Here is a 115343-nt window from a genome sequence, read left to right as displayed (position 1 = left end):
TCCCGATGCTGGCATATGGATAACTTGCTTTAATTCAAGTTCATTATCATTTTCTGCCATTATCCCATTCGCCATACGATTAGGTTCTTGACCAACGAAATAAAGAGAAAAAATCCCTTTATTATAATTAACACTAGAGATGGTTTGTACGAATTTTTCAGACATATTTTTATTTACCAAAAATAAACAACTTATTAATGAAGTTATACAACGTTTACAACAAATAAGACATTTGATTCACGGGTATCTTGAATTTTTATATCTATAAATACATTAAGAGTAAAAAAACCAATGAAATAATATAGATAAAAAACTCAAAATCAACATTTACACACAAAAAGTCCTTTTACCCCACATATATAGTCCCATTTACCTACATCGATAATGACAATAAATATAAGATAATAAGTAACACTTAAATGCTACACAAAATTAATATAACCATTTGTTTTAATTCATATTTTGTGGATTTTAAAGATATTTTTTCATGAATAAAATTGAGAAATTAACCATAGCATCATTAAAATTAATATTGATGATATATAATAGAAAAGAAAACATCACTGACATTGATAACTTAAAAAAATCTAATTGTTATTATTCATCTATAAGTAATATAGAGGAAAAATTTAATTTATCGATTTCAAGTAAAAATTCCGTAAGAAAAAAGCACCATAATATACTTCTACCCGCAATCTTGTTTGATAATAATGGCCTACCCTTTGTTTTAGCCAAATCGAATAAAGAGAACTCACTAATACAGAGGGTTGATAAAGAAAATCCTGAAATATGGTCCGAAGAAAGGCTGATAAAAGAGTGGAATGGAAAATGGATTAAAATAAAACAGAAACAAGCTAAATTTAACATCCGTTGGTTTATTCCAGAATTTCTGGCACAAAAGAAAAATCTATGTGAGATACTGTTATTTTCCTTTGTATTACAAATTCTTGCGCTAATTTCTCCCTTAGTTATTCAAGTGGTAATGGATAAGGTCTTAATCCATCAAGCGCTATCAACACTTGATGTATTAGTCTTTGGCTTAATCATCGCCGGCATCATCGAGGTGATTTTACGTGGATTACGAGAATACCAATACGCTCACACCGCAAACCGCATTGATATCAAACTGGGATTAAAACTAGTCCGGCATCTGTTCGGGCTACCTTTACTCTTTTTTAAATCCCGCCAAGTGGGAGCTATTGTTACTCGGGTGCGTGAACTGGATACCGTTAGAGAGTTCCTGACCGGCTCAATGTTCACCTTATCTGTCGATGTTCTATTTATGTTTATTTTCATCTACGTGATGAGCCTGTTATCCGGCCTACTAACTTGGGTTTTTCTCGCAACCTTCCCTTGTTATGCCATTTTGGCATGGTGGGTGACGCCTCGTATGGAAAAAGCGGTTGAACAACAATTCACCCATGCAGCAATAAATACCTCTTTTCTGACTGAAACGGTTTCTGGTGCTGAAACCCTGAAAAGTCTGGCGGTAGAGCCTAAATTCGTTCGCCGTTGGGATAGCCAGACTGAGAAGATGGTCGATACTAGTTACGCAGTACAGCAACTGGGTAATCGTTCAAACCATATTGTTATGCTACTGCAAAAAGTTACCATTGCGGCAATTCTCTGGTTAGGCGCATCAGAGGTTTTATCACTGCAAATGACCATCGGTCAGTTGATCGCCTTCAATATGATGGTAAATCACACGGCCCAACCATTAGCCAGATTAGTGGAACTATGGGGACAATTTATCAGAACGCGGGTGGCCGTCGATAAGTTAGGAGATATGTTAAACCTGCCAACCGAGCAACAATCCGGCCAGCAGCAAATCACACTGCAAGGAGCAGTCTCATTTAGCCATGTTGTTTTTCGCTATCAACCCGATATTCCACCAACGATTAAAGGATTGACTCTCGATATCAGAGCCGGAGAAACCATTGGTATCATCGGTGCCTCTGGTTCCGGAAAAAGTACATTGGCTCGTTTATTACTCCGCCTTTATACCCCAGAAATAGGCGCAATTACCTTAGATGGAATCCCATTACAAAATATAAATATTGAAACACTCAGACAGCAAGTCGGTGTGGTTCTACAAGAAAATTTCTTATTTAACAAAACGGTATATGAAAATATTGCCCAGTCAAAACCTGACGCCAACCTGGAAGCCGTGATTAAAGCCGCTAAGCTGGCAGGTGCTCATGAATTTATTCTCAAGCTGCCGATGGGATATGACACAACTATCGCAGAAGGCGGACAATCTTTATCCGGCGGTCAACGTCAGCGGCTGGCGATTGCCCGAACTCTCCTGACTAACCCCAAAATTCTCATTCTTGATGAAGCAACCAGTGCGCTTGATGATGAATCACAATCACTCATTCAATCCAATATGGCGGAAATTGCCCAAGGCAGAACGGTTATCACAATCGCACACCGCCTTTCAACTGTACGTCATTGTGATCGCATCATTGTTCTTAAACAGGGGGAAATTCTCGAACAAGGCTCTCATGAACAGCTACTTAACCACGGTAGACAATACCGGAAGCTCTGGCAGTTACAACAAGAATTAAAACAGGAGATGCCTTGTCATGATTAAAGCTTTTAAGAATAAAATTAAAACCTGGCTGCGCCCTTGCCCGCGGCATTATGACTTTTTACCGACACATTTAGCGTTGTCACAACGACCACCGTCGCCTTTTGCCCGCTACACTGCAATAACGCTCAGTATCGGCATTATCATAGCCTTGCTCTGGGCCTATCTGGGTAAGTTGGATGTTCAGGCAACCGCAACCGGTCGCCTGATTGTCTCTGGCCGTTCTCAGATAATTCAGGCATACGAACAGAGCCGAGTGACCGCTATCCATGTTCAGAATGGGCAGCGGGTAAAGAAAGACGCCCCACTTCTGACACTCAATACACTCGGTGTTAACCAGGATATCACCCGGTTATTAAAGCAGATCGAATATCAAGCCCACGAAAAAATTCGTTATCAGGCTTTGACAGAAGAGCAGGAACCGACAGAACAGGAACTATTTCAGGCTTTGCCGGCATCTCAACAAACACAAGTTGCTGACAACTATTCCCGGGAGAAAAGAGAATACGAAGCTGTTGTAACAAATCTGAAAGCAGAGATGAACGTCAATCTCTCTTCTCAACAATCACGAAAAAGCGATATCAATGCGCTCACTAAGCTCCGGCAAAATATCAGCCAGCGTTTAAAAGCACGTCAAACCTTAAGTCAAAAACAAGTGATCAGTAAAGTTGAATATCTTGAACAGGAAAAAGAGTTTCTGGAAACAGAACGCCTGATTGCCCAACAAAATGCGGAGCTTCATGTTCTGCAATCGCAATATATTAGCCTGGAAGAACGCTTAAACAGCCTGAAAACACAAAAAGAACGCGAATGGTTTGATAAAAGAAAACAGGCCGAAGTTCAATTGGTCGTTTTAGAGCAAGAGCTGGCAAAAGCTCAGATACGGGAACAACTTGAAGTCATTCGCTCCCCCGTCACAGGAACAGTTCAACAACTCAGCGTCCATACATTAGGCGCGGTACTGCAACCGGCACAAAACTTAATGGTGATCGTCCCTGATGACAATGTGCAGTTAGCGGAAGTGCAAATTTTAAACAAAGACGCCGGATTTGTTTATCCAGGCCAACTCGTCACCGTTAAGGTAGATGCTTTCCCTTATACACGTTATGGCACGATTGACGGCGAACTGCTGAGTATATCCAGAGATTCAACCACCGATGAACGGTTAGGATTGGTCTTTCCCGCTCAAGTGAGCCTTAAAAGTAATAGCATTGCCATAGACGATACCCAGGTTGAAATTACCCCAGGTATGTCAATCGTCGCTGAAATCAAAACCGACCAACGCCGCGTTATCGATTATCTCTTGAGCCCTATCAGAGAGTATCAATCTGAAGCATTAAGGGAGAAATAATCGTGAACCTATTACCTTCTTCTGCCACTGATTCCAGTAACTACACTCATAATCAGGCGCTAAATTGTATCGTCTATGTGGGGAAACAATTTCATAAGTCAGCTACTGTTGATCAACTTCAGCACAGCCTGGGTTTTGACTCCTTATATCTGAGTGATTTACAGCTACGTGAAGCCGCCAACACTATTGGGCTACACAGTAAAATTGAGCAATTAACTGTCAACACAGGGCCAACATTACCCTTACCGGCATTGATTGAGCTGGAACAACAATGGTGGGTACTCATTGAAGTCAAGAATGACAATATTACCATTCTCGATCCTGTGACTGAACAAACTCAATCACTTTCCTTATCTACATCTACTGGTAATAAAGAGAATGTATATAAGATTCTTTTAATCGCAGATCAGGAATTAACTAAGAAGCATGTCAAATTCGGCTTGAGCTGGTTTTATCCCTCCATTTTCCGGCAGAAAAGTCAGATAAGAGATCTGTTTTTGTTTGCCATAGTTCTCCAGTTATTTGCACTGGTCAGTCCGATCTTGTTTGAAAACATCATCGATAAGGTATTAGTAGGACGAAGTTTATCTAGCCTGCATGTATTAGGTATGGCTATGCTCGCTATCGCCCTTGCCGAACCCTTGTATAGCTTTATGCGCAACACCGTGTTTGGGCACATGGCAAGCCAGATAAATTCTGAGCTCTCCGGGCGACTGTATCGTCATCTGGCAGGATTGCCGCTGCAATATTTTAAGCAACGGCAAACAGGGCAGATCATTGCCAGAGTCAGAGAGATGTCTCAAATCCGCCAGTTTCTGACAGGTTCTACCCTGATGCTGTTGCTGGATTTAATTTTCGTCATCATGTTTATTGGCATCATGTTTTATTACGCCTGGATACTAACCTGGATTGTTATTGGCTCACTTTTTGTTTACTTCGTATTCTGGGTAGTCGCCGGGCCGGTTATTCGCCGCAAAGTAGAAGCAGAATATGAAACCGATGCAAATGCAACAAGCTTTCTGACTGAAGCCGTCACTGGGATTGAAACCATCAAAACCACCGCGACTGAAAACCGTTTCTTACATCAGTGGCAACGTATTCTCAGCCAGCAGTTGACTAAAAGCTTCGCGGCACAGAAAAGCGGTTTAATCGCAGGACAGGGAATCGATTTTGTCCAGAAATTTACCGCCGCGATCCTCCTATGGTGGGGGGTGACAGAAGTCTTACGCGGTGAACTGACTCCGGGGCAACTTATTGCCTTCAATATGCTGGCCGGACACGTCACGCAACCGATCCTCCGGCTCGCACAGGTTTGGCAAGATTTTCAGCATACGTTAATCGCCTTGAAACGTGTGGGGGATATTCTTGATGAGCCAATGGAAAACAGTAAACAGGGATTGGCTTCTGTACCTGAGCTGGAAGGCCAAATTGAATTCAAAAATATTCGCTTCCGCTACCATGACGACACACCAGAAGTTCTGGCGAACCTATCGTTATTGATAAAATCGGGTCAATTTATTGGTATAACTGGACCGTCCGGTTCAGGTAAAAGTACTCTCACCCGTTTGCTACAAAGGTTGTACGTACCTCAACATGGACAAGTTTTGATTGATGGCATGGATTTGGCTATTGCTGATCCCGTCTCTTTACGCCGTAATATGAGTGTTGTGCTCCAGGAAAGTATCCTGTTTTCTGGCAGTATCACCGATAACATTCGGCTGTGTAAGCCCAACGCAACAGATGCAGAAGTCTATCGTGCCGCTGAGTTAGCCGGGGCCATTGAATTTATTCAATCCTTTCCCCACGGTTTTGCGCATCCAGTTGGGGAAAAAGGAGTAAATCTTTCAGGTGGTCAAAGACAGAGAATCGCATTAGCAAGAGCGCTCCTGGTCAACCCAACTATTCTGATCCTTGATGAAGCCACCTCAGCATTGGACTATGAATCCGAAGCGGCAATCATGGCAAATATGGACGAAATATGCCGTAACAGAACAGTGATCAGTATTGCTCATAGGCTCAATACAATTCGCCACGCGGATAAAATCTGTGTATTAGATCAGGGGCAAATTATCGAATTTGACTCGCATGACCAATTGCTCCAGCAAGGTGGCTTATACGCGCATCTGTGGCATCAACAAGTTGGCGAAAATTAAATGACAATTCAGCCAACTCTTAACAAAGACGGAATAAGTTTTGGCTGAAATTATTTTTTATTTTACTTGTTTGTTCAAAAAAAATAATTCAATGTAATTAACTTATTTAAATTGTTACAATAAGTTATTAAGATGTTAGACAATGAAATATCTTGATACATCTTAATTTTTAAGTTGGAGAATTCTTATGGACAGGAATCCAGTTTCTTTAAGCGTGTTAGTATTTTCAGGAGGATCTCTGACTTCTATTACTGGCCCAATAGAAATTTTAACCACTGCTGCTCGTTTAGCCGGAGCGCCGGAGCCAGAAATCAATATTGTCACACAGGATAATCAGGATGCTGTCGGGATGGGGGGTATTCGGCTAAAACCCAATAAACTCATAGGAGAAATAAAACAAACAGATATTGTCCTGGTGGGTTCAATTGGGGCCCCTTATTACGATTTCGATTTTTGTACTAAAGAAACCTTAGATTGGCTCCAGATGATGGAAGAAAAAAATGTTCCTATCGTCTCCGTTTGTACAGGTTCTTTTGTACTGGCTAAAGCTAATTTACTCAATAACCGCAAAGCCACCACACACTGGCTATTTACCAAATTATTCAAGGACATGTTTCCGCAAGTACAGTTACATTCAGAAATAAAAGTCACCAGCGATAACAATATTTTTTGTACTTCTGGCACCTATGAATACAACGATGTCATGATGCATATTATTGAACAGATATATGGTCAAAATACTAGGGAAACCTGTAGTCAGCTCATATTTGGTAATATGGAAGGTCTCCCCTCTCACACTCTCGCAAGTTTTGTACCCTATCGCCAACATTCAGATACATTAATCCACAAACTACAAGACTGGATGCATTCTGCCCCATCAGACAGATTATCAGTTGGCAATTTGGCCGATAAAATTCATCTGTGTGAAAGACAGATGAAGCGGCGCTTTAAGACTGCAACCGGCCAGACACCTATTCAATATATCCAACAGATTCGACTATCTCTGGCGAAATGCCGGTTAGAAAAATCGAATAAGACCATAGAAGAAATCAGCCATGAAGTTGGCTATGAAGATACTCGCTATTTCAGAGAGTTATTCAAGAAACTTAATGGGTTAACACCAATAGAGTACCGTAGAAAATACCAACACCGCTAAAACGGAAACTCAACCACAATCCTTTACAGATAAGCAATGACGCCGCTTTTATCTTTGTCAGGCAGTAGCGATACACTAGAAGCTGGGGTATCATGGCGTGCTATATTTTATGGTATACGCCCTTTACTAATTGAATTTATGGCAAAAGAACAAATGGATCGCACCACTCTGGATTTGTTCGCAAATGAACGCAGACCGGGGCGCCCAAAAACCAACCCACTTTCCAGGGATGAACAACTCAGAGTCAACAAGCGTAACCAACTTCGCCGTGATAAGGTGCGCGGTCTGCGTCGTGTGGAGCTGAAAATAAATGCTGATGCAGTAGATGCGCTTAACTTTCTTGCACAGCAACGCAACATCAGCCGCAGTGAACTCATCGAGCAAATTTTGCTGGCCCAGTTAGCAGAAAGTAACATCACGACTTGATAGCATTGAAGGCACGAAATCACACAAATTTGACAGAATTGTCCTGACTGTTTAGTCAGAATAGGATTTTGTTTTTTTATTAATACAATCAGAACCTTTTCTACTGATTTTTAACATTTTATACGTATATCTCATACAGAAATACACAAATAAAACAAGAGGTTATATTATCCTATGGCAATTATAGGTATATTTTTTGGCAGCGATACCGGCAACACAGAAAATATTGCCAAAAAGATCCAAAAAATTCTGGGTTCCGACATTGCAGAAGTTCATGATATTGCCAAGAGCAGCAAAGAAGATATCGAACAGTTCGATATTCTGCTGCTCGGCATCCCTACCTGGTACTACGGTGAAGCACAGTGTGACTGGGATGATTTCTTTCCTACTCTGGAAGAGATCGATTTTGAAGGGAAGTTGGTCGCCCTTTTTGGTTGTGGTGATCAGGAAGATTACGCGGAATATTTCTGCGATGCCATGGGAACTATCCGTGACATTATTGAACCCCGCGGCGCCATTATTGTTGGTCATTGGTCAACCGAGGGCTATCACTTCGAAGAATCAAAAGGTTTGGCTGATGATAGCCATTTTATTGGGCTTGCTATTGATGAAGACCGCCAACCAGAATTAACAGAAGAGCGTGTTAATGCCTGGACTAAACAGATCTACGAAGAGCTGAGTTTGTCAGAAATTCTTGCAGGATAGCGGCCTATCCCAGTAAGCGTAATTGGTGCAGGCCATTTCTTATCAATAGTGAACCCACGGTAGGTGAGAAGTGACTCGCTTCACTCGCCCTGTGGGATCGCATTCAAAGGCTATTACTTTTGTCAGAACACTGCTTAAATCCGCTTTTCATTACGAAGAATGGCAAAAAACAGCCTAAGCATGATAAATAGTAAGGTTATTCCTGCGTTTTATAAACGATTATTCTGGCAAAATGTGTAATGAAAGTTAAGGTTAACGTGGTTTTCATTTTCATTAGCCATGCCTATAATCATAATCTGATAACTAACTGGTACTTTTTGAAGTATCACTAAGTTCACTTTACTGAGTAACAGGACTGAATCCGCATGACCGACAACAATAAGGCATTAAAAGATGCTGGACTTAAAGTTACACTTCCTCGTCTGAAAATATTGGAAGTGTTACAGGAGCCTGAATACCACCATGTCAGTGCGGAAGATCTCTACAAGAAACTGATTGATAACGGTGAAGAGATTGGACTTGCTACTGTCTACCGCGTGTTGAATCAGTTTGATGATGCCGGTATTGTCACCCGCCATAACTTTGAGGGTGGCAAATCGGTTTTTGAACTCACTCAACAACACCACCACGACCATTTAATCTGCCTGGACTGTGGTAAAGTCATTGAATTCAGTGACAAATATATCGAAAAACGCCAGAAGAACATTGCTGAGCGTTATGGGATTAAGCTTTCAAACCACAGTCTTTATTTATATGGTCACTGCTCTGCCGGTAATTGCCGCGAAGATAGTAGTGCACATGACGAGAAATAATTCACGCCTGAACCGCTAATTTTTTATCTACCTAGAGAGGGGAACCCATCAGGGTTCCCTCTTACTACAACATTATCATGCCCTTACGTTATCAATTCGGCTGTAACGTTTACCATCCGGGCTGACAGAACGGATCAACACATCACCCCTCACTCTTGGGCGTTTATGGTTGTTATAAACTTCCCAGTTACGACCGCCATCAGTCGAATACTGGATTACCAATCCAGGCAGAGCAACATTAGCCCGCAAGATACCCCGTTTTATCTTAGCCCCCGGAACCGGCAGACGATAAGCAATACCTGCTTTATCCAGTTTACTAAGTTCACGTTGCCCTATCAGGTTAGCGAATCGAGTCCAGTCACGATTAAGCGCATCTATATCGACTTTATACGTTTCTCCACGCTGATATACCTGGCCCGGAACATAATCCAGCTCCCAACCGGCCCGGTGCCATGCCCGTTCTGCCAGCGGTAACAAGCGCGGATAAATCATATATTCCATCTGTTCATCAGTCCGAACCGTTTCACTCCATCCTTGACCTGAAAGCCCATAAGCGCCCGGCCACGGTTTATCACTTTTCGCACGGAATGCATTACCATCACGGTCAACGGAAGTTTCAGCATTTTGAGGTATGTTATTGGGTGCAAAACTAAAGATCTTAGCTTCATCGTTAAAACGAGCCGCCCAATAATAGCCACGCTCCTGTGGATGAACTTCATATGGCATATCCAGATAAATATAATCTGGGCTAGATATCACCACTTCATAGCCCTTATTCGCCCAATCATTGACTGAATCAAAGCCGCCATCGTAGAGAGCGTCCCAGAAATTCACCCCAACGCGTTTGGTGGCAAAATCTTTAGCGCTGCCAACATGTTTAAAACCATCCTGCCACGCCTGCATCCTTTCAATGCCATTAGCATTCACAATTTTGCTCACTTCAATTGCGAAGTCGCTGGCAAGATAATCAATGTCTTTCACAACACCCTGTTCTATCAACTTCTGACAAATCTGAGACTTAGCCCATGGTTTATCTTCCGCATTTTTATCAATAATGCCCTTACCCGGTACGATAGGACCATTTTTATCCTGGAATCCGTCTCCCAAACGGATATTCTTCGCTTCATCTCCCCCGAAATGCCAAGTCTCCAATGGTGAGCCCGCTGCTTTATGCATAGCGGCAATTTCACCAATGACTTTCTCAACAAACCGTTTTGAAGAATCCATACACGGATTCAAATAACTGCGACGATCATAGAGCTGAACCGATGTTGCTCTGGTGGTATCCGTTGGATCGAGCAAACGATATTCATTCGCCCCTTTCACATTCCCCTGAGCGATTAATTTCTTATAGCGGGCTTCCATAGAAACAACGGCGGCACGAGCATGGGCTGGCATATCAATTTCAGGAATAACGTCGATATAACGGGCTTTGGCATATTTCAAAATATCAATGTAATCTTGACGGCTGAAATATCCGCTACCCATGTTGTTGTTATTGGGGCCTGAACCCAGTTGTGGTAACAAACATTTAGTTTCACTTAAATCATGACACCGCTGGCTGCCAACTTCCGTCAACTCAGGTAATCCAGGAATTTCCAAACGCCAACCTTCATCATCAGACAGATGAATATGGAATTTATTCAGCTTGTAACTTGCCATTTGGTCAAGCAAACGCAGAACAGCCTGTTTACTGTGGAAATTACGCCCTACATCAAGGAGAACCCCACGATACTCAAAGCGGGGCGCATCTTTTGCCGTCAAAGTAGCAATCTTCCTATCGCCATCAACAGGAATTAATGACAACAGAGATTGAAGACCGTAAAACACTCCTGACTGGTCAAAAGCAACAATTTGTGCCCCATGTTGGGTAATATTTAGACGGTAAGCCCCTTTAACCTGCAACTCACCAGTAAAATCTGAAGAGACAATCTGGGTCGCAACGAGATAGCCACTATTCTCTAATTTAATTCCTTGATCAGTAAAACGTTTTCTGACAAGAATAACTGCCTCGTCATTTAAACCACCTAATTCCAGTCTCACCCCACCAGATAAATCAGCATCCCCGGTAAAAATCTGAACCTCTTTTGGTGTCGGGATAATTTGCCCACGCAACTTTTTTGATCCAACCTTTTTGACCTGCAAATTCTTCATATAACGATTTTCAGGTGTCATCAAAATATTATTATCTGTCTGTGTGCGTTTCCATTGATCACCGGTGAAAGCAGATAAGAATTGACTTAGATCTTCTGTATCTGTACTAACAAGCACTTTAGGTTTCGCATCACCCGACGTTGCATACCAGCGAGGTAGAAAATCAGTGCTGTAAATCTGCCAGTATTCTCCAATAAACGGCAGTTTTACCTGCTCGTTAGCTTTAATACCGGTGAATTTTTCGGTCGGTTCCAGTCTATGTAAATCGCCCGTGATACGCGTGACTTTGAACTGTTCATTATCTACGCTCAGGACTTGGCGAATACTGTGGAAATAAATCGCCCAATCAACAGAGTCAATCACCTGATTACCATTGGTTAAAGTAATATCCACTCGATTACATTTAGCCCAGTCAGCCCCCAGCACTGCACAGTTAACGCCGTGATCTCCCGCCTGATTATCAACGACCTTATAATTAACTTTTAATTGACTCAGTGCATCAACCACTTGCTGCGCTGTTTGGGAGGCATATGCAAACCCCATAAGTCCAACTGTTGCAGTTAGTGCTGCTAATGTATGCAATTTAAATTTCTTCATTAATTACCTCTTTCAAACACCAAAGTTATGTAAGGTAAGCCGCTGCTCAGAAGCCATTAAAAGCAGCAACAACGAGCCATGAGAAGACAATAAACAGCATGATGACATTGAATTTAATCATCTTTCTCATTTTGAAAAAAAATGTCAATCTTTACGCCATATGTAACCATAAAATTATGGTCAAAAATGTAAATCGATTTATAAAATATAAAAATATTACATTAAGAAAAATTAAAATCATCTAATCAACATCTATAAAGACTATTTTTCACATCATAAATTATCAATGGTAAAAAAGGGATTTTTTGTAAAACATGACAGAGAACACATTAAAAAGAAACGAGATAACAGTTATATATCTCATTGATATAAAATAAAAAACAATACAAACCCTAAAGATTAATAATATAAAAAACATACTAAAAAACAGATTAATTAATACAAATATTTTCCAACTAAAATAGATATAAAATTATTTACCAATGATAATATTTAAAAAAATAAACTACCAATTGTGATTTGTTTTACTATTATAGAGAATCATTAAATGATCAGAGTTTAACTGAATAAAAAATTCAATCATTGAGATGCAATTAATATATATAAACCACCGGGATACTGCTAATATACCCGTTATCTTTCAAGTTGCCTCTTTGTTGGCTGCACTCGCTCACCCCGGTCACATAGTTCGCTATGCTCCCAGGGATTCACTCCCTTGCCGTCGCAATGCATCTTGAAATCCATTGGGTATAATAATTTCTATCCCGGTGAAATCATTATCTGTTTTTAAATACAATCTATAAAACCTACACTTACTTAAATTCAAAGCTCTTCACGAACAGCAAGACCTAAGTTTTGCAACATTGGCGCATTCTCACATGCAATATAGAATACTTCATCAATAGCACCACTATTAACATGTTGATGCCATGCCCATACAGGAACATATATCGCATCACCGGCTTTCCATGAAATATGTTGTTCACCAATGAGTGAATACCCCTCCCCATTAACGATATATATTATGGTTTCATAACTATGTCTGTGTTTACGGGTCGATTGTCCAGGTTGTAACCCTCCCAGAGTCATACTGAGAACTTTACTGGGTAAATTAACCATAGCCACTTTATGGCGCCTTTCATTTGAGAAATTCAAATCTTGACTCACTTCAGAGTTCAATACATTTTCATGAATCAATTGAGTAGGCTTATCTTCAATTAATTCTGCGGGAACTTTGCCAAAGTCTCCAGATGAGAAAAACGTTTTTTTCACTATAATTACCTCTAATATTGTAGTTTATTGTAAAATTTGTATTTTTTAACTATCTTGAAATAATACTCAACATATTTTATCTTAGTTATCATTTCTGCCTATCTTCTCTAATTATCCTAGCAATACCATGTCATATGTCCGTGATTTCTGACAAACGCACAAGAAGTGCCATCAAAATTACCGATAAGTTTTTTTTATAATATTAACTGCATCATTCTGCGTAATAACAGTGGTGGTTGAACTATATTATCGTTCTATACACCCAACCACCCTTTCCACAAGCACGCTTTTCTTAATGTGCTAACACCAAACCCCGATAATATTTCGATTGTTCGCTGATTTTTTATATGCGCAACAAATGTATTAGTCAACCATCAATGCCTTGTGATGACCATTATATTAGTCCTATACCTGTCATCCTTCAAGTTGCCTCTTGAAATCCATAGGGTATAGATATTACCAAAAGGGCTGTTACCTGCCATAAAAACATCCGCCTTAACCATCATATTGTGATCCCTGTTTCATTAGCGTTAATATCTTCATCCCAGAAAATCATCCCTTTACTTACCTACCGACAATTTTATCCAATATTGAACCTATATTGCCAGGAACCCTATCACCTCTCCAAGCAATATATTGGTCAGGACGCACTAAAAGGAGCCTGGTTTGATATAATTGCCAAGCATCATGACCAGGAAGATCAATAATCTTGACCGGAATTTTACGTTGATATGCCTGAGCTAATAATTCAGATATATCGGGAAAACGCGATCCTACTCGAAGCAAACTAAACCCGGTGCCTAAAATATCGAACAGAGATACCCTGGTGCCAGGAATAGGTGTGAGCCATAAGTGCGGCAATCTCCCTCCGGGTACACTACTTGGTTTATAATTAAGCCAATCATCATCCGGTACGGGATCGCTATTAATAATATGAGGAGAACTATCATATCGGGCACCAAGTTCCACTCCGATAGAAGTAAATTGACAGCGAAAATGACTTAGCTCAGTATTAATCTTTTCACGCGCCAGCTCACCCGCATAATCCGCATCTTCCAAATTTGCAGGCACATATAGTGATGCTGTCTGCCGGGTATAAGAACGAGCAACGGCAGTATTTCTCCATGCAATTGGACGACGCTCGCTTTCATAAGAATCCATTAACGCATTACCTGCCCAACCATTTATAGACGCAACAATTTTCCAAGCTAAATTGCTAGCATCGTCGATCCCCGTATGCATGCCAAAACCACCGGTGGGAGCAAATAAGTGAATAGAATCTCCTGCTAAATATACCCTACCCTCAGAATATTTATCAGCAACGAGAGCAACACCGCCTTTCCATATCGTATTGCCAAGGACTAATACCTCAACATCTGTACCTATTCCTGCCTGAGCTATGCGAACGACTTCCAAATCATCAATAACTTTCCCATCCTTACTCTGGGTCACAAATAAAAAATCATCTTCACCGTCCAGGCAGATAAATAACATATTTTCCCTAGGTGAGACGATATTGTACATCCAGGATTTTTTGCCTCGTAATAATCCCTGGTGAATTCCGGGAACACGGATATAACTGGAAACCATTCCACCCGTTAGAAAACCTGCCTTAGCTTCAACGGTTCCTTCGTAAACTATACCAAGTTTAGATCGTACAAAGCTCTGTCCGCCATCACACCCAACCATATATGCTGCTTGCCAGACTTCATCAGCGTACTTTCCATCAATATGCTCCGCATAAAGTTTTACTTCATCTTTATATTGGATAAAATCTTTAACGCGCCAGCCATATCTTATTATGATATTTGGACGACTCTTTGCATGTTGTAGTAGAAACCTTTCAACATACATTTGATTTGCACGTATTATTGGTTCTGGAACGGGATCTGTCGAAGCCGCATTTTCGCGCATAGACATTTTCTCCATTTCCGACGGTAACGTAATCCGTGCAAGCTCCCATCCATTAAACTTGGTAAAATATGATACGTCCAAAGGAAACTCTTTTGGCACGCCTAATGACCGAATAGGCTGAGATATACCTACACGACGAAAATGCTCCATAATACGGGCACTATGGGTACTGCCTTTAGGTTGCCATCGGGTCTCTTCCTCCAAATTAAAGATAACGGAACGAACACCATATAAATCCAGGAATAAAGCCAACATTAGACCAACGGGTCCACCACCAACGATGGCAACTGGTGATACAGAAATATTTTCCGAAGTCAAAATATACTCTCCTTAATAATGATTAATAGCAATAAATATTTCAGACCAAATATATTAATTAAAAAATTTATATATTTGTGAATTATTTCCTTTTCCTCTCTCCTCATATAAAACAAAATAGTTATAGCCATGCTCTATGCATCATTCACTAAACACCGTTTCATTTCCCTGGCGGTTAAGCTCCACAACTCTTTTTCCTGAGTAATTGTGATACTTTCTCATTTCTTTAAGGAAACGCTTATATATTATATATTGTGGTTCGTCAAACACATGATAAGTTTCCCTTTTAAAAGAGCCACTTTCAAGAATAAATAAAAAATTAGAGTTCAAAAAAAATAACATCAAAGTTTTCACTATTTTTTAATATTTCAAATAAATCGCCATATCTAACAGAAACGAATTCATTTACCTTATATCACACTATAGTGACTGCTCCCCGCCGTAAAAAACGGCGAGGCTTCCCACTTCTCAGGCCTCCGCCGTCGATGCAACGGATTTACGCTGGCCTCCGTGGGCAGAAACGACGAGTCCCGCCGCCTGTAATTCTGTTATGCCCTTGCGCTGGATGTTGATCGCCGCATTGATATCGCGGTCATGTTCAACACCACAGCAAGGACATTGCCAGATCCGCTTATTTAGTGGCAGTTCTGGCATTTTGTGACCGCAGCCATGTTACCCGAGATGGCTTTACTGGCGCTTCCATGCCGTCATTGCAGAGTATTGAGGATTAATACTTGCCTGTTGCGGTGCGAGTGATTGTGATGCTTTTCACTTCCCCGTTAATTTCACGATGCAGCCGGGCTTCTACCGGCGATAATTTCGGTATTTTGATTGCACCATCAAACACTTTTACCCCGACACAATGATAACTGGATTGCTTACCGTGCTTATTTTTAAATGCCGGGAAACGCGCTTTCAACTTCGGATTAAAGAAGTTATCAAACGCAGTATTCAGGTTAATCACCGCCCGCTGCAAGGCAATAGAATCATATTCTTTAAGCCAGGCATATTGACGGGATTTTTTTGCTACTGCCAGCAAAGCTTCAGGTCTTTACGCGGGTTTAAATTTACGCCGTAACGCTGATAAGCGTGTTTTTTGATGTGCAGAGCCTTGTTGTACGCGAAACGGACCGCACCGAACTGGGCGTTAAGATACTCCGCCTGCTCTGATGTGGGGTAGATGCGGACTTTGGTGGCTCTTAACATATTCAGCGCTCATTGATAGAGTGTATTCATTTTAGCCTGTTTTACAGATAGATATCAATTCAGTCCGGATACGTCGCAGTAGCCAGCCCTAAAGCCCTTTGGGCTTTTCGCCTGATATCCACGCACTGTGCAAGGGTTTACGGCGGTTTTTTCTAAATTCTTAGTAAAAATACCGGTGGACTGAAAGTGAGTTGATGGGAACACATCTTTGTGAATGTTAAAGAACCACTCCATGCGTTCAAACTCAGAGACATCGGGAGATTCAGCAAGAATCAATCTTTTTACAGCTGCGATAACAGTATTTTCATAAAAACCTCCATTCACAATATTTTACCTTCGCCATAATCAACTCTAATTACTGGATGTATACCTGTCATCCTTCAAGTTGCCTCTTTGTTGGCTGCACTCACTCACCCCGGTCACATAGTTATCTATGCTCCCGGGGATTCGCTCCCTTGCCGCCGCGATGCATCTTGAAATCCATAAGGTATAGTATTTCTTCTCGACCTTTTCCAATATTAGCTGAATAATTTATTGTCCAACAATATTTACATCTAAATTTAACTTTCCATTCAATAGAATCAATAATTACTAATTTCGTTTTTTTATTTTTGACATCATACGAGTTCAATCCAATAATTATTCCATTATATATGATTATGATCGTTGGTATTGCTTATCTTGCCAAAAATATACCCACCAACGCTTTATGCTGATATTTCATCACCAGAAACCATATCAAGTACCTTTGCTGTACATGTCATTATGTACACAAAGTGTCTCAATCACACTCGGATAAAAGCGTTGTTACATCTGTATTTATCCTGATATTGTTTTGATATAGTTCATTAAGCATCCCAATGCGAAAACGCACCATCTCTTCACCAACCGCAATAACATCCCCCCTTCGGTAAGGTTTCTCTTCAATCATTCTATCAATAATTTTTCTCATCGCAATCGCATGATCTTCATCCTCTTCAACATGGATTCTAAAGAAATGTAATGCATCATTAGGCGCCTTTATTAATTGCAAGGCGTCTAAAATTGGGCCATAAACCAGAGGTACGATCGCTTCAGCACCTAAACACAGTGCCGCAAGCCCTCTTAGAGAATCATCACTGCGGCAGTGGCGAAACATGGCATCAATCAGTTGTTGAGTACTGTTAAGAATCGGGTCACTTTTAGGAACAGCGTTAATAGCCGCCATCGCTTTTTTATATAACTCTGCATGAGATATCTTTGCTGCATCGGTTCCTGTTAGCTCTTCCAACAGATTATGAGAAAGCAGCATAAAATCTTTTTGATCTGCTAAACCTCCCATCAATGAACACAGATAACGGGTGAAATATTGTGAATAGTAATGGTGCTGGATCATAAACTTTCTTAATAAACTCTGCTCCACCTGACCAGAGCGGCAAGCGACCAAAAATACATTCGAATTGAGCTCCTCCAATAACACCTTAGAGAAAACGTCTTCCCATAGTGGAGATAAAAAGTAACCGGTTTCTTCTTTAAGCTCATTTTGAGTATTGATAGTGAGTTCCATAATAAACCCTTTTAGTAACATTCAACCGATGAAATAGATGATATACAAGCTCTTCTCAAGCCAAAAATATTAGTTCTATGTTTATGCAACCCTATCAATCTCTTAACAGAGATTGCTGTAAAGCCGTAGGTAAGTTAGTGACCCAACTCAATTCTACTGTGCTGCCATTATGTACTGTATTCAAAGGGATAAACGCAGCAACAAGACAAGTAGTCAGGACAAGTGAAATTTTATTTACACTCGACCCTATGTCTATTTTGGTTTTCATGGCCATTTGAATTTTCAGCCTTGAATCTGTGTGGCTTTCCGCTATATAGCAGCTAAAGCAAGATAAATTCTATTTCATACTACAGATTCGCTAATAGTGGATAAATAGACCTACAATCACTTCTGAAGTGACTTTCTTGTCACCAATAACAACCTAAAAAAACCCTGGAGGCCCAAGTGAATAATTTGAGTGGATTCATAATCTTCATTCATGTCGCCGAAGCTCGTAGCTTCGCAACCGCAGCCAGGCAACTCGGACTCTCTCCTTCGTCCGTTAGCAAAAGCATATCCCGATTAGAAAAAAAATTAGGTGTACGTCTGCTCCAGCGCAACACCCGTAGTGTCAGTTTGACGGCTGAAGGCACACTGTTCCTTGAGCGCTGCAAACGCATCCTGGACGAGATTTCCACTGCGGAAAATGAGCTACTAAGCTCTATCTCTGCCCCTCAAGGCCGCCTGCGAGTGAGTTTGCCATTGCTCAGTAACCTGATGTTACCCGTATTATCTGCTTTTGCGACTTGTTACCCACAGATAGAACTGGAACTGGATTTTAGTGATCGATTAGTTGATGTTATCGATGAAGGCTTCGACGCCGTGGTTCGCACTGGAGAACTCAACGATTCACGACTGATGAATAAACGTATAGGGTCCAGCCATTTCGTCTATGTTGGTGCTCCAAGCTACTTTGCACAACATGGTAAACCATCACACCCCGGAGAGTTACTACACCACGCTTGCTTGATGCATCGTTTTCCTACTACCGGCCTTTTAGAGAAATGGCCGCTGTGCTTAGGAAGATCCGAAATAGACATACATCTTCAAGCAAAGATAACCAGCAATCATGTCGAAACACTGCTACACATGGCGATTCAAGGCCACGGCATAGCCTGTTTGCCTGATTTTACCGTTAAACAAGCATTAGCTAACGGTACACTGTTAACAATCTTGGATAAGTGGGCGGGTACTTCAAGCACCTTCCGTGTTCTCTGGCCATCTAACCGTTGGTTATTACCTAAAGTCAGAGCTTTTGTCGATTTCATGGCAGATAATTTATTCCCAAAAGAGAAATAAAATATTTATCAAGAAATTGATTATATTAGGTACTTAAATATAAATGACATAATTAATCTCTTTGACTTTATTCTGTAATTCTGACATCTCGTTTATTCATGACTCAATCTTCTCTAGTAATGACAAATTTAGCCATAAAAAACTGCACCTCAATGCCGGATTAAGTGCCCAACTTGTGAGGTACAGTTTATTATCTCAATTAATCCTGAGAAATTTTTGCCCAGGTATCACGCAGGCCAACGGTACGGTTAAATACCAAATTTTCCGCACTGGAATGACAACTATCAGCACAGAAATAACCTTCACGCTCAAACTGATAAGTTTGTTCTGATTTAGCATCAGCTAAACTTGGCTCAACAAAGCCCTGACGGATCACCAGTGACTCTGGATTGATTGTCGCCAGAAAATCATCCTCCGCACCTGGATTCGGCACGCAGAACAGACGATCATACAGACGGAATTCAGCAGCAACCGCATGAACCACACTGACCCAATGAATGACACCTTTCACTTTCCTACCATCCGCTGGATCTTTATTCAACGTTTGATCATCGTAGCTGCAATAGATTGTCGTGATATTATCATCAGCATCTTTCTCAACGCGCTCCGCTTTAATGATATAAGCGTTACGCAGACGAACTTCTTTACCCAATACCAGACGCTTATATTGACGGTTCGCTTCTTCACGAAAATCTGCTCGGTCAATATAGATCTCACGACTAAATGGCACTTCACGGCTACCCATCTCCGGTTTGTTCGGATGATTAGGCATACTCAAAATCCGCTCCCCTTCTGGCATGTTTTCGATCACTAATCTAACCGGATCAAGAACAGCCATTGCGCGAGGGGCATTTTCATTCAGATCATCACGGATACAAGATTCCAATGCCGCCATTTCCACATTATTATCCTGCTTGGTGACACCAATACGACGACAGAATTCACGAATAGACGCGGCAGTATAACCACGACGACGCAAGCCTGAGATCGTTGGCATGCGTGGGTCATCCCAACCTTCAACAATCTTATCCGCCACCAGCAGATTCAGCTTACGCTTAGACATAACCGTATATTCAAGGTTCAAACGCGAGAATTCATATTGGCGTGGACGACAGTCAATGGTGATGTTTTCCAGTACCCAGTCGTACAGGCGGCGGTTATCCTGGAACTCCAGCGTACACAGCGAATGTGTAATACCTTCAAGCGCATCAGAAATACAGTGAGTAAAATCGTACATTGGGTAGATGCACCATTTGTTACCACACTGATGATGTTCTGCAAATTTAATCCGGTACAAAACCGGATCACGCATCACAATAAAAGGGGATGCCATATCAATTTTAGCACGCAGACAAGCTTTACCTTCGTCAAATTCACCGGCACGCATTTTTTCGAACAACACCAAGTTTTCTTCAATATTGCGGTCACGATATGGGCTATTTTTACCCGGTTCTTTTAACGTGCCACGATATTCACGGATCTCTTCCGGACTCAATTCATCAACATAAGCCAGACCTTTGTTGATCAATTCAATAGCATACTGATACAGCGTATCGAAATAATTAGAAGAGTAGCGAATATCGCCGCTCCACTCAAAACCTAACCACTGAACATCATTTTTAATAGAATCGACGTATTCAACATCTTCCTTAACTGGGTTGGTATCATCAAAACGCAGATTACACTGCCCCTGATAGTCCTTTGCAACACCGAAGTTCAAACAGATAGATTTTGCATGACCAATATGCAGATAACCATTGGGTTCAGGCGGGAAACGAGTATGTACCGATGTATGTTTACCAGTTGCCAAATCTTCGTCAATTATCTGACGAATAAAGTTTGTCGGGCGGGCGTCTGCCTCACTCATTGTTTTATACCTCAATAATGCCAAAAACGCGTCACGTAACCGCCTATAATCCAACAAGCAGTGCCGAGAAACAACCGTTTGTTCGTGTAAAATGGCGATTCAGTACAAAGTTGGAGCGAAAAAACGATGACGAGTTTTTAAAAGGGACTGTTTTAATAATTTTTTACTAGAAAATAAGATTGATACCTAGCAACCAGCTAATGGGTCTATGTTTAAACAATATTATATATAACAATGAGTTACAAAAAAATCACTCTTCTATCGAAAAAACACTCAACAGTGACGCATATCGACAATACAGCAAACTTTATTATGAAATAATCAATGAAACTATCACCAATCAATATTTCATTCAACCATAACAAATATTACTGAATAATAACCATCCAATTTTAAAGAATAAATAATTGGCACTATACCTATTACTAATAACTGTTTGATAAAATGAAAATAAGTCTATAATTTAAATTTCTAAATTATCTATTGATTGATGCTTTTACTCTGTAAATATAAAAAAATAATTATATATATCAAATTTATTATCGAAAGACTATTAATGACGCTCTAAATTTAAATTTTACAAAAAAATAAAAAATAACAATGAGTTAATTTCAAAATCAATTCGATAATTCAGGCATTTCACTACCGGACTTTATCTAAATCACACTGCTATTCTAGTGGGTATTTATTTAAACATAAATTTACAATCAGGCCAATAAAATAAACTATACCCTATGGATTTCAAGATGCATCGCGACGGCAAGGGAGCGAATCCCCGGGAGCATAAATAACTATGTGACCGGGGTGAGTGAGTGCAGCCAACAAAGAGGCAACTTGAAAGATGACGGGTATAAAGCATAATAAAGGGTTACGTCACATACACGCATTTTAATGTTTAAACCACCGTAAATAAACAATAAAATACTTTGCAATTTATTATTAAGGTAATAATATTATTAAGAATCTTAGTAATAAAATTATCCGGGTACAATACGATACACTTAATCAATTCTAATCATTCTAAATATTAAATTAAAAAATTAACATGTAAAAATAACACCAAATAATTTCACGCATTTAATAAAATACCCCAAGGGAAATAAAAATGACTAATATAACATCAAGCAACAAAATAACCCCAGCAGTAATAGTCATTAATGGCAACTACATATCAAATGATTATCGTTCTGGTTTTAAAGTTGGAGCGACATCATTCACACTAAAAGTTGCTGATTATTTTATAAAAAGGGACTTACTCTCTGGTTTTATATTCTACAAAAGAGATGAATCATTAATTTTACCTAAAATAACTGAAGATATAATTGAAGGTATAAAATGTATAAATATCTTTTTTAATTTCTCTATGAAAAGCAAAGATGTAAAAAACATGCTAGAAAAATGTATTTCAATATTATCAATTAAAAATGATCAAATAATCCCTGCAATAGTTTATTATCAAACAGATACATTATTATCTTATCATCCTCCCCATATACCTTGTTGTATAACACATCATGGCCCTTTTGTAGAAGATTTTCAACAACACTATTCTCTGGAAGAGACATATGATGCTTTTGAAAATAAAACTAAAGCCCAACACCTTAATATTCAACAAATGAAAGGCATTGAAACATTAATTAATAAAAAATATTTTATTTTCCAACATTCAAAATTACAAGGCAATTTCTTACTCAAAAAAGGAATAAACCCAGACAATATTAAAAATATTATTCCACCTATTTCCATAGAAGAAATTACTAAATTAAAAATAGAAAATAAATATATTAATGATTTTATCAAAACCAATAAAAATGAATTATTGTTGTTTACTGCGGTCGCCAGATTAGATTATTTTAAAAATATAGATCTATTAATCAATTCAGCAATTGTTTTACTAAACAAAGGTATTCCCGTTAAAATTTTCATTGCAGGTGATGAAGAGAGCAAAAATATCAGAAGGAATAAATTGATATCGATGGTCCCCCCCAGATATCAGGAACAATTTTTTATATCACATAAATTATCCCAAACAGAACTATTCAGTATTTTTAATAAAATAAAAAATAAATCTATTTTTGTATGCACATCACGCTATGAAACCCTTGGCATTACACCATTAGAAGCTGCATTAAATGGCGTATGCACAATCGTACCCAACTTAAACTTAATTGAAGCAGCTTCTTATTTTCCTTCAGAATACAAATTCACATATAATATCGATTCTCTTACTGAAAAGATAATATCAATATACGAAAAAGATCTATTTACCTCTAATCAGCAGTTACAATATATAAGCTCTTTAATTTCAAAAGCATGTTTTGAAGATAGTATGGGCAAAGCCTGGGAAGAAGTTTCAATAAGTTATATGGCAAACAAAAAACCCGTTTCTGAGTGTCTCTCATAACGCTTCAACTATTTACCAAATCAATGGGCACATACAGGTGCCCATTTACAAAACTCCTGACAACATCTTCCCGCAATTAACTCATTAAGTTAATTCAGTTAAAAATTTGACCCCGTTTACTACAGATGACTCAATTTATGCAATTTTAAACAATATCGCTACAGTGATCACAATTACTTACTTATGTGTAGCTTTTTATTATTTTTCGACTAAAAATAAGTTGTATTGCTGTTGTTAATAGCGAGCTATTTTTTCAATAAAATTTCCTACAACTTAAGGTAAGCATTATGGGTATATTCAATTACTTGCAGCGATTGGGAAAAGCATTAATGCTTCCCATTGCCACGCTTCCCGTAGCGGCGCTTTTGCTACGTTTCGGCCAACCCGACGTATTTAATATTCCTTTCATCGCCAGCGCTGGCGGTGGTATTTTTGAAAACCTCCCTCTGCTATTTGCATTAGGTATCGCGATAGGCTTAGCAAAAGATAATGCTGGCGCTGCCGCGCTGGCAGGTGTCGTCGGTTTTTTAGTACTCACTAAAGCCACGTCAGTCATAGACTCGACTATCAATATGTCTTTTTTCGCAGGTATTATCGCAGGTATTGTTGCCGGTCATTGTTATAACCGTTTTTCAAATACACGTCTGCCAGAGTTTCTTGCTTTCTTCGCCGGTAAGCGATTAGTCCCTATCATGACCGGCATTATTTGTCTGTTCATTGCATGGATATGTGGCTATGTATGGCCATATGTCCAGCACGGTATTGATACTTTCAGCCTTTTAGTATCAAAGAGCGGCATGGCCGGATGGTTTACTTATGGTGTGCTTAACCGCTCTCTCATTCCATTTGGTTTGCACTATATCCTGCATTCTGTTTTCTGGTTTAGTCTGGGTGACTGTCTGAAAATTACTTATGACTTAGCCAGTTCTGTACATAATATCTGCCTGGCTCCAGATGTTGTCCGTTCTCTGACCATCGGCGCAGCGGTTCCAGGTATTGATGGCTCTACTATTACCCAAATAGCCACCGATATGAGCCGCGGCGACTTGAACCGTTTCTTCGCCGGTGATCCACATGCCGGAATCTATATGGCCTGGGCTTATCCCATCTTTATGGGCGGTTTGCCCGGTGCTGCGCTGGCAATGTATCTTGCAGCACCAAAGGAACGTCGTCCTCAGATTGGCGGGATGCTATTATCCGTCGCTTTGACAACATTCTTAACCGGTATAACTGAACCAATAGAATTCTCATTCCTATTCTTGGCTCCAGCTTTATATGTTCTGCATGCAATATTGGCTGGTGTTAGCATAGTTATCGTCAATTCATTGGGTATTCTGCATGGCTTTGGATTCTCTGCCGGATTAATTGACCTTGTATTGAGCTGGGGTCTGGCAACCAAGCCGTGGTTGTTAATCCCATTAATCGCCTTGTTCTTTATGCTGTATTTTGTTTGCTTCACCCTCATGATTCGTATTTTCAACTTACGTACACCAGGCCGCGAAATTGGAGAAACAACTCAAGCGACTTCCGCCTCCCAAGACAACGAAACAATTCAACATTACATTACCGCTCTTGGTGGTTCACAAAATATTCATACCGTAGATGCCTGTATTACCCGTCTTCGCTTAACCGTTGAAGACAACACACAATTGGATGAACACCGGTTAAAACAATTAGGTGCAAAAGGCGTCCTGAAAATAGGTAAACAGAGTGTTCAAGTGGTATTGGGACCCCAGGCAGAAAGTATTGCCGGGCAGATACGTACTCAGCTACCCTCAGATAGACCAGACAAAAGGTCGCCAAATAAAAGATCGTAGTTAAAAACACCTCGAACTTAAAAGGGAACTCATCTCTCGTTCCCTTTTATTTTTCTTGCAAAAATAAGATGACTTAATAAGTGACAAAAACAGTAAAACCCATCATTTCTCCTATTAATTTTCTGGCTATTTTTAGCGCCTTATTTTAAGATGAAAAATATCTTTGAAGTACAGCATATCTCTGCTTATAAAAATGATTTAATATTCACGCGATAAAAAGATTAGTTAATCAACTAATTTATCCAACTGCTATAATTTCTTGTTTTAAGAGGCAACTATGAGGCTGATCCCCCTAACGAATGCAAGTGACGTTGGTAAATGGTCCGCACACTATATCGTTAGCAAAATCAATGCATTTAACCCCACCGCCGAGCACCCTTTTATTTTGGGGTTGCCAACCGGCAGTACACCACTGGCAACTTATAACGAATTAATTGCTCTGCATAAAGCAGGGAAAGTCAGCTTTAGACATGTCGTGACATTCAATATGGATGAATATGTCGGTATCGCCGAAAATCATCCACAAAGCTATCACCATTTTATGCACCAAAATTTCTTTGATCATATTGATATCCCGGAAGAAAACATCAATCTGCTCAATGGTAATGCCTCTGATGTCGAAGCGGAATGTCAACGTTATGAAGACAAAATTAAATCTTACGGTCAAATACATCTATTTATGGGAGGCGTCGGTAATGACGGTCATATTGCCTTCAACGAACCGGCATCATCTCTGACTTCCCGTACACGCATTAAAACACTTACCGTAGAAACCCGCACAGCTAACTCCCGCTTCTTCGATAATGATATTAATCAGGTGCCTAAATACGCCCTAACCGTCGGCGTAGGCACGTTGATGGATGCAGAAGAAATTATGATCCTTGCAACAGGTCTCAATAAAGCTCAAGCCATTCAGTCGGCAATTGAAGGCAATGTCAACCATATGTGGACGATAAGCTGTCTGCAAATGCATCCTAAATCCATCATTGTTTGTGACGAACCGGCAACAATGGAATTGAAGGTAAAAACAGTCAAATATTTCCACCAACTAGAAGCAGATATTATCGACGAATTCGCCAGCAAAAATTAACAATCTACACAGCCTGACGCCTCTCTCGCAGGCTGATTACCGTTATTATCTTCAATCATCATCTCCCGATCCCATAGGAGGCTAAGATGTATGCTTTAACCAACTGCATTATATATACCGGTCACAACAGACTAGATGAGCATGCCGTTATAATTGCAGACGGCTTAATCAACAGTGTTTGCTCAATACAAAATTTGCCAAAAGATATTGTCACACGCGATATGAATGGTGCAATACTTTGCCCCGGCTTTATTGATTTGCAAGTTAATGGCTGTGGTGGTGTTCAGTTCAACGATCAGTTGGAAAACATTTCAGAAAAAACGCTGGATATCATGCAAAGAACCAATGAACGTTCTGGCTGCACCAGCTATTTGCCAACTCTGATTACCAGCACAGACGAATTGATGATGGCCTCTGTTGAGGTAATGCGCACTTATCTTAAACATAATCAGCATCAGGCCTTAGGTTTGCATCTGGAAGGACCTTATCTCAACCCAGCAAAGAAAGGCACTCATAATCCAGAGCTTATCCGTAAGCCTACATCTGAAATGATAAATTTCCTGTGCGATAACGCTGATGTCATCACTAAGTTGACCCTCGCACCGGAAATGGTTGAGCAAAAATATATTCAGCAGTTGGTAGAAGCTGGTATTGTTGTTTCTGCCGGTCATTCAAATGCCAGTTATGAAGAGGCCCGACAGGGATTCCAAAACGGAATTACTATCTCAACCCACCTTTATAATGCCATGCCTGCTATTTCGGGACGCCAACCCGGCTTGATTGGCGCTATCTTTGATACACCTGAAATCTATGCTGGAATCATCGCTGATGGTTTGCACGTTTCATGGCCAAATATTCGTAATTCTAAACATTTGAAAAATGATAAATTAATTTTGGTAACGGATGCGACGGTCCCAGCAGGACTTGATCCTGCCATCAGTAAAATGGAACATTTCACCTTTGCGGGTAAGGTCATATACTATCGCAACGGATTATGTGTTGACCAAAACGGCGTTCTAAGTGGTTCCTCTCTCACTATGATAGATGCCGTTAAAAATAGCGTTGAACATGTTGGTATTGCACTGGATGAAGCACTGAGGATGGCAACTCTTTACCCTGCCCGCGCAATTGGTGTTGATAAATATCTTGGCACTGTTGAAACCGGGAAAATCGCTAACCTCATTGTTTTCAGTCACGACTTTGAAATTCGCAAGACCATCGTTAACGGAAAAGAAACTGAACTTTGACGGACTAAATAGCTGATGAGTTATAACAACACACAAAAACAAATTGGTAATATTGACCTTGTAAAGCAACTTAACGGAGCCGTGGTATATCGGCTGATTGATCAACAAGGGCCAATCTCTCGCATTCAAATTGCTGAACAAAGTCAACTTGCGCCAGCTAGTGTGACTAAAATTACTCGTCAGTTACTTGAACGCGGCTTGATTAAAGAAGTCGATCAACAAGCCTCTACCGGAGGCCGCCGCGCCATTTCCATCGTTACAGAAAATCGTCGCTTCCATACTGTTGGTGTCCGCCTTGGCCGCCATGATGCTACTCTTGCTCTTTATGATATGAGTAGCAAGGCATTGGTTGAAGAGCATTATCCACTGCCTGAAGCGACTCAGCAAAAAGTTGAAAACCAGCTTATCAACGCAATAGAAAATTTTATCCAGCAAAATCAACACAGAATCTGCGAACTGATCGCCATTTCAGTTATCCTGCCCGGATTAGTTGACCCAGATACCGGCATTGTCCGTTATATGCCTCATATCAAAGTAACCAACTGGACTCTGGTCGATAACCTGAAAAAACATTTCAACATTAGCTGTTTTGTTGGTCATGATATCCGTAGCTTGGCATTGGCTGAACACTATTTCGGCGCCACCCGTGATTGTGAAGACTCGATACTGGTACGTATCCATCGGGGTGCCGGTGCAGGGGTGATTATCAATAGCCAGATACTGCTCAATAATAGAGGAAACTTAGGTGAAATTGGTCATATTCAAATTGATCCACTCGGTGAACGCTGTCACTGTGGCAATTTCGGCTGCCTGGAAACTATCGCCGCTAACTCAGCGATAGAAGCGCGAGTTCAGCATCAATTAAAGCAAGGTTTTCCAAGCCAGCTAACATTGAATAACTGCAATATCAGAGCTATTTGCCAAGCCGCTAATCAAAATGATCCATTAGCATCTGAAGTAATAAAAAGTGTCGGCCATTACCTCGGCAAAACTATCTCTATCGCGATTAATTTATTTAATCCACAGAAAGTTGTTCTGGCGGGAGAAATTACTGAAGCTCAGAAAGTACTCTTACCCGCTATTCAAAGTTGTATCAACTCTCAGGTCCTGAAAGAATTTCGTCGAGATCTGCCGATCGTTATTTCTGAATTAGTCCACTGCTCTGCTATTGGTGCCTTCGCTCTGACTAAACGTGCTATGCTTAATGGCGTTCTGTTACAACACTTACTCGAAGGGTAATGTTATTTTTTGTTGATTTTGTCATCAAAATGCTTATATGCCAAACAAACAAGCGACTTTAAACAGATTTCGAGAAAAAAGCAGTTGACGCATTTAGCTGATATACGCATAATGCGCCCCGCAACGCCGATGAAGGTAATGCAAAAAAGATGGCTACGTAGCTCAGCTGGTTAGAGCACAGCACTCATAATGCTGGGGTCACAGGTTCGATTCCCGTCGTAGCCACCATCTTTGCGGGAGTGGCGAAATTGGTAGACGCACCAGATTTAGGTTCTGGCGCCGCAAGGTGTGCGAGTTCAAGTCTCGCCTCCCGCACCATTCATTCATCGAGTTGTCGTTACTCAGATGGGGTATCGCCAAGCGGTAAGGCACCAGGTTTTGATCCTGGCATACCCAGGTTCGAATCCTGGTACCCCAGCCATAGTTCTGATAACACAATTCTGACAACATGTTGTACAATGACCACTTTCAGTTGGGGTATCGCCAAGCGGTAAGGCACCAGGTTTTGATCCTGGCATACCCAGGTTCGAATCCTGGTACCCCAGCCATTGACTGGATGTCGTTCACTGGTATTTTTAATAAATTTTCTCACATCAAAAAAGGCTACGTAGCTCAGCTGGTTAGAGCACAGCACTCATAATGCTGGGGTCACAGGTTCGATTCCCGTCGTAGCCACCATTTATTGGGGTATCGCCAAGCGGTAAGGCACCGGATTCTGATTCCGGCATTCCCAGGTTCGAATCCTGGTACCCCAGCCATATTTATCAATATGTTACGTGATGTGACGTGTTGAAAAAATATACACAAAGAATATACAGTAAGAATATTCTTGTAGCATGAAGCCACTTAAGCAGTAGCTTTTTTGCTCTCCTGCCATCAAAATACCAACATGTGACTGCTCCCCGCCGTAAAAAACGGCGAGGCTTCCCACTTCTCAGGCCGCAACCGTCTTTATGACGGATTTACGCTGGCCTCCGTGGGCAGAAACGACGAGTCCCGCCGCCTGTAATGCTGTTGTGCCCTTGCGCTGGATGTTGATCGCCGCATTGATATCGCGGTCATGTTCGACATGACAAACCGGACATTGCCAGATCCGCTTAGGCAGCGGCATTTCCGGCGCATCTTTGCCATCGTCACACAGGATAGCGGCGAAATATTTTCCCGTGGCGGTGCGAGATAACGTAATGCTCTCCACTTTCCCTTCAATTTCTCGGTGTATGCACGCCTTTATCGGTGACAATTTCGGGATCTTCACCGCGCCTTCCAGCACTTTCACCCCAACACAGTGATAGCTGGATTGCTTGCCCTGTTTGCGTTTGAACGTGGGAAATTGGGCGCGTAACTTCAGATTGAAGAAATTATCAAACGCGGTATGCAGATTAATCACCGCCTGCGGTAACGCGATGGCATCATATGCCTTGAGCCAGGCGTACTTGCGGGATTTCTTCGCGACCTCTAGGAGCGGCTTGAGGTCTTTGCGCGAATTTAAACTCACGCCGTGACGTTTGTAAGCCTGTTTTTTGATGTGCAGCGCCGCCTTGTTGTACGCAAAACGGATCGCCCCGAACTGGCCGTTAAGATACTCGGCCTGTTCGGGGGTGGGGTAGATGCGGACTTTGGTCGCTCTTAACATATTCAGCGCTCATTGATAGAGTAGCCTATTTTACAGACAAATATCAATTCAGCCAGGATACGTCGCAGTAGCCAGCCCTAAAGCCCTTTGGGCTTTGAGCGCATTGCCCAAGCCAAAGATGGCTTAAATTTAACACAATGTAAAGTACAACTCTGGTTGTTAAATTTGTTGTACTGGGAGTTCGATCTGACTATTATTACCTCAATGAATATTTATCAATTTGATAACTGCTAATCATCTATTCACTTGAATTTCATAATGTTAGGGGGCTATATGAGAACTGAGCATACCAGATCTATACAGACTATTAGCCACTCAACAGAAGTTATCGATTCCTTTTTTGATGAACCCTCGCAGAGGATGTTTTCTGTTAGGCGTTTAAATTGTAGAGTTGATGTTAAGCGTCAACTGTTCATCGTTACTGTTGAAAATGCAGACAACTCAAGCAAGTTCCGGGTGATCCCGTATGCTGAACTTACAGTATGTAAAGATAAGGTGAGATATCTTGTAAATCCGGCATATCAATATCCTGAACTGGAAGATAGATTGTCTTCAATAAATACCAGTATTGAAAAAACTGTTTGTGATTTTATTCAGAAATATAATCCTGTTGCTAATGTGTAATTGAGATAAATACCCTATGGATTTCAAGATGCATCGCGACGACAAGGGAGTGAATCCCCGGGAGCATAGATAACTATGTGACCGGGGTGAGCGAGTGCAGCCAACAAAGAGGCAACTTGAAATCCATAGGGTATATATTATTTGCGATAATATCCAAAGTGTTGCTGGTGGTACTTTGTGGGCGAGTGGAATAATAACATTAGCTGACGTTAGGGTATATGACACTATACGGCATGAATTTGTCGATGTTCTAGCAGAAGGTGGAATTGGGATTAATGGCGTTAAACCCTAGAGTGCCACGCATCTTTCTATGAGTGAGCTCTCTCAATGGGAACCGAACTTGATATCTCATGATTGCTGCCATCATATCGTTAATGTTATAAGCAAAGATAAATTATACAATTAAATCCGCTTCGGTGTTTTTTTCATATATGCCTCTTCATACAAGTGGATTTTCGCTTCTCAGGTTTTCTGTTTTTTCCTTCTATGGATACAAAAAACAAACTGTCCACGCCATAAATAATTTACGATGTGCTTGTGCTCTTCACTACCAATCTATAACGGCTATAATCCTAACGCATACTTAAGCACCGCTTTTTTCATTACGCCAGCCCGTTGAGCTGCCATCAGCGCCAGATTACGAGCAACTTTCAGCCCTGGTAATTCATTACTGAACACGGTGTAAAATAGATCCATTCCAGCTTGCATCATTAGGTTATCCGGCATTCTGCGGCGCTGATAACGCATCAATACTTCCAATGAATCCCACTGCTCTGTTAATTCTCTCGCCTTCACCAAAACATCAAGCAGAGTATTCACATCCCGATAACCAAGATTTACTCCTTGCCCAGCCAGTGGATTAATGGTGTGAGCTGCATCACCCAACAATACTAATCCTTCACGCACATAACTGTTAGCATGATGACGAGTCAAAGGAAATGAACCGGCGGCAACGGGAGTCACTTTACCTAACCGTACAGGAAATGCCTGGAAAATCTCCTGTTCAAGTTGAGCCATTGACATTGCCTGTAATTGTCGTATGCGTGCCGGTTTGTCGTACCACACCAGCGAAGCCCATTGATCAAACAGTGGAAGAAGCGCTCTCGGGCCAGAAGGAAAAAACTGCTGCCAGGTAATATCCTGCTGTGGCTGTTCTGTTTTTACCGTGATCAACATACAAGACTGTCTGTACTGCCAGCCACGACTGCCAATTCCTGCCATTTGCCGAACCTGAGAACGAGCACCATCAGCCCCAACAATCAAGCGAGCTGTCATTTCTGTTCCGTCAGCCAGAGTCACCAACCATCCCATTTTCTGCCACCGCATTGATTGCAATACTGCCGGGCATAGCAAAGTCAGATTGGGATGTTTTTCAAACTGCTGCCACAGAGCCAGTTGCAAGATACGGTTTTCAACCATATAGCCCAACTCAGGCAGCCCTAAACTTTGTGCATCAAACACCAAATTAGAATCATTCTGTTCCCAAGTCTCTAATGTACGATACGGCGCACTGCGCATCTGTAATACCGCATCCCATGCGCCAAGTTGTTTGAACAAATCTACAGAAGCACAACTGATTGCTGATACGCGTACATCAGGCTGACTCTGTGTATCATAAGATTGTGGTGGTTGATGATCCAATAAAGCGACTTTCCAACCTTCCTGTGCCAACCCCAATGCTGTTGCAGCACCGATCATGCCAGCACCGACCACCACTACATCAAAAATCTGTTGTGAATTATTCATATCAGCCATGCTATTAACCCATTGATTAGTACAGTGTACCGAATTTTTAATTCTCCGGTAGAGAATATCCTGTTTAACAGTCTGGTCACTGCTCCTGCAAATGACTACAATATCCAACAACTTTATGCCTAATACACAATTGCTTTTGCCGTGTAATAACACTTTTCAGCGCGGTAGAAAGCTCGGATGCACAAGAAAATGTCGACGATAAAAAAACTGTATATTAAAACTTGGGGCTGTCAGATGAATGAATATGATTCATCTAAAATGGCCGACCTGCTGGAAAGTACTCACGGTTATCAGTTAACCGATGTCGCCGAAGAAGCAGACATTTTGCTATTGAATACCTGTTCAATCCGCGAAAAAGCACAGGAAAAGGTTTTCCATCAATTAGGCCGCTGGAAAAACCTAAAAGATACTAATCCAGATATCATCATTGGAGTCGGTGGCTGTGTAGCCTCTCAGGAAGGAGATTTCATCCGTCAGCGCGCTCAATGTGTAGATATCATTTTCGGGCCGCAAACATTGCACCGTTTACCTGAAATGATCAACCAGGTGAAAGGCACCCGCAGCCCGGTTGTTGATATCAGCTTCCCGGAAATCGAGAAATTTGACCGTCTACCTGAGCCGCGTGCTGAAGGGCCGTCTGCATTCGTTTCTATTATGGAAGGTTGCAACAAATACTGTACTTTCTGTGTCGTACCTTATACCCGCGGAGAAGAAGTTAGCCGCCCATGCGATGATGTTCTGTTTGAAATCGCTCAACTTGCCGCTCAAGGCGTACGTGAAGTCAACCTTCTCGGTCAGAACGTGAACGCTTATCGTGGTGCCACTTATGATGGTGATATCTGCTCTTTCGCTGAGTTAATTCGTTTGGTCGCGGCTATAGATGGTATTGACCGTATTCGCTTTACGACTAGCCACCCAATTGAGTTTACAGACGATATTATCGCTGTTTACGAAGATACACCGGAATTGGTTAGCTTCCTACATCTACCGGTGCAAAGTGGCTCGGACCGTATTCTAACGTTGATGAAACGTGCCCACACAGCCCTTGAGTATAAAAGCATTATCCGCAAACTGCGTAAAGCACGTTCTGATATCTTGATAAGCTCTGACTTCATTATCGGATTCCCAGGTGAAACCCAAGATGACTTCGAGAAAACCATGAAACTGATCGCTGATGTCAATTTCGATATGAGCTACAGCTTCATCTATTCTGCTCGTCCGGGAACACCGGCAGCCGATCTGCCTGATGACGTTAGCGAAGAAGAGAAAAAACAGCGCCTTTACCTGTTACAACAACGTATCAACCAACAAGCCATGAGCTACAGCCGTGCTATGTTGGGCAGTGTACAACGTATTCTGGTTGAAGGAACTTCCCGTAAGAATGTGATGGAACTTTCTGGCCGTACCGAAAACAATCGGGTTGTCAACTTTGAAGGCCAGCCTGATATGATTGGCAAATTCGTTGATGTTGAAATTGTTGATGTCTACGCCAACTCACTACGCGGTAAAGTTATCCGTACCGAAGATCAAATGGATCTTCGTACACACGAATCACCTGAGTCCGTTATAGCCCGTACCCGTAAAGAAGATGAAATCGGGGTCGGCACTTATCAGCCATAAATATAGAGATAATCAGTGATTCAACAAATTCATTCACAAATAGCAACTCAGGAAATTTTCCTCGAACCCGCCGACAATCAGCGCCTAATGAGCCTGTGTGGTCCGTTTGACGACAATTTGAAGCAGCTTGAACGTCGGCTAGGTATTGAAATTAACCGTCGTGATAACTGTTTTAAACTGATGGGCAAACCGCTGTGCGTTAGCACAGCCACCAATATCCTACGGCATTTATATGCGGAAACTTCCCCTATCCGTGGTGTGATCCCTGATATCAAGCCAGAACAGATTCATCTGGCAATTACCGAGAGCCGGGTTCTGGAGCAAACTGCCGAGAGCATACCCGAATACGGTAAATCCGTTAATATTCGCACCAAACGCGGCATGGTGAAACCACGCACGCCCAATCAAGCACAGTATATTGCCAATATTCTTAGCCACGATATTACGTTCGGGATTGGCCCTGCAGGCACAGGAAAAACTTACCTGGCCGTTGCTGCTGCGGTTGATGCACTGGAACGACAAGAAATTCGCCGTATCCTGCTAACCCGTCCGGCCGTCGAAGCAGGCGAAAAATTGGGTTTTCTACCGGGCGACCTGAGCCAAAAAGTGGATCCATACCTGCGCCCACTCTACGACGCTTTGTTTGAAATGCTCGGTTTTGAAAAAGTTGAGAAGCTGATCGAGCGTAACGTTATTGAAGTTGCCCCATTAGCTTATATGCGAGGACGAACCCTAAACGACGCTTTTATTATTCTGGATGAGAGCCAGAATACAACCATAGAACAGATGAAGATGTTCCTGACCCGTATCGGCTTCAACTCCAAAGCGGTTGTTACCGGTGACGTTACGCAGATTGACCTGCCTCGTGGGCAGAAATCCGGTCTACGCCATGCCATTGAAGTTCTATCAGGCGTCGGCGAGCTGAGTTTCAACTTTTTCCACAGTGATGATGTTGTCCGCCATCCGGTGGTTGCCAAAGTTGTCATTGCCTATGAAGAGTGGGAAGCAACCGAGCAAAAACGCAAACAGTCACTCAGTGAACAACGCAAGCAGGAAACACAATGAGTTCAGTAATACTTGATTTACAAATTGCCTGTGAGCATTCACAAGGTCTTCCTGAAGAAACCCTGTTCCAGCGGTGGCTGGACGGGGTTTTACCTCAATTTCAATCTGAAAGCGAAGTCACTATCCGCATTGTTGATAAGGCAGAAAGCCACGATTTAAATCTGACCTACCGTGGTAAAGATAAGCCAACAAATGTGTTATCTTTCCCATTTGAGGCACCACCAGAGGTTGATTTACCCCTGCTTGGCGATTTAATTATCTGTCGTCAAGTCGTTGAAAAAGAAGCGGAGGAGCAACAAAAAACAATAGAAGAACATTGGGCGCATATGGTTGTCCACGGCTGTCTACATCTGCTGGGTTATGACCATATCGAAGATGATGAAGCTGAAGAAATGGAATCTTTGGAAACAGAAATTATGCAAAAGTTAGGTTATGCTGACCCCTATCTTGCAGAAAAAGAGTAACCATTCGTACCATTTTTATGCTAAAAAATACCAACAATAACTTATTTAATGGGAAATTTTCATTAAAACGCCATGAGCGACGACCATCCTTCAAGTAACGACAACCCTGGCCCTAAGAAAGGGTTTTTCACTCTTCTTCTTAACCAGCTTTTCCATGGTGAGCCAAAAAGCCGTGATGAACTGGTGGAATTGATCCGTGACTCTGAACAAAACGATCTGATTGATCCTGATACCCGCGATATGCTCGAAGGGGTAATGGATATTTCCGATCAGCGTGTCCGAGATATCATGATCCCCCGTTCTCAAATCGTTACCTTAAAACGTAATCAAACCCTGGACGAATGTCTGGATGTAATTATCGATTCGGCTCACTCTCGTTTCCCTGTGATCAGTGAAGATAAAGATCATATTGAAGGGATTTTAATGGCAAAAGATCTATTGCCATTTATGCGCACCGATGCCCCACCATTCAGCATAGATAAGGTTCTGCGTCAGGCTGTCGTTGTACCTGAAAGTAAACGGGTTGACCGCATGCTGAAAGAATTCCGTTCTCAACGTTATCATATGGCAATCGTCATTGATGAGTTTGGTGGTGTATCGGGTCTGGTCACTATCGAAGATATTCTTGAACTGATCGTCGGTGAAATTGAAGACGAATACGATGAAGAAGAAGACGTCGATATTCGTGCTTTGAGCCGTCATACCTATACGGTACGAGCGCTGACTCAGATTGAAGACTTTAATGAAGCCTTTAGCACCCAATTCAGTGATGAAGAAGTGGATACTATTGGCGGTCTGGTTATGCAGGCATTCGGTCATTTACCAGCCAGAGGAGAGTCCGTTGATATCAACGGCTATCTCTTTAAAGTTGCTATGGCCGACAGCCGAAGGATTATTCAGGTTTATGTTACGATACCGGACGATGCGCCAATACCTAATCTTGAAGAAGAATAAAATCTGAATGAACAAAGCTTCATTATTAAATTGCCAGCGGCTGCGCGCCTTACTGGCACTGTTTTTTGGAGCCAGTGGAACACTGGCTTTTTCGCCTTTTGACTTCTGGCCCGCCGCGATTATCTCCCTGTTTGGACTACAACTTCTGACTTTAAACAGAACACCCCGACAAGCGGCATTTATTGCTTTTTGTTGGGGGTTCGGTCTGTTCGGCAGTGGTACAAACTGGGTGTATGTCAGTATTGCTAATTTCGGTGGCATGCCAACCGCAGTCAATATTCTGCTGGTCATATTACTTGCCGCCTATCTTTCGCTCTATCCTGCTTTATTCGCTGGCTTACTCAATCGTTTCTTCGCAAAAACGAACGGGTTGAGGCTGGCTGTAGCAGCACCTGCATTATGGCAACTCACCGAATTCCTGCGAGGCTGGATTCTAACCGGTTTCCCCTGGCTACAATTCGGTTACAGTCAATTAGATGGTCCGATGAAGGCTATCACGCCAATTTTCGGTGTTGAAGCAATCACTTTCCTGCTAATGGCTATCAGTGGGTTATTCGTTCTGGCTGTGGTACACCGGAAAATTGTCGCGGGTATTATCGCTATCGTCATTCTACTGTTACCATTGCCTATGCGTCATTATCAGTGGTACAGCCTACAACCTGAAAAAACCGTTGATGTAGCGCTAGTTCAAGGAAATATTCCACAGTCCCTGAAATGGGACCCTAAAATGCTCAGCGAAACTATAGACATCTACATGGGCAACAGCCTGCCATACATCGGTAAAATACCGATAATCATCTGGCCGGAATCCGCTATTCCTTCATTGGAAAGTTATCAACGCCACTTTCTAACAAAATTGGATGAGCTATTACGTAATCAACATACCAGCCTTATTACCGGTATTGTCGATGAAAGAGCCGTTGGTGACAGTGATAAAATCTATAATAGCGTGATTGTCCTCGGCGATAAAAAACCTTATCAATATCCAGCAGCTATTCGCTACGATAAATATCATCTGGTACCATTCGGTGAATTTGTCCCGCTGGAATCCCTACTCCGGCCTCTGGCGCCATTCTTCAACTTACCCATGTCTTCATTCAGCCGTGGCAACTACATTCAGCCACAGCTTTCTGTTGCAGGATATAACCTGACGGCTGCTATTTGTTATGAAATTATACTGGGTGAACAAGTTCGTGCGAATTTCAAGCCGGATACCGAATTCTTACTCACTGTTTCCAATGATGCTTGGTTTGGTGGTTCAATCGGCCCTTGGCAACATTTCCAAATGGCACGCATGCGTTCCCTTGAATTAGGACGCCCGTTACTACGTGGTACCAATAACGGCATTACAGCCATTATCCGCCCGGACGGAAAAGTGCAAGCAGCGCTCCCACAATTTACCCGTAATGTTTTGGTAGCTAAAGTGACGCCCGCAACCGGGATAACACCCTATGCTCGCTGGGGTAACTGGCCGGTATGGGTAATTACCGTATTGTTTGCCCTATTTGCCTTAACATATAACCGCCGTAAATCTTAATTCGAATATCCATCTTGATTCAAATATCTATATAGCCAAAAGGGAGCGAAATTGCTCCCTTGAGATTGTCGATTTAACATTATTAATCGGCCTTATCAACCTATGGAATCGTCTGGCAATGGGAATGAAATATACCTTGCCCAATTCTGCCATTGACCCATGCTAACCCTCAATAACTGATATCACTCTATGTTATACAAATAACCTACTTAAACAACTTATTGGTGCTAATTTTACCCCTCTTTACTATTTTGGCACGCTAATTGCTGCTATATCCATGAATGAAAAGGGAAATAGCTGTTTCAATAACCAAAAATGGGAAAATGCACTAAAAAAATGATAATCACGTATCTTTATTGTGCAAGATAAACAACATTGTTCATTTATAGTGCGAGACAGCTCCCGAAATAGAAACAATTCATTTTCATTATCTAACCCTTTTGTACTATTTTTTAACACTATATACACATATAACAGCAAATGATCCTCGATAAAAAACAAATCCCTGAGAGTCTTTTGCAAACACAACATCGCAAACGATAGCCACAACATTAAAGGAGTTATATATGCGTATGCGTAACCTAGTATTAACCATGATGTTACTTGGCATCGCGGGGGCTGCTCAAGCCGAAGAATTAACGGGAACACTGAAAAAGGTTAAAGATGATGGTGTGATCATTGTGGGACATCGTGAATCCTCCGTACCTTTTGCTTACTACGATAACCATCAAAAAGTCGTCGGCTACTCTCAGGATTATTCTAATCTGATTGTTGAAGCGGTGAAGAAGAAACTGGACATGCCAAATCTGCAAGTAAAATTGATACCCGTGACTTCGCAAAATCGCATCCCATTGCTACAAAATGGAACTTATGATTTCGAATGCGGTTCCACTTCCAATAACCTTGAACGTCAGAAACAAGTCACTTTCTCTAACAGCATCTTTATTATTACGACGCGTTTGCTGACTAAAAAAGGTTCCGGTATAAAAGATTTCCCAGATTTGGCAGGTAAAAATGTCGTTGTCTCAGCAGGTACGACTTCTGAAATATTGCTGAATAAACTCAACGATGAGAAAAACATGAAAATGCGCATCATCAGTGCAAAAGATCATGGTGACTCATTCCGTACTTTGGAATCTGGCCGTGCAATCGCCTTTATGGTGGATGATGCACTACTAGCAGGTGAACGCGCCAAAGCGAAAAAACCTGATCAGTGGGAAATTGTTGGTACACCTCAGTCTAGAGAAGCCTATGGTTGTATATCACGCAAAGACGATCTTCAATTCAAGAAGCTGATCGATGAGACCATTGTTCAAGCGCAAACCTCCGGAGAGGCAGAAGAATCATTTGAGCGCTGGTTCAAACACCCCATTCCACCCAAGAACTTGAATTTGAATTTCTCTTTGTCTGATGAAATGAAAGCACTATTTAAATCGCCAAATGATAAGGCACTTGACTAGAAATATAATTAAAAAAATGACTATTTGATTGGCGTCACAGGGTGCGAGGTGGTCGTTCCCTACCTCGCTTTTTTTCTCAGCCAATCAATCGTTTTCAGGGGATCAAGCTACACCCTAACAGGGAGTATTATTATGTCAATCGATTGGAATTGGGGCATCTTTTTGCAAGCTGCCCCTTTCGGCAATACGACTTATCTAGGCTGGTTGATAGCTGGATTTCAGGTGACGATTGCCTTGTCTATCTGCGCCTGGATTATCGCTTTCATTGTCGGCTCACTGTTCGGCATCTTACGCACTGTTCCCAATAAAATATTATCTGGGATAGGTACCTGTTATGTTGAGCTCTTTCGTAACGTACCACTGATAGTTCAATTTTTTATCTGGTATCTGGTTGTACCTGAACTACTACCAGAAAAAATCGGTCTGTGGTTTAAAACTGAACTGGACCCTAATATCCAATTTTTTCTCTCATCCACTGTCTGTTTAGGTCTTTTCACTGCTGCTCGGATATGTGAGCAGGTTCGTGCCGCCATACAATCACTACCACGCGGTCAAAAAGCGGCAGGGCTGGCAATGGGGCTAACTCTGCCACAAACCTATCGCTATGTCCTATTACCCAATGCCTATCGAGTGATTATTCCACCCATGACATCAGAAATAATGAATCTGGTGAAAAACTCCGCTATTGCCTCCACTATTGGTCTGGTAGATATGGCAGCACAAGCAGGTAAGTTACTTGATTACTCAGCACATGCTTATGAAACATTTACGGCGATTACATTAGCTTATATCGGAATCAATCTGGTGATTATGCTTGCCATGCACTTGCTTGAGAAAAAAGTGCGTTTACCGGGTAATATTGGAGGTCAATAAATGTACGAGTTTGACTGGAGTTCGATTATCCCCAGTATCCCATTTCTGCTACAAGGCTTAGTCATTACCGCAAAAATCACGATTATTGCTGTTGTTGTCGGTATTCTCTGGGGAACTGTACTGGCTGTTATGCGCCTCTCTTCGGTAAAAATACTAAGCTGGTTTGCCACTTTATATGTCAATCTGTTCCGTTCTGTACCATTGGTTATGGTACTGTTATGGTTCTATTTGATTGTGCCTAGCTTAGTGCAAAACGTTCTGGGGATTTCTCCAAAGACTGATATTCGTTTAATTTCAGCTATGGTAGCGTTTGCCTTTTTCGAAGCTGCTTATTATTCAGAAATTATCCGGGCGGGAATTCAGAGTATCTCCCGCGGGCAATCTTCGGCAGCACTGGCATTGGGTATGACACCAATGCAAAGTATGAGACTGGTTATCCTGCCTCAGGCATTCCGTGCGATGACCCCGCTGTTACTGACTCAGGGTATCGTACTGTTTCAAGACACCTCATTGGTGTATGTGCTCAGTCTAGCGGACTTTTTCCGTACTGCGGCAAATATCGGTGAGCGTGATGGCACTCAGGTCGAAATGATCCTATTTGCTGGTTTGGTTTATTTTATTATTAGTATTGCCGCATCTATGCTGGTTAACTATTTGAAGAAAAGGACTGTTTGATGATCTCCCTGAAAAATGTATCCAAGTGGTATGGCCAATTTCAGGTTCTCTCCGACTGCTCAACTGAAGTTAAAAAAGGTGAAGTCGTTGTGGTCTGTGGCCCATCTGGCTCAGGCAAATCCACCCTGATAAAAACGGTCAATGGCCTGGAATCCATCCAACAGGGTGAAATTCTGGTTAATGACATTAAAGTTAATGATAAAAACACCCATCTGGCACAACTACGCTCTAAAGTCGGCATGGTGTTCCAACATTTTGAGCTGTTCCCCCATCTATCCATCATTGAGAATTTAACTCTAGCGCAGATTAAAGTGCTTAATCGCAATAAAAAAGCGGCGGAAGAAAAGGGGTTGAAATTACTTGAACGCGTTGGACTTGCCAGTCAAGCGAATAAATTCCCGTCTCAACTTTCCGGTGGTCAACAGCAACGTGTAGCAATCGCCCGAGCCCTTTGTATGGACCCGATTGCCATGCTATTTGACGAACCTACCTCCGCACTCGACCCTGAAATGATCAATGAAGTGCTCGATGTCATGGTTAAACTGGCAGATGAAGGGATGACCATGATGGTTGTTACTCACGAAATGGGCTTCGCTCGTAAAGTAGCCAACCGAGTTATCTTTATGGATGAAGGCAGAATTGTTGAAGATAGCAAAAAAGAAGATTTCTTTGCGAATCCAAAATCAGATCGCGCCAAAGAATTTCTAGCTAAAATTCTTCACTAACCTCATTTCATCCCCGGTGGTGGCTCCCGTCGCCATCGGATTTTCCCTCAGAACCTCTGTTTCTTATATATCAAATCAGATATGCTATGCCGACCTCATATTTTACCAACTAAATGATTGCTACAAACGTAGCTTTTTACTCACCATAGGATCATCGGTGCCATGCAAGAACAATACCGTCCAGAAGATATAGAGCCGCAAGTTCAGCTTCACTGGCAAGAGAAGCAAACTTTCAAAGTGACAGAAGACAACAGCAAAGAAAAATATTACTGCCTGTCCATGCTACCTTACCCTTCTGGTCGACTACACATGGGCCATGTACGTAACTACACTATTGGCGATGTTATCTCCCGCTATCAGCGTATGCTTGGCAAAAACGTTCTGCAACCTATCGGTTGGGACGCGTTTGGCCTGCCTGCGGAAGGTGCCGCGGTCAAAAACAATACAGCACCTGCTCCGTGGACCTATGCCAACATCGAATATATGAAAGGTCAATTGAAAACACTGGGCTTCGGTTACGACTGGGATCGTGAAGTCACAACCTGTACCCCGGAATATTACCGTTGGGAACAGTGGTTCTTCACCAAATTGTATGAAAAGGGCTTGGTTTATAAAAAAACCTCCGCAGTTAACTGGTGTCCCCACGATCTGACTGTTCTGGCTAATGAACAAGTGGTCGATGGCTGTTGCTGGCGTTGTGATAGCAAAGTTGAACGTAAAAAAATTCCGCAATGGTTTATCAAGATCACTGATTATGCCGAAGAGTTGTTAAATGATCTGGATACGCTGGAAGAGTGGCCTGAACAAGTCAAAACCATGCAGCGCAACTGGATTGGTCGTTCTGAAGGGGTAGAAATCACTTTTGATGTGGCTGATAGTCAGGAGAAGCTGACCGTTTATACCACTCGTCCTGATACGTTCCTGGGTGCCACTTATGTTGCGGTTGCCGCAGGTCATCCTCTGGCAAAACAAGCAGCAGAAAATAACCCTGAACTGGTTACTTTCATTGATGAGTGCCGTAATACCAAAGTTGCAGAAGCAGATATGGCAACAATGGAGAAGAAAGGCATGGCAACCGGTATGTTTGCTATTCATCCATTGACCAAAGAAAAAGTGGCAATCTGGGTTGCAAACTTCGTCCTGATGGAATACGGCACCGGTGCTGTCATGGCAGTGCCTGGTCACGATCAACGCGACTGGGAATTTGCGACAAAATATAACCTGCCAATAAAAGCCGTTATTCTGGATAGCGAAGGCAATGAACCAAACGTCCATGAAGCGCCTATAACAGATAAAAATATCCTGTTTAATTCCGGTGAATTTAGCGATCTGAATCACGAAGATGGTTTCAATGCTATTGCTGATAAACTGGTGGAAATGGGCGTAGGTAAGCGTAAAGTCAACTATCGTCTGCGTGACTGGGGAGTTTCTCGTCAACGTTATTGGGGCGCTCCTATTCCAATGGCAACGCTGGATGATGGCACAGTTGTTCCGATTCCAGCAGCTCAACTGCCAGTTATTCTGCCAGAAGATGTCAAAATGGACGGCATCACCAGCCCAATTAAAGCTGATCCTGAGTGGGCGAAAACCACTATCAACGGCCAACCAGCACTACGTGAAACAGATACCTTCGATACTTTTATGGAGTCTTCTTGGTACTACGCTCGCTACACCTGTCCAGATTATGACAAGGGCCTGCTCAATCCAGCAGCAGCTAACTATTGGCTGCCAGTTGACCAATACATCGGTGGTATCGAACATGCTATCATGCATCTGATGTATTTCCGCTTCTTCCATAAACTGATGCGTGATGCTGGCCTGGTCAATTCCAATGAACCCGCTAAGCGCCTGTTATGTCAAGGCATGGTTCTGGCCGATGCTTTTTATTACCTCGGCAAAGATGGTGAAAAAATCTGGGTTTCCCCAGCTGATACTATTGTTGAGCGTGATGATAAAAGCCGTATCATTAAAGCGATGGATAAAGAAGGCCATGAACTGGTTTATACCGGCATGAGCAAAATGTCTAAATCCAAAAACAACGGTATTGACCCACAATTGATGGTAGAAAAATATGGGGCTGATACCGTTCGCCTATTTATGATGTTCGCGGCTCCACCAGAGCTGACGCTAGAATGGCAAGAATCCAGTGTTGAAGGGGCAAATCGCTTCCTGAAACGTGTATGGCGCCTGGTTTATGAACATAGCAGCAAAGGGGCAACACAACCGCTAAACATCACAAACCTGACAATGGAACAAAAAGATCTATTCCGAGATCTGCACAAAACCATTGCTAAAGTCACAGATGATGTCGGTCGCCGCCAGGCATTCAATACTGCTATCGCTGCCGTAATGGAATTGATGAATAAACTGGCCCGCGCACCACAGGAAACTGAGCAGGATCGCGCTCTGATGCAAGAGGCTCTGCTGGCAGTTGTCCGTATGTTGTCACCAATAACTCCCCATGTTTGCTTTATTATGTGGCAAGCTCTGGGGGGTGAAGGTGATATTGATACGGCTGATTGGCCACAAGCTGATGAACAAGCAATGGTTGACGATACCAAGTTAGTCGTCATTCAAGTTAACGGTAAAGTGCGTGGTCGTGTTACTGTGCCAGCTGAGGCGACTAAAGAATATGTTCATGATCTGGCAGCAAAAGAGTATGGTGTGACGAAATATCTTGAAGGCGTCACTATTCGCAAAGTCATTTATGTACCAGGCAAACTGCTGAATCTGGTCGTCGGCTGATAAAGGAGGCAATGTGCGACATCGTATTTTAACGTTGCTGCTGGGGTTAGCGGTGCTGGTCACCGCTGGCTGCGGTTTTCATCTGCGCGGTACCACCCAGGTGCCACCTGAACTCAAAAAGCTGCAAATAACAAGCAGTGACCCATATGGGCCACTGGCCCGTTCCGTTCGCCAACAGCTTCGTCTGAATAACGTCACTATCCTTGAGGATGGTAGCGCTGATGTTCCTGTTTTGAAGTTAATTAACTCTTCTGAAAATAAAGATACTGTCTCTATTTTCCAAGATGGTAAGGCGGCTGAACGTCAATTGACACTGAATGTCGATGCTCAGGTTATTATGCCAGACGGTAGCGTATACCCGCTGCGATCCAGGGTTGACCGCTCTTTTTTCGACAACCCATTAGAGGCCCTGGCGAAAGATGCTGAAAACGAGATAATCAATCAGGAAATGCGTGAACAAGCTGCTCGCCGGTTAGTTCGCCAGTTATTGACCGTTCACAACGCAGAAAAGCAGAAAGCCCGAGAAAAACAGGTGGGACAGCAAGCTGCGCAAGCACAATGATCAAACTCTATCCCGAACAACTGATTTCGCAGCTCAATGAGGGGCTGCGAAACTGTTATCTAATATGGGGTAATGAACCCCTACTATTACAGGAAAGCCAGGATCATATTCGCAAGGCTGCTGAAAAACACGCCTTCACTGAACACTTCACCTATACACTGGATAATCACACCGAGTGGGATGAGATATTCAATATTTGTCAGTCATTAAGTCTGTTTGCTAGCCGTCAAACACTCACTTTACTACTGCCGGAAAATGGCCCTAACACAACCATAGCCGAACAACTGGTGAAACTAGCAGGGCTACTTCACCCAGATATACTGCTAATACTACGTGGTTTGAAATTGACCAAGGCTCAGGAGAACAGTAACTGGTTCAAAATACTAGGAAAAAATGGTGTTTATGTCAGTTGTCAGTCCCCCGAACAGAACCGTCTGCCGCAATGGGTTGCACACCGGGCCAAAGCCATGAAATTGGCACTGGAAGAACAAGCCAATCAACTACTGTGTTATTGTTATGAAGGAAATTTACTGGCGTTAGCTCAGGCACTTGAGCGACTTTCCCTGCTATACCCAGACGGTAAACTGACCTTACATCGTGTCGAAAATGCGGTGAATGACGCGGCTCACTTTACACCTTATCACTGGGTAGACTCACTATTATCAGGTAAAGCAAAACGAGCCTGGCATATTCTGAAACAGTTAAAACAGGAAGATTGCGAAGCTGTTATTCTATTACGTACCGTACAGCGTGAATTACTATTGCTACTCACGCTGAAACGTCAAAGTACCACAACCCCGATGAAAACACTGTTAGATCAGCATCGGGTATGGCAAAACCGCCGTCCATTACTGACAAGCGCACTGCAACGTCTCACTCAACATGATTTGCAGCGAGCAATTCATTTACTTGTACAGATGGAACGCCAGATCAAACAGGATTACGGCCAGTCTATTTGGTCAGATTTAGAAACTCTTTCTATGCTGTTATGTGGAAAAACCTTACCTGAGAGCTTTTTTAATGCCTCATGCCATTGATTCTACTTGCCCGAAACAACCCGTTATTAAAGCATTATTTGGTGGAACATTCGATCCCATCCATTACGGGCACTTACAACCAGTTGAAACCCTGGCATATCAAACTGGCCTGAATCAAGTGATTTTACTACCAAATCACGTCCCCCCACACCGCCCACAACCGGAAGCCACTGCACAACAGCGGCTTGAAATGGTACAACTGGCAGTACAGGATAGCCCACTGTTTACCGTCGATAAGCGTGAACTGGAGCGCACTATCCCCTCTTACACAATTGATACGCTAGAGTCATTCCGTCAGGAACTTGGTAACAAACCACCACTAGCATTTATAATCGGCCAAGATGCTTTGTTATCACTGCACACTTGGCATCGTTGGCCAGAACTACTGAGTTTCTGCCATTTGCTAGTTTGTGCTCGTCCTGGCTATCAAACTCAGTTTTCCACAACTGAAATGCAACAATGGCTTACAAAACATCAAATCTACGATCCAAGTCAACTTGGCAGTAAACCTAACGGTTATATCTATCTGGCAGATACACCTCTGCTGTCGATCTCAGCAACAGACATCCGTCAACGCCACCAGCAAGGGTTAAGTTGTGACGATTTACTCCCCCTTTCAGTACAAAAGTATATAGATTCACAGGGGTTATATCGCCAATAGCGGAATCTGCCTCGATTAGTCGCTTAGTTGACTTACCCTTAAGTGACCTGACATGCTATTATTCCGCACTATTTAATCAATTGTGATAAAAAATAAGGATGAGCCTTTTGCAAGGTAAAGAACTCCAACAGTTTGTTATTGATAAGCTTGAAAACTCCAAAGCACAGGATATTGTTTCCCTTGATGTCCAAGGGAAATCAAGTATTACCGATTGCATGATTATCTGCACCGGAACTTCCAACCGCCATCTGATGTCTGTCGCGGATAATCTGGTTGATGACTGTCGCGCGAGCGGCCTGATCCCACTTGGCGTTGAAGGACAAGGCGTATCTGACTGGATTGTCGTAGACCTCGGTGAAGTTATCGTACATGTCATGCAAGAAGAGAGCCGCCGCATGTACGAACTCGAAAAGCTCTGGAGCTGAGTTTGAAGCTGCAATTAATCGCTGTAGGTACAAAAATGCCGGACTGGATACAGGCCGGCTTTACAGATTATTTGCGTCGTTTTCCCAAAGACATGCCATTTGATCTGATAGAAATTCCGGCTGGCAAACGGGGGAAAAATGCGGATATTAAACGCATTCTGGAAAAAGAAGGCGAACAAATGCTAGCCGCTGTCAGCAAAGGCAGCCGTATTGTCACCCTGGACATTCCGGGTTCCCGCTGGGAAACGCCTCAATTGGCGCAACAGCTTGAACATTGGAAACGGGATGGTAGAGATGTCAGTTTGTTGATAGGTGGGCCCGAAGGTCTCGCTCCGGCATGTAAAGCCGCCTCAGAACAAAGCTGGTCACTGTCACCGCTAACCTTACCCCATCCTCTGGTCCGAGTTTTGGTTGCGGAAAGCCTGTACCGGGCATGGAGTATTACGACCAATCATCCCTATCATCGGGAATAATTTGGTTATCAACGGATAAAAGCGAATTTCTGGCAATGGGATGAAGAATAAACGTACCCCTTTTCGTGATTATACGGCTGAATCAGCCCTATTTGCTCGCCGCGCATTGGTGGCGTTTATTATCATCCTGGTACTGACTGGTATCCTGATGGTCAATCTTTACCATTTACAAATCACCCGCCACGAAGACTATCAAACCCGTTCAAACGAAAACCGTATTAAACTGGTTCCAATTGCGCCAAGCCGCGGGATCATTTATGACCGAAACGGCACGCCATTGGCACTTAATCGAACTATCTATCAGTTGGAAATCATACCTGAAAAGGTAGAACACCTTGAGCAAACGCTGAATGATTTACGTAATGTTATCGATCTGACTGACGAAGATATTGCCAACTTTGAAAAAGAGCGTAAACGCTCGCGCCGCTTTACCTCTATTCCATTGAAAACTTCACTTGATCATATTCAAGTAGCACGCTTTGCCGTTAACCAATATCGTTTCCCTGGTTTTGAAATAAAAGGCTACCAACGCCGCTTCTATCCTTATGGTTCAGCACTGACACATATCATCGGCTATGTTGCTAAAATTAATGATAAAGATGTAGAACGATTGGATAAAGAAGGTATTTTACCTAATTACGCCGCTACCCATGATATTGGCAAACTGGGTATTGAACGCTATTATGAAACTGTTTTACACGGCAAAACGGGTTATGAAGAAGTCGAAGTGAATAACCGAGGCCGGGTGATACGCCAATTACATGAACAACCACCACAGGCCGGACAAGATATTTACTTAACCATCGATCTCGAATTGCAGATTTACATTGAGAAACTCCTCACAACCAGCCGTGCCGCGGTCGTTGTCAGTGATCCACGTAATGGGGAAATTCTGGCACTGGTATCTAACCCAAGCTATGATCCAAACCTATTCGTAAACGGTATCTCCAATAAGAGCTACCAGGAACTATTAAACAATCCTGATAGGCCGCTTATTAATCGTGCTACTCAAGGAATCTATCCTCCAGCTTCGACAGTGAAACCTTTTATTACCGTCGCAGCACTAAGTACAGGCGTTATCAATAAAAATACCACTATTTTTGATCCAGGTTGGTGGCAATTACCGGGTTCAGAAAAACGCTACCGTGACTGGAAACGTTGGGGGCATGGTAGTCTCAATGCACATAGAGCCATTGTAGAATCGGCGGATACTTTCTTCTATCAAGTGGCCTATGATATGGGAATTGATCGTCTATCTGAATGGATGACCAAGTTTGGCTATGGCGAACATACTGGAATCGACCTAGCCGAAGAACGCACTGGTATCATGCCTACCCGCGAATGGAAACAAAGAAAATATAAAAAACCTTGGTATCAAGGAGATACCATTCCTGTGGGTATCGGCCAGGGATATTGGACAGCAACCCCCATTCAACTGGTAAAAGCGCTGACAACCTTAATTAACGACGGTAATGTAAAAACACCACATCTTCTGCTAAGCAAAAAGCTGAAAGGTGAGATGATCCCTTATCAACAAATAGAAAATATTCAGATCGGTGATATCCATTCAGGATATTGGGAATTAGCAAAAAACGGTATGTACGGTGTTGCTAACCTGCCAAACGGTACCAGCCATAAGAGTTTTATCGGCACGCCTTATAAAGCAGCGGCCAAATCAGGAACAGCACAGGTCTACAGTTATGAAACCTACAATGCCAGTAAAATTGCTGAGCATTTACGGGATCATAAGCTGATGATCGCTTTCGCTCCTTATGAAAATCCGACAGTAGCCCTTTCCATTATTTTAGAGAATGGTGGTGCAGGTCCAGCAGTGGGAACCCTTGTTCGCCAAATCCTCGACCATGTACTATTAGGGGATAACAACACAACATTGCCGAATGCTGTCCCTATACCTCCCGGAACAGAAAGTGACTGATTAACACCATGACAGAAAACCAAAAAAGGGTTCCTCTCTGGACCAGATTACATATCGACTTACCGTTACTCCTGTGCATTTTAGCATTGCTGATATACAGCGCTTTTGTTATGTGGAGTGCCAGCGGTCAAGATATGGGTATGATGGAGCGCAAAATTGGCCAAATTGGTGCTGGACTGGTTGTCATGCTCATCATGGCGCAAATTCCACCAAGAGTTTATGAAAGCTGGGCGCCCCATCTCTATATTGTTTGTGTCATTTTACTGATTTTTGTCGATGCTTTCGGCCAAATAAGTAAAGGTGCCCAACGCTGGCTAGATTTAGGGATCATCCGCTTCCAACCTTCAGAGATTGCCAAGATAGCCGTACCTCTGATGATCGCACGTTTTATGAACCGCGATTTATGCCCCCCATCACTGAAAAATACGACTATCGCTCTGATGCTCATTTTTCTGCCTACTTTACTGGTTGCCGCTCAGCCAGACCTAGGGACTTCAATATTGATCGCGGCTTCTGGTCTGTTTGTCTTGTTCCTTTCTGGCATGAGTTGGAGGTTGATCGGTATCGCAGCTCTACTGTTAACCTGTTTTATCCCCATCTTGTGGTTCTTCCTGATGCATGGCTATCAGCGCGATCGCGTCATGATGCTACTTGATCCAGAAAGCGATCCACTAGGTAAGGGTTACCATATTATTCAATCAAAAATCGCGATTGGCTCCGGTGGTTTATCAGGTAAAGGCTGGCTATTAGGAACACAATCTCAATTGGAATTTCTGCCAGAACGTCATACAGATTTCATATTTGCCGTACTGTCAGAAGAACTTGGTTTGATTGGCGTACTACTGTTATTAACATTATATATGTTATTAATTACTCGTGGGCTGGTTATCGCAACCAGAGCACAGAACACTTTTGGTCGGGTTATGGTTGGCGGCCTAATGTTAATTCTATTTGTTTATATCTTCGTCAATATTGGCATGGTGAGTGGCATCCTGCCTGTAGTAGGCGTTCCTTTGCCATTTGTCAGTTATGGCGGCTCTGCGTTAATCGTCTTAATGGCGGGTTTCGGCATTATCATGTCGATTCACACACACAGAAAATTGTTGTCCAAAAGTTTATAGAGGAGAGGTTTCAATGCGTCAACACTGGCTTATATTTGGCATGATTGCAGCCCTGCTATCTGGCTGTACTACTCCTGACAAACAAAAACCTGCCCCGTTACCCGTAGTACCAACGCAGGATGTTCTAGGTGCAGAACCTCGTTATGAGCCTTATCATCCTAGCGCCAATGATGATTATCAGATGAACGGACATACTTATCACATTGTGCAAGCCCCCTCTCAGTTTAGTGAGACAGGTTACGCTAGTTGGTACGGTGAAGAATCTAGCGGCAAAATGACCGCAATTGGTGAACGTTTTAATCCTTATGCTCTGACAGCCGCCCATCCTACCCTGCCAATTCCAAGTTATGTCCGTGTGACCAATTTGAGCAATGGCCGCATGATGATTGTTAGAGTCAATGACCGTGGTCCTTATAAACCAGGGCGAATTATCGATCTATCGAAGGCTTCCGCTGAACGGTTAAACCTAACTCAAAGTACCAAAGTTAAGGTTGATTTTATTGAGGTTGCCCAGGACGGTTCTGTATCCGGTCCCGGTACCATTGGCAGCCAGATAGTTAAACAGAGTTATGCTCTACCGGGTAGACCAACGCTGACAACCAGTCCATTAGGAACACCAACAATGGAGAATATCCCTGATCAGACTAGCAGCCAGCCCTTAACAAATCAGCCGATGAAACAGACGATACAACCGGAAGCGACTGAACAACTCCCCGCAATGAAGCTGCAACCACCTAAGCCTGTTACAAACAGTACTTCAATAGTCACAACGCCAACAGCCGCCTCAGCAAATGGTTTTATAGTTCAGGTTGGTGCTGTTAGCAGTGAGCAACGAGCAAAAGAGTGGCAACAAACACTGGCGCAACGCTTTAATGTTCAAGGCCGCGTAACTCAATATAATAACGTTTATCGTGTACAGTTAGGACCATTCAACAATCGCCAGCAAGCTGCCGATTTACAACAAAAACTGGCTGACCAGATACAGCAATCTTCTTTTATCGTCAGTCCTTAATCGTTCTCTTACTGATATCTCACTTTGATTCAGATATCAGTAAGAGGAGTAAAAAAATGTAAACCTGAGTCTTGTCAAAATTTGGCAATGTCAGTATTTTTTTCATTTGCTATGATGTGGCTCGATATCAATCTTTTCTCACGGATGTTGTCAAACTAACCATGAAATATACAACCACTTCTCGTTTTATAAAAAGCACCACCTTGGGTATTGCGCTGGCAATAAGTGCTTCTGCCTTTGCCAATGGGAATGATGTCAACCTGAAAACGATGATCCCAGGAGTGCCTCAGATTGATGCGGAAGCTTATATCCTTATCGACTATAACTCAGGCAAAGTGCTGGCTGAGATGAATGCAGATGCACGCCGTGATCCTGCCAGTCTGACAAAAATGATGACCAGCTATGTTATTGGTCAAGCAATCAAATCAGGCAAAATCCACCCAAATGATATGGTCACTGTTGGCACTGACGCATGGGCAACCGGTAATCCGGTATTTAAAGGCTCTTCCCTGATGTTCCTCAAGCCAGGCGATCAGGTCTCGGTTTCTATGTTATCCCGCGGTATAAACTTGCAATCCGGTAACGATGCCTGTGTTGCAATGGCAGATTATGTTGCCGGTAGCCAAGAGTCTTTCGTTAATTTAATGAATGGCTATGTGAAATCGCTTGGATTAAAGAATACGAATTTCAAAACCGCTCATGGCCTGGACGCAGAAGGCCAATACAGCTCTGCCCGTGACATGGCATTGATTGGTCAAGCGCTGATCCGTGATGTTCCCGAAGAGTACACCATCTATAAAGAGAAAGAGTTTACCTACAACAATATCCGCCAGACAAACCGTAATGGCTTATTGTGGGATAAGAGCCTGAATGTCGATGGTATTAAAACCGGTCACACTAGCGCAGCGGGCTATAACCTAGTCGCTTCTGCGACGGAAGGCGATATGCGCCTGATTTCTGCGGTATTAGGAGGCCACACTTATAAAGGCCGTGAAACAGAAAGTAAGAAACTGCTGACTTGGGGTTTCCGTTTCTTTGAAACTGTTGCTCCTCTGAAAGCAAGCAAAGAATTCGCCTCTGAACCAGTCTGGTTTGGAGATAACGATAGGGTTCAATTAGGTGTTGATAAAGATGTTTATCTGACTATTCCCCGTGGCCGTCTGAAAGATCTGAAAGCCAGCTATGTCATGAATAATAGTGAATTACATGCACCACTGGCGAAAAATCAAGTCGTAGGTACTATCAACTTTCAACTTGATGGCAAAACTATTGAACAGCAGCCTTTAGTCGTCATGAATGAAGTAAAAGAAGGCAGCATCTTCGGCCGCTTTATCGATTACATCAAGCTACTATTTCATCATTGGTTTGGCTAATTCTTGAGATAATTAAGCGATAAACAGAGTCCATCAAAGCGAATCGGACTACCGCCCGATCGCAATAAGCATCTCCGCGTTTTAAGGCGGAGGAAAGTATCAAATTTTACAGAAGAAACTGACCGTGCGTATCGCGGAAAGCAAAACAGGAGCGCCCATGAAAACGAAATTAAATGAACTGCTTGAGTTCCCTTGTTCATTCACTTACAAAGTGATGGGCTTGGCGGAGTCTGAGCTAGTCAATCAGGTCGTTGAAGTGGTTCAACGTCATGCGCCGGGCGATTACTCTCCACAAGTGAAGCCAAGCAGCAAAGGTAACTACCACTCAGTGTCCATTACCATCAATGCGACTCATATTGAACAAGTAGAAACGCTGTATGAAGAATTAGGTAACCTTGAATTGGTACGGGTAGTATTGTAATACACACTAGAGAAATCCCCTATAATTTCACAGGGGATTCTTTATCTATCAGGAATACTACAGTTTCAGGCGCACTAAACTGGTGAGAAGCTCTTCTGAGGGTTATACTGACCAAATCTTATAGCTATCAAATGAAGTTTCAATTGCAACATAAAACGATTTTCTTACGTCAATTAGGAATACAACCCTACGAGCCGATTTCTGATGCAATGCACTTGTTTACTGAGCAGCGAGATACTAATACACCTGATGAAATCTGGCTGGTACAGCATCCAAAAGTCTTTACTCAAGGACAAGCAGGTAAAGCTGAGCATTTGCTGTCCCTCGGTGATATTCCGGTTATTCAATCCGATCGTGGTGGACAAGTCACCTATCATGGCCCTGGTCAGCAGGTTATGTATGTCATGATTGACATTAAACGCGCCAAAATTGGTGTACGGCAACTGGTTACGGCGATAGAGGATGCTGTCATTAAAACCCTTGCTCACTTTGGTGTGAAAGCCCATGCTCGCCCGGATGCCCCTGGTGTCTACGTCAATGAAGCAAAAATTTGCTCTCTTGGATTACGGATACGTAAAGGTTGTTCTTTCCACGGACTAGCCCTCAATATCGCAATGGATTTAGAACCCTTCCTGCGTATTAACCCTTGTGGCTATGCCGGCATGAAAATGATTCAACTCAGTGACTTAGTTCCTGGAATTACTGTTGAACAAGTACAACCTGTTTTGGTAGAGAAATTTTGCCAGCAGTTAGGATTTAAACTGAACAGTTAAAAATGCTATAATTTTTTAACATTTTTCAAAAATTTTTTAATTATTTATCATACAGTAGACTGAATGATAAATCTCAACCTGATGAATTTAACACTGGAACCAGCACGATTATGAGTAAACCAATTCAGATGGAACGCGGAGTTAAGTACCGCGACGCAGACAAAATGGCGCTGATCCCTGTCAAAACAGTGATGACCGAACGTACAGAAATCTTGCGTAAACCTGAGTGGATGAAAATCAAACTTCCTGCGGATTCCAGCCGCATTCAGGGCATCAAATCTGCCATGCGCAAAAATGGTCTGCATTCCGTTTGTGAAGAAGCGTCTTGCCCTAACCTGGCAGAATGCTTCAATCACGGTACAGCAACCTTTATGATCCTTGGCGCAATTTGCACCCGCCGTTGCCCTTTCTGTGATGTTGCGCACGGCCGCCCAATGGCACCTGACACCAATGAACCCGTAAAACTGGCACAAACCATTAAAGACATGGCACTGCGCTACGTTGTCATCACCTCCGTTGACCGTGATGATCTACGTGACGGTGGTGCTCAGCACTTTGCTGACTGCATCTCTGCTATTCGTGAAAAAAATCCATCCATTAAGATTGAAACCTTAGTTCCTGACTTCCGTGGACGTATGGATCGTGCACTTGAAATACTGACAGCGACACCGCCCGATGTCTTTAACCATAATCTGGAAAACGTACCCCGGGTTTACCGTCAGGTGCGCCCTGGTGCAAACTATGAGTGGTCATTAAAATTACTTGAAAAGTTTAAAGAAGCCCATCCTGATATTCCAACCAAATCGGGTCTGATGGTCGGTCTTGGTGAAACCAACGAAGAAATTCTTGATGTTATGCGTGATCTGCGCCGCCACGGTGTGACTATGCTGACTCTGGGACAATATCTACAACCTAGTCGTCATCATTTACCGGTACAGCGCTACGTCAGCCCACAGGAATTTGATGAAATGAAAGAAGAAGCGTTAGCTATGGGGTTCACCCATGCCGCCTGTGGTCCATTTGTCCGTTCTTCTTATCATGCTGACTTACAAGCCAAAGGTGAAGAGGTCAAATAACCCAGTTTCTTATACCCTATGGATTTCAAGCTGCATCGCGACGGCAAGGGAGTGAATCCCCGGGAACATAGCAAACTATGTGACCGGGGTGAGCGAGTGTAGCCAACAAAGAGGCAGCTTGAAATATGACGGGTATATTATGATTAATATTATTCTGGCTATATTTATCGGAGGTGGCTTAGGCAGCGTATTACGTTGGTTTATCAGCCTCCGTCTTAATAATATTTCTTCTAATATCGCGATTGGCACCCTTACCGTTAACTGTATTGGTGCATTAATTATCGGACTAGGGTTAGCCTATTTTAATAAATCTACACACCTTGATCCGGCTTGGAAATTGATGTTGACCACTGGTTTTTGCGGAGGTTTAACAACCTTTTCTACATTCTCTGTTGAAGTTGCTTATTTGTTACTGGACGGGAAACTAGGATGGGCACTGGGAACAGTTTTGCTTAATCTTTTTGGATCATTACTGATGACCATGTTAGCTTTCGTATTGATGCATGAACTTTAAATTAAAATTACCTACATATCGGCCTCATACAAGCCAAAAAAACCCGTTGTAATAACGGGTTTTAGAAATATGGAGTTAAAATCAGATAGCGACAACGTTTGCAGCAGATGGACCTTTAGCGCCGTCAGTGATTTCAAACTCTACTTTTTGACCTTCTGCCAAAGTTTTAAATCCGTTACTCTGAATAGCAGAGAAATGCACGAATACGTCTTTGCTACCATCTTCTGGAGTGATAAACCCGAATCCTTTAGATTCATTAAACCACTTAACGTTACCTTTAATTTTTGACATCAAACTTACCTTTAACGTGAAAATTAAGACACAAAATCTGCGTCGCATACAGTACAACAAATAAGTTGGCTCACTGTCTACAACCAAGATCACGAAAAGCATAATAAAATACGATAGATGTTATCTTTATTTAGTTTTACTACTAAATAATACACATATATAAATATCTATAACCCTCCCTGGTCTTTTATCACACAAGTTATCTAATAAACAAATGACTAGGTTTTTTCATGTTCTAATAGCCAGCTTTTAATATTCAGGCCACCGGTATATCCCACCAATTTACCATCATGTCCAATAACACGATGACAAGGCACAATTAATGAGATCGGATTACGAGAATTAGCCATTCCTACCGCACGACAATAATTAACTGAACCTAATGCTAATGAAAGTTGCTTATAACTCCACACTTCTCCAAACGGGATCTTACATAACTGTAACCATACACGCTGCTGGAATTCAGTTCCTGCCGGATTGAGTGGAACGGAAAACTCAGTTCGCTTACCCGCAAAATATCCCCGTAACTCTTTCACGCACTGCTTAGTAATATCATTTTTCACTTCAGGCGCTGTTTTTTCATCAACAAAATATAGACTGGTCACTCCCTTATCATCCGCAGTGATATGAATATACGGTTTAGGAAATCCTTTGGGTGTATCAAAATAGTGATGATACATAACCACCTCCATTGAAAAAAATATCAATCATTATAGAGATTAGAGTAAATCGTCTTTTCGACAAATTGCAATGATGAATTCAGTTGCTCCCTTACCACCGACTAGAAAACTTAAACTTGTCTGAAGGCGAAAAGCCTGCCAACAAACAGAGAATAACCCACATCGTAATTTTAATGATAGTCACTCGATGTAAAATTAACACCATATATAGTGTGGTTGAAATAAAATTTCACTATATATAGTATGATTCAAGTTCTGGCCTTTAGGTAAATTATTACTCATGAACCAAATTTCGCCATTACATGCCCACAAACTGACAAAGGAGTCGTTAATGAGCATTACCATTTATAGCAAACCGGACTGCGTACAATGCAGCGCAACCTATCAGGCGCTAAGCCGAAGAAATATTCCTTATCAGATTGTCGATTTAACCGAAAACCAGCAGGCTTTAGCGACTATCCGTGCTATGGGCTACCAGCAAATTCCTGTGGTTGTAGCAGGTACACAGCATTGGTCAGGATTTCGTCCAGATAAAATCAACGCATTAACCGAGAATTTATAGGTTTATTATGAATATAAATCCGCTGATCTATTTCTCCAGTTCATCCAGTAATAGCCATAGATTTGTTCAGAAACTGGAAATACCAGCCTTTCGTATTCCAATAAATCAATCAGACAGCCCATTAAACGTAACTTCTCCTTACATTTTACTGACCCCCAGTTACGGTGGTGGCAGTACTAAAGGCGCTGTTCCACCACAAGTGATCCGATTTCTCAATATCGCCGAAAACCGGGCATTCATCCGGGGAGTCATCGCGGCCGGGAATACCAACTTTGGCGAAGCTTACGGCATCGCTGGGCGGATAATTTCAGAGAAATGCCGGATACCCCTCCTATACCGTTTTGAACTGTTGGGTACTGAAGAAGATGTACAACGAGTACGCCAAGGTATTCAAAGGTTCTGGCAACATGATTCATTAGAGAATATGTAATTATGACTTTTCAAATTAATGCACAACAGGATTATCATGCTTTAAATGCCTTGCTCAATCTGTACGATAGTGAAGAAAAGATTCAATTTGACAAAGACAAACTGGCTATTCATTATTATTTTCGCCAGCATGTAAATCCAAACACACTATTTTTCCATAGCCTAAAAGAGAAACTGGATTTCCTCCAACAAGAGGGATATTACGAACCAAACGTGCTGGAGCAATACGATTTTACTTTTATTAAAAAGCTCTTTCAGCAAGCCTATAGCAAAAAATTCCGCTTTCAAACCTTTCTGGGCGCATTCAAATATTACACCAGTTATACTCTGAAAACCTTCGATAATAAACGTTATCTAGAACGCTATGAAGATCGGATATGCATGGTAGCACTGACCCTAGCCCAAGGCGATCAAGTGCTGGCTTGTCGTCTAGTGGATGAGATGATCAGTGGCCGTTTTCAACCAGCAACGCCAACTTTTCTTAATTGCGGTAAGAAACAGCGAGGAGAATTGGTTTCCTGTTTCCTGCTACGCATTGAAGATAATATGGAATCCATCGGACGTTCAGTTAATTCAGCCTTACAACTTTCAAAACGTGGCGGAGGGGTCGCATTCTTACTCAGTAATCTACGGGAAACAGGTGCACCGATAAAAATGATTCAAAATCAATCATCAGGTGTTATCCCAGTGATGAAAATGCTGGAGGATGCGTTTTCATACGCCAATCAACTCGGTGCACGCCAAGGTGCAGGGGCTGTTTATCTCCATGCTCATCATCCCGATATTCTTCGTTTTCTGGATACAAAACGGGAAAATACCGACGAAAAAATCCGTATAAAAACACTCTCTATTGGCGTTGTTATTCCTGATATCACTTTTAAGCTGGCTAAACATAATGAAGATATGTATCTATTTTCCCCTTATGATATTCAGCGGATTTATGGTGTGCCAATGTCCGAAATTAGCATGACAGAAAAATATACTGAAATGGTAAATAACCAACAAATTCGTAAATCAAAAATCAATGCTCGTGAATTTTTCATGACGTTAGCTGAGCTTCAATTCGAATCTGGTTATCCCTATATTATGTATGAAGACACGGTGAATAATGCTAATCCGATTAAAGGTCGGATTAATATGAGTAATTTATGTTCCGAAATTTTACAGGTTAACAGTGCCAGCGAATATGAAGAGGATTTAAGTTACCACCATATTGGGAAAGATATTAGTTGTAATCTGGGATCAATGAATATTGCTCATACAATGGATTCACCTGATTTTACCCTCTCTATTGAAACAGCTATCCGTGCTTTAACCGCGGTATCAGATATGAGCCATATCCGTTCAGTTCCTTCTATCGAAAAAGGAAATCAGGATTCCCATGCCATTGGTTTGGGGCAAATGAATCTTCACGGCTATCTGGCAAGGGAAAAAATTCATTATGGTTCTGAAGAGGGAATAGATTTCACCAATATCTATTTCTATATCGTCACTTATCACGCTCTGCGTACTTCCAATCAGATCGCCATTGAACGCAATGGCTACTTTAAAGGCTTTAAAGATTCTCGTTATGCCAGTGGTGAATTTTTCAATAAATATACAGAAAGAGCATGGCAACCTCAGACAAAAAAGGTCTCTCAATTGTTTGAACAAGCAGGAATAACCATTCCTAATCAACAAGACTGGCTTGAATTAAAAGCCTCAATTATGACTCATGGTATTTACAATCAAAATCTCCAAGCTATTGCTCCTACAGGTTCTATTTCATATATCAACAATTCAACCTCAAGCATTCACCCGATTGTATCCCGTATTGAGATCCGTAAAGATGGTAAAACAGGACGGGTATATTATCCAGCGCCATTTATGACGAATAATAATCTTGAATATTACCAAGATGCTTACGAAATAGGACCGGAAAAAATTATTGATACTTATGCTACAGCCACTCAACACATCGACCAAGGATTATCCCTGACACTTTTCTTCAAAGACGATGCCACTACCCGTGATATTAACAAAGCCCAAATTTACGCCTGGCGTAAAGGAATTAAAACACTTTATTACATCCGTCTGAAACAAACTGCTCTGGAAGGCACGGAAGTACAAGATTGTGTTTCATGCTCACTATAAAATAATTCTGGAAATGTATTATGATCAGTAATCCTATATGTGCAATTAACTGGAATCGAATTGAAGATGACAAAGATCTAGAAGTTTGGAACCGACTGACAACTAATTTTTGGTTACCGGAAAAAATCCCATTATCCAATGATATTACTTCATGGAATACACTGACGACAGAAGAAAAAAAGCTGACTATCCGGGTATTCACCGGGCTGACACTACTGGACACAATTCAGAACACTGTTGGTGCTCCAGCGTTAATGGAAGATGCCCTGACACCCCACGAAGAAGCAGTTATGTCCAACATTAGTTTCATGGAAGCTGTTCATGCACGTTCTTATAGCTCCATTTTTTCAACATTATGCCTAACAACTGATGTGGATGACGCCTATCGCTGGAGTGAAAAGAGTTTTTCATTACAGAATAAAGCCAAAATTATACTAAATTATTATAGTTATCATCATCCATTAAAGAAAAAAATCGCCAGTGTTTTTCTAGAATCATTTTTATTCTATTCAGGTTTCTATTTACCTATGTATTGGTCAAGTCGAGGAATATTAACAAATACAGCCGATTTAATCCGACTTATTATCCGAGATGAAGCCATTCACGGTTATTATATTGGATATAAATTTCAACAATCATTAAAAAAATATTCAACATTAGAGCAAAAAGAGATTAAAGAATTCACTTTTTCATTATTATTAGAATTATACGAAAATGAAATCAAATATACAGAAGAACTTTATGATATTGTTGGCTGGACTGAAGATATTAAAAAATTCTTGCATTATAATGCCAATAAAGCATTAATGAATCTTGGCTATGAAACCTTATTTCCGCCAGAAATGACAAATGTCAGCCCTACAATCCTCTCTGCATTATCACCGAATGCCAATGAAAACCATGATTTCTTTTCTGGTTCAGGTTCATCATATGTTATCGGTAAAGCAGTGAATACTGAGGATGAGGATTGGAATTTCTAAAGAGAATGATTTTATTTTATATAGAATACTTCAAAATAACCATAATAATCTAATATTTTAAAAACCAATATTATTAATCCTGTTTTTTAAACGATAAAATGCCATAAAATCCTTATATTTTTATGGCGTTTTTTCATGACTATTGCCATTTCTATGGATATTTTTTGCCATCTCCGCCTCTTATATCATCCGAAACGACAAAAAACATTAATATAGCTAATTAATTTTAAATTAAATTTCACTCTAATCAGATATAATCAACATGATAAACTAATAATCGATTCTATTTACAACATAGTGAATAATTCATTTGCCGATAAAATTTAAAATTCATTAATAACAACAGTATAGATACAATTAATCCTTACAATGACAGCATGAATTTGGGTAAAATGAATGACTAATAACCATGAAATGACTACAAATATATCTAATTTAAGTCATTCAATATCACTATTTTTTACATTAATTATCATTAACATAGGGTTGTCAGGCTCTCTCAGTATGTTAGGGTATATATATTCAAAGAATCATGCAGAGATGAATAATGCATAACACCATCAAATAACCATTGAAAGGAAAGTAACTATTTCATGGCAATTAAACTTGAAGTTAAAAACCTCTATAAGATATTTGGCGACCATTCAGAATATGCTTTCAAGTTACTGAATTCGGGTTTGAGCAAAGATCAGATATTTGAAAAGACAGGTATGGTTGTTGGTATACAAAATGCCAATCTGACTATTGAAGAAGGCGAAATATTTGTCATCATGGGATTATCCGGCTCCGGCAAATCCACAATGGTACGCCTTCTCAATCGTCTGATAAAACCGACTCGCGGCCAAGTATTGATTGATGGTGAAGATATTTCTGAGATTTCAGCAGCAGCGTTAAGAGAAATTCGCCGTAACAAAATCAGTATGGTTTTCCAATCATTTGCACTGATGCCACATTTAAACATACTGGAAAACAGCGCCTTTGGTATGGAACTGGCCGGAATCACCAAACAAGAACGCAATAAAAAAGCATTGGATGCACTGAAACAGGTAAACCTGGAAAATTATGCACAATCTTATCCAGATGAGCTCTCAGGCGGGATGCGCCAGCGTGTAGGGCTTGCCAGAGCATTAGCTAATAACCCAGATATTTTGCTAATGGACGAAGCATTTTCTGCCCTTGATCCATTAATTCGTACAGAAATGCAAGATGAACTGTTAAGCCTGCAAGGCAATCAGCCACGGACTATCGTCTTTATCTCTCATGATTTGGATGAGGCAATGCGTATCGGAGACCGGATTGCCATTATGCAAGACGGTGTTGTTGTGCAGGTCGGGACACCTGATGAAATCTTGAATAATCCAGCGAATAATTATGTGAAAACTTTCTTTCGTGGCGTAGATATCAGCCATGTATTCAGTGCTAAAGACATTGCCCGTCGCCGTCCTGACTCTCTGCTTCATATTGCACCCGGTTTTGGTCCTCTTTCTGCATTGAAAGTCCTCGATGACGAAAACAGAAACTATGGTTACCTGATCGAACGTGGACAAAAATTCGCCGGTATCGTTTCCGTAAATTCATTGGAAAAAGCATTACGGGAAAAAAAACCTATCGAACACGCCATATTGGCGGAACCAACCTCCGTTGCCGCAGATATGCCCCTCAATGAGCTGATTGCTGTTGTAGCACAATCACCTTGTGCAGTTCCGGTTGTTGGAAATAATGACAAATATATCGGCGTTATTTCCAAAGGGATGCTATTGCAGGCATTAGATAAGGAGACACCAAATGAGTAATCAAAACGAACATCAAACTCAGCCTGTACAGAATTCCGAGGATACCCCGTCCGTCGCTGCCGATAATACGGACCCCTGGAGCAATGGAACCAGTGCTGACAATTCAACGGGTTCTGACTGGCTGGATGCCCCCGCAACTACAGTACAGCCTGAACATTTTAATATCATGGATCCATTCCAGCACCCACTTATCCCTTTAGACTCATGGGTAACCCATGCTATTGATTGGATTGTGCTAAATTTTCGTCCTGCATTTCAGGGAATCCGCGTCCCCATTGATTTTGTTCTCAGTGGCTTTGAACAATGTCTGACATCAATACCTGCTCCCATTGCCATCCTATTTTTTGCCCTGATTGCCTGGCAGTTATCAGGCATTGGTATGGGTATTACTGCTCTGATTTCTCTGGTAATTATTGGTGCAATTGGTGCATGGCCCGAATCGATGGTCACTCTATCACTGGCTCTGACATCGCTATTGTTCTGCATTATCGTTGGTTTACCACTCGGTATATGGCTGGCACACAGCAAGAGAGCCGCGAAAATTATCCAACCTCTGCTTGATGCTATGCAAACCACACCAGCATTCGTCTATCTGGTTCCGATTGTCATGCTGTTTGGCATCGGTAACGTGCCTGGAGTTATCGTCACCATTATCTTTGCTCTACCCCCAATTGTCCGTCTGACAATTTTAGGCATCAAACAGGTTCCAGCAGATCTGATAGAAGCAGCCGAATCTTTCGGCGCCAGCCCTCGTCAGATGCTGTTTAAAGTTCAATTACCACTGGCTATGCCAACCATTATGGCCGGTGTCAACCAAACCCTGATGCTGGCCCTATCAATGGTCGTTATTGCATCAATGATTGCCGTTGGTGGTTTAGGCCAAATGGTTTTGCGAGGTATTGGGCGTCTCGATATGGGGCTTGCTACAGTAGGTGGGGCTGGGATTGTTATTCTTGCGATTCTCCTTGACCGCCTAACACAGTCTCTTGGCTACAGCAACCGGGCTAAAGGCGTAAATCGCTGGTATACCACTGGCCCAATTGGATTAATTACCCGTTTATTTAGCCAAAAAACATAACCTTCCAAAACACCTATCAAACCACAATTGTTTGATAAACACATGATGACTGCAACAGGAGGAAAAACCATGCGCAAAATAGTTATCTGGGCTATATCCCTATCATCACTGATAAGTTCTCAATTATTCGCTGTCGAATTACCGGGTAAAGGTATCAGTGTACAACCCATACAAAGCACCCTTAGCGAAGAAACATTCCAGACGCTGATCGTCAGTAAAGCATTGGAAAAACTTGGTTATGATATCAAACCCATCAAAGAAGTGGACTACAACGTCGCCTATTCCTCTATTTCTTCTGGTGACGCAACCTTTATGGCCGTAAGTTGGGAACCACTGCACAACACCCAATATCAGGCAGCAGGTGGTAATGCCAAATTTTACCGTGTTGGTAACTACGTAGAAAATGCGGCACAAGGCTACTTGATCGATAAAAAAACAGCGGAAAAATACAACATTACTAATATTGCTCAATTAAAAGATCCGAAAATAGCCAAATTATTTGATACCAACGGTAACGGCAAAGCTGATTTAACTGGCTGTAATCCCGGTTGGGGCTGTGAAATCGCCATTAATCATCACCTTAAAGCCTATGGTTTAAACAATAGCGTTGAACACAATCAAGGTAACTATGCAGCCATGATGGCAGATACTATTACCCGCTATAAAGAAGGCAAACCCATCTTATATTACACATGGACACCTTATTGGGTTAGCGACGTGCTGAAACCAGGTAAAGATGTTGTCTGGCTGCAAGTTCCTTTCTCCGCTATGCCTAATGATGAGAAAATAGAGACGAAATTACCAAATGGCGCTAATTATGGTTTTCCACCAAGTATTATGCATATTGCTGCCAATAAAAAATGGGCAGAAGACAACCCAACCGCCGCTAAGTTATTTTCTATCATGAAAATGCCTCTTGCGGATATCAATGCCCAAAACTTGCGGATGCATAATGGTGAGGCATCACAAGCGGATATTGAACGTCACGCCAACGGTTGGATTAAGGCTCATCAGAAATTGTTTGATAGTTGGGTTAAAACTGCCGTTGAAGCCGCTGGAAAAAATTAATATTTAGCAAAAACCGCCGTAACCCCCTCGTCCAGTGCGGACGGAGATATCAGGTGAAAAGCCCAAGGGCTTTAGGACATTACAGTGAATTGGTATATACCCGTCATCTTTCAAGTTGCTTCTTTGTTGGCTGCACTCACTCACCCCGGTCACATAGTTCTCTATGCTCCCGGGGATTCGCTCCCTTGCCGCCGCGATGCATCTTGAAATCTATAGGGTATAAAACAATTCACTGTTTTTTTACTGTTATTTTTTCTGATTCAAAATTCTTATTAAAATTTATATTTCAACAATCTTATAGTCATTATCGCTATATTATGGAAAATAATAGGAATTAATATCGATTTCACATTTCATTCTCAGTTCAATTTGATAGTTAAATCACAAGTTAAAACTACCTAAAACAATGAATACTCAATAGAATTTCTTTAGCAACCATCCTCTCGGCTTTACCATTGAACCTGAATAAAAATTCATTACAATGCAAAAAGTTTAGCTCGTGACGACAGACCTTTAACGAGCTGTCCACTCACCCCTAACCTGCCGTTTAACTATAAGAAAATACATTTATGGAAGAAAATATTTCCCGTACACCATTAAGTCCGGCTTTGATTGCACTGATCGCTATTGCCACAGGTCTGGTTGTCGCCAGCAACTACTATGCACAGCCGCTACTCGATACGATTGCGTTACAATTTAATCTGACCGTCAACGAAGCGGGGTTTATTGTAACCACAGCTCAATTGAGCTATGCCGTTGGCCTAACATTCCTTGTACCATTAGGTGATATGTTCGAACGACGCAGTTTAATTGTCTCAATGACAATATTAGCCACTGTTGGATTACTGATTACCGCCACGTCGCAGAACATCTGGCAAATGTTACTGGGAACGGCAATGACGGGCTTATTTTCGGTGGTCGCTCAAATACTGGTCCCGCTGGCCGCAACACTTGCTCTTCCCCATCAACGAGGAAAAGCTGTCGGTACGATTATGAGCGGTTTACTGCTTGGAATATTACTAGCAAGAACCATCTCAGGAACAATGGCAACTCTTGGTGGCTGGCGAACTGTTTTCTGGGTTGCCAGTGTCTTATTGGTGATTCTTTCTCTGACGCTGTGGCGCTACCTGCCCCGTCATAAACAAGTAACCAATCTCAATTATTTCCAGTTACTTGGCTCTATTGTAAACCTTATCACTACAAGCCCGCTTCTAAGAGTACGCGCCCTACTGGGTGCACTGACATTTGCCAACTTCAGCCTGCTATGGACATCAATGGCATTCCTGCTTTCAGCACCTCCTTTTAACTATTCCGAAGGAGTCATCGGCTTATTTGGATTAGTCGGTGCTGCCGGAGCATTGATGGCAACCCAAACCGGGCAACTCGTTGATAAAGGAAAAGGTCCTCTGACCACCAGCATTTCTCTGGTGCTACTACTTCTTTCATGGATACCGATCGGCTTAGTCAAAGAATCACTAATTGGCTTTATAATTGGTGTTTTTCTCCTTGATATTGCGATTCAAGGTGTTCACGTTACAAATCAAAGTACGATATACCGCATCATGCCAGAAGCGAGAAATCGGCTCACCGCCGCTTATATGACCAGCTATTTTATGGGTGGAGCCCTTGGCTCTCTGGTTTCAGGCTATGCTTACAAACATTCAGGTTGGTATGGCGTTGCCACCGCTGGCATGGCTATCTGTATAATAAGCCTAATCGTGTGGTTTTTAGGCAAAAAGTACGAACCAAAGACGTTGTAAGAAACAGGTCATAGTAAAAGAATGCTTAAATAAAAACATTTATGAAACATTTGTTAAGGATGATATTTTCTATTTGGTTTCCTTTTGTTAATGTTACGTAACATTCATATAACCAGATAGATTTTATGCCTGTTTCTGATACATCATCCCCCTTAGCTAGTAAAAAATCTTCTTTTACTGAAGGAATAATAGACAGTTTACCCATTGTTATCGGTTATATTCCCGTCGCCTTTGCTTTTGGTCTCAATGCTGTCAAACTTGGCTTCAACCCAATAGAAGCCATTTTCTTTTCATGCATCATCTACGCCGGTGCAAGCCAGTTCGTCATCACAGCTTTACTAAGTGCGGGTACATCATTATGGATTTCTGCCCTAACAATCATGGCAATGGATGTCCGCCATATTCTTTATGGTCCATCTTTAAGGCACCGTATCAAAGATAAGTTAACGGAGAAAAAAACCGTTATCTGGGCTTTCGGCCTGACAGATGAAGTTTTTGCCGCCACTACTGCAAAACTCATTAAGAACCACCGGAGCTGGAGTGAAAACTGGATGGTTGCTATTGCAATCTGTTCCTGGCTGGCCTGGGTCGCAGGTACCACCGCCGGCGCATTTCTTGGTGACGGTTATTTGGAATCCTATCCTGCTGTAGAAGCTGCCATGATTTTCATGTTACCAGCACTGTTTCTCAGTTTTCTTCTTGCTTCTTGTAGAAAGCAAAATAGTTATTGTGTTGCAACCGCGCTAACCGGAGCACTTTTAGGGATTACATTTTTCTCAATTCCAGTTGCTATTCTGGCAGGTATTGTCGGTGGTTGTATCGCGGCACTGTTACAACCACAAAACAATTGCAATGACTCTTCTGAACAAAAGGAAACACCATGATTGATAGCAAGATTTTGCTCATTGGACTATTTGTTGGGTTAGCTAACTTCTCATTTCGCTATCTGCCACTACGATTTGGGAAAGCACGCCAATCCGCCGGCAGGAAAGGTGGAAAAACAAGCATTATTCTTGACAGTATTGGTATTGCATCCATTTGTTCTTTACTCATCGTATCAGGTGTACCTGATGTGATGAGAGAGAGTCAAAAACTACTTCCTACCCTCATAGGTTGTCTGACCATCTGTTTAGTCTTTTACAAAACAAAGCAAATTATACTCGCAACGCTATTTGGTGCGCTACTTTTTGGACTAACATTCAAAATATTTATGAATTAGGTATCAATATCAAAAGAAATATGATGATAACAAATAACTACAATTGCTAAATTTATCTTTTAATATACCATTTGGATGTTTGATAACAAAAGTTATCTTACCAGTTGAAACTAATAAGGTATCTAAATAATGGAAAGTTCGTTTACGCCTACCGAAGAATTACTGAATATTCGTGCAGCACAGCAAGCCAAATTAAATAAAGATATCCCTTATCAAGAGATCCTGTTGACTAGGTTATCAATGCACGTCCAAAGTAAATTGCTTGAAAACCGTAACAATATGCTGAAAGCTCAAGGTATCAATGAAACTTTGTTCATGGCCCTGATGATCCTTGATACTAAAGAAAGCCACAGCATCCAACCATCAGAATTAAGTGCCGCATTAGGTTCTTCCCGTACTAACGCCACGCGTATTGCTGATGAATTAGAAAAGCAGGAGTGGATTGAAAGAAAGGAAAGTCATAACGACCGCCGTTGCCTTCATCTTCATCTGACAGAACAAGGTACAAAATTTTTAAATAATTTGCTTCCACCTCAACATGAGTGCTTGAGAAGACTTTGGTCATGCCTTGACCAGGAGGAACAAAAACAGTTAGAAAAGTTAATGAGAAAATTACTGGTCAGACTTGATACAATGGGCGATTGTATCAAAAAATAGCTTGTTGTTTAATCGATCAATTTTTATCCAAACAATACTTTCTTGGTTCAATTGTTCGAAAAAATTTTCCTGTTAGCCAAAGATGATATTTTCTGCAAAAAGCTAACTATTATTCTTCGATAACATTGGATCCTGTGTCATTCATCTTTCCAGTAGTGATGCTATACCACTACTGGAAAGTGATCTAAAAATAGTATTACTAGAAGATAAACAATAAGCATGGGGATTTACTATGAGTGCAGATGAGGCAATAGAAGTACAAGCGGCACAAGATCCAACCAGTAGCAAAAAAAGGCAACGCAGTCGTGCCTTAGTGTTACTAACCCTTATTTTTACCCTGCTCGGTGTTGCCTACTTTTTCTATTGGTTTCTCATTTCACGCCACCATCAGGAAACAGATAACGCCTATGTTACAGGTAATCAAGTTCAGATCATGTCGCAAGTTGCTGGCACTGTAATCACAGTTAACTTTGATAATACTGACTTTGTGAAAAGCGGTAGTATATTGGTACAACTCGATCCCCGTGATGCGGAATTAGCATTGGAAAAAGCAAAAACAACATTAGCTAACAGCGTTCGCCAGACTCATCAACAGATAGTTAACAGCAAACAATATCAGGCTAACATCGCTCTACGCAGATCCGAATTAACTAAAGTTCAAAATGATCTTAGCCGTCGTGAAATACTTAGCGCTCAAAAAGTCATTGGTAAAGAAGAGCTACAACATGCACAGGAAGCTGTCGCCAGCGCCCGAGCCGCTCTAGATATTGCAATTGAACAATACAACGCTAATCAAGCAATTGTCTTGGATACACCTTTAGAGAAGCAACCTGCCATTGAACAAGCTGCAACGGAAGTCCGTAATGCCTGGCTGGCGTTACAACGCACGAAAATAGTCAGCCCAATCGATGGTTATGTCTCACGCCGTAGTGTACAAGTTGGTGCACAAATCAATAAAAACACTCCACTGATGGCGATAATTTCGGCAAACGATATGTGGATTGAAGCCAACTTCAAGGAGACACAAATTTCTGGTATTCGTATTGGTCAACCCGTGGAAATCACCAGCGATTTCTATGGTGGAAACAGAGTATTTAGCGGCAAAATCACTGGCCTTGATATGGGTACCGGCAGCGCTTTCTCTTTATTACCCGCTCAGAACGCCAGTGGTAATTGGATTAAGGTTGTACAACGTTTACCCGTCCGCATTGAGCTTAATCCTGGGCAACTAGAAAAATACCCATTACGCATCGGCCTTTCGACTAAAGTCAGAGTAGATACTACGAATCCTGATGGACCCGTTCTGTCTGATAGAACACGCACTAAATCAGCTTATCACACCACTGCTCTGACAATAGATATGTCTCCTGCCAATAAAATAGTTAATGACATTACTAATAGTAATGCTGGAAAATAATATCGGAGGCCAAGGTGATGAGACAGCCGCTTACAGGTGCCAAACTTGCATGGATGACCATTGCGTTATCCTTGGCAACGTTCATGCAAGTGTTAGATTCTACCATTGCTAACGTAGCGATACCCACGATTTCAGGTAACTTAGGATCATCAAATTCTCAAGGGATCTGGGTAATTACCTCTTTCGGGGTTGCCAATGCGATTTCTATCCCGATTACTGGATGGCTGGCAAAACGCATCGGCGAAGTTAAGTTATTCATCTGGTCAACCGCTCTATTTTCCATAGCTTCTTGGTTATGCGGTATTTCCAACAGTCTTGGTATGCTAATCTTCTTCCGGGTTATTCAAGGATTAGTTGCTGGTCCTCTTATTCCCCTTTCACAAAGTCTACTGCTGAACAATTATCCACCAGCGAAAGGAAATATGGCGCTGGCATTATGGTCAATCACGATTATCATCGCGCCAATTTTCGGCCCTATTTTGGGTGGCTACATCAGTGATAACTACCATTGGGGATGGATTTTCTTTATCAACGTTCCTGTTGGTATAGCAATTATTCTGATTGCTATGCAAACGCTGAAAGGGCGTGAAACCCAAACAGAGATCAAACCTATCGACACAATAGGACTCATATTGTTAGTGGTCAGCGTTGGTTGTTTACAAATTATGCTAGATCAGGGGAAAGAGCTGGACTGGTTTAATTCTACAGAAATTATCGTCTTGACAGTTATCGCAATCATCTCATTAGCATTTCTTGTGGTATGGGAACTGACCGACAATAGCCCAATTATTGACCTATCACTATTCAAAGAGCGCAATTTTACCATTGGTTGCTTCTGTTTGAGCTTAGCTTATATGCTCTATTTCGGCACAATTGTGTTATTACCTCAGTTATTACAGGAAGTGTTCGGTTATACAGCAACCTGGTCAGGTCTTGCATCAGCACCGGTAGGATTGTTGCCACTAATAATTTCGCCACTGATTGGTAAATTCGGCAATAAAGCAGATATGCGCTACATAGTGACATTCAGTTTTGTTATTTATGCCATCTGTTATTACTGGCGTGCATATACATTCGAACCAGGCATGGATTTTGCCGCAGTCGCATGGCCTCAGTTTATCCAGGGGTTTGCTATTGCCTGTTTCTTTATGCCACTCACAACCATTACCCTTTCCGGCTTGCCAGCAGAGCGAGTGGCATCTGCATCCAGTTTATCGAATTTTATTCGAACACTGGCGGGTTCAATAGGCACATCACTAACGACAACCATGTGGACCCAACGCGAGTCAATGCATCATTCCCATTTTACTGAGCATATCAATCCTTATAGTCCCGATACTCAACGAATCTATCAACAATTATCGGAATTAGGCATGAATAACCAGCAAATTTCTGCTTATCTAGCAAAAGAAATTACCCATCAAGGACTCATAATCTCAGCGAATGAAATTTTTTGGCTTTCAGCCGGAGTATTCCTGATTTTGATTATGCTCGTCTGGCTAGCCAGGCCACCATTTACCCAAGGAAGTAAAGAAGGCATGAGCGGAGCCCACTAAATCTTAAATGGCAAAACCGGGAGCACTCCAGCTCCCGCTTTTCCTAATCAAGCTTTATTCTGTCGCCACCATTCAGCTAATAGAATGCCAGTTGCAACAGAAACGTTCAGACTTTCAACCAAACCCGTACCACCAACGAACAAACTCATATCACCATGTTTCCAAGCACTGTCACTCAAACCATCACGTTCTTGACCAAGTACCAGAACCATTTTTTCCGGTAATTCAGCTTTCGCTAAATCGGTACTACCCTTATGGCTGGATGTCGTTACAATGGTGTAACCCGCTTGACGAAAGTCATTCAGTGTAGTGATCAAACCATCAGCATCAATACCTTTAATATGCTCAGCACCACCTTCTGCTGTACGGATAGCCGCACCCGACTCCAGCAAGGCCACATCTTGCAAAATCACCCCTTGCACACCGAAATGTGCACAACTTCGCATAATCGCGCCAAGGTTGTGAGGATTACCCACATCTTCAAGAGCCAAAACACAATCTTTTACTGGAGCATCTTTCAAGTAGGTCTCTGCATCCAAACCGTTGCGTTTCTTAATCAGAAAACAAACACCACCATGATGTTCAGTACCTGACACTTTTGTCAGTTCAGCCTCATCCACAACATGATAGGCTTTACGGTTAGCAGCCATCCATTTTAGCGCATTACGGAAACGTGGTGTCACTGACTCAACGAACCATGCACGAACTATCGCTTCAGAACGGTTTTTAAACATCGCCTGGCACGCATTTTCGCCATAAATCCGAGTTTCTTCCATTCGCTGACGACGGAGCTGTTCAGGATCAATCTGGCTTTTCCCACTGATACCACCATGCACTGACGCTACAGAATCACTCTCAGGGCGTGACACGGTTTTCCAAGGCGATCTTTCACGCTCATTGGCACGCGGAGAACGGGATGTTCGCTCATTGTCCCGACGACGCTGACCTTGATCGCGTCCTTTGCCAGATGGACGTTTATTATTGCGGCTGTCATTATCGCCCTCACTGCGGACATACATCACTTTGACTTTGCCATTTTTACCACTATATGAATCGTTCATTCGTTTCTCCAACTGCTTTATGGCGCGAAGATTACCTGATGTGCGCATCTTAAGCTACCTCTGACAACTATAATCCATTAAAATGCGCCCTTAATTTTCCTGCTCTCGGCGAGACATGCTGTACTTGCCATGGAAGGTACAGTCAGGCTACCTATTGAAACAGCTCCCCACCGAAGATATTCAAACTACAGCTTGGTACTATTTTGCAACAAACTGGCAATTTAATTGCTTCTCAGCAACTGCATCCGATAGCGTAAATCACAGCAACAATTTGCGAAATCCGCTACAGTTATCGACTAACCACAAATAAGGAGCCTCCTGATGAGCCAGCGCGGACTTGAAGCTTTATTACGCCCTAAATCCATTGCTGTAATTGGTGCCTCGGAAAAACCAGAACGAGCGGGTTCAGTTATGATGCGTAACTTGCTTGCAGGAGGCTTTGCTGGACCAATACTACCGATTACACCCAATAGCCGTTCTGTTCAAGGGGTTTTAGCTTATCCTTCAATAGATAAATTACCGATCACACCAGATTTGGCTGTTATTTGTACTCATCACCGCCGTAATTTGCAATGTTTAGAACAACTGGGGCAGTTAGGTTGCAAAACGGTGATTATCCTTTCTTCCCCAACGTCCCAATTCGCTGAACTAAAGCAGTGCTGCCAGCGCTATAGTATCCGACTACTTGGGCCAAACAGTTTAGGAGTATTAGCCCCCTGGCAAGGGCTGAATGCCAGCTTTTCTCCGGTTCCAATACTCAAAGGGAAATTAGCCTTTATTTCTCAATCGGCGGCAGTCTCAAATACGATTCTTGATTGGGCAAAACACCGGGGAGTCGGATTTTCCTACTTTATAGCGTTAGGTGACAGTGTAGATATCGATATTGATCATCTGCTTGATTTTCTGGCTCGTGACAGTAAAACCAGCGCTATCCTGCTCTATCTAGAGCATATTCATGATGCCCGTCGCTTTCTTTCAGCATCTAGAAGTGCTTCCCGCAATAAACCTATTTTGGTGGTTAAAAGCGGCCGTACTAAGCGGGCACAGAAATTACTTGGTGAACAACAAAATCTGGATGCGGCTTATGATGCAGCAATTCAGCGAGCAGGGTTATTACGCGTGCAAGATACACATGAAATGTTTTCTGCTGTAGAAACGTTAAGCCATATGTCACCTTTACGGGGAGAACGGCTATTTATCGTCAGCAATGGTGCTGCTCCAGCCGCAATGGCGCTGGATGCGTTATTCCGCCGTAACGGTAAGCTCGCAATATTAGGTGAAGAGACAACGAAGGCATTAAAAACACAACTACCAGAAACTATCTCCCTACATAACCCGCTAGATTTAAAAGATGACTCCACGGTGGAACGTTATATCGCTGCGTTAAAACCGTTACTAGATAGCCACGACCATGATGCTCTGTTACTTATTCACTCTCCTAGCGCAATTGCTCCCGGTATTCAAACCGCAACCAAAGTCATTGAAACAATCCGTAAACACCCACGGGGAAAATGGCTAACTATCTTTACCAATTGGTGCGGTGAATACTCTTCACAAGAAGCCCGCCGTCTGTTCAGCGAAGCAGGTATTCCAACTTATCGCACCCCTGAAGGCGCGATTACTGCTTTCATGCACATGGTTGAATATCGCCGCAATCAGAAACAATTAACAGAAACACCCGCACTACCAGCAAACATCACAGCTAACACAGCACGTGCCCATCAGTGCATACAACAGGCTCTGGAACAGGGAAATTCTCGTCTGGATACTCATGAAGTTCAACCTATTCTGGAAGCTTATGGTCTCAATACATTGCCAACATGGATTGCTCATAACAGTGATGAAGCAGTCAATATTGCCCAACAGATCGGTTATCCTGTTGCGTTGAAATTACGCTCGCCAGATATCCCGCATAAATCAGAAGTTCAGGGAGTGATGCTCTATTTGCGAAATGCAAATGAGGTCAAGGCTTCTGCTCAAGCGATTATCGAACGTGTCAATCAGAATTTCCCACACGCAAGAATTCAAGGACTATTAGTTCAGAGCATGGCAAACCGTGCTGGTGCACAAGAGCTACGAATTGCGGTCGAACAAGATGAAGTATTTGGCCCACTGATTATGTTAGGTGAAGGAGGTATTGAGTGGTCACAGGAAACACAAGCAGCCGTTGCGCTGCCACCTCTTAATATGGCGTTAGCGCGATATCTGGTTATTCAGGCGATTAAAAGTAGAAAAATTAAGCTCAGGGGAGCTCCTCAATCATTAGACGTACTGGCACTCAGCCGACTGTTAGTTCAGGTATCTAATCTGTTACTTGATTGCCCGCAAATTGTACGACTAGATATTCATCCATTACTGGCTTCTGGCGATGAATTCACATTATTGGATGTTTCAATGGAATTATCTTCGATAGACGGTGATCCACGAACTAGATTAGCTATCCGTCCATATCCAAGCGAATTAGAAGAAACTATAAAACTCAAAGGGGGCGCAGAATGCCTGCTACGTCCGATTCTGCCAGAAGATGAACCGTTGCTGAAAGATTTTATCGGCCAGGTTACGAAAGAAGATCTCTATTACCGCTACTTTAGTGAAATCAGCGAATTCACACACGATGATCTGGCAAATATGACTCAGATTGATTATGACCGTGAAATGGCATTTGTTGCCGTACGACATCCTAAAACGACCCCAGAAATTATCGGGGTTACTCGTGCCATAGCTGACCCTGATAATGTCGAAGCAGAATTTGCTGTGCTAGTGCGTTCTGACTTAAAAGGGATCACCCTTGGATATCAACTTATGACAAAACTGATTAACTATACACGAGAACATGGCATAAGCCGCCTCAACGCCATCACCATGCCAGAAAACCGTACTATGATAAAACTGGCTAAAAAACTGGGATTTACCATAGATGTTCAATTTGAGGATAGCATTGTAAACTTATCCCTCGAACTCTGAATCAACTACGTGATGAACCGCACAGACTTAAATCATTAGGCATTAGATCGTTAAATCATGCTCACAATTAGCCAGACTAATGGTATTATCGCCAGATCATTTGATTCATTGCTTTACATATCGCCATCCAACATAAGAGAAAAAGCGCACTGTGATGTTGTCTAAATTCAAACAAGCTAAACATCAACAACACCTTGCACAACTGCCTAAGCTACCTCAGTCAGTTGCTGATGTTAAAACACTTTATCAACCTGAAGTGTTCCGCAGCACCCTGCTGGAAAAAATTGCTAACGCTGAAAAACATATTTATATCATCTCCCTCTATCTGGAAAATGATGATGCAGGGAAAGATATCCTTAATGCACTTTATACAGCTAAACAACAACGCCCGGACTTGGACATTAAAGTGCTCGTTGACTGGCATCGAGCGCAACGTGGACGAATTGGCGCGGCTGCAATGGTAACGAATGCCGATTGGTATTGTTCTATGGCAGAAGCTTATCCTGATGTGAAAATTCCAGTACTAGGTGTACCTGTAAATACCCGCGAAGCACTGGGTGTTTTACATTTAAAAGGTTTTATCTTTGACGATACTGTGGTTTATAGCGGAGCAAGCATTAATGACGTTTATCTCCACCAACATGATAAATATCGTTATGATCGCTACCACTTGCTTCACAATGCAAAACTTGCAGAAGCAATGAAACACTTTGTTGATAATTACATTATCGCTACAGGAGCCGTACAGAAACTGGATTGTAAAAACCGTCCTCGTATTCCTGAAATTAAAAATTTGATCCGTCAATTACGTTTTTCTCTGCGGCACACTACCTATAAAATAAATAATCAGGCAACGAATGACGAACTATCTGTCACTCCCCTTGCCGGTCTGGGAAAGAAGAATCTACTAAATAAAACCATTAGTCATCTGATCGCCAGCACAGAACAAAAGCTGATTATTTGTACTCCGTATTTTAATCTTCCAGCCATCATTGTCCGACGGATTGTTCATCTACTTCGTAAAGGTAAACATGTGGAAATTATTGTTGGCGATAAAACTGCCAACGATTTTTATATTCCACCGGAAGAACCATTTAAAATTATCGGTGCATTGCCCTATTTATATGAAATTAATCTGCGCCGTTTCATCAGTAGACTACAGCGTTATGTTGACAACAATCAACTGACTATCAGGTTATGGAAAGATGGTGATAATAGCTACCACCTAAAAGGTGTGTGGGTGGACAATCAATGGCAATTGATTACAGGAAATAATCTTAATCCTCGTGCCTGGGGACTCGATTTAGAAAATGCCATTCTTATCCACGATCCTCATAAAGAAATGCAGGAACAACGTACAAAAGAACTGCACTGTATCCGTACTTATACTACGGTTGTCAGTGATTATCAGGAATTGGACAGCATCCAGCTTTACCCAGTCAAAGTACGTAAACTTATCCGCCGCTTACGTCGCATCCGGGTAGACAAACTGATTAGTCGTATTCTGTAATTGAATCGATAAAGCGAATTATCTTTTCTAAATCAAATCTCCTGATATTGAATAATCGCGGGAGATTTTTACAATCGAACTTTAATTTGATAAATCTCAACTTTGTTTAAATAATAGTAATATTCAAAAGTACGTAAATCTAGATTTAGAGATTAAAAAAATATAAAACAACCAATTCTGTTAACACTCTATTTTTAACAAAAAATTAATCGAATTACAATCCTCAAATATTCTATTTTGAAATGTTATTTCTCTGCTTGGAATATCTTATTAATCATATACCGATTTAAAGTTTAATATATATAATTCCTTTTCAAAACTTCATTCATTTATAGAGCAAGTATGAGTAGGACTAAAATAATGAAACTTGTTTTCGATACTGATATATTCACTAATTCTAACGGGAATAGCCATCAGATAAAACCCCGGAATAGATTAAGTGAATAAGCACCCAAAACCGCCTCATTTTCAGATGCTTTCTCAATTAAAAATAGAGCCAGTATTAATGAACATTCATAAATCATAAATGAAAAATAACTAATTGTCGACTGGGAAAATGATACGATAATTGGAAAAGATAAAAATGAAGATAAAGTAAGTGAAACGCGTATGAAATACTCAGATTTATCTATACCTGTCATCCTTCAAGTTGCCTCTTTGTTGGCTGCACTCACTCACCCCGGTCACATAGTTATCTATGCTCCCGGGGATTCGCTCCCTTGCCGCCGCGATGCATCTTGAAATCCATAAGGTATAAAATACTGGAAATTTAAGGTTATGATTAAGTAACTAGTCCTATTTAAACATTACACTTAATTTTCCTATAATAAAAAATCATATTAAAACAGGTAGATATTCAAATATAGAAGATTATTTAGCGGATCTGTTTTTCATCGCTGTTCTTTAATATGGCCTGCTGAATATTTAGATAATAATAACTGAAAAAAATTATTCCACAACGATAATATCGTAATAATATATTATTAACTATATAAAATATCATTGAGAACATAAAATGCACTTTATATACCTTATGGATTTCAAGATGCATCGCGGCGGCAAGGGAGCGAATCCCCGGGAGCATAGATAACTATGTGACCGGGGTGAGTGAGTGCAGCCAACAAAGAGGCAACTTGAAGGATGACAGGTATATCAAATATCACTCTACAATTCATTAATATGTGGAAAAAATCACAAACCGTGGGGCGTAAAGAATGGTTATCCGTATTTTATTTACGATAATTTAGCAACAAAATAATTTACTCATAATATTGAAAAATTATTTAATTGGAGAAAGTCTTACAATCATGAGCTTCCTTGGAATGGATCTGAATTAAATAATAAACAACAATTCGGTCTGCTTAAAACAGTAAAAAACTAGAAAATTCTTATGAAAAAAGTCAATTTTATTGCTATATTATCCCAGAAAACACGAGGGAATCCCAAAGTAGAATGTTTATTTAATCTTCAAATTATGAAGGAGATTTTATGAAGAACTGTACGATATCGCCTCAGATTATCAATACAATGGAAATAAGTAATGAACCTTGGGGAATAAAAGATAGTTCTTCATGTTTTATTTATGGTAATAAAGCATTAAGTTCTATCAAAAATTTCTCACAATCATTTGATTACAGTGGGCTTTATGATCATGAACTCCCTTGGGGCGGTGCTGAATTTGCAAAGGAATATATTCATCATGATCAAAAAGTAATGAAAAAAGGGCAAAATATATGCTCACTTGAAACACATGTATTTGGTAAAGAGCAAATTCTATTATCTTATTTCTGTGAAAAGATGCCTTTTTATCACGAAGATGGAAGTTGTATAGGCATTATATATCATTGCTGGAAGGCGAAGGACTATTCATTAACCTGTCTGTATCAATATCACAATAAACTTCCCTCATCCATTTTACTCCAACCACCGACAGATCTTTTTACTGAGCGTGAATGGGATATTATTTTCCTTTTCTTACAGAAATACACAATAAATCAAATTGGAATAATATTGAATCTTGATTCTAGTGTAATTGAAAACCATACGGCCAGGATATATCATAAAATAAACATTAACTCCACTCTTCAATTAGAAGAATATTGTCGAGTCAATAATCTTTATCACTATATACCTGAGAAATTTTTATTAACTTAAAGGGCTTCTTTTACGGACGAAGTTAGCCTTATACCCTATGGATTTCAAGATGGATCGCGACGGCAAGGGAATGAATCCCCGGGAGCATAGATAACTATGTGACCGGGGTGAGCGAGTGCAGCCAACAAAGAGGCAACTTGAAAGATGACGGGTATATAACGCGCGTCACTGATTATGCCTGGGGTAAAATAGAATTTTATTAAAACCTCAGGCATATTCAATATAACAAAAATACCTATTTTATCACCACAAGTAAATTTTAAATTAAAAATAAACCATTTAAAAATATATCGAAATAATATCAATTAATTAAAAATTAAATAAATCAATTCATTAAAACAGAAAATAACTCAATTTATTTAACCAAACTATTTTAAATATATATTTTTCCATATTAAATACGTTCATTTTATTTATATTGACTGATAATTAAACCCAACATTAAATATATAAAAACATTAAGTTAATTTAAATAAAAACCCTATTTACACGCCTAATAAAAAGATATTAAAAATATTCTTTCATCTAACAATATAAACAGAAAACCAAGAATTTTTAATTACCATTACAGATAAAAATACAGATAAAACTCTTTTTAATCAATAAGATACCCAATAAACATGGGCATCTTATTGGTAATTTTAAACGAGTTCTGTCATCACTAATTTCGCTATTTCGAAATAGATAATCAGCCCTGTACCATCAATAAACGTGGCAATAAAAGGAGCAGATACAACAGCCGGATCAATAGATAGCCTTTTCAATACCATTGGAATAATGGAAGAAACAATGGCACTCCAGAGGGTGATTGCAATGATGGCCAAACTAACAGCAATCGTCACTTCAATACCGACACCTAATACCCAGGCACGGATAAGAGCGGCAAAACCTATCGTTATTGCAACTAAAAATGAAGTGGAAATCTCTTTACGTAACACAGCCCATAGATTACGTAAACTCACTTCCCCCAATGCCATTGCTCTGACCAAAGTTGAGGTAATTTGCGTCCCGCTGTTGCCCCCCGTTCCTATTAATAACGGAATGAAAAATGCGAGAGAAATTACCGCTTCCAATTGATCTTCAAATGCTTTAAGCACAGCACCGGTATAAGCTTCCGCAACGAATAGTAATAATAACCACCCGACACGCTTACGCCATAATGTTATTGGGCTGGTACTAAGATAAGGCTGCTCCAGAGGTAAAGTTGCCCCCTGCAAATGAGCATCCAACGTATTCTCATCTTCAACCAACTCAGCAATATCCTGCGATCGTAGTACCCCAACCAATTTGCCAAAATGAGTAACCGGAACACTATCCATACCACTGTGATTTATCAAATTATAAACATCATGACGCGACTGTTCCGGTGATACGGAAAAATAGCTTTGCCTCATAATATCTGACACAAATAAATCATCGGCTACAGTTAATAACACTTTCACCGGTAATATGCCATTAAGATAGCCTTCAGCATCAATAACATATAAGTAAGTTGGGATCTGCTCACCTTCAAGCTGATCAATCAAATGACTTTTTACCGACAAAACAGAATCAGCAACAGATACAGAAATGAAACATTGGCTCATATATGCGCTGACCGTTGTCTCTTCATTTTTCAATCGATGTTTCCGCTGCTGATCAGCATTTATTTCATTAATAGAATGATTAGCAATCGCTAATGCATCCATTTTTTCATGGGATGTGATTTTCATGATGTTGGTCCCTATTACTGTTGTGAACTTCAAACAGCACTCACATAGGGGCGAAACCAGATGAGAGAATACAATGACTATCTCTACGTCTCGGTTTTAGCACTATACAACGTATCCTGAATTATCAGAAAGTTACATGGGGATATACCTTGGTTCGATATATCCTGTCCTAATCTTGGGCGTCTCTCGACGTCGTCAGATCAGCAACCTGTGTTTGTATAGGAGCCTCGCCTAACGAGATACTGCACTTAGAATGCGGCGCACATTGTAAACAAAAGTCGTAATAACTCAAAATTGAAAGTTAGTTTATTTAAGTTTCATTTAAGTTTCATTTAAGTTTCATTTAAGTTTAATTTAAGTTTAATTTAATTTTATGATGATAATAAAAAAACGGCATAAATTTCCATCTTTTGCCGTTTAATGAGAATAATCCTATGAAGGAGTTATTCATTTTTTGATCTCTTAGACTCAATTTTTTCAACTTCAGCAATCAATTGGTCAGCCGTTTTACCATCCAGCAATTGATAAAACTTTTGTTTCGATTCTTTCATGTCACTATTAGAACCTGATTTAACCAAATCATTAAAATCGATACTATTAAACATAGCCGATTGAATTGATTCATCAAACTTCACTTTTTTATCATCAGGTAGCCTATCTCTTACTTTTTCAATGGATGCTTTCAACGCGATTTCACTAGAAGCATCCATTCTAGGTTGGCTATCACAGCCAGCTAATACGCATCCTAACAAACAAATTACCAACAATCTTTTCATATTCATCCCCACAGAATATTAGACAAGGGAATAATAACAGAAGCAGAAACAATAAACCGTTTATTCCCATTATCTTTCAAGTTGCCTCTTTGTTGGCTGCACTCGCTCACCCCAGTCACATAGTTTGCTATGCTCCCGGGGATTCGCTCCTTTGCCGTCGCGATGCATCTTGAAATCCATAGGGTATATAATTAGCCAAATTGATAAAAAATAGCAAATAAAATGAAATTTCTCATCATGTTATTCCAGCATAATTATCTTTGTGGTTAGCAGCTACGATGCCAAAATCCGATCATTTGTTATTTCTTCAACAACATAAAAAACGACTTTCCGCCAAATCGACCAAATGCTTAAAACACCCGCCCAACCGACAACATGACAGATCCAGATACGACCACAGTAACTGCCGATATTCAGACCAATAATATAGTTGGAACCATCACAATTAGATGAGATCATACTTGCGTTTATCGCCTCGCTTAACCATTTAAAAACCAGCACCGAAAACAAAGGAGAAATAATGGCAATCATCCACTACACTGCAAAATATATTCTGACTGCCATATTGATATTACTGCCTGTCTTTGCGCAAGCAAAAGTCATTACAGTCAAGGACATTGCTGGCCGGAAGGTTAATTTAGCGTCGAAAAAGCGGGTATCCCGGTTATCTTTGCTAAATTCCTGCATCCGAAATTATTTGAAGATATCGATCCACAAGCTGACAGCCTATACCTGCATAAAACTTTTATCTCCCTTGATGGTAACGGGGTATTCTAGGTTACAGCAAAATAATATTGCCTTTCAATCCGTTGGTATATTCCAACGGATATTTAATCGCACCCTTTGCTTATAATTTCCGTTCGTTAATATACCTAATATTTTATATAACATGCTAATAGACATCTATTATTTTGTAATCTACTATAGTTGATGTCAAAAAAAATATAAAACATGACAAGATAAATCCAGTTAAGTAATAAATATAAAACACAAATATATTCACATAATGAAACTATATATACCTTATGGATTTCAAGATGCATCGCGGCGGCAAGGGAGCGAATCTCCGGGAGCATAGGTAACTATGTGACCGGGGTGAGTGAGTGTAGCCAACAAAGAGGCAACTTGAAATATGACGGGTATAAAACCTGCTAATTAAGAGCCTATCCCAATAGGCGTAATTGTTGCAGGCAGTTTGAACACGGACAGCGCGGAAAAACCGGAGCGTACACGCAGTACGTGAGGATTTTGAGCACTGCCCAGGTTCAAAATGGCAAATAAAATAGCCCTATTGGGATAGGCAGTAAGTATCGATTCCAATAGGAATGATTAATACAGGACTATTATTATCAATACATCATGTGTATACCCTATGGATTTCAAGATGGATCGCGACGGCAAGGGAGCGAATCCCCGGGAGCATAGATAACGATGTGACCGGGGTGAGTGAGTGCAGCCAACAAAGAGGCAGCTTGAAAGATGACGGGTATATACCCTATGGATTTCAAGTTGCATCGCGACGGCAAGGGAACGAATCCCCGGGAGCATAGATAACTATGTGACCGGGGTGAGTGAGTGCAGCCAACAAAGAGGCAGCTTGAAAGATGACGGGTATATAGGCAAGGTACAGAAATCAGACTATATAGATGATCTACGAGGAATCATTCGCTCTTTACTAACAAAAATAAAATAATCCAATGAAATAGATTCTTGATGTAACTATTCTTAAACCAAAGTACTCGGAGTATGTTAATGAAACGATTACATGATATTGAGAAATCGATGTTGCCCGTTGAATCCTACAAAATGCTTATTGGTGGGCAATGGGTAGATAGTGTATCCAAAGCAACGACCAAAAGTTATAACCCGGCGACAGGAGAACTACTGGCTGAATATGCATCCGGTAATGCTGAAGATGTCGATCTTGCTGTCAGCGCTGCAAAAAAAGCCTTCCACGCCTGGAGTCAAACCTCCGCAATCGAAAGACAATCAGCTTTGCTGAAAATTGCTGACTTACTAGAAGCAGAACAAAAACGTTTTGCCATCCTTGAATCACTGGATACTGGCAAACCATTACATGAATCCCTGAATATGGATCTACCAGCCAGCATTGACCAGTTCCGCTATTTTGCGGGTGTGATCCGTTCCCATACCGACGAAGCTTCAGTTCTGGATACCAATACACTTAGCTTGGTGATCCGTGAACCCATTGGGGTTGTCGGGCAGGTAATTCCCTGGAATTTCCCACTACTGATGGCAGCATGGAAACTAGCTCCTGCTCTTGCAGCGGGCAATACCGTTGTTATTAACCCGGCAACACTGACATCAATCACTCTGCTTGAATTGGGCCGAATATTGGATAAAGTCCTGCCAGCCGGGGTGGTTAACATTGTTACAGGTCGTGGTTCAGTCGTTGGTCAAGCCATTCTGGATCATGAAGATGTCGAAAAAGTGGCATTCACTGGTTCCACCAGAGTAGGCTATACCGTGGCCGAAGCCGCAGCCAAAAAGCTGATCCCTGCAACACTGGAGCTTGGTGGTAAATCAGCCAATATTATCTTCCCTGATGCCAATATGAAAAAAGCAGTAAAATATGCGGCCAAAGCTATTTTGCTGAATCAGGGTCAAGCGTGTGAATCAGGCTCCCGGTTGTTCCTGCATAAAGATATTCATGATGAATTCCTCAAATCGCTGAAAGCAGAATTCGAATCCATCCAGGTTGGTGATCCATTGGAAAAAGAAACTCAGATGGGAAGCCAAGTCAGCCAGGAACAAATGGAAAAAATTCTCGGATACGTGGAAATTGCGAAAAAAGAGGGTGCAACCATCTTCACGGGTGGTAAACGCATTACTGGAAAAGGTTATGACGATGGTTTCTTTATCCAACCAACCATCATTACCGATGTCACTAATGACATGCGAGTCGCGCGCGAAGAGATTTTTGGCCCTGTATTGACAGTGATTCCATTCAGTGAAGAAGAAGACGTCATCAGAATGGCAAATGATTCTGATTATGGCCTGGCTGGTGCTGTCTGGACACAGGATATCGACCGAGCACTACGCGTAGCTAAAGCTGTCAGAACCGGCCGTATGTGGATTAACACTTACCATGAACTGCCAGCTCACGCCCCATTTGGTGGCTACAAAAAATCAGGCATTGGCAGAGAAACACACAAAATGATGTTGGATGCTTACACTCAGGTCAAAAACATCTATATCAAAACCAGTGAGGAATAACCTCAATCAGTGATGAGAAAAGCCTTCCAAACGGAAGGCTTTTATTCAAATTTTTTCTTTAATATCAACACTATCCGCATTCACATCGTTAATATGTTCTTTCGTCAGCCGATAAACAACTGGGCTTAACAATGCTAATGCAATCAGGTTCGGTATTGCCATCATCGCATTCAATGTATCCGCCAATAACCAGACAAAATCCAATGACTGAGTAGCACCTACCATCAAAGCAATAATCCATACTACACGGAAAGGCGTAATGGCTTTTTGCCCAAATAGATACTGAGTACATTTTTCACCGTAGAAACTCCAGCCAAGAATTGTGGTAAAGGCAAATATTACCAGAGCGCCCACGACAATATAGTTGCCACCAGGAATCGCCATAGCGAAAGAAGTCGCTGTCAGTGTCGCACCTGTCTGACCGTTCAACCAACCACCAGTAATGACGATAGTTAAACCAGTGATGGAGCAAACAATAATAGTATCGATGAAAGTACCTAGCATAGCGATCAACCCCTGGCGAATCGGGTTTTGAGTTTTAGCTGTTGCATGAGCAATCGGCGCGCTTCCCAATCCCGCTTCATTGGAGAAAATGCCACGAGCCACACCAAAACGAATTGCCGCCCACACTGCTGCGCCCGCAAAGCCACCTTGTGCCGCAACAGGTGTAAATGCAGATTTAACAATCAGAACAAATGCAGCGGGAATTTCACTGAAATTCATCCCCAGAACAATAATCCCGGCAGCAAGATAGGCAACCGTCATAAATGGCACTAATTTACCTGCGACATCAGCAATACGTTTAATACCCCCAATAAGCACTGCACCAACTAGAATTGCCAATACAATGGCCGTTACCATGGTAGAAACGCCAAAGTTACTTTGCAGCACATCAGCAACAGAATTCGCCTGTACAGTATTACCGATACCGAAACAAGCAATACTGCCAAATACCGCAAACAACGTCCCCAACCAGGCCCACTTTTTACCTAAACCGTTTTTTATGTAATACATGGGGCCACCAACATAGTGACCGTTTTTGTCAACCTCACGGAAACGGACTGCCAGTACCGCCTCTGAATATTTGGTTGCCATGCCCACTAACGCAGTTATCCACATCCAAAACAGTGCACCTGGCCCACCCAATACAACTGCGGTAGCCACGCCAGCGATATTACCCGTTCCTATAGTGGCGGAAAGCGCAGTCATCAGTGCGTTAAATGGCGATATCTGCCCTTCTCCCCGCTGATGATTACGCTCAAATAGTAATTTAAAACCCGTTCCCAATTTACGTATAGGCAGAAAAGAGAGGCGGAGCTGCATGAACAACCCAACCCCCAAAAGACCGACCATCATCGGTACTCCCAATACTACCCCGTTAATAGCACTCAGCCATTCTGTGATTAATCCCATATATTCCCTCGGATGTTTCATAACAAAATAACAACATATTCGCAGCAACTTAATAAAGAATATTTATAGAAAATATGCGAGAAAAAATTTCGTAAAAATGGAAAAAGATTTGATACTTGTGAGTGATATCACTTGATAGAATTTTAAGATTAGAATGTTCAAAAATTTATCACGCCCAATACATTAAAAAATATTTAGGTATAAACCGCTCCCTTAATCAAAATAACTTACTAGAATATTTAATTACTTAAACTAATCAAAACAAAACATTATTCTTTATACTCCGTTTTTTATCAATTAATGAACTGATTAATATTATTTTTAAAAGCAATTTTTTAAGAAATAATCATTGAGTATAAATTATCAGCGATTTTTCTGAGAATATCTTGCTCGCTCTACCTATCATGTTTTTCCTTTTAAACAAACCACTATCCGAAATGTATTTATTACATCAGCCAAAAGAACAATAGAAAATATATGTAATATTTTTCTATTGTCATAAAACTACCGAATCTTTTTCGAGCCGCCTCACAATAATTGAATAACCTCATTGTTTTATTGTTCCACTCAACTCATTTTATCAGCCTGGGTTAATGAGTAAGGAGAGAACCTCATAATGGAACAACAATATTTCATTGGTGTTGATGTTGGCTCCGCCAGTGTCCGTACTGCGGTTTTTGACCAATACGGTAAACGGCATGCATTCTCCGCTCGCCCTATCCAGCAATTTCATCCAAAAGCTGATTTTGTTGAACAATCTTCTACTGACATCTGGGCGCAAGTATGTGCGACAGTAAGAGAAGCTGTTGCACTGGCAAATATTAATCCTATTGATGTTAAATCAATCGGCTTCGATGCCACCTGTTCACTCGTCGCGGTAGCAGCGGAAGGACGCTCTCTTTCTGTGGCCGAAAATGGCAATCCTGAACACGATATCATCATGTGGATGGATCATCGTGCCATCAAGGAAGCCATCACGATAAATCAAACCAATGACCCTGCACTCTGCTATGTAGGTGGTGAAATCAGCCCTGAAATGGAACTACCGAAAATCTTATGGTTAAAAAACCACTTTCCTCAACGTTATCAGGATATATGGCGTTTCTTTGATTTAGCTGATTTTCTGGTGTGGAAAGCAACTGCCGCTGATGTAGCCAGTATCTGCACGTTCACTTGCAAATGGAACTATCTCGCTCATCAAAAACAGTTCAGCGAAAAACTACTCTATGATGTAGGGTTAGAAGATTTAACAAATAAAGTTCCGTCTACCATCATTGAACTTGGCGAAAAAGCAGGTTACCTGACTGCTGAAGCGGCTAAAGATTTTGGGCTGCACACAGGAATCATCGTCGCCGGTGGTATTATTGATGCTCATGCTGGCGGATTGGCACTGGCTGGTGCCTATCCAGAGGGCAGCCTGGTTATTATCAGCGGTACCTCAAACTGCCACATGATTGTCAGTCCTTATCCTGTCATGGTTCCGGGGGTTTGGGGCCCCTATTTCGGCGCAATGCTACCCGGTTACTGGCTCAACGAAGGTGGACAAAGCGCCGCCGGTGCATTAGTTGAATGGTCAATTCGTCAACACAATAGCTGGCTAGAGCTGGAAGCCGAAGCCGAGGAATCTGGTCATCATTACTACCGGCTACTGAATGAAGCGGTTGCACAGTTAGAAAAACAAGAAATATACCCGACCACACAGCTTCATATTTTAAGTGACCATCATGGCAACCGTTCACCGAGGGCAAACCCTAATGCCAAGGGAATGGTAAGCGGGCTGACGCTGGCAAATGGTCGTGATGATCTGGCCCGTCATTACTTGGCAACACTGCAATCTATCGCTTATGGTACCCGCCATATTATTGATGCATTAGTCGAAGCAGGACACCAGATAAACAGGCTGGTTATGTGTGGTGGTGCAACCAAAAACCCTCTATGGTTACGTGAATATGCCAATGCCACTGGGCGCGAAATCCATCTCACTCAGGAAGAGGATGCTGTCAATCTTGGCTCTGCTTTACTTGGTGCCGTTGCTTGCGGTTCCTTTGCAAACTTCGCTCAAGCAGCGAAATCAATGGTACGTGACGGCAACATTATCAAACCGGAAAAAGAGACATTTTTATTTCATCAAGCCAAATATCAGGTCTATCTGCAAATGTACCGAGATCAACAGCGATATAACGAAATCATGCAAACCGGTAATTAGCTTAACGTTAATAATCCTAACGTTAATAATCCATCTATATACCCTATGGATTTCAAGATGCATCGCGACGGCAAGGGAGTGAATCCCCGGGAGCATTACATTTAAAATACATTTTATAATGACATTCTACAACTATAAAGCCATAAAGTAACCGGAGAAAAAGTCTCTGGGTTTTACCATAGCCATGCTTTCAAAATGGAAGGAAAAATGATCCACGTTCTCTTAAATTAAACGAACTGACTCACTATTAAGAAACATATGAAAGAAAATAAGAACTCATTGATAAAATTTCTCCGGCCTCATAAGCCGGAGAAAAGGCGATAAATCCTTATACCTTATAACTGTATTGATAATATCCGCTAGAATCATAATAGAGACCAGACTTCTTCTCTACCGCGTTTAGCAACACACCTTTAATATGAATGCCATTTTGCCTAAATCGGCGAATAGTAACATTAACTTCTTTAACCCTTGTTTTATGATAACGTGCAATTAACAATGACGTTCCTGCATATCTCCCAATAATCGCAGCATCAGTTACAGCCAAAATAGGAGGAGTATCTACCAAGACATAATCATAATGCTCTTCTGCCCAAGATAATAATTCTTTAAATCTATTATTCATAAGTAATTCTGACGGGTTTGGCGGAATAGCACCTCGATTGACAAAATCAAGCTCAGTAAGATACGTTCTGGTAATAATCCCTTTTAACTGATGTTGACCAGACAAATATTCAGAAAGCCCCATAGATTGAGGACTTTCCAAGATTTTATGTAAACGACCTCTTCTCATATCCGCATCGATTAAAAGCACGCGTTTATTACTTAATGCCAATACAGCGGCAAGATTTACTGAAATAAAAGACTTTCCTAATTCAGGAGCAGAACCTGAAAGAAGAATAATTTTGTTTTCAGATTCCATCATTGAAAAATGCAAGGTTGTTCTAAGGCTACGCAATGCTTCAATAGCTAAATCAGTGGGATCTTGAATAGCTAATAACCGCAATTTTTGACGATGAGTTTGCTTTTTCTGTTGTTGATCAAGTTTGATCTGAGTCTCAGATAGTGGAATAGTAGCGTAAACGGAAACACCTATTTCTTCCAATTGTTCGGGGCTTTCGATTCCTTTACGAAACATGACTCGTATGCAAATCAACCCAGCAGACAATATAAATCCCAATACCATCATCGATGCAATAATCAATGACTTCTTCGGTTTTACCGCTGAACTTTCTACAATAGCTTCATCGATAATACGCACATTACCAACCGTCCCCGCTTTCACGATATTCAACTCTTGCTGTTTATTGAGTAACTGCACATAAATTTCTTGGTCAACTTGAACATCTCTGGCCAAACGTAAAATTTCCTGCTGTGTTTTAGGTAACCGTTTGATTGATTGATTCAGCTCCTTTTTGGTATCAACCAAAGTCTTACGTTTATCAAGCAACGCAACATAAGCGGGATGTTGTTTGGTATACAACTGCTGTAATTCAGCTTCTTTGAAAGTCAATTCATTAATCTGTTTCTCAATTTGGACCAATGTCTCCAGAGCCGATTTTGCTTCAAGTGATAAATCGATAGATTCATTCGCTTGACGATATTGATTAAGCAACTCTTCAGAACGATTGAGCTCAATTTTAACTTTAGGCAAATGATTTTTTAAGAAATTAAGGCTACTTTCAGCCTCTTCCGCCTTTCTTGTCACATTTTGTTGCAAGTAATTTTTACCAATACTATCCAGTATCAATTTTATTCTTGCACGATCATCACCTTCTATTTCAAGCAAGATAATACCGGTATTATTACCTTTTTCTTTTACCCGCAAAGCCTGTTGCAGCCCGCGAATAACACCCAATTGTCCCCGTTTAACCAACGTGAAACTTTGCCCTGGAGCAGCTGAAATATTTGAGATAAGCAAATTTATGCCATCGGTATCAAATACTTTGTTTACTTGCCCGTGGAAAACCTGATCGTCAAAAAACAACCGATAATTTTCTGCATCGTCAACATATATTTTTATCCCTTTATTAATATATTCAGGTGATATTGTAAAATGTTTAATAACAATATCAGGCTTTGGCATACCACGAAGACGGGCAATGCCCTTACCTATCACAGGAAAATAATCCGCTGTAACCTGAACATCCAAATTTAGATCCTTTACTGTCTTTCCTAATATCATTCGGGAAGTTAATAACTCCAATTCTGCCGATATATCTGACGGTTTCCCAGAAAACATATCCGACATGTCGCCAATTAAAGGCAATGCACTACTTCTCTTTTCAACCTGCAATAAAGCATTTGCCTTGTATATCGGAGTTACAATCAAGGAATAACAAAGGCCAATAACGGTGAACAATAGGGTAATTCCACCAATCACCCAGCGATAATCGAATAAGGCACTAAGAAGACGGCCTAAATCAATTTCATCACTATCCGTATGAGTGTGACTTGATTTATCTGATGTAGTCATAAAAAGCCTATAATTACTTTATTGATAAGTAATGAAGAACAGCAAACCCATAATATAAAAATACTTATAAGTTATAATTTCCCTAACCAACTATTAGCACTATTAAATAATAACTGATACACATATTCATAAACCTCGATATCAGACTTATAAGGATCGGGGATTACCATTTCATTTAACCAATGACCTAAAAGCATTGTTTTCCCCCTTGCCCCTAGATTTATCCTATTTACAGCCTCAATATGTTTTTTTTCCATAACCAAGATCAAACTTGACTTCTGGCATAATTCACTGGTTAGTTGGCGTGCTATATGCCCTTCTAAGGATAATCCATGTCTAGCCGCAACCCTACTTGAGAATTCATTTGCAGGTTTACCAATTAAAGCCGATATTCCCGCAGAATAAATCTCTTTCTGAGGAAATAGTTGCCGCAATAAACGCTCTCCTGTTGGCGATCGACAGATATTACCCACACAAACAATCAGAATAGAATTGAACATTAATTCGGCCACTTACGAATCCATTTAGTTGTTTCAGTCAGGCTATTAATGCTTGATATCGTTGGCACCAACTGATTAATAACCCGATTCCAGCGAACGACTGGCGCACTGGTAACATAGACAATATCATAAGGTTGCAAATTAAACTCAGTTCCCAGGACTAACGCCGTCGCATCCTTAGCATTGAGCTGATAAATATTGGCTATTTTCCCCTTATTATCAGGCACATTACGCAGCGAACGGATAACAAAGATGCCATTAGCATCACTTGATAATTGATCTATACCTTCAGCATTACCTAATGCTTCGGTCAAAGTCATTCCACTGCGATCCATACGTAGAGTGGTTTGTTTTCTGACTTCCCCCATAACAAACACTTTCAAATCATCATTACGAGGAATGTATAAGATATCGCCAGAATAGAGCAGACGATTTTGCTTCAGATCACCATTTTGCATCAAATCTTGAAGAGAAATAATCGTTTCTTTTCCCTTATGAGTCAAAATGATCCTCCTCCAGTCAGCATTTTCGGTTAAGCCGCCAGCATGGTTAATCGCATCAATAATGGTTAAAGGAACGTTAGTGATAGGTTGTTGAGCAGACCTGGCAACTTCACCTGTTACATAGGCTTTTTGTGAACGAAAAGCAGCAATATTGACATCAACTTGAGGTGATTCGATGTACTTCGATAACTTATCAGTAATCATCGTACGCACCTGAGTGACCGTTTTTCCTTTCACATGAAGTTTACCAACATAGGGATAAAAAATCGTCCCATCAGAATGCACCCAGTTACCCGTATCACTAGCACTACGATATTGTCCTGCCGGTATTGTCAATTCAGGATGATCCCAAACAGTAACCATAATGACATCCCCCACACCAATACGGTATTCATACTGTTGTAATTCTTTATCTAATTCAGGATTAGGACGCGCAATAGCAGAATTCACTCGTAAATTTTCAATTAATTTTGGTGTTACCGGATAAACATTTACCAAATTATTAATATCATAGTTACTATCATCATCATTGATTATTTCTTTATTATAAACAGTAAGGCCACTCCCAGGTATAACAGTACAACCACCTAATAGCATAGAACCGGACAATGCCAGAACTATAATTAATTCCTTAATATTCATCAGAAATTTATCCTTAAAAAATAATAAACAAAAAAGAATACAGAAAATAGTATTAATTATAATCTCTCTAACAAAACTAGATTATAATATAATAAGATATAATATAATATAAAGATTTTGCTTAAGGGCCGCAAGATTCTAGGCTACTGGTCATATCACTTGGTAAAAACAATAGAAATCAACTTAATAGCTTTGAAAAATTCAGACTATTAAATAATAGGTAGTAAATTAATTAATTATTTTATTATTTAATATATCTTATAAGGTATTATTACAAACAGAAAGTAAGAACAGACCTATAAAATAAAGGATAGTGAGGATATTTATCAGAATTTATCGAAACCAAATACATACTCTCGATGACATTGTGAAGAAAACACATACCTACTTACATCAAATCCGTGTTCATATCATCGACTTTGGTGCTTGAAATGGTGATAAAAATAAAAAAACAGACAATCAATTTATCAAACAACTCCAATTATAAAACCCTAAATTTAGTCATATTATAAATAATAGCTCGGCAGTATCGGATATTTTTAGATTGTTTTAACTTTAAAAATCACCACTTTGTACTTTTCACGTTTATCAACTACCATTACCGGTTGTTTTATATAGCAGTAGAAGATCTGAGAATTGGACATATTCCACAAAAACTTTATCAACTGGGATTACCATGAAAAAATCTACTATACTAAGAATCGCCAGGCCAACTGACAATTTAACTCAAGTTGCTGAAATGTACTGCCGAGGTTTAGGATTTATTCTCCTAGAGCAATTCGAAAATCATGAAAATTTTGATGGCATCATTCTAGGGCATCCAAATCATCTCTGGCATCTCGAATTTACGCATCATCGTGGCACAACAGTAGGAAGATCCCCCACACAGGACAATTTATTGGCCTTCTATATACCAGACCATTCAGAATGGTTAGATCAGATATCATTAATGGAAAACGCTGGCTTTCTTACAGTCCCCTCTTACAACCCATATTGGGATATTGAAGGTAAAACATTTGAAGATATTGATGGTTATCGGGTTGTATTACAAAACACAGTATTCCTTGTTTGATTATTAATCGACCTTAAGCATACTTGCCCTAATAACCAACCCACACCTACGTTGTTTTACATTACGCAATAACATTATCAAAACTCAGCTATTGACACTGAGTTTTGATATATTCTTGCAAGTATTTCGTTTGCTGTTCGTTTTCAACAATCATTTTTCGGAGATCGAAATAATCTTGTTCAGTTGCCGGGTTAAGTCGTGGGGTGGCTGCATGGCCCACGCTGCCGGAGGAGCCGGTTTGGCCTTGATGACAGGTGGCCGCGATGCGCAACCGGCGATGACCAGCGGCAACATCATTGCGCAGAACATCAATTTCAGATTTGGCATTAGCAAGTTCCTTTGTATGCTGATTATCCAGTTCAGACAGGAGCCTTATCCTCTCCTGCTGATTAACGATTTCATTCTGCTGCTCCAGCAACTCACTCTGTAGCTTAACGGTCGTATCAAGCTGTTTGGTATACTTACCGTAATAGTGATAAGCCAGAAGCGAGGCAAGCGCCAGAGCAATAACAGTATAACCACGAGAGTTAAACTTCATAATATCGCTCTACAAAAGGGAAAATGCTTTATCAATGACCTCATCGCTATAAGGTTGACTACCATTTTCCATGGTAATAATGGACTTAATAAGCTCTGTCATAAATACTTTATTAAATACATCAACAACCTGATCGCGAGTCACTCCCGTGTTTTTACACACGTGATTAATATAGGCATCAGTATTATTTTCATTAGTGGGAGCCCATCGTGAAATGATCCCTTTCACTGTTTTAAGGCCATATTTCCGATTGTAATTATGCAAAATTTTAATCATTGCCCGAAGACCATATTCAGGACTGACAAACTGACAGAAAGATTTATCAGTACGCTGTGATGCAGGCATCAGACCTTGCCAATCATCGCCCCAACGAATATTACCTGGGTTATTATTTCGAATACCTCTGCTCATAATTCACTCCTATTGTTTATTACCTGTTTTGTTATTAACAACTTTTCTTAAGATCTGACCAAAATAGTCAGTGCCCAGATAACCAATAATGACACTGCTGATGTAAGCCAAATCCGTGCTCATACCAAAAAAATTCAACACATCACGGATAAACCAAGCAATCATGGCACACATAATAGAATCCATAATTGTCGTCCAGAATTTACCACCGTTATATCGACCTCTGAGATAAGCCATTGCGGCAGCCAGCGCCGCACCTATACCTTGTTCTTTGACTGACAGCAGCCATAACCATAGCTGCATCCAGATGTCAGGCTGTTTATCCATGTATTTCATCCTTCACTCCCACTCACATAAATGGGAATCCATAGGCTGCCGTGTAGCCTTAAATTTGAGTTAATAGGAATACTGCGAAATCAGTAGAATAAGAAAAGGCCACACATAGTGCAGCCTTAAATTTTATAAGGTGATTACTTACATTTAATATAATACCAAGCTCATCAACAAACTCTGCTGGTATATCATTATGTGTAAGGGAATGATAATAATTAACAGATAGATATATCCGTTATCTTGCAAGTTACTTCTTTGTTGGCTGCACTCCTCCCGGTCACATCGTTCACTATGCTCCCGGGGATTCTCTCCCTTTCCGTCGCGATGCATCTTGAAATCCATAGGGTACAGTTTATTAAAGCATTGACTTTAAATTACCTGTCCTAATAGATTATGGAAAGGCAGAGTAATCAGATGAAAACGATTAAAAAATTAGATCATATAAAGAATTGTAGTCACTCATCCATGAATCTCCTTAATATTAAGACTAAATTACAACGTATAATAAACCATAGTTCATGGTAATTATGCACACCTGGTAATAAATCTCTCAAGGCAATTTGATCAATAAAACGTTTAGCAAGCAATTTTTTTAAGGATGGATCGTGTATCTTTTTTCTGTACAAAATAAAAAAACTACCAACTTCTCGTATTGCATGACGACTAAGAGATCTTTTTAACGACTTTTCACCTTTAATTTCTTTTGAGATTTTAATAATTGAATTAACCACGGTAATATAGCTATCAGCTCGATGATATAATTTTTTACTTTCTCTTGAGCGAGTTATTGATTGCAAATTATGTCGATAACAATACAATTGCTCCTCACAAAAGCCGATTCGATTCGCTATAAGTGACAAATTAATTGTCCATAAAATATCTTCATGAAAGATATTTTCCATAAAACTCAGTTGGTTATTTATAATTAATTCTTTTTTAATAAGTTGTAACCAAACAAAATGTGGCCATTCTCTACACTCAACGCAATATTTTATCCACTCTTTACCTGTTAATACTCTTCCATAAGGTTGTCTACGTGTTATTCTTCTATTCCCTTGTGAGAATGGATCTTCTGTAAAACTGACTCCATTGCCAATTAACACATCTAATCTCTGTTCAATAGCGTGATCAAGCCATTTTCTTAATATTTGTGGTTTTAGCCAATCATCACTATCAACAAATAAAACCCACTCCCCTCTCGCATATTTTATGCCGTAATTTCTAGCTATTGAAACACCACGATTTTCTTGATTAAGGATCCGTATTCTATTATCTCTTTTTTCATATTCTTTAATTACTTCCAAGCTGTTATCTGTTGAACCATCATTAATAATAATGACCTCAAAATTAACATTTTCTTGCGAAGAAATTGAATCTAACAAATAGATTATATTATTTTCATCATTAAAAACAGGGATAATGATAGTAATATCAAACTGAAACATCTATCATCCTTTTAATGAGTTAGTTATTTTTGATAAAAACACCATTTTCATAATAAAAATGCACCTTTTCCCCATTGCTATTCACAGACCATACAATATTTTTAGCATCAGTTATAGATGGGATTGAAAATTTCCACCAAAAAAGTAAATCATTAAGTATGATAATGATAAAAGGATGCACTGGGAATTTAGGTATTACTATCTCCTGTAAAGATAGAAACAGCATCAAAAATCTATTGGAACAGTTTAAATAAATCGGCAAATGTAGCAGATAAAATTAAAACAATTAAAACAATTAAAACAATTAAAACAATTAAAAGTGATATTAATTTAAAATGGCTTATGTAACCTATATTAAAAATACAGTTAAATACTTTGAGGGTGAAAAAGTAAAATATAATCAAGCATAAGAAATAGAAGAAAATAACAGAAGAGGAACTATTCAACTAATTGTAAAATGAGAGATTCAAATGTTAATGTATTATTCTATAGATATTTAACATTGAAAATATATTAATTTATACCCGTCATCTTTCAAGTTGCCTCTTTGTTGGCTGCACTCACTCACCCCGGTCACATAGTTATCTATGCGCCCGGGGATTCGCTCCCTTGCCGCCGCGATGCATCTTGAAATCCATAGGGTATATACCGAACAATAAAATATTACATGAAATTATTAGGTATAATTCCATGTAATTTAAATAGCATTTAAAAATTTAAAAGACAATATTATCCCTTATTTATTAATGCAAAAATATTTAAAACTCATAGGCATTCTGGATAACATGGTAAGGGAGACAATTGCACTACAATTCTTTTTCCTGCAACGACGCGTTGTTGGCTTTTCGCCTGCACTGTCCGTTTCCCATCCCAACGTAGACGAGTCCTTAAGAATAACTCACCGTGAGAAAACGGCGGACTCAAACGCATAGAAAAAGTGACGGGTAGCATGTCCAAACGATAATGCATCTCACCTACTGTCAATACTTTTCCTTCAACCACCGTCAACAATGACACCTCAACGTTTGCCGTTCTGGGTAGAGAGGCCTGCATGGTCACATCGCCCTCAATCAGACGTGATGCTTCATGCTCAACAACCTCACTAACACAACCGGTAATCAGCAAACACAACATGACCAACCCTATTTTGGTCATGTTAGGCTGATCCTACGTTGTGACAACGGAGTATGCTGCCCATCCAACAAACGCTGTAATGTTGTCTCATGTTCAAGCCCCATGACAAGGCCTCTACTCAGCACCGCAGAAAGCGGCTCATGAACGTTTTGTGGCATATACCCTGACGTAACCCGACGACCACAACAAAGGCTATCATTTTCATGGGGCACATTTGTTAAATGAATGGGTAACGAATTCTCAATTTTCATACTCGCATTCCCAAAGATTCGTTCTGTTGAGAGCCAATCGGAAGTTGAGCTTGCAATAATTCCTGCCAAAATTCAGCATGATCCAACATACTTGAAAGGCTCTCTTCAAAAACAGCCTGATTCAGCCGACTCGCTGACATTTGCCGATAAAGCTGCACCATCAGCGTTGACTCATCAAAACCAAAGTGAAGATCAAACTGATACCAATGACGATTAAAGCTGGCTAATTGGCGGAAAATCCCCTCTCCGACCACAGTGATGTCAGCGACATCTATCTGTAAAACGAGCTGGTCACGTTCAGGAATTAAGATCAAAGAGAGGTGAAGGTGCTCATCAAAACAGAGAGCAGCCACACCTTCATGATTTAAAGCTAGGTGCGGCAAGCCAAATTTAGCAGCAAATTCAGCCAAAACTTGATTGACGATGGCTATCACATCCATGGGTTACTCCTGCTAGAGAAGGCAATCAGACCAACTTGAATTACCGAGTAGTCAAACAAACGGGTTACCCCCGCAGAAAAGGGACTCAGTTTACTACCATCGCCTTTTGGACCTCTGTCACTCAAGGGCAATTCTTTTAATAAAAAAGTCACCCCAGTGATTATCGAAAACCAAACACCGGAACATAGGAAGATGCTTTTTTTCCTTAACACATCCTGCCAGTTAAGGACTGAAATCTTAATTTGATATTTTCGTTTTTCTGCACCTTGGACGGTATGAGTAGATTTTAAAAACGAGATAAAATAACGGTATCCATCAATAAGAGCGCACCTTTCGGTGCGCCCAAGCTTATTATTCAACGGGTCTACTCCGCCAGCATTACACCACACCAGTCGCCGCGCGCCATGCTTGGACATGGTTCTGATAATACTGCTGTATTAATTGCAAAACATCTCTCATGAAATTGTTATCCAATGAAATCTGATCTTCACTCTTCTGTTTTTCATGTTGAGAAATAGATGAATCCACTTCATGTTCCTTGGCTTTAGCCTGAGAAAGCCCCTGTTCTACCTGCACCGAATTATTGGACATACTCTCTAAAGATTTCATTACTGAAGTTAAGAACTGCTGCTTGCTGTTACGACTTTCAAAAACCAAAGTAAGAGATTTCAAAGTGCTCTTGTCAGCATCTTGTGCTACATTCCATACTTTACCAATTGCTGCCCGATCAGCATCGCTATTCTTGCCTAGCTGTTGCGATTTAAGATCGATTAATTCGTTACGACCGGCAATATTACTTTCCAACGTCTTCTGCTGCTTAACCGCTTGACTGTTTTTAACGGAAGAAAAACCACCTATCAGCCCCGAACCAATCGTCATTAAGCCTGAAACCACTGCCGTAGCAATCATCAACTTGGCGCTATGTCGCATCTCATCCACTTGTGACTTCTGAGCATCAATCGACGCTTTATTCTCAGTGTCACGCTGTAAAATACCCAGTTCACGCATCCTCTTGGCAATCTCAAAAAGCAGCGACATCATATTCAGCGTGTTATTTAATTCTTGTCCGACATTTCCTAAGCTACTGGGATCGAGGCCCTGTTTCGGTACAATCAATTCAACCTTATCCGTGAACCTCGTTTTTTCCGGCTGTTGAATAGCAGCTTCATGTGCTGTCGGTGTCGACACAAAGTTGTCAGTTCCAACTTCAACACCGTGACTGGAAGTAACCCCTTGACTACTGACGTTATCATTAATTCTCATCTTTTTATTCCCTAAATTTCCTGTGGTCGGCGGGCAAGGTTATTTATCATGTCTGCCCTGTCATTGAGCATATGGGAAATCATTTCCATCACACGTTGGAAAGACTCTACCAGGTGGGACAACTCCTCTTTGAGCCTGTCCATAACAGCTTGGAATGCGGTCAATTCGCTACGTGAAAGTTGCACGTCAGCTTGTCGGTTAGCCGCTTTACTCTGGAAGGCCGCATTGGTAGTTTGAGCAGCGCCATTAGTAACATCAACCCCCAAATCACTCACCTGCATACCCACTTTCAAGCCCCGAGCCGTGGTATTTGCTGCTGTACCTGCGGCTTTTGCAGAAAATTCCGCTGCCTTTACTGCCATCTTAGCCGTCATCTCAGCCACTTTACTGCCCATTTTAGCGCCCATTTTCGCAATCAAACCGGCAGCAGAACCACCGAAACTGACCGCCGCCGCCGCCACAGCCATCGTAATCTCAATCGCAGTTATGACTGGCCCTAGCCATTTCATGGTTTCTTTGCTGATTAAACCATCTTGAGCCGCTTGTTGTAGACTCTGAGAGACTACGCCCATTACCCCGCCGGCAATCAGCAAAGCGCCTGCTACCGCACCAACACCGGTAGCAACCATAATTGCTCCGACCACAATTGAAGCAATTGCACTGATCCAGCCAAAGATCTTAGAAAACAATCCAGATTTCTGCGCCTCTTTAGCAGAATTTTCAGCTTCTTTAATCTTCTGCTGGTTCTCATCCATTTTCTGCAAACTTTCCTGACGCGCACGCCGGATATCTTCGATCTTGAGCTTGGTTTGATTACGTTCGATCTCGCTGGTCAATTTGCCCAATTCAATCTCTATTGCCTCAGATGAGGACAATACCAGAGAGGACAACAACGAAGTTTCTGTCAGCTTTGCTGTCAGCTCTTTTATCGGTCCTACTGCCTGCTTAGCCTCCTGCGTAACCGATTTAATCCTTGCCATTTCTTCTCGGTTAGGGTGAATATTCACCACCACCAATGGTGCTGGCAATGATACTCCTCGTGACCTAGCGGCATCAGAAGACAGCAAATTACCCGCCTGACTAGGCGTAACGTGCTCCTCGCTTTTAGGAGGGATAGTTGCGCGGATTTCATCAACCTGAAAACTGTTGACCCTCGATTGAGGAACTTTAGATTCACTGACTTGAACCATTTTCCTGAGTCCTTTTTATTGTAATAGCTTCTAACATTGCACTGGAACTGGCAGCCAAAGCGGCCTGTCCCGGCAAAGCTGCCGCAAGTTGTTGGGCCGAGTAGAAGCCACTCTCAGCCCCATCTAGTTCTCCTAATTGCAGGAGACATTCGGCTGCATGAAATGGAAAACGGGGCTCATTAATATCAAGCATGGCTCCGTAGCTATAGCTTTGAATTGCCTGCTCCAGTTGCCCCATTGCCTGTCGGCACGCACCCAATCCAAGGAAGAACCGGGAATCATAGTGATCCAACATACACAAAGCCTGGAATATCTTATGTGCATCCTGCCATTTGCCTGACTGATACTGGTTGAACGCTAATGAGTAAAGTTGCTCCAACGTATCACTAGAAATATCCTTCAACATGGCAAGGGTGCCACCATCATGAAGAAAAGATTCCAACTCTTGTGCATATTGGTCAGAAGTGGTTGATGTCTCTTGATGCTCCATAATCATTCCTTAAATTGCGCCGAGAATATTGCGCACGATGCTGTCATACTTTTGAATAAAACGGTTTAACGCTTCAATAGCCGCGTTATAACGGGAACTAGCCTCATTTAAACGTGTTGTTTTTTCTTGGACAATATTGTTTAGTGGATTTACACGATCGTTAACCGAAGTAGAGAAATTGGCTAAGCGATTATTATCCTTGTCATATTCGTAAGAATTCTCCAGACCTGCCATAGCACCACTTTGCTTATTAGGGCTTTCTAAGAATTTCTTAATAGAGATTTCAGAGTCAGAAGATATCTTCCTTAACAGTTTATATTCATCACTTTTCTCAAAAGCAGCCTGTTCACTAAAACCATATTTCTTATGATCCAACAAATTGAAAGAACCGGAATCGGTAATATTAAGCGTCACATTAGCTGCTAATTTCGCATTAATCTCCGATTGAATAACACTGTAAATCTTTAACTCTGCGGTCAATGTAGCCAATTCATCACGCAACTCAAGTCGTTTTTTATCATGACCTGACATAACAGAAACAAATATATAGATTACATCATCATCAAGACGATCCGGCGTTAAATTAAAATGAACCGCAGCCAGAAAATCCCTTAATGTCCAATCAGTTTTTAATGTCGGGCTATTCAAGAAGGATTTAAGATTATCGATACCATTCTTTATTTGGCTGTCTAAATGACCATCTTTGACAATAGCGTCCGCTGGCAGAAAATAGGCAATCAGTTTTTTCAGGAGATCCTTATTTTTATTTTCAGTGATAACATCAGAACCAGATTTAATCTTGATCCCCTTATTAAGAATAAGCTCAACCAATTCATTGAGCTCAGAAGATCCAGAACCTTGTAATTGATTTAGTGAAACCCCTTTCAGATCTGTCAAGAAAAGCTGTGGGTCATTTTGATATGGCCTAATTTCCACCTTCAAACTCCTTATACAATAATGCCACGCATACGAGGTGGGCGACGAAGACGCTTTCCCTCTTCCAGAGAGGGCGGTTGGTTGCTTCGTAAGCGATTAACTTCTGTCAGCAACTCTTGCTCAGCATTCTGAACCAAAGTAACGTCAGTATGACCAAACAGTTCTGTACCTACACTTGGGTTGATGCCAAGAGACTGCCACATCTCCTGCAATAGTTGCAGTCTGTGATCACTGTCTTTAATGGCTGCCTCAGCAGCTTGCAGTACCTTGGCGTTGGGTTCCTCTTGCATCAGTGACTCCTATAATAAAGAGAGATATTGATTCTTCCTGTCAACGTTGGACTTTTTTTTGTTGTTTTCTCATTTGATGTAGCGATATAACGCAACTGGCTTCTAACTCGAACCAGCCAGCCGCAACCTCACTTGCGCCTGTCCAGCGATGGTAAAACCGGGCCAAACGTTCATCATTAAGGGGAGAGTCAACCAAAGTATTAACTTGACCATAAAGCCGGCTACCCGGCCCAAGCACGGCCATCGTTGCTGTTGCCAACAGATAAAGAGGCGCAAATGGATTAGCAAGCCCTCGACGCTGCCGGGTACGGCGTAACATCACGATCCAAACTCGCGGTGCGTCATAACGCCAGGCAATTTCACAACCTTCATACCACACACGCCAACCAAGAGGGATTGGACTATTCCCCATACAGTGAGGCTGTACAGAATAACCTTGCTCCTCAAACCAAGGGGTAAGCGGATCACGGTTCATAGACACACCCTACCAAGCGGTTGGATGTTGATCTGTTGAGTCAACTCTTGATACGAGAGCACAGGCAAGCCGTGGTGATCACCTTCAATTAACTTACGGACATAGCGACGAATATCCATTGATACGATCAATACTGGCTTATTCTGCATTTGCGTTAAATCGCCCACGGTTTTCTTCATCTGTTCGAGGAAACTTTGCGTCACCGCTGGGTCCAGCGCCAGGTAGCTACCCGCGCTCGTTTGGCGAATACCTCCTCGAATTTGCTCCTCTACCTGTTGATCCAACAGATAAGCGGGCAAGATATTGTTGCCATTAGCATACTTGTAACAGATGTAACGCTTGAGACTACTGCGAATATATTCCGTTAATTGCACCACATCTTTTTCTTTCTGCCCCCACACCACCATAGCTTCGAGAATCGTACGTGTATTACGAATAGAGATGTCCTCGCCTACCAACCGTTGCAGTATCTCAGTCATCCGTTGCAATGGGATTATGCGCATGGCCTCCTTGACCAATTCCCCATAACTGCCTTCCATCTGTTCCAGAAGATAACGGGTTTCCTGCACGCCAATAAAATCTTCGGCATACTCCCGCAACACATGTGACAAATGCCAAGTGATCACCTGAGACATGGATAAAACCGCTAGCCCAGACTTCACCAAACGTTCCTGATGTGCTTCGGCTACCCACAAGGTAGGCTGATTAGGTAATAGAGGTTCCCCTTCTTCATAAGGGATAGCCAGTAATTCTAACTGACTGACCGGTTCCTGCACCAGTAAATGCGCTGAACGCAGCCGACCACGGGCAACGGGCACCTCTTGTAGCTGGATCAGGTATTCCCCTTGCTTCATCCCTTCATTAAAACGTAAGTGAATACCCGGAAATGGTACGCCCAAATCCAAATAGAGGGCGCGTCGTACCCGTATTAATTCATCATTCAGTGAAATAGCTTCCAGCTCAGCCTGTAATCCCGCATCCACATCAATAAGTAAAGGAACCGTCATAGCAAATTCCTCTTTCTCACTCAGTTTTCCAGCTTTAGCCTTACTGCCGCTCTTGGGTTTAGATTTGGCCGCCGGTGCGCCTGCCCCTTGGGCTAACAGTCTAGGAAGATCCGCTTGTTGGCTGGCGTTGGCTTGTCGCTGGCGCTGGAACAGCAAATAACCGCCACCCGCCACCACCAGTGCAAGCATTAAGAAAGTTAATGTAGGGAATCCAGGAATAAGGCCAAATACCACCAATAAAACACCGCCAATTAATAGTGCCTTTGGTTGAGCAACGACCTGATCACCAATCTCACTACCTAGATCAGAGGCGTCTTCCGACGAAACTCGGGTAACAATGATGCCTGCCGTAATCGCAATCAACAAGGCAGGAACCTGAGAGACCATACCATCACCAACGGTCAAAATGGCGTAGAGCTGCAATGCATCGGACGCTGACATCCCTTTTTGGGTGACGCCTATAGTTATCCCACCCAAAATGTTGACAAAGATGATGAGGAGACTCGCAATCGCATCACCCTTAACAAATTTCATCGCGCCATCCATCGAACCAAACATCTGGCTCTCTTTTTCGATAATGCTACGCCTCTCCCTGGCTTCATTGACGTCAATAACACCAGCACGCATATCTCCGTCGATACTCATCTGCTTACCCGGCATGGCATCAAGGGAAAAACGAGCACTAACCTCAGCTACGCGCTCCGAACCTTTGGTTATGACGATAAATTGTACAATAGTGATAATCAGAAAGATCACTATCCCGACTATCAGGTTGCCACCGACAACGAAATTACCAAAGGTGTAGACTATTTTACCCGCATCTGCTTGCAGGAGGATCATCCGGGTGGTACTGACGGAAAGCGCCAAACGAAACAGCGTGGTCACCAGCAAGACCGCAGGAAAAGCGGAAAACTGTAAAGGGGAATTGATATAGACCGCCATCATCATGAGCACAACAGAGATGGTCATATTAATGGCGATCAAAATGTCAAGTAGGACAGGCGGAAGCGGCAAAACCATCATGAAGACCACGGCTAGCAACAATACTGCCAACATGATGTCTTTACGCTCGCCAATCAGACGCAATAACTCAAACCCACGGTTCACAATAGGGCCCCTTGAGCGAGATAACGCTGATAAGCACTGCGTGCTTCTTCCAGGTTCCCTTCCTGTTGACAAGCACGGCTAACACAAAGCCAGAGGGCGGCGCTTTGTTCACCCTGCTCTTGTAAGAGAGTGCAATGTTCTTTTGCCATGCTCCCCTCTTGCAGTTTAAGTAATGAAACCACCAAGGCGCGACGCCCTTCCTGATGTTCAGGATGCAAAGCCAGTAATGCATCCAATAAAATACGAGCTCGGTCAGGATGACCGTATTGAAGTTGAAGCCAGCCGAGCAGCAACAGAGCGCTCTGCTGTTTAGCACTGAGAGTCATGGTCATACCTTGTGCAACAGGTGCAGAGCCATCTGCAACAACTGTTCATCTTGATTCATTTTTTCCAACAGGGAGACAGCATGCTGTACCCTGATGTCATTACCTTGTTGCAAAATTGTACGCAGACCACTAACCGCCTGACGAAAATCATGTGGACGCAACAGAGAGTGAAACCCATCTTGCGGGCAGGCAAAAGCCAACAAAGCCTGATCAGCCTTGTTGGCTGGATAAAGACGTGCGGCGTGAGTCTCAACGGATTGACCATCGGGCAATAATGCGTAGCGATCAGGTAAACTAACCTCTATCTCTTCCCGACTGATCGCCGTTAGTTGCTCAATTCCTATATGGGCGGCAGCGATTTTGCTCACGAAGCGAGCACCTCACGCTGTACTCTTAGCAAAGAGCGAAATGCCTGATGCAGCAAGGGCAACGTTATATGCCGTTCATCCAGTGTCACAAACAATAACAGACGATCTTCCCCCAGCCAGCCACAACGCAAGGGCAGTTCAGGCCCCTGACCACTGAAAGTGAGTAGCATCGCTTTCACCATGACCTCTTTTCCCTGATGCCAGGGAATTTCACGGGCCAGCCAAAGTGTTAATGAGCCACCATAGCGCTCAATTTGCAACGTACCAGAATACTCAAAATCGATTTGGATCAAGGGGCTAGAAGCATCAGACATCTCCATACCCAAATCCTGACAAAACTGGAGCAACTGTGGCTCTATCCAGTTCATGATGCTCCCTCTCCCGACCACAATTCGTCTTCTTCTCTCTCAATTGCTGCATCCAGCGCCAGCTGACAAGCATTAAGCAGGTTTTGGCGCTGCTCTTCATCACTGAACACTTCCACCGGAATCAAACGAATCAATCGCTTCAATTCCCGGTAGAAATGAATTTGAGTTTGGTTATCCTGCAATCCCAAAGCATGACCGAGTATTTCAACATCTCGCACATTGGCCCAACGTTTCTCAACCAGAGAAACGACATCCCCCATAAGGTCAGAAGGCCCGTATGCCATGACTTTCCCCCTCTACCACGCTTTTCCATAACTGCTCAACCTGAACCGATAAACTGTTAAGCAAACGGAGTTTATGCATGTCACTCATCACACGTTCCAACTTAATAGGATCAAGTTGCCGCTGTTGGCTGTCCAGATCAGCACTCAACGCTTTCATGATGAATCCTGTTACTTCCATCAGGGAACTACTCTTGAAATTGGATTGAATATCCCGCCAGGCAGCCGACAACCCTTGATAATCCATCACTGCATCACGATAGATGTTGCGCAACGCTTGCAAGTTGCCAACCCCATTTTTAGCTGCTGTCGTGGCATCAGGCGTAATGCGGGCCCCCAACTCGATAGCAATTCCTTGCTCTTGCGCTAAGCGTGACAACTCCTGTTCAACCAATGTCAATATGGCATGTGCCTCTGGCCTGCCCGCCAGCGCATCACGGGCCTGACTTAGCGCATAGAATTGCTCACTCACCTCTCCAGAGAAACTTTCCAGATAAGCCTGTAACTGAGCAATATTAGTCAGTTGAGCATTATTTAAGTGGGAGATTAATGCCTTGACCTTTTGCTGACGCTCTAAATCTGGCACCTTCTGCAAATATTCACCCACCAGTGCCTCAATTTCTCGCACCCTGGCATGTCCATCACTAACTTTACGTTTGGAGAGTGGCATATCCTTGCGTTCCGAAAATGCAAAAGTCATCTCTTCGGCCGCATCAGCAAAAGACTGGGATGCTGATACCAGCACAACTTTCTCTCCCTGAAACTGACCTACCTTAGCTTGTTCCTGTTGTGCGGTAACCCCAGCACCCAGTTCTGATAAAGTTATCGAATGAAGATGATTCTGGATAATATCCATAGTCTACCTTGTCATATCAGAGTTAATAATGAACAAATTATAAAGATACCGCTCCTGTGCCTATGCCAAAATCAGTCGTGAATTTTTAGCAAAAACCGCCATAACTCAAGGAAGAGCCCCATTGTTCTGATATAAGCCCCATAAAACATGGGCAACACACCGTGAATAAAATAGGAAATCTTACCGATAAAGCAGAGAACAGCCAGGTAAACTCCAACCATTTTCTAAAAACTCCCGACTCAGGTTGCAATCCCTTCCTCCTCCCCTTCTTTATAGTATTTATAGCAGAGGTTATATAAACGATCATGAAGCTTTCCCTAGACCATATTCCCGGCAAAATGCGCCACGCCATTAATGAATGCCGGCTAATTCAGATTCGCGGCAGGGTTACTCAGGTCACGGGTACACTACTTAAAGCCGTTATTCCTGGTGTACGGATAGGTGAACTTTGTCACTTACGCAATCCTGACAACACACTGTCGCTTTTGGCGGAGGTGATTGGATTCCAACAACATCAAGCCTTGTTAACACCTCTCGGCGAGATGTTTGGTATCTCTTCAAATACTGAAGTGAGTCCAACCGGAGCCATGCATCAAGTTGGCGTGGGGGACTACCTGTTAGGGCAAGTCCTTGATGGGCTAGGTAATCCATTTTCCGGCGGTCAATTACCGGAGCCACAAGCCTGGTATCCGGTTTACCGAGATGCGCCGGCCCCCATGAGTCGTAAACGGATTGAGCACCCGCTCTCTCTCGGCGTGCGCGCTATTGATGGCTTACTCACTTGCGGCGAAGGTCAACGTATGGGGATTTTTGCCGCCGCTGGCGGCGGAAAAAGTACGCTGTTATCTACGTTGATTCGTAGCGCCGAAGTTGATGTTACCGTGCTGGCGCTCATCGGTGAACGTGGCCGTGAAGTGCGGGAATTTATCGAATCGGATCTTGGTGAAGAGGGCCTAAAACGCTCAGTGCTGGTGGTAGCGACCTCAGATCGCCCGGCAATGGAGCGGGCTAAAGCAGGATTTGTTGCTACATCAATCGCTGAATATTTTCGTGATCAAGGTAAGCGTGTACTCCTGCTAATGGATTCCGTGACCCGTTTCGCCCGAGCGCAACGAGAAATAGGTTTAGCTGCCGGCGAGCCGCCAACCCGACGTGGTTATCCCCCATCAGTGTTCGCCGCTTTGCCACGGCTAATGGAACGTGCTGGTCAATCCGACAAAGGTTCGATTACCGCCCTCTATACCGTTTTGGTGGAAGGCGATGACATGACAGAGCCTGTAGCAGACGAGACCCGCTCTATCCTTGATGGCCACATTATTTTGTCACGCAAACTGGCGGCGGCTAACCACTATCCAGCTATCGATGTGTTACGTTCCGCTAGCAGGGTGATGAATCAAATTATCACTCCTGAACATCAGGCTCAGGCCGGCCTGTTGCGCAAATGGCTAGCTAAATATGAAGAAGTTGAGCTTTTGTTGCAGATTGGAGAGTACCAAAAAGGGCAAGATCCCGTTGCTGACAATGCCATTGCGCACATTGAAGCAATACGTAGCTGGTTACGCCAAGGCACCCATGAGCCAAGTGATTTACCGCAAACCTTAGCTCAATTACAGCAGATAACAAAATAATGATTGGCCGTTTACAACGTATAAAGGCCTTGCGAGTCGAACGCGCTGAAAAACATTTTTCCTTGCAACAAATGAAACTGCAAACGGCCCGTCAACACCATCAGCAGGCTTTGCAAACCTTGCAAGATTACTGTCAATGGCGAATAGAAGAAGAACAACGGCTTTTTGAATTGTGTCAGGGCCAACCTATTGATCGCAAAGGCCTTGAACGCTGGCAACAACAAGTTGCCCTGTTACGCGAAAATGAAGCGCAACTGGAAAAGCAAGTGGCTGAAATGACCGAAAAAGTGGAACTGGAACTCCGTCAATTAAAAGAGTGTCAACGTGTTCTGCACCACGCACGTCAACAGCAAGAAAAATTTAATGAATTGGGTCGTCAGCAACAAGAGGCGATCCGAGCCCAAGGTGAATACCAGGAAGAGCTGGAACAAGAAGAGTTCCATCGCCAGGAAAGAGTGTAAAACAGAAGAGTATGAACCCACTGACAGCTATCGGCAAAAAAGATGTCTCCTCCCTCCCAACGTCGTCTCCCGCAGAAGCAGACGCAGATTTGCAACGCCGTTTCGAGCAAGCTATCACCTCTCATGCCGCCAACACGCGTCAGTCAACCACACGGCGGACGGAACAACCGTTAACCAATACGACGACAAACAATAAACCAGCGGATCAACATGCCACACATGACTCAGATGAGGAGCTTCCACTATTCGACTCTTCCCAACTGGCAATTGATGATCCGCGCAAGCAAGCCTTATCATTGACAGGCCATGACATGCCTGCACCACTTCAAAATCAGAAAAAAAACGTATCGGTCCCCGCTCATCGCCTCAATGAGATCGCTAACGAGATAAGGGAATCTCTGTCAGCACCCGAAGTCCCAACACGTCAGTCAAACCTGAGCACCTTGATTGATTCTGGCCTAAAACCGGTTGATATCACGGTAACTTCTCATCTTGACACAGCAATGATGCAGACAACACCTGGCCGATCCCCATCTCAGCCAGACACACAACACGGTGCCATTCCTCACCAACAAACAGACCCGACTTTACCTATTGCCCGCCATGCCAACGAAATCAACCCTGCGGAAGGAAAAACACTGGATGAAATCGAAACATCCCATTTGTTGGTATTAAAACCAAAAGAGTCCGACTCTCAATCCTCTTACTCTGGTGGATCAGACGGGAAAACACCTTTCTTCCCACAAACGCAACTCCTGCCGGGGGAGCGCATCCTCGCCACGATGCAAGCAACTTCAACCCTATCTCCCCTTTTGGAAGCGTTAATCGACAAACTGAGTGTGGAGATCAGTATCGAACTAACCCAACAGCAACGTCCGGCGACATTACATCTGACACTTCCTAGCCTGGGAGCACTTGAGATCCAACTCACCAGCGAGCATGGCAAACTTCAAATAGAGATTTTAGCGAATCCGGCGGCTCAACAACTCCTGAAACAGGCACGCTTTGAACTGATTGAACGTCTACAACTTCTTTACCCAACACAAACTGTTGAACTCTCCCTTCCGTCTCAAACGGATAGTGAACATGGATCACGTCAACGTCGCAGCGTATATGAAGAATGGAAAAAAGATGCATGAATAGCCTGACCTTATCCAAAGTTTCATTGGAAGAATTAACGCTGCACCAGACCCTGAGTCGCCACCAGCAACAATTTAATTGGGATAATAACTATCTCTCGCTGGATGTGATTTCTCCTCCTCAGACGTTAGACAGGAAACTGATCGCCCATTGGCAGGGACAAACCTTCTCCTTGTACTGCCATGCAGCCGAGTTAGCGCTGTGGCTCGCACCTGATCTACAACAAGCGGACCTCACATCACTCCCTCAAGATCTGCTGTTGGCACTACTGGAATATCAAAGCAAAGTGCTACCCACTCTGTCATGGTCAGCACTGAGTACCACGTCAGAACGTCCTTTGTCAGCTTGCTTACGACTACGCCTTGAACGGCCAGGGGCCACATTGCCGCTCTGGTTACCAGAGCCATCCCCCTTAATTGCCATATTGCCAGAACGTCAACCTGGAGAATGCCTGCCTATTCCATTACGGCTTTCTCTGCAATGGGGAGCAATAATCCTGACTTTAGATGTGTTTCGTACTCTGGAATCAGGGGATGTGCTACTACTGCCCCCACAGCAACAACCAGATGACCCTTTATTAGCGTATCTGGAAGGACGCCCTTGGGCCTACTTTAAATCCCATGACCATAAATTGGAGTTAATCACTATGCACACCCCCTCTCCTGATAGTTCTGACAACGCTCTGCCAGTAACAGACTTAAACGAACTAGAGGTTCATGTCAGTTTCGAAGTGGGCCGTCAGACTCTGGATCTACAGACACTCACCAGCCTGCAACCCGGCTCATTACTCGATCTTGGTGTTCCTTCAGATGGCGAGGTACGTATTCTCGTCAATCAGAAATGCCTGGGTTCAGGGCGATTAGTGGATATTGAAGGACGTCTGGGTGTAAGAGTTGAACATCTCTCCGTGGAGAAACAACCATGATCCAGCTACCGAACGAATTGGATCTCATCATCGGTCTGGCCTTGCTAGCTCTGCTTCCCTTTATTGCCGTGATGGCGACCTCTTTTCTCAAACTGTCCGTGGTATTTTCCTTACTGCGTAACGCATTGGGCGTACAACAGATCCCACCCAACATGGCTATGTACGGATTGGCAATTATCCTCACTATCTATGTGATGGCTCCGGTGGGTTTCGCCACTCAAGATTACCTGCGTCAAAATGAAGTTTCATTCAGCAATGCGCAATCTGTAGATAAATTTGTGGAAGAGGGCCTGACACCTTACCGGAATTTTCTCAAACAACATATTAAACCCAGTGAACGCACTTTCTTTATCGATAGTACCCGACAAATTTGGCCAAGCCAGTATGCAGATCGGCTAGAACCAGACAGCCTATTGATACTGCTACCCGCCTTTACCGTCAGTGAATTAACCCGGGCTTTTGAAATCGGGTTTCTTCTTTATCTACCATTTATTGCAATCGATCTCATTATTTCTAACATTCTGCTGGCAATGGGGATGATGATGGTTTCTCCAATGACTATCTCACTTCCTTTCAAATTACTGTTATTTGTCCTGCTTGATGGCTGGACACGCCTGACACACGGCCTTGTTATCAGTTATGGAGATTGAACATGAGTAATGCTGATATTTTGCATTTCACCAGCCAATCTCTCTGGTTAGTGTTAATCCTTTCCCTGCCGCCGGTACTCATGGCTGCGGCAGTAGGAACATTGGTTTCATTGATCCAAGCACTCACTCAAATACAAGAACAAACGCTTGGTTTTGTCATCAAATTAATTGCGGTCATTATTACTCTATTCGCTACAGCTACCTGGCTTGGCAACGAACTCTATAGCTTTGCCAACATGACCTTTCTTAAGGTGCCGCTAATCAAATGACCCTACCAGAGCTCCAGCAACAAATGCTTGCTTATACCCTGTTGTTACCACGCATCATGAGTTGCTTTGTGATATTTCCTGTGCTCAGCAAACAGATGCTAGGTGGTGGGTTAATCCGCAACAGCGTGGTCTGCTCACTGGCCCTTTATGCTTACCCAACAGTAGCAGGCAGTCAGTTGCCCACATTAGGTAGTCTGGAATTGACGCTGTTGCTCGGTAAGGAAGTCCTGCTTGGTCTGCTCATCGGCTTTATCGCCTCTATCCCATTTTGGGCGATGGAAGCCACCGGTTTTATTATAGATAACCAACGGGGAGCAACAATGGCTTCAGTGCTTAACCCTTCCCTGGGAAGTCAAACCTCACCCACGGGTCTATTATTGACTCAAACTTTGATAACACTCTTTTTCTCCGGCGGCGCTTTTCTTGGTCTACTTGGCGCCCTATTTCAAAGTTATAACAGTTGGCCAGTAACGCAGTTTTTTCCCCAAATTACCAATCAGTGGATCCACTTTTTCTATGGTCAGTTTAGCTATCTACTACAGCTCTGCGCTTTAATGGCAGCTCCTTTGCTAATCGCCATGTTTTTGGCAGAGTTCGGGCTGGCACTGATTAGCCGTTTCGCTCCCTCTCTCAACGTTTTCGTGTTAGCAATGCCGATCAAAAGTGCAATTGCCAGCCTGCTACTGGTTATCTATATCCGGTTATTGATGCATCATGCCTATGATAAGGTGCTGTTAATTCTCTCCCCAGTGCGCATGTTAATCCCTATTCTGGAGGCACCATGAGTGGAGAAAAGACTGAAAAACCTACCCCCAAGAAACTCAGAGACGCCCGGAAGAAAGGCCAGGTAACCAAAAGTAACGAAGTTGTCTCCACCTCCTTAATATTGGGGCTAATCGGCATGATAATGGTCATGTCTGAATACTATTTGGAACATCTGGGTAAACTGATGCTAATCCCGGCTAATCTACTGGAGAAACCCTTTCCTCAAGCCTTCAACCATGTGGTTGAAAACTTGATGCAAGAGCTGGTCTACCTCTGCCTGCCAATTCTAAGCGTTTCCGTTTTGCTATCGCTGGCATCACACTTCGCTCAATACGGTTTTCTACTTAGTGGACACTCCATCAAGCCTGATATTAAAAAGATCAACCCTGTTGAAGGTGCTAAGAGAATCTTCTCTATCAAGAGTCTGGTGGAATTCATCAAATCAATACTTAAAGTAGGACTGCTCTGCACCTTGGTTTGGATTACTCTGGCAGGCAATCTACAAGCACTACTGCGCCTGCCGGAGTGTGGAACAAGATGTATTGTTCCTGTACTCGGCATAATGTTAACCCAGCTCATGACCGTATGCGGCATGGGGCTTATTGTGATTTCTATTGCCGATTATGCCTTCGAACACTACCAACATATTAAGCAGCTTAGAATGAGTAAAGACGAGATCAAACGGGAATATAAAGAGAGTGAAGGCAGCCCAGAGATCAAAAGCAAACGACGTCAATTTCATCAAGAATTACAATCAAGCAATATGCGCGCTAGCGTTAAGAATTCATCAGTTATCGTCGCCAACCCAACCCACATTGCGGTAGGTATCCGTTATAAGAAAGGAGAGACACCGTTACCCCTTATTACACTCAAGTTCACCGATGCGCAGGCCCTGCAAGTTCGACGTATTGCTGAAGAGGAAGGTATTCCGGTGTTACAACGCATTCCGCTGGCCCGAGCACTTTATCAAGATGGCCTGATAGACCAATATATTCCTGCTGATCTTATCCAAGCTACCGCAGAAGTTTTGCGCTGGCTAGAACAGTGGCAAGATCGCCCGCCGGAGCCGTAATCTGTCCTCAAACAGCGTTTTTTGACAGTCAAACCGCATATATGAACTGAGCATTGGCATTTAACATACCTTGCCAATGCTCAATTGCAAACGAAATACAATTTATACCCGTTATCTTTCAAGTTGCCTCTTTGTTGTCTGCACTCACTCACCCAGGTCACATTAGTTACCTATGCTCCCGGGGATTCGCTCCCTTGCCGTCGCGATGCATCTTGAAATCCATAGGGTATATCCGTCATTCCGCACCGTATTTCTGATTTAAAAATAGTGTGATCTTACACAGGTTTTTTGTATTGATGATATCAGTGGGGTTGACGGTAATCGCCAATTTTGATCTATTACTTTTATTTACCGGAAAG

Annotated in this window: 112 protein-coding genes, 6 tRNA genes, 1 pseudogene and 1 riboswitch (1 of these 120 running past the window's edge); of the genes and pseudogenes, 73 read left to right on the top strand and 46 right to left on the bottom strand. The window is 41.9% G+C overall.

Going from position 1 to position 115343, the window contains the following annotated elements; all coding sequences use genetic code 11:
* Positions 1 to 165 carry the 5' end (the start) of a protein RtxH gene (gene rtxH / locus CKY02_RS09190; RefSeq protein WP_112895055.1) on the bottom strand. 186 nt of this gene lie to the left of the window's left edge, so only the first 165 of its 351 coding nucleotides appear in the window; it begins with the start codon at positions 163 to 165; its stop codon lies off the left edge, out of view.
* Positions 166 to 487: 322 nt separating this feature from the next.
* Here rtxH and CKY02_RS09185 point away from each other — a divergent pair, with 322 nt between their 5' ends.
* The 7 genes from CKY02_RS09185 to fur all read left to right on the top strand — a co-directional run bounded on the left by CKY02_RS09185 (position 488) and on the right by fur (position 9193).
* Positions 488 to 2593, top strand: a complete 2106-nt coding sequence (locus CKY02_RS09185) for a peptidase domain-containing ABC transporter (protein WP_112895054.1) — start codon at positions 488 to 490, stop codon at positions 2591 to 2593.
* Positions 2586 to 3941, top strand: a complete 1356-nt coding sequence (locus CKY02_RS09180) for an HlyD family type I secretion periplasmic adaptor subunit (RefSeq protein WP_112878103.1) — start codon at positions 2586 to 2588, stop codon at positions 3939 to 3941. Before CKY02_RS09185 ends, CKY02_RS09180 begins: the two co-directional genes overlap by 8 nt.
* A 2-nt stretch (positions 3942 to 3943) precedes the next feature.
* Entirely contained in the window at positions 3944 to 6094 is a 2151-nt protein-coding gene (locus CKY02_RS09175; RefSeq protein WP_112895053.1) for a type I secretion system permease/ATPase, read from the top strand.
* A 187-nt stretch (positions 6095 to 6281) separates the two neighbouring features.
* Positions 6282 to 7250 (top strand): GlxA family transcriptional regulator, encoded by a 969-nt coding sequence (locus CKY02_RS09170; RefSeq protein ID WP_112895052.1) that lies wholly within the window; start codon positions 6282 to 6284, stop codon positions 7248 to 7250.
* 138 nt (positions 7251 to 7388) lie between these two features.
* The gene (ybfE, locus tag CKY02_RS09165) at positions 7389 to 7676 is read left to right on the top strand and encodes a LexA regulated protein (RefSeq protein WP_049583800.1); all 288 of its coding nucleotides are present in this window, start codon (positions 7389 to 7391) and stop codon (positions 7674 to 7676) included.
* A gap of 174 nt (positions 7677 to 7850) precedes the next feature.
* Positions 7851 to 8381 carry a flavodoxin FldA gene (gene fldA, locus CKY02_RS09160; RefSeq protein ID WP_112878100.1) on the top strand — a complete coding sequence of 177 codons (531 nt, stop codon included), beginning with the start codon at positions 7851 to 7853 and terminating at the stop codon, positions 8379 to 8381.
* Between the two features lie 365 nt (positions 8382 to 8746).
* The gene (gene fur, locus CKY02_RS09155) at positions 8747 to 9193 is read left to right on the top strand and encodes a ferric iron uptake transcriptional regulator (RefSeq protein WP_112895051.1); all 447 of its coding nucleotides are present in this window, start codon (positions 8747 to 8749) and stop codon (positions 9191 to 9193) included.
* 75 nt (positions 9194 to 9268) lie between these two features.
* Here fur and CKY02_RS09150 read toward each other — a convergent pair whose 3' ends face one another.
* The 9 genes and pseudogenes from CKY02_RS09150 to CKY02_RS09115 form a co-directional block, all read right to left on the bottom strand.
* Complete coding sequence (locus CKY02_RS09150) at positions 9269 to 11944, bottom strand: beta-N-acetylhexosaminidase (protein WP_112895050.1); 2676 nt, start codon at positions 11942 to 11944, stop codon at positions 9269 to 9271.
* Positions 11945 to 12766: 822 nt separating this feature from the next.
* A complete protein-coding gene (locus CKY02_RS09145) occupies positions 12767 to 13216 on the bottom strand; it encodes a cupin domain-containing protein (RefSeq protein ID WP_112895049.1) in 450 nt (149 codons plus the stop codon).
* A gap of 374 nt (positions 13217 to 13590) precedes the next feature.
* Positions 13591 to 13722, bottom strand: a complete 132-nt coding sequence (locus CKY02_RS26250; RefSeq protein WP_274382142.1) for a hypothetical protein — start codon at positions 13720 to 13722, stop codon at positions 13591 to 13593.
* Positions 13723 to 13780: 58 nt separating this feature from the next.
* A complete protein-coding gene (locus CKY02_RS09140) occupies positions 13781 to 15448 on the bottom strand; it encodes an FAD-dependent oxidoreductase (RefSeq protein WP_162119962.1) in 1668 nt (555 codons plus the stop codon).
* A gap of 468 nt (positions 15449 to 15916) precedes the next feature.
* Positions 15917 to 16102: a zinc ribbon domain-containing protein gene (locus tag CKY02_RS09135; RefSeq protein ID WP_238399059.1), complete on the bottom strand. Its 186-nt coding sequence runs from the start codon at positions 16100 to 16102 to the stop codon at positions 15917 to 15919.
* A gap of 214 nt (positions 16103 to 16316) precedes the next feature.
* A pseudogene (locus tag CKY02_RS25645) lies at positions 16317 to 16654 on the bottom strand (helix-turn-helix domain-containing protein); the annotation flags it as partial.
* Positions 16655 to 16708: 54 nt separating this feature from the next.
* Positions 16709 to 16978 carry a hypothetical protein gene (locus CKY02_RS09120; RefSeq protein WP_112895045.1) on the bottom strand — a complete coding sequence of 90 codons (270 nt, stop codon included), beginning with the start codon at positions 16976 to 16978 and terminating at the stop codon, positions 16709 to 16711.
* Positions 16979 to 17005: 27 nt separating this feature from the next.
* Entirely contained in the window at positions 17006 to 17170 is a 165-nt protein-coding gene (locus CKY02_RS24480; RefSeq protein WP_162119963.1) for a hypothetical protein, read from the bottom strand.
* Between the two features lie 265 nt (positions 17171 to 17435).
* Positions 17436 to 18200, bottom strand: a complete 765-nt coding sequence (locus CKY02_RS09115; protein ID WP_162119964.1) for an iron-containing redox enzyme family protein — start codon at positions 18198 to 18200, stop codon at positions 17436 to 17438.
* 444 nt (positions 18201 to 18644) lie between these two features.
* Between CKY02_RS09115 and CKY02_RS09110 the strand changes: the two genes are divergently transcribed.
* Positions 18645 to 19538, top strand: coding sequence for a LysR family transcriptional regulator (locus tag CKY02_RS09110; protein WP_112895043.1), 894 nt, complete (start codon positions 18645 to 18647; stop codon positions 19536 to 19538).
* A 199-nt stretch (positions 19539 to 19737) separates the two neighbouring features.
* On the opposite strand, the gene glnS is transcribed toward CKY02_RS09110, so the two are convergent.
* Positions 19738 to 21405, bottom strand: a complete 1668-nt coding sequence (gene glnS / locus CKY02_RS09105; protein WP_112895042.1) for a glutamine--tRNA ligase — start codon at positions 21403 to 21405, stop codon at positions 19738 to 19740.
* Positions 21406 to 22510: 1105 nt separating this feature from the next.
* Between glnS and CKY02_RS09100 the strand changes: the two genes are divergently transcribed.
* From CKY02_RS09100 to CKY02_RS09050, 11 genes are all read left to right on the top strand, one after another.
* A complete protein-coding gene (locus tag CKY02_RS09100) occupies positions 22511 to 23809 on the top strand; it encodes a glycosyltransferase (RefSeq protein WP_112895041.1) in 1299 nt (432 codons plus the stop codon).
* 287 nt (positions 23810 to 24096) lie between these two features.
* Positions 24097 to 25626, top strand: coding sequence for an N-acetylglucosamine-specific PTS transporter subunit IIBC (nagE, locus tag CKY02_RS09095; protein ID WP_112895040.1), 1530 nt, complete (start codon positions 24097 to 24099; stop codon positions 25624 to 25626).
* 277 nt (positions 25627 to 25903) lie between these two features.
* Complete coding sequence (nagB, locus tag CKY02_RS09090) at positions 25904 to 26716, top strand: glucosamine-6-phosphate deaminase (protein WP_112895039.1); 813 nt, start codon at positions 25904 to 25906, stop codon at positions 26714 to 26716.
* Between the two features lie 86 nt (positions 26717 to 26802).
* Positions 26803 to 27963 carry an N-acetylglucosamine-6-phosphate deacetylase gene (nagA, locus tag CKY02_RS09085; RefSeq protein WP_112895038.1) on the top strand — a complete coding sequence of 387 codons (1161 nt, stop codon included), beginning with the start codon at positions 26803 to 26805 and terminating at the stop codon, positions 27961 to 27963.
* Between the two features lie 15 nt (positions 27964 to 27978).
* Entirely contained in the window at positions 27979 to 29202 is a 1224-nt protein-coding gene (gene nagC, locus CKY02_RS09080) for a DNA-binding transcriptional regulator NagC (protein WP_112895037.1), read from the top strand.
* A gap of 151 nt (positions 29203 to 29353) precedes the next feature.
* Positions 29354 to 29430, top strand: a tRNA-Met gene (locus CKY02_RS09075).
* A 5-nt stretch (positions 29431 to 29435) separates the two neighbouring features.
* Positions 29436 to 29520: transfer RNA gene (locus CKY02_RS09070), tRNA-Leu, on the top strand.
* Positions 29521 to 29548: 28 nt separating this feature from the next.
* Positions 29549 to 29623 (top strand) — tRNA-Gln (locus tag CKY02_RS09065).
* A 52-nt stretch (positions 29624 to 29675) separates the two neighbouring features.
* A tRNA-Gln gene (locus tag CKY02_RS09060) sits at positions 29676 to 29750 on the top strand.
* 53 nt (positions 29751 to 29803) lie between these two features.
* A tRNA-Met gene (locus CKY02_RS09055) sits at positions 29804 to 29880 on the top strand.
* Positions 29881 to 29885: 5 nt separating this feature from the next.
* A tRNA-Gln gene (locus CKY02_RS09050) sits at positions 29886 to 29960 on the top strand.
* A 176-nt stretch (positions 29961 to 30136) separates the two neighbouring features.
* Here CKY02_RS09050 and CKY02_RS09045 read toward each other — a convergent pair.
* A complete protein-coding gene (locus tag CKY02_RS09045) occupies positions 30137 to 30835 on the bottom strand; it encodes a helix-turn-helix domain-containing protein (protein ID WP_112895036.1) in 699 nt (232 codons plus the stop codon).
* Between the two features lie 273 nt (positions 30836 to 31108).
* Here CKY02_RS09045 and CKY02_RS09040 point away from each other — a divergent pair, with 273 nt between their 5' ends.
* Complete coding sequence (locus tag CKY02_RS09040; RefSeq protein ID WP_112895035.1) at positions 31109 to 31459, top strand: hypothetical protein; 351 nt, start codon at positions 31109 to 31111, stop codon at positions 31457 to 31459.
* Between the two features lie 564 nt (positions 31460 to 32023).
* Here the strand turns inward: CKY02_RS09040 and ubiF are convergent.
* Positions 32024 to 33205, bottom strand: a complete 1182-nt coding sequence (ubiF, locus tag CKY02_RS09035; RefSeq protein WP_112895060.1) for a 3-demethoxyubiquinol 3-hydroxylase — start codon at positions 33203 to 33205, stop codon at positions 32024 to 32026.
* Positions 33206 to 33403: 198 nt separating this feature from the next.
* Here ubiF and miaB point away from each other — a divergent pair, with 198 nt between their 5' ends.
* The 23 genes from miaB (at position 33404) to crcB (ending at position 56716) form a co-directional block, all read left to right on the top strand.
* Positions 33404 to 34834, top strand: a complete 1431-nt coding sequence (gene miaB / locus CKY02_RS09030; RefSeq protein ID WP_112878086.1) for a tRNA (N6-isopentenyl adenosine(37)-C2)-methylthiotransferase MiaB — start codon at positions 33404 to 33406, stop codon at positions 34832 to 34834.
* Positions 34835 to 34921: 87 nt separating this feature from the next.
* Positions 34922 to 35899 (top strand): PhoH family protein, encoded by a 978-nt coding sequence (locus CKY02_RS09025; RefSeq protein WP_193493100.1) that lies wholly within the window; start codon positions 34922 to 34924, stop codon positions 35897 to 35899.
* The gene (gene ybeY, locus CKY02_RS09020) at positions 35896 to 36363 is read left to right on the top strand and encodes an rRNA maturation RNase YbeY (protein ID WP_112895034.1); all 468 of its coding nucleotides are present in this window, start codon (positions 35896 to 35898) and stop codon (positions 36361 to 36363) included. Before CKY02_RS09025 ends, ybeY begins: the two co-directional genes overlap by 4 nt.
* A 72-nt stretch (positions 36364 to 36435) precedes the next feature.
* Positions 36436 to 37317, top strand: a complete 882-nt coding sequence (corC, locus tag CKY02_RS09015; protein WP_036776710.1) for a CNNM family magnesium/cobalt transport protein CorC — start codon at positions 36436 to 36438, stop codon at positions 37315 to 37317.
* Between the two features lie 7 nt (positions 37318 to 37324).
* Entirely contained in the window at positions 37325 to 38854 is a 1530-nt protein-coding gene (gene lnt / locus CKY02_RS09010) for an apolipoprotein N-acyltransferase (RefSeq protein ID WP_112895033.1), read from the top strand.
* Positions 38855 to 39420: 566 nt separating this feature from the next.
* Positions 39421 to 40314, top strand: coding sequence for an amino acid ABC transporter substrate-binding protein (locus tag CKY02_RS09000; RefSeq protein ID WP_112895032.1), 894 nt, complete (start codon positions 39421 to 39423; stop codon positions 40312 to 40314).
* A gap of 132 nt (positions 40315 to 40446) precedes the next feature.
* Positions 40447 to 41187, top strand: a complete 741-nt coding sequence (locus CKY02_RS08995) for an amino acid ABC transporter permease (protein ID WP_112878082.1) — start codon at positions 40447 to 40449, stop codon at positions 41185 to 41187.
* On the top strand, positions 41188 to 41862 hold the full coding sequence (gene gltK, locus CKY02_RS08990; protein WP_112878081.1) for a glutamate/aspartate ABC transporter permease GltK: 675 nt from the start codon (positions 41188 to 41190) through the stop codon (positions 41860 to 41862).
* Complete coding sequence (locus tag CKY02_RS08985; protein ID WP_112878080.1) at positions 41862 to 42587, top strand: amino acid ABC transporter ATP-binding protein; 726 nt, start codon at positions 41862 to 41864, stop codon at positions 42585 to 42587. The genes gltK and CKY02_RS08985 overlap by 1 nt, the downstream gene beginning before the upstream one ends.
* A 162-nt stretch (positions 42588 to 42749) precedes the next feature.
* Positions 42750 to 45332, top strand: a complete 2583-nt coding sequence (gene leuS, locus CKY02_RS08980; protein WP_112895031.1) for a leucine--tRNA ligase — start codon at positions 42750 to 42752, stop codon at positions 45330 to 45332.
* Between the two features lie 13 nt (positions 45333 to 45345).
* Positions 45346 to 45894 (top strand): LPS assembly lipoprotein LptE, encoded by a 549-nt coding sequence (gene lptE / locus CKY02_RS08975; RefSeq protein WP_112895030.1) that lies wholly within the window; start codon positions 45346 to 45348, stop codon positions 45892 to 45894.
* On the top strand, positions 45891 to 46931 hold the full coding sequence (holA, locus tag CKY02_RS08970; RefSeq protein ID WP_112895029.1) for a DNA polymerase III subunit delta: 1041 nt from the start codon (positions 45891 to 45893) through the stop codon (positions 46929 to 46931). The genes lptE and holA overlap by 4 nt, the downstream gene beginning before the upstream one ends.
* Entirely contained in the window at positions 46915 to 47592 is a 678-nt protein-coding gene (nadD, locus tag CKY02_RS08965) for a nicotinate-nucleotide adenylyltransferase (RefSeq protein WP_112895028.1), read from the top strand. Before holA ends, nadD begins: the two co-directional genes overlap by 17 nt.
* A gap of 98 nt (positions 47593 to 47690) precedes the next feature.
* A complete protein-coding gene (rsfS, locus tag CKY02_RS08960) occupies positions 47691 to 48017 on the top strand; it encodes a ribosome silencing factor (protein WP_074525019.1) in 327 nt (108 codons plus the stop codon).
* Between the two features lie 2 nt (positions 48018 to 48019).
* Positions 48020 to 48490, top strand: coding sequence for a 23S rRNA (pseudouridine(1915)-N(3))-methyltransferase RlmH (gene rlmH, locus CKY02_RS08955; RefSeq protein ID WP_112895027.1), 471 nt, complete (start codon positions 48020 to 48022; stop codon positions 48488 to 48490).
* 40 nt (positions 48491 to 48530) lie between these two features.
* Complete coding sequence (mrdA, locus tag CKY02_RS08950) at positions 48531 to 50426, top strand: peptidoglycan DD-transpeptidase MrdA (protein ID WP_112895026.1); 1896 nt, start codon at positions 48531 to 48533, stop codon at positions 50424 to 50426.
* A gap of 8 nt (positions 50427 to 50434) precedes the next feature.
* Positions 50435 to 51547 carry a peptidoglycan glycosyltransferase MrdB gene (gene mrdB / locus CKY02_RS08945; RefSeq protein ID WP_112895025.1) on the top strand — a complete coding sequence of 371 codons (1113 nt, stop codon included), beginning with the start codon at positions 50435 to 50437 and terminating at the stop codon, positions 51545 to 51547.
* A 13-nt stretch (positions 51548 to 51560) separates the two neighbouring features.
* Positions 51561 to 52559 (top strand): endolytic peptidoglycan transglycosylase RlpA, encoded by a 999-nt coding sequence (rlpA, locus tag CKY02_RS08940; RefSeq protein WP_112895024.1) that lies wholly within the window; start codon positions 51561 to 51563, stop codon positions 52557 to 52559.
* Positions 52560 to 52720: 161 nt separating this feature from the next.
* Positions 52721 to 53932, top strand: coding sequence for a D-alanyl-D-alanine carboxypeptidase DacA (dacA, locus tag CKY02_RS08935; RefSeq protein ID WP_112878110.1), 1212 nt, complete (start codon positions 52721 to 52723; stop codon positions 53930 to 53932).
* A gap of 157 nt (positions 53933 to 54089) precedes the next feature.
* Positions 54090 to 54353, top strand: coding sequence for a DUF493 family protein YbeD (gene ybeD, locus CKY02_RS08930; protein WP_112878070.1), 264 nt, complete (start codon positions 54090 to 54092; stop codon positions 54351 to 54353).
* A 131-nt stretch (positions 54354 to 54484) separates the two neighbouring features.
* A complete protein-coding gene (gene lipB / locus CKY02_RS08925) occupies positions 54485 to 55126 on the top strand; it encodes a lipoyl(octanoyl) transferase LipB (protein ID WP_112895023.1) in 642 nt (213 codons plus the stop codon).
* 110 nt (positions 55127 to 55236) lie between these two features.
* Complete coding sequence (lipA, locus tag CKY02_RS08920) at positions 55237 to 56202, top strand: lipoyl synthase (RefSeq protein ID WP_011145615.1); 966 nt, start codon at positions 55237 to 55239, stop codon at positions 56200 to 56202.
* Between the two features lie 139 nt (positions 56203 to 56341).
* Positions 56342 to 56716: a fluoride efflux transporter CrcB gene (gene crcB, locus CKY02_RS08915; protein ID WP_112895022.1), complete on the top strand. Its 375-nt coding sequence runs from the start codon at positions 56342 to 56344 to the stop codon at positions 56714 to 56716.
* Positions 56717 to 56797: 81 nt separating this feature from the next.
* On the opposite strand, the gene cspE is transcribed toward crcB, so the two are convergent.
* Together cspE and CKY02_RS08905 are read right to left on the bottom strand one after the other, a co-directional pair.
* Positions 56798 to 57007 (bottom strand): transcription antiterminator/RNA stability regulator CspE, encoded by a 210-nt coding sequence (cspE, locus tag CKY02_RS08910; RefSeq protein WP_146747419.1) that lies wholly within the window; start codon positions 57005 to 57007, stop codon positions 56798 to 56800.
* Positions 57008 to 57225: 218 nt separating this feature from the next.
* Positions 57226 to 57687, bottom strand: a complete 462-nt coding sequence (locus CKY02_RS08905; protein WP_011145612.1) for a methylated-DNA--[protein]-cysteine S-methyltransferase — start codon at positions 57685 to 57687, stop codon at positions 57226 to 57228.
* Between the two features lie 331 nt (positions 57688 to 58018).
* Here CKY02_RS08905 and nrdH point away from each other — a divergent pair, with 331 nt between their 5' ends.
* From nrdH to proX, 7 genes are all read left to right on the top strand, one after another.
* On the top strand, positions 58019 to 58249 hold the full coding sequence (gene nrdH / locus CKY02_RS08900) for a glutaredoxin-like protein NrdH (RefSeq protein WP_112895021.1): 231 nt from the start codon (positions 58019 to 58021) through the stop codon (positions 58247 to 58249).
* A gap of 13 nt (positions 58250 to 58262) precedes the next feature.
* Positions 58263 to 58679, top strand: coding sequence for a class Ib ribonucleoside-diphosphate reductase assembly flavoprotein NrdI (gene nrdI / locus CKY02_RS08895; protein WP_162107608.1), 417 nt, complete (start codon positions 58263 to 58265; stop codon positions 58677 to 58679).
* A 2-nt stretch (positions 58680 to 58681) separates the two neighbouring features.
* A complete protein-coding gene (gene nrdE, locus CKY02_RS08890) occupies positions 58682 to 60811 on the top strand; it encodes a class 1b ribonucleoside-diphosphate reductase subunit alpha (RefSeq protein ID WP_112895020.1) in 2130 nt (709 codons plus the stop codon).
* Positions 60812 to 60831: 20 nt separating this feature from the next.
* Entirely contained in the window at positions 60832 to 61791 is a 960-nt protein-coding gene (gene nrdF / locus CKY02_RS08885; RefSeq protein ID WP_112895019.1) for a class 1b ribonucleoside-diphosphate reductase subunit beta, read from the top strand.
* Between the two features lie 593 nt (positions 61792 to 62384).
* On the top strand, positions 62385 to 63584 hold the full coding sequence (proV, locus tag CKY02_RS08880) for a glycine betaine/L-proline ABC transporter ATP-binding protein ProV (RefSeq protein ID WP_112895018.1): 1200 nt from the start codon (positions 62385 to 62387) through the stop codon (positions 63582 to 63584).
* Positions 63577 to 64662: a glycine betaine/L-proline ABC transporter permease ProW gene (gene proW, locus CKY02_RS08875; protein ID WP_112895017.1), complete on the top strand. Its 1086-nt coding sequence runs from the start codon at positions 63577 to 63579 to the stop codon at positions 64660 to 64662. The genes proV and proW overlap by 8 nt, the downstream gene beginning before the upstream one ends.
* A gap of 69 nt (positions 64663 to 64731) precedes the next feature.
* Positions 64732 to 65730 carry a glycine betaine/L-proline ABC transporter substrate-binding protein ProX gene (gene proX, locus CKY02_RS08870; RefSeq protein ID WP_112895016.1) on the top strand — a complete coding sequence of 333 codons (999 nt, stop codon included), beginning with the start codon at positions 64732 to 64734 and terminating at the stop codon, positions 65728 to 65730.
* 3 nt (positions 65731 to 65733) lie between these two features.
* Here proX and CKY02_RS24475 read toward each other — a convergent pair whose 3' ends face one another.
* On the bottom strand, positions 65734 to 65883 hold the full coding sequence (locus CKY02_RS24475) for a hypothetical protein (RefSeq protein ID WP_162119969.1): 150 nt from the start codon (positions 65881 to 65883) through the stop codon (positions 65734 to 65736).
* Positions 65884 to 66299: 416 nt separating this feature from the next.
* Between CKY02_RS24475 and CKY02_RS08865 the strand changes: the two genes are divergently transcribed.
* From CKY02_RS08865 to emrB, 6 genes are all read left to right on the top strand, one after another.
* Positions 66300 to 67490 carry an MFS transporter gene (locus tag CKY02_RS08865; protein ID WP_112895015.1) on the top strand — a complete coding sequence of 397 codons (1191 nt, stop codon included), beginning with the start codon at positions 66300 to 66302 and terminating at the stop codon, positions 67488 to 67490.
* A 125-nt stretch (positions 67491 to 67615) separates the two neighbouring features.
* Entirely contained in the window at positions 67616 to 68374 is a 759-nt protein-coding gene (locus tag CKY02_RS08860) for an AzlC family ABC transporter permease (protein WP_112895014.1), read from the top strand.
* Positions 68371 to 68709 carry an L-valine transporter subunit YgaH gene (gene ygaH / locus CKY02_RS08855; protein WP_109791391.1) on the top strand — a complete coding sequence of 113 codons (339 nt, stop codon included), beginning with the start codon at positions 68371 to 68373 and terminating at the stop codon, positions 68707 to 68709. Before CKY02_RS08860 ends, ygaH begins: the two co-directional genes overlap by 4 nt.
* A gap of 129 nt (positions 68710 to 68838) precedes the next feature.
* Positions 68839 to 69366 (top strand): transcriptional repressor MprA, encoded by a 528-nt coding sequence (gene mprA, locus CKY02_RS08850; RefSeq protein ID WP_112878058.1) that lies wholly within the window; start codon positions 68839 to 68841, stop codon positions 69364 to 69366.
* 232 nt (positions 69367 to 69598) lie between these two features.
* The gene (gene emrA, locus CKY02_RS08845) at positions 69599 to 70783 is read left to right on the top strand and encodes a multidrug efflux MFS transporter periplasmic adaptor subunit EmrA (RefSeq protein WP_112895013.1); all 1185 of its coding nucleotides are present in this window, start codon (positions 69599 to 69601) and stop codon (positions 70781 to 70783) included.
* A 14-nt stretch (positions 70784 to 70797) separates the two neighbouring features.
* Entirely contained in the window at positions 70798 to 72339 is a 1542-nt protein-coding gene (gene emrB / locus CKY02_RS08840; RefSeq protein WP_112895012.1) for a multidrug efflux MFS transporter permease subunit EmrB, read from the top strand.
* A gap of 47 nt (positions 72340 to 72386) precedes the next feature.
* Here emrB and CKY02_RS08835 read toward each other — a convergent pair whose 3' ends face one another.
* Entirely contained in the window at positions 72387 to 73400 is a 1014-nt protein-coding gene (locus CKY02_RS08835) for a tRNA/rRNA methyltransferase (protein WP_112895011.1), read from the bottom strand.
* Positions 73401 to 73721: 321 nt separating this feature from the next.
* Between CKY02_RS08835 and CKY02_RS08830 the strand changes: the two genes are divergently transcribed.
* The 3 genes from CKY02_RS08830 to CKY02_RS26245 all read left to right on the top strand — a co-directional run bounded on the left by CKY02_RS08830 (position 73722) and on the right by CKY02_RS26245 (position 78615).
* Complete coding sequence (locus CKY02_RS08830; RefSeq protein ID WP_112895010.1) at positions 73722 to 76364, top strand: bifunctional acetate--CoA ligase family protein/GNAT family N-acetyltransferase; 2643 nt, start codon at positions 73722 to 73724, stop codon at positions 76362 to 76364.
* A 154-nt stretch (positions 76365 to 76518) separates the two neighbouring features.
* On the top strand, positions 76519 to 77874 hold the full coding sequence (gene pssA, locus CKY02_RS08825; protein ID WP_167405287.1) for a CDP-diacylglycerol--serine O-phosphatidyltransferase: 1356 nt from the start codon (positions 76519 to 76521) through the stop codon (positions 77872 to 77874).
* Between the two features lie 609 nt (positions 77875 to 78483).
* Positions 78484 to 78615: a hypothetical protein gene (locus CKY02_RS26245; protein ID WP_274382143.1), complete on the top strand. Its 132-nt coding sequence runs from the start codon at positions 78484 to 78486 to the stop codon at positions 78613 to 78615.
* A gap of 299 nt (positions 78616 to 78914) precedes the next feature.
* Here the strand turns inward: CKY02_RS26245 and CKY02_RS26240 are convergent, their stop codons facing one another.
* Entirely contained in the window at positions 78915 to 79037 is a 123-nt protein-coding gene (locus CKY02_RS26240) for a hypothetical protein (RefSeq protein WP_275658209.1), read from the bottom strand.
* Between the two features lie 325 nt (positions 79038 to 79362).
* Here CKY02_RS26240 and CKY02_RS08820 point away from each other — a divergent pair, with 325 nt between their 5' ends.
* Positions 79363 to 80028 (top strand): PAS domain-containing protein, encoded by a 666-nt coding sequence (locus tag CKY02_RS08820; RefSeq protein ID WP_112895009.1) that lies wholly within the window; start codon positions 79363 to 79365, stop codon positions 80026 to 80028.
* A gap of 641 nt (positions 80029 to 80669) precedes the next feature.
* Here the strand turns inward: CKY02_RS08820 and CKY02_RS08810 are convergent.
* From CKY02_RS08810 to CKY02_RS08800, 3 genes are all read right to left on the bottom strand, one after another.
* Positions 80670 to 81740, bottom strand: a complete 1071-nt coding sequence (locus tag CKY02_RS08810) for a magnesium transporter (protein ID WP_112879064.1) — start codon at positions 81738 to 81740, stop codon at positions 80670 to 80672.
* A 74-nt stretch (positions 81741 to 81814) separates the two neighbouring features.
* A riboswitch (M-box (ykoK) riboswitch) is annotated at positions 81815 to 81986 on the bottom strand.
* Between the two features lie 197 nt (positions 81987 to 82183).
* Complete coding sequence (locus CKY02_RS08805; RefSeq protein WP_112895007.1) at positions 82184 to 82516, bottom strand: DUF6694 family lipoprotein; 333 nt, start codon at positions 82514 to 82516, stop codon at positions 82184 to 82186.
* 273 nt (positions 82517 to 82789) lie between these two features.
* Positions 82790 to 82975, bottom strand: a complete 186-nt coding sequence (locus tag CKY02_RS08800; RefSeq protein ID WP_146747418.1) for a hypothetical protein — start codon at positions 82973 to 82975, stop codon at positions 82790 to 82792.
* 866 nt (positions 82976 to 83841) lie between these two features.
* Here CKY02_RS08800 and CKY02_RS23740 point away from each other — a divergent pair.
* Genes CKY02_RS23740 through CKY02_RS08790 form a run of 3 tightly spaced genes read left to right on the top strand, consistent with a single transcriptional unit; the run spans position 83842 to position 85753 of the window.
* Positions 83842 to 84066: a hypothetical protein gene (locus CKY02_RS23740; protein ID WP_146747417.1), complete on the top strand. Its 225-nt coding sequence runs from the start codon at positions 83842 to 83844 to the stop codon at positions 84064 to 84066.
* Positions 84067 to 84074: 8 nt separating this feature from the next.
* The gene (locus tag CKY02_RS26235) at positions 84075 to 84209 is read left to right on the top strand and encodes a hypothetical protein (RefSeq protein ID WP_274382144.1); all 135 of its coding nucleotides are present in this window, start codon (positions 84075 to 84077) and stop codon (positions 84207 to 84209) included.
* 59 nt (positions 84210 to 84268) lie between these two features.
* Positions 84269 to 85753, top strand: coding sequence for an aldehyde dehydrogenase family protein (locus CKY02_RS08790; protein WP_112895005.1), 1485 nt, complete (start codon positions 84269 to 84271; stop codon positions 85751 to 85753).
* A 45-nt stretch (positions 85754 to 85798) separates the two neighbouring features.
* On the opposite strand, the gene CKY02_RS08785 is transcribed toward CKY02_RS08790, so the two are convergent.
* Positions 85799 to 87166: an alanine/glycine:cation symporter family protein gene (locus CKY02_RS08785; protein ID WP_112895004.1), complete on the bottom strand. Its 1368-nt coding sequence runs from the start codon at positions 87164 to 87166 to the stop codon at positions 85799 to 85801.
* A 616-nt stretch (positions 87167 to 87782) separates the two neighbouring features.
* Between CKY02_RS08785 and CKY02_RS08780 the strand changes: the two genes are divergently transcribed.
* Positions 87783 to 89372, top strand: a complete 1590-nt coding sequence (locus CKY02_RS08780; protein WP_112895003.1) for an FGGY-family carbohydrate kinase — start codon at positions 87783 to 87785, stop codon at positions 89370 to 89372.
* Between the two features lie 328 nt (positions 89373 to 89700).
* On the opposite strand, the gene CKY02_RS08770 is transcribed toward CKY02_RS08780, so the two are convergent.
* The 3 genes from CKY02_RS08770 to CKY02_RS08760 form a co-directional block, all read right to left on the bottom strand.
* Positions 89701 to 91848, bottom strand: coding sequence for a polysaccharide biosynthesis tyrosine autokinase (locus CKY02_RS08770; RefSeq protein ID WP_112895002.1), 2148 nt, complete (start codon positions 91846 to 91848; stop codon positions 89701 to 89703).
* 71 nt (positions 91849 to 91919) lie between these two features.
* Complete coding sequence (locus CKY02_RS08765; protein WP_112879068.1) at positions 91920 to 92348, bottom strand: arsenate reductase/protein-tyrosine-phosphatase family protein; 429 nt, start codon at positions 92346 to 92348, stop codon at positions 91920 to 91922.
* Positions 92348 to 93493, bottom strand: a complete 1146-nt coding sequence (locus CKY02_RS08760; RefSeq protein ID WP_112879057.1) for a polysaccharide export protein — start codon at positions 93491 to 93493, stop codon at positions 92348 to 92350. Before CKY02_RS08760 ends, CKY02_RS08765 begins: the two co-directional genes overlap by 1 nt.
* Before the next feature lie 676 nt (positions 93494 to 94169).
* On the opposite strand from CKY02_RS08760, the gene CKY02_RS08755 reads away from it, so the two are divergent.
* Positions 94170 to 94565, top strand: a complete 396-nt coding sequence (locus CKY02_RS08755; RefSeq protein WP_112895001.1) for a VOC family protein — start codon at positions 94170 to 94172, stop codon at positions 94563 to 94565.
* Between the two features lie 88 nt (positions 94566 to 94653).
* On the opposite strand, the gene CKY02_RS08750 is transcribed toward CKY02_RS08755, so the two are convergent.
* The 21 genes from CKY02_RS08750 to sctW form a co-directional block, all read right to left on the bottom strand.
* Complete coding sequence (locus CKY02_RS08750; RefSeq protein WP_112895000.1) at positions 94654 to 95103, bottom strand: lysis protein; 450 nt, start codon at positions 95101 to 95103, stop codon at positions 94654 to 94656.
* Positions 95104 to 95112: 9 nt separating this feature from the next.
* Entirely contained in the window at positions 95113 to 95514 is a 402-nt protein-coding gene (locus CKY02_RS08745; protein WP_112894999.1) for a structural protein, read from the bottom strand.
* A 9-nt stretch (positions 95515 to 95523) separates the two neighbouring features.
* Positions 95524 to 95850: a phage holin, lambda family gene (locus CKY02_RS08740; RefSeq protein ID WP_112894998.1), complete on the bottom strand. Its 327-nt coding sequence runs from the start codon at positions 95848 to 95850 to the stop codon at positions 95524 to 95526.
* A 144-nt stretch (positions 95851 to 95994) separates the two neighbouring features.
* A complete protein-coding gene (locus CKY02_RS23735; protein WP_146747416.1) occupies positions 95995 to 96177 on the bottom strand; it encodes a hypothetical protein in 183 nt (60 codons plus the stop codon).
* Between the two features lie 125 nt (positions 96178 to 96302).
* On the bottom strand, positions 96303 to 97292 hold the full coding sequence (locus tag CKY02_RS08735; RefSeq protein WP_112894997.1) for a glycosyltransferase: 990 nt from the start codon (positions 97290 to 97292) through the stop codon (positions 96303 to 96305).
* Positions 97293 to 98057: 765 nt separating this feature from the next.
* A complete protein-coding gene (locus CKY02_RS08725; protein ID WP_112894995.1) occupies positions 98058 to 98447 on the bottom strand; it encodes a YscW family type III secretion system pilotin in 390 nt (129 codons plus the stop codon).
* Positions 98444 to 98677 (bottom strand): T3SS regulon translocated regulator ExsE family protein, encoded by a 234-nt coding sequence (locus CKY02_RS08720; protein ID WP_112894994.1) that lies wholly within the window; start codon positions 98675 to 98677, stop codon positions 98444 to 98446. Before CKY02_RS08720 ends, CKY02_RS08725 begins: the two co-directional genes overlap by 4 nt.
* Positions 98674 to 99117, bottom strand: a complete 444-nt coding sequence (locus tag CKY02_RS08715) for a type III secretion system chaperone (RefSeq protein ID WP_112894993.1) — start codon at positions 99115 to 99117, stop codon at positions 98674 to 98676. Before CKY02_RS08715 ends, CKY02_RS08720 begins: the two co-directional genes overlap by 4 nt.
* On the bottom strand, positions 99108 to 99476 hold the full coding sequence (locus tag CKY02_RS08710; RefSeq protein ID WP_146747415.1) for a hypothetical protein: 369 nt from the start codon (positions 99474 to 99476) through the stop codon (positions 99108 to 99110). The genes CKY02_RS08715 and CKY02_RS08710 overlap by 10 nt, the downstream gene beginning before the upstream one ends.
* A 19-nt stretch (positions 99477 to 99495) precedes the next feature.
* A complete protein-coding gene (locus tag CKY02_RS08705; protein WP_112894991.1) occupies positions 99496 to 100380 on the bottom strand; it encodes a YopD family type III secretion system translocon subunit in 885 nt (294 codons plus the stop codon).
* A gap of 11 nt (positions 100381 to 100391) precedes the next feature.
* Positions 100392 to 101570 (bottom strand): type III secretion system translocon subunit SseC family protein, encoded by a 1179-nt coding sequence (sctE, locus tag CKY02_RS08700; RefSeq protein ID WP_112894990.1) that lies wholly within the window; start codon positions 101568 to 101570, stop codon positions 100392 to 100394.
* Positions 101554 to 102060 (bottom strand): SycD/LcrH family type III secretion system chaperone, encoded by a 507-nt coding sequence (locus CKY02_RS08695; protein ID WP_112894989.1) that lies wholly within the window; start codon positions 102058 to 102060, stop codon positions 101554 to 101556. Before CKY02_RS08695 ends, sctE begins: the two co-directional genes overlap by 17 nt.
* A 9-nt stretch (positions 102061 to 102069) precedes the next feature.
* The gene (locus CKY02_RS08690) at positions 102070 to 102996 is read right to left on the bottom strand and encodes a virulence-associated V antigen (protein WP_112894988.1); all 927 of its coding nucleotides are present in this window, start codon (positions 102994 to 102996) and stop codon (positions 102070 to 102072) included.
* A gap of 11 nt (positions 102997 to 103007) precedes the next feature.
* The gene (locus CKY02_RS08685) at positions 103008 to 103286 is read right to left on the bottom strand and encodes an LcrG family type III secretion system chaperone (RefSeq protein WP_112894987.1); all 279 of its coding nucleotides are present in this window, start codon (positions 103284 to 103286) and stop codon (positions 103008 to 103010) included.
* Positions 103287 to 103326: 40 nt separating this feature from the next.
* Entirely contained in the window at positions 103327 to 103761 is a 435-nt protein-coding gene (locus tag CKY02_RS08680; protein ID WP_112894986.1) for an LcrR family type III secretion system chaperone, read from the bottom strand.
* Entirely contained in the window at positions 103758 to 105824 is a 2067-nt protein-coding gene (gene sctV / locus CKY02_RS08675; protein ID WP_112895058.1) for a type III secretion system export apparatus subunit SctV, read from the bottom strand. The genes CKY02_RS08680 and sctV overlap by 4 nt, the downstream gene beginning before the upstream one ends.
* A gap of 47 nt (positions 105825 to 105871) precedes the next feature.
* Positions 105872 to 106201, bottom strand: coding sequence for a type III secretion system chaperone SctY (gene sctY, locus CKY02_RS08670; RefSeq protein ID WP_112894985.1), 330 nt, complete (start codon positions 106199 to 106201; stop codon positions 105872 to 105874).
* 2 nt (positions 106202 to 106203) lie between these two features.
* Positions 106204 to 106569: a YscX family type III secretion system protein SctX gene (sctX, locus tag CKY02_RS08665; RefSeq protein WP_112879040.1), complete on the bottom strand. Its 366-nt coding sequence runs from the start codon at positions 106567 to 106569 to the stop codon at positions 106204 to 106206.
* Positions 106566 to 106937, bottom strand: coding sequence for a type III secretion chaperone SycN (sycN, locus tag CKY02_RS08660; RefSeq protein ID WP_112894984.1), 372 nt, complete (start codon positions 106935 to 106937; stop codon positions 106566 to 106568). The genes sctX and sycN overlap by 4 nt, the downstream gene beginning before the upstream one ends.
* Positions 106934 to 107221, bottom strand: coding sequence for a TyeA family type III secretion system gatekeeper subunit (locus CKY02_RS08655; protein WP_112894983.1), 288 nt, complete (start codon positions 107219 to 107221; stop codon positions 106934 to 106936). The genes sycN and CKY02_RS08655 overlap by 4 nt, the downstream gene beginning before the upstream one ends.
* On the bottom strand, positions 107202 to 108074 hold the full coding sequence (gene sctW, locus CKY02_RS08650) for a type III secretion system gatekeeper subunit SctW (protein ID WP_112894982.1): 873 nt from the start codon (positions 108072 to 108074) through the stop codon (positions 107202 to 107204). Before sctW ends, CKY02_RS08655 begins: the two co-directional genes overlap by 20 nt.
* A 305-nt stretch (positions 108075 to 108379) precedes the next feature.
* On the opposite strand from sctW, the gene sctN reads away from it, so the two are divergent.
* From sctN to sctU, 8 genes are read left to right on the top strand one after another with little or no spacing between them, the layout of a single operon-like run.
* Positions 108380 to 109702: a type III secretion system ATPase SctN gene (gene sctN / locus CKY02_RS08645; RefSeq protein ID WP_112879036.1), complete on the top strand. Its 1323-nt coding sequence runs from the start codon at positions 108380 to 108382 to the stop codon at positions 109700 to 109702.
* Positions 109702 to 110163: a type III secretion protein gene (locus tag CKY02_RS08640; RefSeq protein ID WP_112894981.1), complete on the top strand. Its 462-nt coding sequence runs from the start codon at positions 109702 to 109704 to the stop codon at positions 110161 to 110163. Before sctN ends, CKY02_RS08640 begins: the two co-directional genes overlap by 1 nt.
* Positions 110164 to 110174: 11 nt before the next feature.
* Positions 110175 to 111302: a type III secretion system needle length determinant gene (locus CKY02_RS08635; protein ID WP_112894980.1), complete on the top strand. Its 1128-nt coding sequence runs from the start codon at positions 110175 to 110177 to the stop codon at positions 111300 to 111302.
* The gene (gene sctQ / locus CKY02_RS08630) at positions 111299 to 112228 is read left to right on the top strand and encodes a type III secretion system cytoplasmic ring protein SctQ (protein ID WP_112894979.1); all 930 of its coding nucleotides are present in this window, start codon (positions 111299 to 111301) and stop codon (positions 112226 to 112228) included. Before CKY02_RS08635 ends, sctQ begins: the two co-directional genes overlap by 4 nt.
* Positions 112225 to 112878: a type III secretion system export apparatus subunit SctR gene (gene sctR / locus CKY02_RS08625; protein WP_112879032.1), complete on the top strand. Its 654-nt coding sequence runs from the start codon at positions 112225 to 112227 to the stop codon at positions 112876 to 112878. The genes sctQ and sctR overlap by 4 nt, the downstream gene beginning before the upstream one ends.
* 2 nt (positions 112879 to 112880) lie before the next feature.
* Entirely contained in the window at positions 112881 to 113147 is a 267-nt protein-coding gene (gene sctS, locus CKY02_RS08620; RefSeq protein ID WP_112879031.1) for a type III secretion system export apparatus subunit SctS, read from the top strand.
* A complete protein-coding gene (sctT, locus tag CKY02_RS08615) occupies positions 113144 to 113932 on the top strand; it encodes a type III secretion system export apparatus subunit SctT (RefSeq protein WP_112879030.1) in 789 nt (262 codons plus the stop codon). The genes sctS and sctT overlap by 4 nt, the downstream gene beginning before the upstream one ends.
* A complete protein-coding gene (sctU, locus tag CKY02_RS08610) occupies positions 113929 to 114984 on the top strand; it encodes a type III secretion system export apparatus subunit SctU (protein WP_112894978.1) in 1056 nt (351 codons plus the stop codon). Before sctT ends, sctU begins: the two co-directional genes overlap by 4 nt.
* Positions 114985 to 115343: the final 359 nt, after the last annotated feature.

Origin of the sequence: Photorhabdus bodei, from assembly GCF_003287735.1 — a bacterium.
Lineage (GTDB): Bacteria > Pseudomonadota > Gammaproteobacteria > Enterobacterales > Enterobacteriaceae > Photorhabdus > Photorhabdus kayaii.
Note: the sequence above shows the minus strand (reverse complement) of the source record. Positions and strands in the feature narration are given on the sequence as shown.

What these genes read in the sequence shown, in the direction of transcription:
- CKY02_RS09185 (WP_112895054.1), top strand. Translation starts at nt 488, where the DNA reads ATGAATAAAATTGAGAAATTAACCATAGCATCATTAAAATTAATATTG.
- CKY02_RS09180 (WP_112878103.1), top strand. Translation starts at nt 2,586, where the DNA reads ATGATTAAAGCTTTTAAGAATAAAATTAAAACCTGGCTGCGCCCTTGC.
- CKY02_RS09170 (WP_112895052.1), top strand. Translation starts at nt 6,282, where the DNA reads ATGGACAGGAATCCAGTTTCTTTAAGCGTGTTAGTATTTTCAGGAGGA.
- ybfE (WP_049583800.1), top strand. Translation starts at nt 7,389, where the DNA reads ATGGCAAAAGAACAAATGGATCGCACCACTCTGGATTTGTTCGCAAAT.
- fldA (WP_112878100.1), top strand. Translation starts at nt 7,851, where the DNA reads ATGGCAATTATAGGTATATTTTTTGGCAGCGATACCGGCAACACAGAA.
- fur (WP_112895051.1), top strand. Translation starts at nt 8,747, where the DNA reads ATGACCGACAACAATAAGGCATTAAAAGATGCTGGACTTAAAGTTACA.
- CKY02_RS09150 (WP_112895050.1), bottom strand. Translation starts at nt 11,944, where the DNA reads ATGAAGAAATTTAAATTGCATACATTAGCAGCACTAACTGCAACAGTT.
- CKY02_RS26250 (WP_274382142.1), bottom strand. Translation starts at nt 13,722, where the DNA reads ATGATGGTTAAGGCGGATGTTTTTATGGCAGGTAACAGCCCTTTTGGT.
- CKY02_RS09135 (WP_238399059.1), bottom strand. Translation starts at nt 16,102, where the DNA reads ATGCCAGAACTGCCACTAAATAAGCGGATCTGGCAATGTCCTTGCTGT.
- CKY02_RS09115 (WP_162119964.1), bottom strand. Translation starts at nt 18,200, where the DNA reads ATGGAACTCACTATCAATACTCAAAATGAGCTTAAAGAAGAAACCGGT.
- glnS (WP_112895042.1), bottom strand. Translation starts at nt 21,405, where the DNA reads ATGAGTGAGGCAGACGCCCGCCCGACAAACTTTATTCGTCAGATAATT.
- CKY02_RS09100 (WP_112895041.1), top strand. Translation starts at nt 22,511, where the DNA reads ATGACTAATATAACATCAAGCAACAAAATAACCCCAGCAGTAATAGTC.
- nagE (WP_112895040.1), top strand. Translation starts at nt 24,097, where the DNA reads ATGGGTATATTCAATTACTTGCAGCGATTGGGAAAAGCATTAATGCTT.
- nagB (WP_112895039.1), top strand. Translation starts at nt 25,904, where the DNA reads ATGAGGCTGATCCCCCTAACGAATGCAAGTGACGTTGGTAAATGGTCC.
- nagA (WP_112895038.1), top strand. Translation starts at nt 26,803, where the DNA reads ATGTATGCTTTAACCAACTGCATTATATATACCGGTCACAACAGACTA.
- nagC (WP_112895037.1), top strand. Translation starts at nt 27,979, where the DNA reads ATGAGTTATAACAACACACAAAAACAAATTGGTAATATTGACCTTGTA.
- CKY02_RS09045 (WP_112895036.1), bottom strand. Translation starts at nt 30,835, where the DNA reads ATGTTAAGAGCGACCAAAGTCCGCATCTACCCCACCCCCGAACAGGCC.
- CKY02_RS09040 (WP_112895035.1), top strand. Translation starts at nt 31,109, where the DNA reads ATGAGAACTGAGCATACCAGATCTATACAGACTATTAGCCACTCAACA.
- ubiF (WP_112895060.1), bottom strand. Translation starts at nt 33,205, where the DNA reads ATGAATAATTCACAACAGATTTTTGATGTAGTGGTGGTCGGTGCTGGC.
- miaB (WP_112878086.1), top strand. Translation starts at nt 33,404, where the DNA reads ATGTCGACGATAAAAAAACTGTATATTAAAACTTGGGGCTGTCAGATG.
- CKY02_RS09025 (WP_193493100.1), top strand. Translation starts at nt 34,922, where the DNA reads ATGAGCCTGTGTGGTCCGTTTGACGACAATTTGAAGCAGCTTGAACGT.
- ybeY (WP_112895034.1), top strand. Translation starts at nt 35,896, where the DNA reads ATGAGTTCAGTAATACTTGATTTACAAATTGCCTGTGAGCATTCACAA.
- corC (WP_036776710.1), top strand. Translation starts at nt 36,436, where the DNA reads ATGAGCGACGACCATCCTTCAAGTAACGACAACCCTGGCCCTAAGAAA.
- lnt (WP_112895033.1), top strand. Translation starts at nt 37,325, where the DNA reads ATGAACAAAGCTTCATTATTAAATTGCCAGCGGCTGCGCGCCTTACTG.
- CKY02_RS09000 (WP_112895032.1), top strand. Translation starts at nt 39,421, where the DNA reads ATGCGTATGCGTAACCTAGTATTAACCATGATGTTACTTGGCATCGCG.
- CKY02_RS08995 (WP_112878082.1), top strand. Translation starts at nt 40,447, where the DNA reads ATGTCAATCGATTGGAATTGGGGCATCTTTTTGCAAGCTGCCCCTTTC.
- gltK (WP_112878081.1), top strand. Translation starts at nt 41,188, where the DNA reads ATGTACGAGTTTGACTGGAGTTCGATTATCCCCAGTATCCCATTTCTG.
- CKY02_RS08985 (WP_112878080.1), top strand. Translation starts at nt 41,862, where the DNA reads ATGATCTCCCTGAAAAATGTATCCAAGTGGTATGGCCAATTTCAGGTT.
- leuS (WP_112895031.1), top strand. Translation starts at nt 42,750, where the DNA reads ATGCAAGAACAATACCGTCCAGAAGATATAGAGCCGCAAGTTCAGCTT.
- holA (WP_112895029.1), top strand. Translation starts at nt 45,891, where the DNA reads ATGATCAAACTCTATCCCGAACAACTGATTTCGCAGCTCAATGAGGGG.
- nadD (WP_112895028.1), top strand. Translation starts at nt 46,915, where the DNA reads ATGCCTCATGCCATTGATTCTACTTGCCCGAAACAACCCGTTATTAAA.
- rsfS (WP_074525019.1), top strand. Translation starts at nt 47,691, where the DNA reads ATGAGCCTTTTGCAAGGTAAAGAACTCCAACAGTTTGTTATTGATAAG.
- mrdA (WP_112895026.1), top strand. Translation starts at nt 48,531, where the DNA reads ATGAAGAATAAACGTACCCCTTTTCGTGATTATACGGCTGAATCAGCC.
- mrdB (WP_112895025.1), top strand. Translation starts at nt 50,435, where the DNA reads ATGACAGAAAACCAAAAAAGGGTTCCTCTCTGGACCAGATTACATATC.
- rlpA (WP_112895024.1), top strand. Translation starts at nt 51,561, where the DNA reads ATGCGTCAACACTGGCTTATATTTGGCATGATTGCAGCCCTGCTATCT.
- dacA (WP_112878110.1), top strand. Translation starts at nt 52,721, where the DNA reads ATGAAATATACAACCACTTCTCGTTTTATAAAAAGCACCACCTTGGGT.
- ybeD (WP_112878070.1), top strand. Translation starts at nt 54,090, where the DNA reads ATGAAAACGAAATTAAATGAACTGCTTGAGTTCCCTTGTTCATTCACT.
- lipB (WP_112895023.1), top strand. Translation starts at nt 54,485, where the DNA reads ATGAAGTTTCAATTGCAACATAAAACGATTTTCTTACGTCAATTAGGA.
- lipA (WP_011145615.1), top strand. Translation starts at nt 55,237, where the DNA reads ATGAGTAAACCAATTCAGATGGAACGCGGAGTTAAGTACCGCGACGCA.
- crcB (WP_112895022.1), top strand. Translation starts at nt 56,342, where the DNA reads ATGATTAATATTATTCTGGCTATATTTATCGGAGGTGGCTTAGGCAGC.
- cspE (WP_146747419.1), bottom strand. Translation starts at nt 57,007, where the DNA reads ATGTCAAAAATTAAAGGTAACGTTAAGTGGTTTAATGAATCTAAAGGA.
- CKY02_RS08905 (WP_011145612.1), bottom strand. Translation starts at nt 57,687, where the DNA reads ATGTATCATCACTATTTTGATACACCCAAAGGATTTCCTAAACCGTAT.
- nrdH (WP_112895021.1), top strand. Translation starts at nt 58,019, where the DNA reads ATGAGCATTACCATTTATAGCAAACCGGACTGCGTACAATGCAGCGCA.
- nrdE (WP_112895020.1), top strand. Translation starts at nt 58,682, where the DNA reads ATGACTTTTCAAATTAATGCACAACAGGATTATCATGCTTTAAATGCC.
- nrdF (WP_112895019.1), top strand. Translation starts at nt 60,832, where the DNA reads ATGATCAGTAATCCTATATGTGCAATTAACTGGAATCGAATTGAAGAT.
- proV (WP_112895018.1), top strand. Translation starts at nt 62,385, where the DNA reads ATGGCAATTAAACTTGAAGTTAAAAACCTCTATAAGATATTTGGCGAC.
- proW (WP_112895017.1), top strand. Translation starts at nt 63,577, where the DNA reads ATGAGTAATCAAAACGAACATCAAACTCAGCCTGTACAGAATTCCGAG.
- proX (WP_112895016.1), top strand. Translation starts at nt 64,732, where the DNA reads ATGCGCAAAATAGTTATCTGGGCTATATCCCTATCATCACTGATAAGT.
- CKY02_RS08865 (WP_112895015.1), top strand. Translation starts at nt 66,300, where the DNA reads ATGGAAGAAAATATTTCCCGTACACCATTAAGTCCGGCTTTGATTGCA.
- CKY02_RS08860 (WP_112895014.1), top strand. Translation starts at nt 67,616, where the DNA reads ATGCCTGTTTCTGATACATCATCCCCCTTAGCTAGTAAAAAATCTTCT.
- ygaH (WP_109791391.1), top strand. Translation starts at nt 68,371, where the DNA reads ATGATTGATAGCAAGATTTTGCTCATTGGACTATTTGTTGGGTTAGCT.
- mprA (WP_112878058.1), top strand. Translation starts at nt 68,839, where the DNA reads ATGGAAAGTTCGTTTACGCCTACCGAAGAATTACTGAATATTCGTGCA.
- emrA (WP_112895013.1), top strand. Translation starts at nt 69,599, where the DNA reads ATGAGTGCAGATGAGGCAATAGAAGTACAAGCGGCACAAGATCCAACC.
- CKY02_RS08835 (WP_112895011.1), bottom strand. Translation starts at nt 73,400, where the DNA reads ATGAACGATTCATATAGTGGTAAAAATGGCAAAGTCAAAGTGATGTAT.
- CKY02_RS08830 (WP_112895010.1), top strand. Translation starts at nt 73,722, where the DNA reads ATGAGCCAGCGCGGACTTGAAGCTTTATTACGCCCTAAATCCATTGCT.
- pssA (WP_167405287.1), top strand. Translation starts at nt 76,519, where the DNA reads ATGTTGTCTAAATTCAAACAAGCTAAACATCAACAACACCTTGCACAA.
- CKY02_RS26245 (WP_274382143.1), top strand. Translation starts at nt 78,484, where the DNA reads ATGAAATACTCAGATTTATCTATACCTGTCATCCTTCAAGTTGCCTCT.
- CKY02_RS08820 (WP_112895009.1), top strand. Translation starts at nt 79,363, where the DNA reads ATGAAGAACTGTACGATATCGCCTCAGATTATCAATACAATGGAAATA.
- CKY02_RS08810 (WP_112879064.1), bottom strand. Translation starts at nt 81,740, where the DNA reads ATGAAAATCACATCCCATGAAAAAATGGATGCATTAGCGATTGCTAAT.
- CKY02_RS08805 (WP_112895007.1), bottom strand. Translation starts at nt 82,516, where the DNA reads ATGAAAAGATTGTTGGTAATTTGTTTGTTAGGATGCGTATTAGCTGGC.
- CKY02_RS08800 (WP_146747418.1), bottom strand. Translation starts at nt 82,975, where the DNA reads ATGATCTCATCTAATTGTGATGGTTCCAACTATATTATTGGTCTGAAT.
- CKY02_RS23740 (WP_146747417.1), top strand. Translation starts at nt 83,842, where the DNA reads ATGATTAATACAGGACTATTATTATCAATACATCATGTGTATACCCTA.
- CKY02_RS08790 (WP_112895005.1), top strand. Translation starts at nt 84,269, where the DNA reads ATGAAACGATTACATGATATTGAGAAATCGATGTTGCCCGTTGAATCC.
- CKY02_RS08785 (WP_112895004.1), bottom strand. Translation starts at nt 87,166, where the DNA reads ATGGGATTAATCACAGAATGGCTGAGTGCTATTAACGGGGTAGTATTG.
- CKY02_RS08780 (WP_112895003.1), top strand. Translation starts at nt 87,783, where the DNA reads ATGGAACAACAATATTTCATTGGTGTTGATGTTGGCTCCGCCAGTGTC.
- CKY02_RS08770 (WP_112895002.1), bottom strand. Translation starts at nt 91,848, where the DNA reads ATGACTACATCAGATAAATCAAGTCACACTCATACGGATAGTGATGAA.
- CKY02_RS08765 (WP_112879068.1), bottom strand. Translation starts at nt 92,348, where the DNA reads ATGTTCAATTCTATTCTGATTGTTTGTGTGGGTAATATCTGTCGATCG.
- CKY02_RS08760 (WP_112879057.1), bottom strand. Translation starts at nt 93,493, where the DNA reads ATGAATATTAAGGAATTAATTATAGTTCTGGCATTGTCCGGTTCTATG.
- CKY02_RS08755 (WP_112895001.1), top strand. Translation starts at nt 94,170, where the DNA reads ATGAAAAAATCTACTATACTAAGAATCGCCAGGCCAACTGACAATTTA.
- CKY02_RS08750 (WP_112895000.1), bottom strand. Translation starts at nt 95,103, where the DNA reads ATGAAGTTTAACTCTCGTGGTTATACTGTTATTGCTCTGGCGCTTGCC.
- CKY02_RS08745 (WP_112894999.1), bottom strand. Translation starts at nt 95,514, where the DNA reads ATGAGCAGAGGTATTCGAAATAATAACCCAGGTAATATTCGTTGGGGC.
- CKY02_RS08740 (WP_112894998.1), bottom strand. Translation starts at nt 95,850, where the DNA reads ATGAAATACATGGATAAACAGCCTGACATCTGGATGCAGCTATGGTTA.
- CKY02_RS23735 (WP_146747416.1), bottom strand. Translation starts at nt 96,177, where the DNA reads ATGCATCGCGACGGAAAGGGAGAGAATCCCCGGGAGCATAGTGAACGA.
- CKY02_RS08735 (WP_112894997.1), bottom strand. Translation starts at nt 97,292, where the DNA reads ATGTTTCAGTTTGATATTACTATCATTATCCCTGTTTTTAATGATGAA.
- CKY02_RS08725 (WP_112894995.1), bottom strand. Translation starts at nt 98,447, where the DNA reads ATGACCAAAATAGGGTTGGTCATGTTGTGTTTGCTGATTACCGGTTGT.
- CKY02_RS08720 (WP_112894994.1), bottom strand. Translation starts at nt 98,677, where the DNA reads ATGAAAATTGAGAATTCGTTACCCATTCATTTAACAAATGTGCCCCAT.
- CKY02_RS08715 (WP_112894993.1), bottom strand. Translation starts at nt 99,117, where the DNA reads ATGGATGTGATAGCCATCGTCAATCAAGTTTTGGCTGAATTTGCTGCT.
- CKY02_RS08705 (WP_112894991.1), bottom strand. Translation starts at nt 100,380, where the DNA reads ATGAGAATTAATGATAACGTCAGTAGTCAAGGGGTTACTTCCAGTCAC.
- sctE (WP_112894990.1), bottom strand. Translation starts at nt 101,570, where the DNA reads ATGGTTCAAGTCAGTGAATCTAAAGTTCCTCAATCGAGGGTCAACAGT.
- CKY02_RS08695 (WP_112894989.1), bottom strand. Translation starts at nt 102,060, where the DNA reads ATGGAGCATCAAGAGACATCAACCACTTCTGACCAATATGCACAAGAG.
- CKY02_RS08685 (WP_112894987.1), bottom strand. Translation starts at nt 103,286, where the DNA reads ATGCAAGAGGAACCCAACGCCAAGGTACTGCAAGCTGCTGAGGCAGCC.
- CKY02_RS08680 (WP_112894986.1), bottom strand. Translation starts at nt 103,761, where the DNA reads ATGAACCGTGATCCGCTTACCCCTTGGTTTGAGGAGCAAGGTTATTCT.
- sctV (WP_112895058.1), bottom strand. Translation starts at nt 105,824, where the DNA reads ATGTTGGCAGTATTGTTGCTAGCCGTGGTCTTCATGATGGTTTTGCCG.
- sctY (WP_112894985.1), bottom strand. Translation starts at nt 106,201, where the DNA reads ATGACTCTCAGTGCTAAACAGCAGAGCGCTCTGTTGCTGCTCGGCTGG.
- sycN (WP_112894984.1), bottom strand. Translation starts at nt 106,937, where the DNA reads ATGAACTGGATAGAGCCACAGTTGCTCCAGTTTTGTCAGGATTTGGGT.
- CKY02_RS08655 (WP_112894983.1), bottom strand. Translation starts at nt 107,221, where the DNA reads ATGGCATACGGGCCTTCTGACCTTATGGGGGATGTCGTTTCTCTGGTT.
- sctW (WP_112894982.1), bottom strand. Translation starts at nt 108,074, where the DNA reads ATGGATATTATCCAGAATCATCTTCATTCGATAACTTTATCAGAACTG.
- sctN (WP_112879036.1), top strand. Translation starts at nt 108,380, where the DNA reads ATGAAGCTTTCCCTAGACCATATTCCCGGCAAAATGCGCCACGCCATT.
- CKY02_RS08640 (WP_112894981.1), top strand. Translation starts at nt 109,702, where the DNA reads ATGATTGGCCGTTTACAACGTATAAAGGCCTTGCGAGTCGAACGCGCT.
- CKY02_RS08635 (WP_112894980.1), top strand. Translation starts at nt 110,175, where the DNA reads ATGAACCCACTGACAGCTATCGGCAAAAAAGATGTCTCCTCCCTCCCA.
- sctQ (WP_112894979.1), top strand. Translation starts at nt 111,299, where the DNA reads ATGAATAGCCTGACCTTATCCAAAGTTTCATTGGAAGAATTAACGCTG.
- sctR (WP_112879032.1), top strand. Translation starts at nt 112,225, where the DNA reads ATGATCCAGCTACCGAACGAATTGGATCTCATCATCGGTCTGGCCTTG.
- sctS (WP_112879031.1), top strand. Translation starts at nt 112,881, where the DNA reads ATGAGTAATGCTGATATTTTGCATTTCACCAGCCAATCTCTCTGGTTA.
- sctT (WP_112879030.1), top strand. Translation starts at nt 113,144, where the DNA reads ATGACCCTACCAGAGCTCCAGCAACAAATGCTTGCTTATACCCTGTTG.
- sctU (WP_112894978.1), top strand. Translation starts at nt 113,929, where the DNA reads ATGAGTGGAGAAAAGACTGAAAAACCTACCCCCAAGAAACTCAGAGAC.